85 protein-coding genes are annotated in these 90,296 nt (G+C 72.0%); 51 read left to right on the top strand and 34 right to left on the bottom strand.

All coding sequences use genetic code 11. The features are described from left to right. Positions 1 to 70 precede the first annotated feature (70 nt). The 5 genes from WD794_12145 to WD794_12165 all read right to left on the bottom strand — a co-directional run bounded on the left by WD794_12145 (position 71) and on the right by WD794_12165 (position 5,384). Positions 71 to 1,363 (bottom strand): DUF58 domain-containing protein, encoded by a 1,293-nt coding sequence (locus WD794_12145; protein ID MEX2291060.1) that lies wholly within the window; start codon positions 1,361 to 1,363, stop codon positions 71 to 73. Between the two features lie 76 nt (positions 1,364 to 1,439). Next, on the bottom strand, positions 1,440 to 2,369 hold the full coding sequence (locus tag WD794_12150; GenBank protein MEX2291061.1) for a MoxR family ATPase: 930 nt from the start codon (positions 2,367 to 2,369) through the stop codon (positions 1,440 to 1,442). A 146-nt stretch (positions 2,370 to 2,515) separates the two neighbouring features. Next, positions 2,516 to 3,697, bottom strand: coding sequence for a DUF4350 domain-containing protein (locus tag WD794_12155; GenBank protein MEX2291062.1), 1,182 nt, complete (start codon positions 3,695 to 3,697; stop codon positions 2,516 to 2,518). After that, complete coding sequence (locus WD794_12160; protein MEX2291063.1) at positions 3,694 to 4,308, bottom strand: DUF4129 domain-containing protein; 615 nt, start codon at positions 4,306 to 4,308, stop codon at positions 3,694 to 3,696. The genes WD794_12155 and WD794_12160 overlap by 4 nt, the downstream gene beginning before the upstream one ends. Then, on the bottom strand, positions 4,305 to 5,384 hold the full coding sequence (locus tag WD794_12165; GenBank protein MEX2291064.1) for a hypothetical protein: 1,080 nt from the start codon (positions 5,382 to 5,384) through the stop codon (positions 4,305 to 4,307). The genes WD794_12160 and WD794_12165 overlap by 4 nt, the downstream gene beginning before the upstream one ends. 125 nt (positions 5,385 to 5,509) lie before the next feature. Between WD794_12165 and mtrA the strand changes: the two genes are divergently transcribed. The 10 genes from mtrA (at position 5,510) to secA (ending at position 18,990) form a co-directional block, all read left to right on the top strand. Continuing rightward, entirely contained in the window at positions 5,510 to 6,199 is a 690-nt protein-coding gene (gene mtrA / locus WD794_12170) for an MtrAB system response regulator MtrA (GenBank protein MEX2291065.1), read from the top strand. A 173-nt stretch (positions 6,200 to 6,372) separates the two neighbouring features. Beyond that, a complete protein-coding gene (gene mtrB / locus WD794_12175) occupies positions 6,373 to 7,851 on the top strand; it encodes an MtrAB system histidine kinase MtrB (GenBank protein ID MEX2291066.1) in 1,479 nt (492 codons plus the stop codon). Further along, entirely contained in the window at positions 7,848 to 9,593 is a 1,746-nt protein-coding gene (locus WD794_12180; protein MEX2291067.1) for an LpqB family beta-propeller domain-containing protein, read from the top strand. Before mtrB ends, WD794_12180 begins: the two co-directional genes overlap by 4 nt. 96 nt (positions 9,594 to 9,689) lie before the next feature. Beyond that, on the top strand, positions 9,690 to 10,424 hold the full coding sequence (locus WD794_12185; protein MEX2291068.1) for a phosphoribosyltransferase family protein: 735 nt from the start codon (positions 9,690 to 9,692) through the stop codon (positions 10,422 to 10,424). 152 nt (positions 10,425 to 10,576) lie between these two features. Further along, on the top strand, positions 10,577 to 11,221 hold the full coding sequence (gene raiA, locus WD794_12190) for a ribosome-associated translation inhibitor RaiA (GenBank protein MEX2291069.1): 645 nt from the start codon (positions 10,577 to 10,579) through the stop codon (positions 11,219 to 11,221). A 140-nt stretch (positions 11,222 to 11,361) separates the two neighbouring features. Beyond that, complete coding sequence (locus WD794_12195) at positions 11,362 to 12,066, top strand: response regulator transcription factor (protein MEX2291070.1); 705 nt, start codon at positions 11,362 to 11,364, stop codon at positions 12,064 to 12,066. A 153-nt stretch (positions 12,067 to 12,219) separates the two neighbouring features. Next, complete coding sequence (locus WD794_12200; protein ID MEX2291071.1) at positions 12,220 to 12,429, top strand: heavy-metal-associated domain-containing protein; 210 nt, start codon at positions 12,220 to 12,222, stop codon at positions 12,427 to 12,429. Beyond that, entirely contained in the window at positions 12,426 to 13,274 is an 849-nt protein-coding gene (locus tag WD794_12205) for a hypothetical protein (protein ID MEX2291072.1), read from the top strand. Before WD794_12200 ends, WD794_12205 begins: the two co-directional genes overlap by 4 nt. Beyond that, positions 13,271 to 15,622: a heavy metal translocating P-type ATPase gene (locus WD794_12210; protein MEX2291073.1), complete on the top strand. Its 2,352-nt coding sequence runs from the start codon at positions 13,271 to 13,273 to the stop codon at positions 15,620 to 15,622. Before WD794_12205 ends, WD794_12210 begins: the two co-directional genes overlap by 4 nt. A 410-nt stretch (positions 15,623 to 16,032) precedes the next feature. Next, positions 16,033 to 18,990, top strand: coding sequence for a preprotein translocase subunit SecA (secA, locus tag WD794_12215; protein MEX2291074.1), 2,958 nt, complete (start codon positions 16,033 to 16,035; stop codon positions 18,988 to 18,990). 193 nt (positions 18,991 to 19,183) lie between these two features. Here secA and WD794_12220 read toward each other — a convergent pair whose 3' ends face one another. Together WD794_12220 and WD794_12225 are read right to left on the bottom strand one after the other, a co-directional pair. Further along, the gene (locus WD794_12220; protein MEX2291075.1) at positions 19,184 to 19,762 is read right to left on the bottom strand and encodes an Rv3235 family protein; all 579 of its coding nucleotides are present in this window, start codon (positions 19,760 to 19,762) and stop codon (positions 19,184 to 19,186) included. A 21-nt stretch (positions 19,763 to 19,783) separates the two neighbouring features. Further along, positions 19,784 to 20,497, bottom strand: a complete 714-nt coding sequence (locus WD794_12225; protein ID MEX2291076.1) for a LysM domain-containing protein — start codon at positions 20,495 to 20,497, stop codon at positions 19,784 to 19,786. Between the two features lie 112 nt (positions 20,498 to 20,609). On the opposite strand from WD794_12225, the gene WD794_12230 reads away from it, so the two are divergent. Further along, a complete protein-coding gene (locus WD794_12230; GenBank protein MEX2291077.1) occupies positions 20,610 to 21,161 on the top strand; it encodes a hypothetical protein in 552 nt (183 codons plus the stop codon). Positions 21,162 to 21,173: 12 nt separating this feature from the next. Here WD794_12230 and WD794_12235 read toward each other — a convergent pair whose 3' ends face one another. Then, positions 21,174 to 21,410 (bottom strand): helix-turn-helix domain-containing protein, encoded by a 237-nt coding sequence (locus WD794_12235; protein MEX2291078.1) that lies wholly within the window; start codon positions 21,408 to 21,410, stop codon positions 21,174 to 21,176. Positions 21,411 to 21,638: 228 nt separating this feature from the next. Here WD794_12235 and WD794_12240 point away from each other — a divergent pair, with 228 nt between their 5' ends. Beyond that, positions 21,639 to 22,388, top strand: a complete 750-nt coding sequence (locus tag WD794_12240; protein MEX2291079.1) for an SAF domain-containing protein — start codon at positions 21,639 to 21,641, stop codon at positions 22,386 to 22,388. Then, entirely contained in the window at positions 22,388 to 23,695 is a 1,308-nt protein-coding gene (locus WD794_12245; protein MEX2291080.1) for a hypothetical protein, read from the top strand. The genes WD794_12240 and WD794_12245 overlap by 1 nt, the downstream gene beginning before the upstream one ends. Before the next feature lie 24 nt (positions 23,696 to 23,719). On the opposite strand, the gene WD794_12250 is transcribed toward WD794_12245, so the two are convergent. Continuing rightward, a complete protein-coding gene (locus tag WD794_12250) occupies positions 23,720 to 24,619 on the bottom strand; it encodes a hydroxymethylglutaryl-CoA lyase (protein MEX2291081.1) in 900 nt (299 codons plus the stop codon). A gap of 435 nt (positions 24,620 to 25,054) precedes the next feature. On the opposite strand from WD794_12250, the gene WD794_12255 reads away from it, so the two are divergent. From WD794_12255 to WD794_12265, 3 genes are all read left to right on the top strand, one after another. Then, a complete protein-coding gene (locus tag WD794_12255) occupies positions 25,055 to 26,191 on the top strand; it encodes a C4-dicarboxylate TRAP transporter substrate-binding protein (protein MEX2291082.1) in 1,137 nt (378 codons plus the stop codon). A gap of 109 nt (positions 26,192 to 26,300) precedes the next feature. Further along, positions 26,301 to 26,852 carry a TRAP transporter small permease gene (locus tag WD794_12260; GenBank protein MEX2291083.1) on the top strand — a complete coding sequence of 184 codons (552 nt, stop codon included), beginning with the start codon at positions 26,301 to 26,303 and terminating at the stop codon, positions 26,850 to 26,852. A 53-nt stretch (positions 26,853 to 26,905) separates the two neighbouring features. Next, a complete protein-coding gene (locus WD794_12265) occupies positions 26,906 to 28,312 on the top strand; it encodes a TRAP transporter large permease (GenBank protein MEX2291084.1) in 1,407 nt (468 codons plus the stop codon). Positions 28,313 to 28,319: 7 nt separating this feature from the next. Here the strand turns inward: WD794_12265 and WD794_12270 are convergent, their stop codons facing one another. Together WD794_12270 and WD794_12275 are read right to left on the bottom strand one after the other, a co-directional pair. Beyond that, positions 28,320 to 28,868 (bottom strand): NAD(P)H-dependent oxidoreductase, encoded by a 549-nt coding sequence (locus WD794_12270; protein MEX2291085.1) that lies wholly within the window; start codon positions 28,866 to 28,868, stop codon positions 28,320 to 28,322. Between the two features lie 61 nt (positions 28,869 to 28,929). Beyond that, positions 28,930 to 29,982 (bottom strand): AraC family transcriptional regulator, encoded by a 1,053-nt coding sequence (locus tag WD794_12275; GenBank protein MEX2291086.1) that lies wholly within the window; start codon positions 29,980 to 29,982, stop codon positions 28,930 to 28,932. A 287-nt stretch (positions 29,983 to 30,269) separates the two neighbouring features. Between WD794_12275 and WD794_12280 the strand changes: the two genes are divergently transcribed. Together WD794_12280 and WD794_12285 are read left to right on the top strand one after the other, a co-directional pair. Beyond that, entirely contained in the window at positions 30,270 to 31,583 is a 1,314-nt protein-coding gene (locus tag WD794_12280; protein ID MEX2291087.1) for a bifunctional 3,4-dihydroxy-2-butanone-4-phosphate synthase/GTP cyclohydrolase II, read from the top strand. A gap of 281 nt (positions 31,584 to 31,864) precedes the next feature. Then, positions 31,865 to 33,007 (top strand): flavin reductase, encoded by a 1,143-nt coding sequence (locus WD794_12285; protein ID MEX2291088.1) that lies wholly within the window; start codon positions 31,865 to 31,867, stop codon positions 33,005 to 33,007. Between the two features lie 29 nt (positions 33,008 to 33,036). Here the strand turns inward: WD794_12285 and WD794_12290 are convergent, their stop codons facing one another. The 5 genes from WD794_12290 to WD794_12310 form a co-directional block, all read right to left on the bottom strand. Beyond that, positions 33,037 to 34,260, bottom strand: a complete 1,224-nt coding sequence (locus tag WD794_12290; GenBank protein MEX2291089.1) for a CaiB/BaiF CoA-transferase family protein — start codon at positions 34,258 to 34,260, stop codon at positions 33,037 to 33,039. Between the two features lie 135 nt (positions 34,261 to 34,395). Further along, positions 34,396 to 35,583 (bottom strand): LLM class flavin-dependent oxidoreductase, encoded by a 1,188-nt coding sequence (locus WD794_12295; protein MEX2291090.1) that lies wholly within the window; start codon positions 35,581 to 35,583, stop codon positions 34,396 to 34,398. 253 nt (positions 35,584 to 35,836) lie between these two features. Next, positions 35,837 to 37,318, bottom strand: coding sequence for an aldehyde dehydrogenase (locus tag WD794_12300; GenBank protein MEX2291091.1), 1,482 nt, complete (start codon positions 37,316 to 37,318; stop codon positions 35,837 to 35,839). Positions 37,319 to 37,461: 143 nt separating this feature from the next. Next, a complete protein-coding gene (locus WD794_12305) occupies positions 37,462 to 38,571 on the bottom strand; it encodes an aconitase family protein (protein ID MEX2291092.1) in 1,110 nt (369 codons plus the stop codon). Beyond that, positions 38,478 to 39,449: an aconitase family protein gene (locus tag WD794_12310; protein MEX2291093.1), complete on the bottom strand. Its 972-nt coding sequence runs from the start codon at positions 39,447 to 39,449 to the stop codon at positions 38,478 to 38,480. Before WD794_12310 ends, WD794_12305 begins: the two co-directional genes overlap by 94 nt. A gap of 219 nt (positions 39,450 to 39,668) precedes the next feature. Here WD794_12310 and WD794_12315 point away from each other — a divergent pair, with 219 nt between their 5' ends. Together WD794_12315 and WD794_12320 are read left to right on the top strand one after the other, a co-directional pair. After that, positions 39,669 to 40,598, top strand: coding sequence for an IclR family transcriptional regulator (locus WD794_12315; protein MEX2291094.1), 930 nt, complete (start codon positions 39,669 to 39,671; stop codon positions 40,596 to 40,598). Continuing rightward, on the top strand, positions 40,595 to 41,842 hold the full coding sequence (locus WD794_12320) for a CaiB/BaiF CoA-transferase family protein (GenBank protein MEX2291095.1): 1,248 nt from the start codon (positions 40,595 to 40,597) through the stop codon (positions 41,840 to 41,842). Before WD794_12315 ends, WD794_12320 begins: the two co-directional genes overlap by 4 nt. Before the next feature lie 16 nt (positions 41,843 to 41,858). On the opposite strand, the gene WD794_12325 is transcribed toward WD794_12320, so the two are convergent. Next, positions 41,859 to 43,064, bottom strand: a complete 1,206-nt coding sequence (locus tag WD794_12325) for an acyl-CoA dehydrogenase family protein (GenBank protein MEX2291096.1) — start codon at positions 43,062 to 43,064, stop codon at positions 41,859 to 41,861. A 113-nt stretch (positions 43,065 to 43,177) separates the two neighbouring features. On the opposite strand from WD794_12325, the gene WD794_12330 reads away from it, so the two are divergent. Together WD794_12330 and WD794_12335 are read left to right on the top strand one after the other, a co-directional pair. Next, positions 43,178 to 44,572, top strand: a complete 1,395-nt coding sequence (locus WD794_12330; protein MEX2291097.1) for a wax ester/triacylglycerol synthase family O-acyltransferase — start codon at positions 43,178 to 43,180, stop codon at positions 44,570 to 44,572. Beyond that, the gene (locus tag WD794_12335; protein MEX2291098.1) at positions 44,569 to 45,075 is read left to right on the top strand and encodes a hypothetical protein; all 507 of its coding nucleotides are present in this window, start codon (positions 44,569 to 44,571) and stop codon (positions 45,073 to 45,075) included. Before WD794_12330 ends, WD794_12335 begins: the two co-directional genes overlap by 4 nt. 11 nt (positions 45,076 to 45,086) lie before the next feature. Here WD794_12335 and WD794_12340 read toward each other — a convergent pair whose 3' ends face one another. After that, entirely contained in the window at positions 45,087 to 45,863 is a 777-nt protein-coding gene (locus WD794_12340) for a lipase (GenBank protein MEX2291099.1), read from the bottom strand. Positions 45,864 to 45,927: 64 nt separating this feature from the next. On the opposite strand from WD794_12340, the gene pruA reads away from it, so the two are divergent. Further along, the gene (gene pruA / locus WD794_12345) at positions 45,928 to 47,556 is read left to right on the top strand and encodes an L-glutamate gamma-semialdehyde dehydrogenase (protein ID MEX2291100.1); all 1,629 of its coding nucleotides are present in this window, start codon (positions 45,928 to 45,930) and stop codon (positions 47,554 to 47,556) included. A gap of 42 nt (positions 47,557 to 47,598) precedes the next feature. Here pruA and WD794_12350 read toward each other — a convergent pair whose 3' ends face one another. The 6 genes from WD794_12350 to WD794_12375 form a co-directional block, all read right to left on the bottom strand. Continuing rightward, positions 47,599 to 48,900: an MFS transporter gene (locus WD794_12350; GenBank protein MEX2291101.1), complete on the bottom strand. Its 1,302-nt coding sequence runs from the start codon at positions 48,898 to 48,900 to the stop codon at positions 47,599 to 47,601. Further along, entirely contained in the window at positions 48,897 to 50,570 is a 1,674-nt protein-coding gene (locus WD794_12355; protein MEX2291102.1) for a fumarate hydratase, read from the bottom strand. Before WD794_12355 ends, WD794_12350 begins: the two co-directional genes overlap by 4 nt. Before the next feature lie 67 nt (positions 50,571 to 50,637). Then, a complete protein-coding gene (locus WD794_12360) occupies positions 50,638 to 51,789 on the bottom strand; it encodes an acyl-CoA dehydrogenase family protein (GenBank protein ID MEX2291103.1) in 1,152 nt (383 codons plus the stop codon). A gap of 16 nt (positions 51,790 to 51,805) precedes the next feature. Next, positions 51,806 to 52,987 carry a CaiB/BaiF CoA-transferase family protein gene (locus WD794_12365; protein MEX2291104.1) on the bottom strand — a complete coding sequence of 394 codons (1,182 nt, stop codon included), beginning with the start codon at positions 52,985 to 52,987 and terminating at the stop codon, positions 51,806 to 51,808. Beyond that, positions 52,987 to 54,195: an MmgE/PrpD family protein gene (locus WD794_12370; protein ID MEX2291105.1), complete on the bottom strand. Its 1,209-nt coding sequence runs from the start codon at positions 54,193 to 54,195 to the stop codon at positions 52,987 to 52,989. The genes WD794_12365 and WD794_12370 overlap by 1 nt, the downstream gene beginning before the upstream one ends. Before the next feature lie 41 nt (positions 54,196 to 54,236). Further along, positions 54,237 to 55,163 carry a GntR family transcriptional regulator gene (locus tag WD794_12375; protein ID MEX2291106.1) on the bottom strand — a complete coding sequence of 309 codons (927 nt, stop codon included), beginning with the start codon at positions 55,161 to 55,163 and terminating at the stop codon, positions 54,237 to 54,239. On the opposite strand from WD794_12375, the gene WD794_12380 reads away from it, so the two are divergent. From WD794_12380 to WD794_12395, 4 genes are all read left to right on the top strand, one after another. Beyond that, a complete protein-coding gene (locus WD794_12380; GenBank protein ID MEX2291107.1) occupies positions 55,081 to 55,986 on the top strand; it encodes a CoA ester lyase in 906 nt (301 codons plus the stop codon). The two genes, WD794_12375 and WD794_12380, sit on opposite strands and share 83 nt — an antisense overlap. Further along, complete coding sequence (locus WD794_12385) at positions 55,983 to 57,008, top strand: MaoC family dehydratase (protein MEX2291108.1); 1,026 nt, start codon at positions 55,983 to 55,985, stop codon at positions 57,006 to 57,008. The genes WD794_12380 and WD794_12385 overlap by 4 nt, the downstream gene beginning before the upstream one ends. 61 nt (positions 57,009 to 57,069) lie before the next feature. Beyond that, the gene (locus WD794_12390; GenBank protein ID MEX2291109.1) at positions 57,070 to 57,963 is read left to right on the top strand and encodes an NAD(P)-dependent oxidoreductase; all 894 of its coding nucleotides are present in this window, start codon (positions 57,070 to 57,072) and stop codon (positions 57,961 to 57,963) included. 27 nt (positions 57,964 to 57,990) lie between these two features. After that, positions 57,991 to 58,410: a carboxymuconolactone decarboxylase family protein gene (locus WD794_12395; GenBank protein ID MEX2291110.1), complete on the top strand. Its 420-nt coding sequence runs from the start codon at positions 57,991 to 57,993 to the stop codon at positions 58,408 to 58,410. A 59-nt stretch (positions 58,411 to 58,469) separates the two neighbouring features. Here WD794_12395 and WD794_12400 read toward each other — a convergent pair whose 3' ends face one another. Continuing rightward, positions 58,470 to 59,690, bottom strand: a complete 1,221-nt coding sequence (locus WD794_12400; GenBank protein ID MEX2291111.1) for an MFS transporter — start codon at positions 59,688 to 59,690, stop codon at positions 58,470 to 58,472. A 59-nt stretch (positions 59,691 to 59,749) separates the two neighbouring features. Between WD794_12400 and WD794_12405 the strand changes: the two genes are divergently transcribed. From WD794_12405 to boxB, 8 genes are all read left to right on the top strand, one after another. Continuing rightward, the gene (locus tag WD794_12405; protein MEX2291112.1) at positions 59,750 to 60,718 is read left to right on the top strand and encodes a LysR family transcriptional regulator; all 969 of its coding nucleotides are present in this window, start codon (positions 59,750 to 59,752) and stop codon (positions 60,716 to 60,718) included. A 111-nt stretch (positions 60,719 to 60,829) separates the two neighbouring features. Next, positions 60,830 to 61,876, top strand: coding sequence for a DctP family TRAP transporter solute-binding subunit (locus WD794_12410; protein ID MEX2291113.1), 1,047 nt, complete (start codon positions 60,830 to 60,832; stop codon positions 61,874 to 61,876). 68 nt (positions 61,877 to 61,944) lie between these two features. Next, positions 61,945 to 62,520 (top strand): TRAP transporter small permease, encoded by a 576-nt coding sequence (locus WD794_12415; protein MEX2291114.1) that lies wholly within the window; start codon positions 61,945 to 61,947, stop codon positions 62,518 to 62,520. Further along, positions 62,517 to 63,797 (top strand): TRAP transporter large permease, encoded by a 1,281-nt coding sequence (locus WD794_12420; protein MEX2291115.1) that lies wholly within the window; start codon positions 62,517 to 62,519, stop codon positions 63,795 to 63,797. Before WD794_12415 ends, WD794_12420 begins: the two co-directional genes overlap by 4 nt. 19 nt (positions 63,798 to 63,816) lie before the next feature. Next, the gene (locus tag WD794_12425) at positions 63,817 to 64,887 is read left to right on the top strand and encodes a tartrate dehydrogenase (GenBank protein MEX2291116.1); all 1,071 of its coding nucleotides are present in this window, start codon (positions 63,817 to 63,819) and stop codon (positions 64,885 to 64,887) included. Positions 64,888 to 64,922: 35 nt separating this feature from the next. After that, positions 64,923 to 66,122, top strand: a complete 1,200-nt coding sequence (pcaF, locus tag WD794_12430; protein ID MEX2291117.1) for a 3-oxoadipyl-CoA thiolase — start codon at positions 64,923 to 64,925, stop codon at positions 66,120 to 66,122. Continuing rightward, entirely contained in the window at positions 66,119 to 66,298 is a 180-nt protein-coding gene (locus tag WD794_12435; protein MEX2291118.1) for a hypothetical protein, read from the top strand. Before pcaF ends, WD794_12435 begins: the two co-directional genes overlap by 4 nt. Positions 66,299 to 66,420: 122 nt before the next feature. Beyond that, positions 66,421 to 67,884 carry a benzoyl-CoA 2,3-epoxidase subunit BoxB gene (gene boxB / locus WD794_12440; protein ID MEX2291119.1) on the top strand — a complete coding sequence of 488 codons (1,464 nt, stop codon included), beginning with the start codon at positions 66,421 to 66,423 and terminating at the stop codon, positions 67,882 to 67,884. A gap of 54 nt (positions 67,885 to 67,938) precedes the next feature. Here the strand turns inward: boxB and WD794_12445 are convergent, their stop codons facing one another. From WD794_12445 to WD794_12460, 4 genes are read right to left on the bottom strand one after another with little or no spacing between them, the layout of a single operon-like run. Continuing rightward, the gene (locus WD794_12445) at positions 67,939 to 68,517 is read right to left on the bottom strand and encodes a hypothetical protein (GenBank protein ID MEX2291120.1); all 579 of its coding nucleotides are present in this window, start codon (positions 68,515 to 68,517) and stop codon (positions 67,939 to 67,941) included. After that, on the bottom strand, positions 68,514 to 69,428 hold the full coding sequence (gene htpX, locus WD794_12450) for a zinc metalloprotease HtpX (GenBank protein MEX2291121.1): 915 nt from the start codon (positions 69,426 to 69,428) through the stop codon (positions 68,514 to 68,516). Before htpX ends, WD794_12445 begins: the two co-directional genes overlap by 4 nt. Further along, positions 69,425 to 69,703 (bottom strand): hypothetical protein, encoded by a 279-nt coding sequence (locus WD794_12455; GenBank protein MEX2291122.1) that lies wholly within the window; start codon positions 69,701 to 69,703, stop codon positions 69,425 to 69,427. The genes htpX and WD794_12455 overlap by 4 nt, the downstream gene beginning before the upstream one ends. Then, positions 69,700 to 70,419, bottom strand: a complete 720-nt coding sequence (locus WD794_12460; protein ID MEX2291123.1) for a PspA/IM30 family protein — start codon at positions 70,417 to 70,419, stop codon at positions 69,700 to 69,702. The genes WD794_12455 and WD794_12460 overlap by 4 nt, the downstream gene beginning before the upstream one ends. Before the next feature lie 137 nt (positions 70,420 to 70,556). On the opposite strand from WD794_12460, the gene WD794_12465 reads away from it, so the two are divergent. Further along, complete coding sequence (locus WD794_12465; GenBank protein ID MEX2291124.1) at positions 70,557 to 71,087, top strand: hypothetical protein; 531 nt, start codon at positions 70,557 to 70,559, stop codon at positions 71,085 to 71,087. 22 nt (positions 71,088 to 71,109) lie between these two features. On the opposite strand, the gene WD794_12470 is transcribed toward WD794_12465, so the two are convergent. From WD794_12470 to WD794_12480, 3 genes are all read right to left on the bottom strand, one after another. After that, the gene (locus tag WD794_12470) at positions 71,110 to 71,496 is read right to left on the bottom strand and encodes a type II toxin-antitoxin system VapC family toxin (protein MEX2291125.1); all 387 of its coding nucleotides are present in this window, start codon (positions 71,494 to 71,496) and stop codon (positions 71,110 to 71,112) included. Further along, a complete protein-coding gene (locus WD794_12475) occupies positions 71,493 to 71,717 on the bottom strand; it encodes a type II toxin-antitoxin system prevent-host-death family antitoxin (GenBank protein ID MEX2291126.1) in 225 nt (74 codons plus the stop codon). The genes WD794_12470 and WD794_12475 overlap by 4 nt, the downstream gene beginning before the upstream one ends. A gap of 186 nt (positions 71,718 to 71,903) precedes the next feature. Continuing rightward, positions 71,904 to 72,419, bottom strand: a complete 516-nt coding sequence (locus tag WD794_12480; protein ID MEX2291127.1) for a helix-turn-helix domain-containing protein — start codon at positions 72,417 to 72,419, stop codon at positions 71,904 to 71,906. A gap of 189 nt (positions 72,420 to 72,608) precedes the next feature. Between WD794_12480 and WD794_12485 the strand changes: the two genes are divergently transcribed. The 15 genes from WD794_12485 to WD794_12555 all read left to right on the top strand — a co-directional run bounded on the left by WD794_12485 (position 72,609) and on the right by WD794_12555 (position 89,111). Next, positions 72,609 to 73,487, top strand: a complete 879-nt coding sequence (locus WD794_12485; GenBank protein MEX2291128.1) for a sugar ABC transporter permease — start codon at positions 72,609 to 72,611, stop codon at positions 73,485 to 73,487. Next, the gene (locus WD794_12490) at positions 73,487 to 74,329 is read left to right on the top strand and encodes a carbohydrate ABC transporter permease (GenBank protein MEX2291129.1); all 843 of its coding nucleotides are present in this window, start codon (positions 73,487 to 73,489) and stop codon (positions 74,327 to 74,329) included. Before WD794_12485 ends, WD794_12490 begins: the two co-directional genes overlap by 1 nt. Further along, positions 74,326 to 75,432 (top strand): ABC transporter ATP-binding protein, encoded by a 1,107-nt coding sequence (locus WD794_12495; protein ID MEX2291130.1) that lies wholly within the window; start codon positions 74,326 to 74,328, stop codon positions 75,430 to 75,432. The genes WD794_12490 and WD794_12495 overlap by 4 nt, the downstream gene beginning before the upstream one ends. A 1-nt stretch (position 75,433) precedes the next feature. Then, complete coding sequence (locus tag WD794_12500) at positions 75,434 to 76,513, top strand: ABC transporter ATP-binding protein (GenBank protein MEX2291131.1); 1,080 nt, start codon at positions 75,434 to 75,436, stop codon at positions 76,511 to 76,513. Between the two features lie 213 nt (positions 76,514 to 76,726). Continuing rightward, positions 76,727 to 77,980, top strand: a complete 1,254-nt coding sequence (locus tag WD794_12505) for a glycine/sarcosine/betaine reductase component B subunit (protein ID MEX2291132.1) — start codon at positions 76,727 to 76,729, stop codon at positions 77,978 to 77,980. Positions 77,981 to 78,025: 45 nt separating this feature from the next. Further along, positions 78,026 to 79,363: a glycine/betaine/sarcosine/D-proline family reductase selenoprotein B gene (locus WD794_12510; protein ID MEX2291133.1), complete on the top strand. Its 1,338-nt coding sequence runs from the start codon at positions 78,026 to 78,028 to the stop codon at positions 79,361 to 79,363. Continuing rightward, complete coding sequence (grdC, locus tag WD794_12515; GenBank protein ID MEX2291134.1) at positions 79,356 to 80,780, top strand: glycine/sarcosine/betaine reductase complex component C subunit beta; 1,425 nt, start codon at positions 79,356 to 79,358, stop codon at positions 80,778 to 80,780. Before WD794_12510 ends, grdC begins: the two co-directional genes overlap by 8 nt. Beyond that, positions 80,777 to 81,118 (top strand): thioredoxin family protein, encoded by a 342-nt coding sequence (locus WD794_12520; protein ID MEX2291135.1) that lies wholly within the window; start codon positions 80,777 to 80,779, stop codon positions 81,116 to 81,118. Before grdC ends, WD794_12520 begins: the two co-directional genes overlap by 4 nt. 5 nt (positions 81,119 to 81,123) lie before the next feature. After that, on the top strand, positions 81,124 to 81,573 hold the full coding sequence (grdA, locus tag WD794_12525; GenBank protein ID MEX2291136.1) for a glycine/sarcosine/betaine reductase complex selenoprotein A: 450 nt from the start codon (positions 81,124 to 81,126) through the stop codon (positions 81,571 to 81,573). A 627-nt stretch (positions 81,574 to 82,200) separates the two neighbouring features. After that, on the top strand, positions 82,201 to 83,820 hold the full coding sequence (locus tag WD794_12530) for an ABC transporter substrate-binding protein (protein ID MEX2291137.1): 1,620 nt from the start codon (positions 82,201 to 82,203) through the stop codon (positions 83,818 to 83,820). A gap of 24 nt (positions 83,821 to 83,844) precedes the next feature. Then, entirely contained in the window at positions 83,845 to 84,825 is a 981-nt protein-coding gene (locus WD794_12535) for an ABC transporter permease (protein ID MEX2291138.1), read from the top strand. Continuing rightward, positions 84,822 to 86,507, top strand: a complete 1,686-nt coding sequence (locus tag WD794_12540; GenBank protein ID MEX2291139.1) for a dipeptide/oligopeptide/nickel ABC transporter permease/ATP-binding protein — start codon at positions 84,822 to 84,824, stop codon at positions 86,505 to 86,507. The genes WD794_12535 and WD794_12540 overlap by 4 nt, the downstream gene beginning before the upstream one ends. After that, on the top strand, positions 86,504 to 87,283 hold the full coding sequence (locus WD794_12545; GenBank protein MEX2291140.1) for an ABC transporter ATP-binding protein: 780 nt from the start codon (positions 86,504 to 86,506) through the stop codon (positions 87,281 to 87,283). Before WD794_12540 ends, WD794_12545 begins: the two co-directional genes overlap by 4 nt. After that, positions 87,280 to 88,602: a hypothetical protein gene (locus WD794_12550; GenBank protein MEX2291141.1), complete on the top strand. Its 1,323-nt coding sequence runs from the start codon at positions 87,280 to 87,282 to the stop codon at positions 88,600 to 88,602. Before WD794_12545 ends, WD794_12550 begins: the two co-directional genes overlap by 4 nt. Then, positions 88,599 to 89,111: a hypothetical protein gene (locus WD794_12555; GenBank protein MEX2291142.1), complete on the top strand. Its 513-nt coding sequence runs from the start codon at positions 88,599 to 88,601 to the stop codon at positions 89,109 to 89,111. The genes WD794_12550 and WD794_12555 overlap by 4 nt, the downstream gene beginning before the upstream one ends. 291 nt (positions 89,112 to 89,402) lie before the next feature. Here the strand turns inward: WD794_12555 and WD794_12560 are convergent, their stop codons facing one another. Beyond that, entirely contained in the window at positions 89,403 to 89,819 is a 417-nt protein-coding gene (locus WD794_12560; GenBank protein MEX2291143.1) for a hypothetical protein, read from the bottom strand. Continuing rightward, positions 89,816 to 90,199 (bottom strand): hypothetical protein, encoded by a 384-nt coding sequence (locus tag WD794_12565; protein ID MEX2291144.1) that lies wholly within the window; start codon positions 90,197 to 90,199, stop codon positions 89,816 to 89,818. The genes WD794_12560 and WD794_12565 overlap by 4 nt, the downstream gene beginning before the upstream one ends. Between the last annotated feature and the right edge of the window lie 97 nt (positions 90,200 to 90,296).

Raw genomic sequence — 90,296 nt, forward strand, 5'->3', positions numbered from 1 at the left:
ACAGGTGCAACAGATCACCGGACCCGACCCCAGCGAGGAGCCCGCACCCTTCTGATCTGACGCACCCGGATCAGAGCCGGCCGGCGGCCTTCAGTGCGAGGTAGCCGTCCGCTACCGCCGGCGCGAAGGTCTCCGGCGGGGCGTCCACGACCTCGACACCCCGGCGCCGCAGGAGCAGCGTCAGGCGGCGCCGCTCGGTGCGCGCCCGCTCGGCGGCCGCGGCGGCGTAGACGTCCTCGACCGAGCCGCCGGCACGTGCCATCTGCTCCACCCTCGGATCGGCGACCGCAGCCAGCAGGACGGTGTGCCGGGAGGTCAGCGAGCTCAGGTGCGGCAGCAGCCCCTGCTCCAGGGGGGCGGTGTCCAGAGAGGTGAACAGCACCACCAGCGAGCGCTGGCGGGTGCGGCGCAGCACCTCGCCGACCAGTCGGCGGCCGTCGCTCTCCACGAGCGCGGGCTCCAGCCCGGCCATCGCGTCGACGACCCGCGGGAGCAGTGCGTCACGGCCGACGCCTTCGACGGCCGCCCGCGGCTCCCGATCGAAGGCGAGCAGGTCGACCCGGTCACCGGCGCGCGTGGCCAGCGCACAGAGCAACAGGGCGGCATCGAGCGCGGCGTCGAGCCGGGGGGCGTCGCCGACCCGGCCCGCGGAGGTGCGCGAGGTGTCCAGGACGAGCATCAGCGTGCGGTCCCGCTCCGGCCGCCAGGTGCGTACGACGACGTCCTGCCGGCGGGCCGTCGCGCGCCAGTCGATGGACCGCACGTCGTCGCCCTCGACATAGTCGCGCAGCGCGTCGAACTCGGTGCCCTGTCCGCGGCCCCGCACGGCAACCGCCCCGTCGAGCTGGCGCAGCCGGGCGAGCCGCTCCGGCAGGAAGCGGCGGGAGGCGAACGGCGGCTGGACGCGTACCCGCCACGGCAACTCGTGCCGGCCCTGCCGAGCCGCGATGCCGAGCGGGCCGAACGAACGCACCGTCACCCGGTCCGGCAGGCGGTCGCCGCGGCGGGTCGGTCGCAGGACCGACGTCAGGACGCGCCGCTCACCCGGCGGCACCTCGAGCGCATGGGAGCGGGGGGACGCGCCGGCCGACGGCACCCAGGCATCACGCACCAGCCCGCGTAGCCGGCGTGGGCCCGGATTGGTGACCGCAAGGCTGACCTCGACCTGCTCGCCCAGCCGGCAGGCGGTGGCTCCGCCGCGCACCAGCCGCAGCGACGAGACCGGTTGTGCAGCCAGGGCATCTGCGACGCACACCGCCGTGAGCAGCAGGACGACGACGAGCACCGTCCACAGCGACGGCAGCAGCAGCACCGGCAGCAGGCCGAGCAGGGCGAGCAGCACGGCCCGGCCGGTCAGCGCCACGGTGCCGACCTGCCCGGTGCCGACCTGCCCGGTCGTGGTGTGGCCGGTCTGCTCCGTCGCGGTGTGACAGCCACGGTCAGCGGGGGACGGGCACCGAGGACAGGACGCCGTCGAGGACCCCGTCGCCAGTGACACCCTCCAGCTCGGCCTCGGGGCGGACGCTGACCCGGTGCCGCAGGGTGGGTCGCGCGAGCGCCTTCACGTCGTCGGGGGTGAGGTAGTCGCGGCCGGACAGCCACGCCCAGGCCTTCGCGCCGGCCAGCAGCGCTGTGGCGCCGCGGGGCGAGACGCCCAGCGACAGCGACGGCGAGCTGCGCGTCGCGCGGCACAGGTCGACGACATAGCCCAGCACCTCGGGCGAGACGGTCACGCCGCGCACCGCCTCGCGTCCGGCGGCCAGGTCGGCCGCGTCGGCGACCGGCCGTAGCCCGGCGGCACGCAGGTCGCGCGGGTCGAAGCCTCTGTCGTGGGGGCCCACGACCTTGATCTCGTCCTCGCGCGACGGCAGCCCGACGGTGAGCTTGAGCAGAAAGCGGTCGAGCTGCGCTTCCGGCAGCGGGTAGGTGCCTTCGTACTCGACCGGGTTCTGGGTGGCGCACACGATGAACGGGTCGGGGAGCAGTCGCGGCGTCCCGTCCACGGTGACCTGCCGCTCCTCCATCGCCTCCAGCAGCGACGCCTGCGTCTTCGGCGGTGTGCGGTTGATCTCGTCCGCCAGCAGCAGGTTGGTGAACACCGGCCCCTCCCGGAAGGAGAAGGCCGAGGACCGGTTGTCGTAGACCAGCGAGCCGGTGATGTCGCCGGGCATCAGGTCGGGCGTGAACTGCACCCGCTTGGTGTCGAGCGACAGCGACGCGGCGACGGCGCGGACCAGCAGTGTCTTCGCGACGCCCGGCACACCCTCGAGCAGGACGTGTCCGCGACAGAGCAACGCGAGAACCAGACCGGTGACCGCAGCGTCCTGCCCGACGACCGCCTTGGCCACCTCGGAGCGCAGCGCGACCAGCGCCTCGCGGGCACCTTCGCTGCCGGACGCCCGGCGGGGGGCCCTGGCGCGCCCGGAGGTGGTCCGGGTGGTCGGCGGAGACGAGCTCGCCGCCCGGCGGCGGGCGGGTCGCTCGGGGCGGTCGGGGGACGGTCCACTCGGTGCCGTCACGGTCCGGCCACCTCCCGGGTCAGGGCCTGCTCGAGGATGCGAAGGTCGCCGGCCAGCCGCACCAGAGCGGCGTCGTCGACCGGAGGGCCACCGTACAGAAGCCCGCCGACGACGGCCCGGTCGCTGCCGGTGCGCTCGGCGACCAGCGCGACGACGAAGGCCTGCTCCGCGCCTGCGGGCAGCCCGACGCGGGTGGCCAGCCGCTCGCGGGTGGCGGCGCGCAGTGCCTCGGCGGCCGTCCCGCGGGCCCCGGCCGCGTGGTAGAGCCGGGCGCGCCCCTCGACCGCCTCGGCGGCGCGCACGACCACCGGCAGCGGTTCCCCGACGACCCGGCCGAGCCGGCGGGCGCGCCACAGCGCGAGCACCGCACCGACGACCAGCAGCCACAGCGCGCCGAGCTTCAGCTCGTCCGCGACCAGCTCCGACAGCGGCGGCTGCTCACCCTCCGGCACCGTCCGGCCGGGGCGCGGGACGAGCCACACGACGCGGTCGGCGTCGCCGAGCAGGCCGAGGGCGAGGGCGGCGTTGCCGCGGTGGCCGAGCCGCTCGTTGGTCAGCGGTGTCCCGTCGCCGAGCAGCGTGACGCCGACCGAGGGAAGGCGCAGCAGCGTCGCGCTGCCCGAGGCGGCGTAGCAACCGGCGGCGGGCACCCCTTCGGCGTCGTAGGTCGGGCCACCCAGATCGACCTCTCCGGCCGTGCCCGCCAGCGGCAGCGTGCAGCCGGGCCGGCGCCGCTCCACCGGGACCGCCGGGCCGGCCCGGACCGGCAGCCCGAGCAGCTCGAGCTGGGCCTGCTCGGCGCCGACGACGAGCAACGGCGCGACCAGGCCGCCCAGCCCCGCCAGCTCGCTGCCGGTCAGGGTTTGAGGAGCGGGCACGACCACCGTCGCCGCGGGATCGTCCGCCGCGACCACCTGCTCGACCGTCTCGACTCGCTCGACCGGGATGCCACGGTCCCGCAGCAGCGTGGCCAGCGCCCGTGCGCCGGCGGGGCTGTAGGCGTCGGGGTCGAGCCGGCCACCGGAGCCGGTCGCGCCGAGGACGCCGACGACCACCCCCACCAGCACCACCCCGGCCACCACGAGCGCCGGTCCGCGCGCTGCCCGAGTGGCGGAGCGGACGGTCGGGCCGCTGGCGGTGAGCGGCTCGGCACCGGTCCGACCCGCGGTGCCGGTCACGCCACCCCGATCCGGCTGCGCCCGACCCGCTCGTCCACCTCGACCAGCACGGCGTACGAGGCCGCGTCGGCGGCGCGACCGCCGTACCAGACCTCGTCGAACAGGACGGCGGCACGGAGCAGGTCCTCGGCGGCCGGGGGCCCCGCGGCGCCGCCGTCCCGGGCGACCTCACCGGCGGTGCGGCCGGCCCGGCGGTCCAGCGCGCCGCGGGTCTCCAGGTCGCGGACGACCGCACGCAGCCGCTCGCGCACCGCGTCGGCCCAGCGCGACTCGGCGGCCGCGACCTGCGCCAGCGCCCGGTGCTCCGGGGCCGTCAGCAGGGCGCTGCCGGCGAACAGCGGCGCCTGCCGGCTCCCGCCCTGCGCGGACGGCCGGACCCTGGCGAGCACGATGGCGACCGCGCCGCCCAGCAGCAGGAACAGCAAGAGCAGCCCGGCGGGGCCGCCCGGGACCGCGTCCGCGGCATTGTCGAACAGATCACCCAGGACGCGCAGGAGCCGACCGGCCAGGCGGATCAGCAGCGGCGGCTGCGCGGCGTCGTACTCCGGGCGGGACAGTTCCTCCCGGGCCGCCTGGCGGGCCGCCTCGCGGTCCAGGTCCAGCAGCCTCACGACCGGTCGCTGGCCGCCGCTGTCAGCGCCACGTCCAGGCCCTCGGCGCGCATCCGCCGGTCGACGTAGAGCAGTGCCCGGACACCGGCCTGGAACGGGTCGACCAGCGTCGCCGCGACGATGCTGCCGATCGAGGAGGCGATGAGGGCGCGGGTGGCCAGCACGTCCCCACCACCGGTGAGGCCCGCCGTCGAGCCGTCGCCGAGCAGTGCGAACGGCACCTGCACCACCAGGCTGATGAATCCGGCGATCAGGAAGGTCAGCCCGGTGATGCCGAAGACCCGCCACCAGTCGCCCTTCACCAGGACCGCCGACCGGTGCAGGCTGGTGCGGACGTCGAGCCGCTCGAGCACGAGCGCGCAGGGCGCCAGGGAGTACCGGATGTAGAGGTAGATCGCTGCGGCCACGCCGCCCAGGATCAGCGGCACGCCCAGGAGGGCGAGCAGCGGCCCGCCGATCGCGATCATCAGCGTGCCGACCAGGGCGGCGGCGAAGACCAGGCCGCCGGCGAGCAGCCCGAGCAGGGCGGCGACGGCGAGCAGCCCGAGCAGCCGCGGCCGGACCTGCTCCCAGACGCCGGCCAGGCCGAGCGGCTGGCCCAGCACCGCCTTGCCGACCACCGCGGTGACGACGCCGGTCAGGATGGCGCCGGACAGCACCGCCAGCAGGCCCGTCAGCAGCCCACCGACCGCGACCCCGCCCAGCGCCGCCTCCAGCGCCTCGAGGTCCCCGCCCTGCAGGTCCGCGGCGGAGTCCGGGTCGACGAACGGGCGGAAGGCGCTCAGCAACAGGCCCACGTTGACGACGGTCGCGACGACGGCGATGACGGCCGACATGGTCAGGGTCGGCCGCGGATAGCGGCGGACGACGCCGACGGCCCCGTCGAGCAGCTCGCCCAGCCCCAGCGGTCGCAGCGGCACGACCCCCGGCTTCACGTCCGGCCGCGGTGGATCCGGTGGCTGCCCGTACTGCGGCTGCCCGTACTGCGGCTCGCCGGACGGCGGCGGAGCCGGCGGCGGGGCGGACGGCGTCGGCGGACCCCAGCCCTCGGGTGCGGTCCAACCGGGTTCGTTCATGCTCCCTCTTCCGTGGCGGTGCCGGTGGTCCCGGTGCTGCCCATGCTGGCACGGCCAGAGTGGCTTTCCCCTCCCGCGGCCGGTCTGTGGTGCGACGATGGAGCGATGCGGACATCGGGTGCGGCATGAAGGGCCGCGTGCTCGTCGTCGACGACGACCCGGCACTGGCCGAGATGCTCGGCATCGTGCTGCGCGGCGAGGGCCTGGACCCGGCCTTCGTCGCGAACGGCGACGCCGCCCTCGGGGCCTTCCGGCGGGAGAAGCCCGACCTGGTCCTGCTCGACCTGATGCTGCCCGGCACCGACGGCATCGAGGTCTGCCGCCAGATCCGCGCGGAGAGCGGCGTCCCGATCGTCATGCTCACCGCGCGCAGCGACACCCTCGACGTGGTGCTCGGCCTGGAGAGCGGTGCGGACGACTACGTCGTCAAGCCGTTCAAGCCCAAGGAGCTGGTGGCCCGGCTGCGGGCGCGGCTGCGCCAGCGTGAGGACGCCGAGCCGGAGACGCTGACCATCGGCCCGCCGGAGGACCCGCTGACCATCGACGTACCCGGCCACAAGGTGGTGCGGGGCAGCGAGCAGGTGCAGCTGACACCGCTCGAGTTCGACCTGCTGGTCGCGCTGGCCCGTAAGCCGCACACCGTCTTCACCCGCGAGGTGCTGCTCGAGCAGGTGTGGCACTACCGGCACGCCGCCGACACCCGGCTGGTCAACGTGCACGTGCAGCGGCTGCGCGCGAAGGTCGAGCGCGACCCCGAGCACCCCCAGGTCGTGGTCACGGTCCGGGGGGTCGGCTACAAGGCAGGTCCGGCCTGACCCCCGGCCTGCCCGGCGCACCGGCACCGGTAGGCACCGGGCCGGTCGACCCACCCAGCCGCCCGCGACCGGCCCCCGTCTCGCTGGACCCGCCGTGGCGGCGTGCTCTCGAGGGCGCGGCCGCGGCGGCGCACGCGGCCGGCTCGGCCGCGGCGCGCAGGTGGCGACGGTCGCTGCAGACCCGGGTCGTGGTCAGCACGCTGGTCGTGTCCGGCGTCATCATGGCGCTGTTCGCCTCGCTGCTGCTCGAGTCGGTCGGCCGCGGCCTCGTGCAGGCCAAGACCCGCACGTCCCTGGCCGAGGCACGCTCGGCCCTGCTACTGCTCGAGGCGCGCATCGGCATCGAGGATCGCAGCGCCGAGGCGCAGGAGCTGCTGCTGGAGGAGCTCGCCGCGGAGGTGCGCAGCCGCTCCTCGTCCTCGGTCGTCGTCGCCGGCCCCTCGCGCGGTAGCAGTTACGAGGCGGGCGACGCCGAGCTGGCCGACATCCCGGTGGACCTGGACGCGCGACTGCAGATTGCGCCGGGCATGGCCTACGTCCATGCCGACGTCCCGGCCGGCGGTGCGCGTGAGCCCGGTGTGGTCGTCGGCTCCTCGTTCCGCGTGCCGGTGCTCGGGGACTACCGGGTCTTCCAGTTCTTCCCGCTGACCACCGAGAAGCAGACCCTCGATCTGGTCCGGCGCACCATCGCCGCCGCCGGGCTGCTGCTCGTGGCGCTGCTCGCCCTCATCACGGGCCTGGTCGCGCGACAGGTCGTCGCCCCAGTACGGGCTGCGGCGTCGACGGCCGAGCGGCTCGCCGAGGGCCGGCTCGACGAGCGGCTCCGGGTGCGCGGCGAGGACGAGATCGCCCGGCTGGGTTCCACCTTCAACTCGATGGCCGGCGCGTTGCAGAGCCAGATCCAGCAGCTCGAGGACCTCTCCCGCGTCCAGCGCCGGTTCGTCTCCGACGTCTCGCACGAGCTGCGGACGCCGCTGACCACCGTGCGGATGGCCGCCGACGTCCTCTACGACGCGCGCGAGGACTTCCCGCCCTCACCGGCCCGAGCCGCCGAGCTGCTGCAGGCCGAGCTGGACCGCTTCGAGGCGCTGCTCGTCGACCTGCTCGAGATCAGCCGGTACGACGCCAAGGCCGCTTCGCTGGACGCGTCGCCGGTGGATCTGTGTCCGCTGGTCCGCCGGGTGGCCGCCGCCGCCGCACCGCTCGCCGAGCGCAAGGGCAGCCGGCTCGACGTCGTCCTGCCGGTCTGGCCGGTCGTGGCCGACATCGAGCCGCTGCGCATCGAGCGGGCACTGCGCAACCTGGTGGTCAACGCCGTCGAGCACGGCGAGGGCCGGCCGGTCGAGGTGCGGCTGGCCTCGACCCGCGAGATCGTCACCGTCAGCGTCCGCGACTCGGGTGTCGGCCTGCAGCCCGGCCAGGCCGGGATGGTGTTCACCCGCTTCTGGCGCGGCGACCCCTCCCGGGCACGGACCACCGGCGGCACCGGGCTGGGCCTGGCCATCGCGCTCGAGGACGTGCGTCTGCACGGCGGCTGGCTGCAGGCGGCCGGGATCCCGGGGGAGGGCTCGGTCTTCCGGATGACGCTGCCGCGCAAGGCCGGCCGGACCGCACCCAATACCCCTCTCGAACTCCCCGGCAGACCGTCGTGAGGCGACCGTTCGCGCTCCTCGCGCTGCTGCTGCTGCCGGCCTGCGGGCTGCCGCTGACCGAGGGGGTGCAGCCCGCCGGCCAGGTGGAGGCGGCGCGGGAGGAGCCGGCGCCGGTCCGCGTGATTCCGCCCGGTCCACAGCCGGGGGCCAGCCCGCAGGACATCGTCCGCGGCTTTCTCAACGCGCAGAGCAGCCCCGACGACGGCCACGCCGTGGCCCGGACGTTCCTGGCTCCCGGCACGACGTGGGACGACGAGCAGGGGGCGGTCGTCTACCGCGCCCGCGGCTTCGTCGAGGGCACCGGCCAGGACCCGCTCACCTTCACGGTCCGCTTCGACACGACGGCCCGCATCCACCCGACTGGCGCCTTCGTCCTCGACGACGCCCCGGTTCCCGCGACCTACGTCGTGGGCCGGATGCCGTCCGGGGAGTACCGCCTGACATCGGTGCCTGCCGGCCTGCACCTGACCGGCAAGGCCCGCGAGCGCTCCTTCCGGCCGTACGACGTGCACTTCCTGGCCCGCGCGCTGGACGGGGAGGCGACCGGACGGCTGGTGCCGGACCGGGTGTTCCTCCCGGAGACGGCGGCCCGTGCGTCGGCCCTGGTCGGAGCTCTGGTCGGCGGGGCGACCCCGCCCCTTCGCCCGGCGGTGACCAGCGCGCTCCCGGCGGGGACCGGGCTCGCCTCGCCGGTGGTGGAGCGGGACGGCGTGGTCACCGTCGACCTGACGGGCGAGGTCGAGGCGCTCGGGGCCCGGGGACGACAGCGGCTGTCCGCGCAGTTCGCGTGGACGCTGGTGCCCGCCTTCCAGGGGGTCCGGCTGCTGGTCGAGGGGCGGCCCTTCCAGGTCGAGGGCGCCGGGGAGGTGCAGAGCCGGAAGGACTGGCCGGAGTACCACCCCGCGGGGGTCGACCCGCAGGCCCCGCTCTACTACGTGCAGGGCCGCAAGCTGCGCAGCCTGGACGGCCCGCTGCCGGAGTCGGAGGCCACCGGCCCCGGCCCGCTGCCCGTCGACGCCGTCGCGGTCAGTCCGGCCGGCGGGGCGCTGGGCCTGCTCAGCCGTGTCGCGGACGACCTGGACGAGGTGCGCACGGGGCCGCCCGAGGGGCCGTTCGGCTCGCCAGTCCTGCGCCGACCCGGCCTCGGCTCGCTCTCGTGGGGACCCGGCGACCAGGGCCTGTGGCTGGTCGCGGACGGCGCTCGGCCCGCTGTCTGCCTGCTGGCGCCGGTCGGCCGGCCGCCCCGAGCAGACCCCTGTGCGGTGCCGTACGAGCAACCGACCGGCGCCGGACCGCTCAGCGGACTGCGGGTCTCCCGCGACGGCGCCCGGATCGCACTCGTCTTCGGCACCGGCACGGCGCGCCGCCTCTACGTCGGCCGGATCGAGCCCGGACCCGCCGGGCCGCGGATCGACGTGGCCGCCGGTCCCGTGGCACGCCTGCTCACCGACGTCACCGACGTGGCGTGGCAGTCCGGGACGACGCTGGCGGTGCTCGCCTCCTCCGGTGGCTCGCAGGTCGTGCTGTGGAACGTCACCGTGGACGGTTCCGCCGGACCGACGGTGGTCCAGCGGCCGGGGTTGTCCGGGGACGCGGTGAAGGTCGCGGCCGCAGCCGGCCGGCCGCTGGTCGTCGGTGCGCTGGTGGACGGTCAGCCCCGGCTGTTCCGCGATACCGGTACCCTGTTCCGCGAGGTACCGGGGGGCGGAGAGGCCGGGAGCGCACCGGCCTATCCGGGCTGATTCACACTGCCCGGCTGATCCACAGCTCTCCCAGCTGATCCACAGCTGCCCTGGCGGCTCTTCCCCCGGCGTGGCGCGGGGCGCAGGGTCGTCGCCGTGCTGGCCGACCTGCTCGACCTGGTCCTGCCACAGGAGTGCCCGGGTTGCGGCGGCTCCGGGCGGGGCCTGTGCGCGGCCTGCCTGGCCGGCTTCGGAGCGCCGCGCCGGCACCGACCCGACCCGTGCCCGCCGGGACTGCCCGACCTGGCGGTCGCGACGGCCTACGACGGGGTCGCCCGCGCTGTCCTGCTGGCGCACAAGGAGCACGGCCGGCTCGGGCTGGCCCGGCCGCTGGGTGCCGCCCTCGCTGGAGCGGTCACCCTGCTGGAGCTCCCGGCTCGCATCGTGCTGGTGCCGGTGCCCTCGTCGCCGGCGAGCGTGCGCGCGCGGGGGCACGACCACGCCCGCCGGCTCGCGACCGCGGCGGCGCGGCGGTTGCCGGCCGGTTGCGCCCGGCCGGTGCTGACCGGCGCCCGCCAGGTCGCCGACCAGGCCGGGCTGGACGCCGCGGCCCGCGCCGCCAACCTCGCCGGCGCGCTGCGGGCACGCCGGCGGCTCGACGGGCTGGTGGTCGTGGTCGTCGACGACGTGGTCACCACCGGTTCCACGCTCGTGGAGGCCGCCCGGGCGCTGCGGGCGGCCGGTGCCGACGTGCGCGGGGCGGCGGCGGTCGCAGCGACCGCGCGCCGGACAGGTGCGAAGCGGGTCGAACGGGGAAGGGCTGCGGCACCCGACGTGGTGGGCAGAGTTCGAGGGACGGCACCTCTGTCCAGCGGGCCCGGACCGGTCTAGCGTCGGGGCAATGGCCCCGGACTCCGGGGTCCGCCGACTCGGAGAGGAGGCCAGTTCCGAGCACCAGCCGCTCCCTACGCGAACACCCGAGCTGTGCGGGCGCAGCCCGCTGCGGCTCTGCCGTCGCCATCCCGATCTGCAGGAGGACCCGCGTGGACATCGTCGTCAAAGGCCGGAACGTCGAGGTGCCGGACCACTATCGCGAGCACGTGGCCGTCAAGTTGGCTCCCTCGGAACGCTTGGACTCGCGGGCCATCCGGATAGACGTCGAGCTCATGCACGAAAAGAACCCTCGCCAGTCCGACCGCTGCCAGCGCATCGAGATCACCTGCTACAGCAAGGGTCCGGTGATCCGCGCCGAGGCCTGCGCCGCCGACTTCTACGCCGCTCTCGACGCCGCGGTGCTCAAGCTCGAAGCGCGACTGCGCAAGGCGCACGACCGCCGCCGGGTGCACCACGGCCGGCACACCCCGCCCTCGGTGGCGGAGGCGACGGCCGGGCTGCCGGCCGACTTGCCGCCGCTGACGGCGCCGAGCAACGGCTCGTCCGCGGAGACGGCCTACGAAGCGGTGGCCCTGCTCGACCCGCCCGAGCCGGGCGCCGACGACACCGAGTCGCTCATCGTGCGCGACAAGACGCACAGCGCGGTGCCGATGACGACGGCCGACGCGCTGCACGAGATGGAGCTGGTCGGCCACGACTTCTACCTGTTCGCCGACGCGGCGAGCGGGCTGCCCAGCGTCGTCTACCGGCGGCACGGCTACGACTACGGCGTCATCCGGCTGGCGGCCGGCTGAGGCCGCCGCGCCCGTCCGGGGCAAGCGGCCTTGCCCGCGGCGGGTGCGTGACAGGATGGCCAAGTTCCCGGGTTCCCGGGACATCGGCGCGGCCGCACCGCCGTTGTGCGTCCGACGAGCTGGGAGGCTCCTTGACCGACATGCCGGCCCCGGGTCCTGTGCCTGCCCCCGGGGGTCTTGTCGTCGAGCCGATCCGCGTGCTCGTCGTCGACGATCACGCCCTGTTCCGCCGCGGCCTGCAGATGGTGCTCGAGCAGGAGCCCGACATCGAGGTGGTCGGTGAGGCCAGCGACGGCGCCGAGGCGATCACGGCCGCGACCGAGACGCTGCCCGACATCGTCCTGATGGACGTCCGGATGCCCAAGCGGGGCGGCATCGACGCCTGCACCGCGATCCACGAGACGGTCCCGTCCTCGAAGATCATCATGCTGACGATCTCGGACGAGGAGGCCGACCTCTACGACGCCATCAAGGCCGGTGCGATGGGCTACCTGCTGAAGGAGATCTCCATCGAGGAGGTCGCCTCGGCGATCCGCGCCGTCCACGGCGGACAATCGCTGATCAGCCCGTCGATGGCGAGCAAGCTGCTCACCGAGTTCGCCACGATGATCAAGAAGACGGACGACCGGCAGCAGGTCCCGACCCCACGGCTCACCGACCGCGAGATGGAGGTCCTCAAGCTGGTCGCCAAGGGGATGAACAACCGCGACATCGCCAAGCAGTTGTTCATCAGCGAGAACACCGTGAAGAACCACATCCGCAACATCCTCGAGAAGCTCCAGTTGCACTCGCGGATGGAGGCCGTGGTCTACGCGGTCCGAGAGAAGCTGCTCGAGATCACCTGACAGCCATCTTTGGTGGCGGTGCAGCCGCGGGTCGGCGCGGTGCGGGGGCGGTGGCCGGGTCGGTGGGTAGGGGGAGGCCGTCGGCCATGAGCCGGGAACATACCCCCTCGGGGTAGCGTTGACCCGGATTCGGTCCCACCCCAGGAGGACACCATGGAGCAGCGCACCTACACCTACACCGTCACCGGCATGACCTGCGGCCATTGCGTCTCGTCGGTCAGCGAGGAGGTCGGCGCAGTGGCCGGCGTCTCGTCCGTGGACGTGGTGCTCGAGACCGGCGCCGTCACGGTGACCGGCAAGGGGATCTCCGACGAGGCGGTGCAGGCGGCCGTCGAGGAAGCCGGCTACTCGGTGGCCTCGTGAGAGAGCTGACCCCTGCCGTCCGGCTCGGCGTCTTCGGTGTCGGCCTGGTGGCCGTGCTGGTGGGGGCGCTCGCGCTGGGACGGGCGACCGGTGACGTCGCGGATGCCGCTCCGCTGGAGGCCGGTGCGCACGCCGCGCACGGCGGCGACCGCCCCGGTCCGGACGTGGGCGCCGGGCCGCTGGGCACCACCCTGTCCGCCGGCGGGCTGCGCCTGGACGTCCCGACCACCACCCTGCCGGCCAGGCAGACGCGACCCTTCACCTTCCGGGTGCTCGGCGACGGCGGCCGGCCGGTCACCGCGTACGACGTCGAGCAGGGCAAGCAGATGCATCTCGTGCTGGTCAGTCGCGACCTGGCGCGGCACGCCCACGTCCATCCGGAGCTCGCGGCCGACGGCACCTGGAGCGTCCCGCTGATCCTGGCCGCCGGCTCCTACCGCGCCGTCGCCGACTTCTCCACCGGCGGCGAGCGCCGCAGCCTCGCGGTCGACCTGGCCGTGCCCGGGCCGCTCGAGGCGCGGCCGCTGCCCGCGCCCGAGCCGACCGCGACCGTGGGCGACCTGCGCGTCGCACTGTCCCGCGACGGCAGCGAGCTGTCCTTCACCGCCTCCCGCACCGACGGAACGCCCGTCGTCCCGCAGCCCTATCTCGGCGCGCGCGGCCATCTGGTCGCGTTCCGCGCCGGTGACCTGGCCTACACCCACGTCCACCCGGCCCGCGAGGAGGGCGCCACCACGACGTACGCCGCGCAGCTGCCCGGTCCGGGCAGCTACCGGCTGTTCCTCGAACTGCGCGTCGACGACGTCGTACGGACCGTGCCCTTCACCCTGGAGTCGAGCGCATGAGCGCACTGGACCTGCCCGTGCAGGGGATGACCTGCGCCTCCTGCGCGAACCGCATCGAGCGCAAGCTCAACAAGCTCGACGGCGTCACCGCGACGGTCAACTACGCCACCGAGCAGGCGTCCGTGGAGTACGACGAGACCGCCGTGACCCCGCAGGACCTCGTCCGGGCCGTGGAGGCTGCCGGCTACAAGGCGGTGCTCCCGACACCGCAGGCGATGGACCAGCCGCGGGCCGAGCCGCTCGACCCGACGACGTCGCTGCGGCGCCGGCTGGCCGTCTCCTGGGCGCTGACCCTGCCCGTACTGGCGCTGTCGATGGTGCCGGCGCTGCAGTTCGACAACTGGCAGTGGGTCGCGCTCCAGCTGACCACGCCGGTCGTGCTGTGGGGGGCCTGGCCGTTCCACCGCGTCGCGTGGGCCAACCTCAGGCTCGGCACGGCGTCGATGGACACGTTGGTGTCCATGGGCGCGCTGGTCAGCTGGGTCTACTCCATCGTCGTGCTGCTGACGACGGCCGCGGGCGACACCGGCTTCCGGATGCCGTTCGAGCTGCGGATCGGCTCGCACGGCAGCACCCCGGAGCTCTACCTGGAGGTCGGGGCTGCGCTGACCGCCTTCCTGCTCGCCGGCCGCTACCTCGAGGCCCGCGCCAAGCGGAGCAGCGGTGCCGCACTCCAGGCACTGCTGCAGCTGGGCGCCAAGGAGGCCGCGCGGCTGACGGCGGACGGGCGCGAGGAGCGGGTGCCGGTCGACGCGCTGGCGGTCGGCGACCGCTTCGTCGTCCGACCGGGCGAGAAGATCGCTACCGACGGGGTGGTGGTGGAGGGTCGCAGCGCCGTGGACCTGTCCCTGCTGACCGGCGAGTCCGTGCCGGTCGAGGTGGGGGAGGGCGACGGCGTCACCGGTGCGACCGTCAACGTCGGCGGTCGCCTGGTCGTGGAGGCCACCCGCGTCGGCAGCGATACGGCGCTGGCGCAGATCGGCCGGCTGGTCACCGCCGCGCAGACCGGCAAGGCGCCGGTCCAGCGGCTGGCCGACCGGGTCGCCGCGGTCTTCGTGCCGATCGTGATCGCGTTGTCGGTCGCGGGTCTGGGCTGGTGGCTCGGCGCCGGTGCCTCCACCGCCAAGGCGATCACGGTCGCCGTCGCGGTGCTGGTGATCGCCTGCCCCTGCGCCCTCGGGCTCGCCACGCCCACCGCGCTGCTGGTCGGGACCGGCCGCGGTGCGCAGCTGGGCATCCTCATCAAGGGACCGGAGGTGCTCGAGAGCACCCGGCGGATCGACACGGTCGTGCTCGACAAGACCGGCACGGTCACCACCGGGCAGATGTCGCTGGTCTCGGTGCACACGGCCGGCGCCGACGAGCGCGAGGTGCTGCGCCTGGTGGGTGCGCTGGAGGACGCCAGCGAGCACCCGATCGCGCGGGCGATCGCCGAGGCGGCCCGCGAACGGGTCGGCCCGTTGCCCCCCGTGGAGTCCTTCGACAACCGCGAGGGGCTGGGGGTGCAGGGTGTCGTGGACGGCTACGCGCTCGTCGTCGGCCGCCCGCAGCTGCTGGCTGACCGGTCGCTGCGCATGCCCGAGCAGCTGCAGGCGGAGGTGGACGCCGCGCGAGCCGCCGGTCGTACCGTCGTCGTCGCCGGCTGGGACGGACAGGTGCGGGCGGCGCTGGTGGTCGCCGACACCGTCAAGTCGAGCAGTGCGTCGGCGGTCCGGCGGCTGCGCGCGCTCGGGCTGCACCCGGTGCTGCTGACCGGCGACAACGAGGCGACCGCGCGCGCGGGCGCGCAGGAGGTGGGCATCGACGAGGTCGTCGCCGACGTGCTGCCGGCCGACAAGGTGTCGGTCGTGAAGCGGCTGCAGGAGCAGGGCCGGGTCGTGGCGATGGTGGGTGACGGCGTCAACGACGCCCCCGCGCTCGCGCAGGCCGACCTCGGCCTGGCCATCGGCACCGGCACCGACGTGGCGATCGAAGCGAGCGACCTGACGCTCGTGCGCGGCGACCTCACCGCCGCTGCCGACGCGATCCGGCTGAGCCGTCGCACGCTGCGCGTCATCAAGGGCAACCTGTTCTGGGCCTTCGCCTACAACGTGCTCGGCATCCCGCTCGCGCTCGCGGGGCTGCTCAACCCGGTCATCGCCGCGGCGGCCATGGCCTTCTCGAGCGTGTTCGTCGTAACCAACTCGCTGCGGCTGCGGGGGTTCAGCTCCGAGCCGGCGCGGGCGGCGTCGGCGCGGACAGCCGATGCGCCGACAGGCGAAGCGCGGGCGGACGAGGCGCGGCCGCAGCCGGCGCGTCCCCAGGAGCCGGTGCGGTCCAGCTGGGAGCGCCGCCACTACACCAGTTGACCCCGCGGCTCCTTGCGTCCTACGGAGGGGTCACCCCCACGCGGAGCTTGGTAGGACGCAAGGGCTCGACCCGCGGCAGGCCGAGCAGCGTGCCGTCGCGCGCCTCCACCACGGCGACATTGGCGTTCGTCCCCGCCGCCCACTCCTCGGCACGACGTCGTCGACGTGGCCCAGCCCCCAGCAGCCGCTCGGTCCGCAGCTCGGTGGGCGCCGGCGGCCGCTCCGTGACGTCCTCATCGGTCGCCTGGGAGCAGCCCGCCGGGCCAGCAGTCCACGTGCTTGCCGCGGTGCAGCATCCCGCCGCGCAGGACGCCCTCGTTCACGGCAGCATTGGGCCCAACGCCGGACCGGCCGAGGGGACGATCTCGCACGCGCGGCGCCTACGATGACCCAGACGTCCTACCGAAGAGGTGCAACGCGTGGTCCTGCAGAAGCTCCTGCGTGCCGGCGAGGGCAAGACCCTTCGCCGGCTCAAGAACATCGCCGATGCGGTCAACGGCGTCGAGGCCGAGTTCGTCGCGATGACCGACGCCGAGCTGCGCCAGGAGACCGACGTCTTCCGCCGGCGGCTGGCCGACGGCGAGAACGTCGAGGACATCCTCGTCGAGGCCTTCGCGGTCGGTCGCGAGGGCGCCCGCCGCACGCTGGGGCAGCGGCACTTCGACGTGCAGGTCATGGGCGGTGCGGCGCTGCACATGGGCAACATCGCCGAGATGCGCACGGGCGAGGGCAAGACGCTGACCTCGGTGCTGCCGGCCTACCTCAACGGTCTGGCCGGCCACGGCGTGCACATCGTCACCGTCAACGACTACCTGGCCCGCCGCGACGCGGAGTGGATGGGTCGCGTGCACCGGTTCCTCGGCCTGTCCGTGGGGGTGATCCTGGCCAACGAGCGCCCCGAGCAGCGCCGCCCGAACTACGCCTGCGACATCACCTACGGCACCAACAACGAGTTCGGCTTCGACTACCTGCGCGACAACATGGCCTGGAGCGCCGAGGAGCTCGTGCAGCGGGGCCACCACTTCGCCATCGTCGACGAGGTCGACTCGATCCTCATCGACGAGGCCCGCACGCCACTGATCATCAGCGGACCCTCCGACCAGGCGACGAAGTGGTACTCCGAGTTCGCGCGGATCATCCCGCGGTTGGTCCGCGACGTCGACTACGAGGTCGACGAGAAGAAGCGCACGGTGGCGATCACCGAGTCGGGGGTGGAGAAGGTCGAGGACCAGCTCGGCATCGACAACCTCTACGAGTCGGTCAACACCCCGCTGGTGGGCTACCTCAACAACGCCCTCAAGGCACGTGAGCTCTACCGCAAGGACAAGGAGTACGTCGTCATCGACGGGGAGGTGCTCATCGTCGACGAGCACACGGGCCGCGTGCTGGCGGGCCGCCGCTACAACGAGGGGATGCACCAGGCGATCGAGGCCAAGGAGGGCGTCCGGATCAAGGACGAGAACCAGACGCTGGCCACCATCACGCTGCAGAACTACTTCCGCCTCTACAGCAAGCTCGGCGGCATGACCGGCACCGCCGCGACCGAGGCAGCCGAGTTCAGCCAGACGTACGGCCTCGGCGTGGTCGAGATCCCGACCAACCGTGACCCGAAGCGGGTCGATGAAGCCGACGTCGTCTACAAGAGCGAAGACGCCAAGTACGACGCTGTCGTGGAGGACATCGCCGAGAAGCACGAGGCCGGGCAGCCGGTGCTGGTGGGCACCATCTCGGTCGAGAAGAGCGAGCACCTGTCGACGCTGCTGCGCCGGCGCGGCGTCCCGCACGAGGTTCTCAACGCCAAGCAGCACGACCGCGAGGCGACGATCGTCGCGCAGGCCGGACGCAAGGGGGCCGTCACCGTGGCCACCAACATGGCCGGCCGCGGCACCGACATCATGCTCGGTGGCAATCCCGAGCACATCGCCGCCGACGAGCTGCGCAGCCGCGGCCTGTCACCGGTCGAGACGCCGGAGGAGTACGAGAAGGCCTGGCCGGACGCGCTCGAGCGGGCCACGGCGTCGGTCAAGAGCGAGCACGACGAGGTGGTGCGGGCCGGCGGGCTCTACGTCCTCGGGACCGAGCGGCACGAGTCGCGCCGGATCGACAACCAGTTGCGCGGCCGCTCCGGCCGACAGGGCGACCCGGGCCTGTCCCGGTTCTACCTCTCGCTCGGTGACGACCTGATGCGGCTGTTCAATGCCGGCGCCGTCGAGATGATCATGGATCGGCTGAACATCCCCGACGACGTGCCGATCGAGTCCAAGATGGTCAGCCGGGCGATCCGCTCCGCGCAGACCCAGGTCGAGCAGCAGAACTTCGAGATCCGCAAGAACGTCCTGAAGTACGACGAGGTGCTCAACCGTCAGCGCACCGTCATCTACGACGAGCGCCGCAAGGTGCTGAGCGGTGCCGACCTGCACGAGCAGATCCGCAACATGGTCGACGACGTCATCGAGATGTACGTCTACGCCGCCACCGCCGAGGGCTACCCGACCGAGTGGGACCTCGAGCAGTTGTGGACGGCCTTGCAGACGCTCTACCCCGTGAGCCTGGCGTTGGAGAAGTACGACGCGGACCGCGACGGCCTGAGCGCCGACGGCCTGATCGAGGACATCCAGGCGGATGCGTCCGCGGCCTACGACGCCCGTGAGGCGGCGCTCGGCCTCGCGCCGAACGGCGAGCCGGTGATGCGCGAGCTCGAGCGGCGGGTGCTGCTGTCGGTGATGGACCGCAAGTGGCGCGAGCACCTCTACGAGATGGACTACCTGCAGGAGGGCATCGGCCTGCGGGCCATGGGCCAGCGCGACCCGCTGGTGGAGTACCAGCGCGAGGGCTTCGACATGTTCGCCTCGATGATGGAGGCGATCAAGGAGGAATCGGTCGGCTTCCTGTTCAACGTCGAGGTCAAGGTCGACGAGGCGGCCGCCGCCGTCCCGAAGCCCGCCGTTCCGGCCGACCTGGTGGCCAGCGGTCCTGGTGAGAATCCCGGCGAGGTCTTCGTCGAGCACCTGTCGAACGGCCGGGAGCGGCCGGCGGCCGGTGGAGCGCCGGCCGGAGCGGTGCCGGCCGGCGCAGCCATGGCGCCGGTCGCTCCCGCAGCATCGGCGCTCCCGGACGCTTTCGGCCGGCCGGAGCGTCCGGCCGAGGTCGAGTACACCGGGCCGGCCTTCGACGGCGCCCCCGGCTCCACCGGCGTGCAGCGCTCGGCCGGACCCGCGTCCTCCGCCGCGTCCGGCCCCGCGTCCGCCGCGCCGCCCGGCCAGCGCCCCGTTCCCGCCTCAGGGCAGCACACCCAGAGCCGCAACGAGCTGTGTGCCTGCGGCTCGGGCCGCAAGTACAAGCGCTGCCACGGGGACCCGCGGCACTGACTTCGGGATCCGCCCGGCGCTCCGCGGTCCAGCAGGCGACGTGAGGCTCTTCCGCACTGTCTCCGCCCGCCCGCCGCCGTGGGGTCGGGGGTGCGCCCGACAGGGTGATGCAGGAGAGCGCAAGATTTCCCAGAACGTGACCTCTCCTGCACAAGCCGCTGCACAACAGGTCCGCCAGCTGTCGGTGCCTGGCTCAGAGGCCGACCAGCTCCGTGCAGCACCAGCGGCCATCGACGTCCTCCAGCCGCAGGGCGAAGGCCGCCATCCGCGGACCGCGCCGCACGGTTGCGCAGACCTCGGCCACCCCCTCGGCGCGCTCCTGCACGTGCAGGCTGCGTACCGCTCCGGTGCCGGGGCGCAGGCCGGTGGGGGCCGCCGCGGCGTGCACCGCCTGCTCGAGCTGCAGGAAGAGCTCCGGTGTCGTCAGCCGCTGCAGCTGACGGACTGCTCGTACGCCGGCCAGGACCTCGAGCAGCCCCTGCACCAGAGCCCGCGCCACCGTGCGCGCCGGCGGCAGCTCGTCCACGGGAGTACGGATCCGGTCGGGGGTCACGTCGTCGGCAGGCCTGGACGGCAGATCCGGAACGAGCCGCAGCGGGACGGAGACCAGGGCGCGCAGCGGCCCCCACGGCGTGGCCGGGGCAGCGACGTGGGCCAGTGGCAGCTCGTCGTCGTAGGGCGGCTCGCTGGCGGGGACCGGCAGCAGGCGCAGCACCGGCAGGGTGGCCGGCGGGACGAGGCGCAGCGGCGCCTCGGGTGAGGGAACGGACATGGAGTCCTCCGGAGAGTGGGCTCAGGGCGAGGCGGGTGGCGGGGTCAGGCGGGTGCCGGGCTGGATCACGTCGGGGTCGTCGCCGACGGCTTCGCGGTTGGCCGCCCACCAGGAGGGCCAGGCCTGGGCAATCTCGGCATTGCTGGGCGCTGCGCCACCGCGCCTCCTCAGGTCCTGCGCGGCCAGCCTCCAGAGCGAGTCGCCCGGGCGTACGACGACCGGGCCGGCAGCAGTGGCCGCGCCCCAGTCGAGGCTGACGCCCGGGACAGCGGCCGGGACGACGCCCGGCCCGCCGAGGGCGTCCGGGGCGGCGTCCGGGACGGCCGGCGCGCGGGGGGCAACTGGAGCGCCGGGTGCGGCGACCGCCGGAGGGGCGCCGCACATCCCGAGCGCCACGGTGAGACCGAGCGTGACCTCGACCGCCCGGCACACCGCGGTGGGGGCGATCCGGCGGGCGGCGGCGGCGAAGGCGCGGCCGGTCAGGCCCGGCAGGTGCCCGCCGGCCGTCAGCGCCACGGTGAGGGCGAGCCAGGTCGTCAGCCCCCAGGCGAGCAGTGCCAGCAGGGCGACGAGTGGCGCCGTCTGGTCGGTCGCGCTGCCGACCTCACGCAGCTGCTGCACGGCGGCAGTGGGGCCGGGTGCGGCCACGACGAGCAGCAGTCCGGCGGTAAGGGTGCCGAGCGCGACCGCGCGGCGGGTCGGGCGGCGGGTCGGACGGCGTGTCCTGGTGTTCATGTGTCCCCCGCCCGTGTATACGTTCGTTTGTGTGCGTTTGATGTTATAAACCTTCATCTACAATGGGTCAACACAGGTTGCGCCGCATCGGTTCAGCAGTCAGGGTGTGTCCATGCGCTGGCAGCGGTTGTTCGAGGACTTGGAGGCGCAGTTCGACGCCGCACGGACGGCGGAGTTGGCCGGGGAGGTGGCCGAGCGCACCCGGCGGGAGGCGGCGCTGCTGCGCCTGGCCGACCGGCTGCGGCCTGCCGTCGGCGCCTCTGTCGTGGTGACCCTGCCGGGAGTCGGGCTGCTGCGTGGGCAGCTGCTCGATGCCGGCACCGACTGGCTGCTGCTGGAGGAGCCGGGTGTTCGGGAGGTGCTGGTGCCGCTGGCGGCGGTGCTCGGCGTGACGGGAGTGGGGGCGCGCTCCGCCGCCCCGGACCACAGTCCGGTGACCAGGCGCCTGGACCTGCGGTGGGCGCTGCGTGGCCTGGCGAGAAGTCGTACCGGCGTCAGCCTCGGCCTGGTCGACGGTTCGGTGGTGACCGGCACGCTGGACCGCGTCGGCGTGGATCACCTGGACCTGGCCGAGCACGCCGCGGGGGAGGCGCGCCGGGCGGGCGCGGTCCGTCAGGTCAGGCTGGTGCCGCTGACGGCGATCGCTGTGGTGCGCAGCGACTGATCGCCCCGGTGGTCAGTCCTCGACGAGCTCACCGTCTCGTGCCTGCTGGGTGCTGAGGAAGGCCCGCGTCTCGGCGTAGCAGCGCTGGATGTACTCCTCGAGTGCGGACCGTTCCACTCGCCACTGCCCGCGCCCGCCGATCTTGATGGCCGGCAGCTCGCCGGACCGGACCAGCGCGTAGGTCTGGGAGGAGGAGATGTTCAGGACCTCCGCCACGTCGGTGAGCTGCAGGAAGCGCCCGGCAGCCATGGAGCCCTCCTCGATCGTCGGTGAAGCGGGCCTGCCCGCTCCCCCGAGTCTGGCACCGTCCGTTCCGTGCCGGGCAGATTGTCCACAGCAGCTGTACGACTCGGCGACCGGGACCGGGACAGCTCGCCTCCCGGTGGCGGCCTGTGGACACGGCTGCGGGGATGCTGCCGGTAGGACACCATGTGCGGCGCCCCCGGCCGCGCCGGGCGCGCAGACCCAGGAGGAGCGTTGTCCGACACCCCCTCCTCGCCCCCGGCGAGCCGGCTGTCCAGCCCCGGGTGGCTCGACAGCCGGCTGGTGCTCGGCGTGCTGCTCGTGCTGGTCAGCGTGGTGGTGGGCGCGCGCGTGCTGTCCTCCGCGGACCGCAGCACCCTGGTCTACGCCGCCGCCAGGGACCTCACCGCCGGCAGTGTGCTCGGTGAGAAGGACCTGACCCCGGTGCGGGTTCGGCTGTTCGAGAACGCCGCTGCCTACGTCGGCGTCGCGGACGACCGGAGCCCCAGCGGGCTGGTCCTGCGCCGTGCCGTCGGGAGCGGCGAGCTGTTGCCGCTCGAAGCGCTCGTCGTCCCGGGGGAGGATGTGGACTACCGCCTGGTCACCGTGCCCGTCGACGTCGGCCACGCCCCGCCAGGGCTGGCCGCGAACGCCCAGGTGGACGTCTGGGTCACGCCGGACCGCCGCAGCCGGGACGATGCCGCGGCAGCAGGGGGCGGGCCGGCGGGTCCGGCGACCGTGCGTCCGCTGGAGCTGCGCGGCGCCCAGCTGGTCCTGCAGGGTGTGACGGTGCTCGAGGTGCGGTCCGACGGCGCCGGCTTCAGCGGGTCCACGGCCGTCCCGTTCGTCCTGCAGGTCCGCCCGAGCGAGGTCTCCGCGCTGGTCTCCGCGATGTCGCTCGGGCGCATCGACCTCGTCCGGCTACCGCGCGCGGCCGAGTCGTCGGGCCGGCTCGAGCCGGTAGCCGGGTCCGGAGCGGGCTGATGGCGGTCCCCGTACTCACCGCCGTCAGTGATGCCCGTTGGGAGGCTTCGCTCGTCGCCGCGCTGGAGCGTGGCGACCTCGGCGTCTCGGTCGTCCGGCGCTGCGTCGACCTGGCCGACCTGCTGGCGACCGCCGCGACGGGCCAGGCGCGGGCGGCGCTGCTCTCGGCTGACCTGCGCCGGCTCGATCGTGACGGGCTCGGCCGGCTGGCGGTTGCCGGTGTCGCCGTCGTCGGACTCGTCCCGCCCGCCGACGAGGGGGCCGAGCGTCGCCTGCGCCAGCTCGGGGTCCTGCACGTCCTGTCCTCGGACAGCTCGCCGGAGGAGTTGTCTGCCGCCGTCCTGCTCGCCGTGACCTGCGCCGCGGCACCCACCGCGGGTGAGCGGACGGCGCTGGCCGATCCGCGGGCGGCGTTGCCCGACCTGCCGCCGCCGCCGGAGCCGGTGGACGTCCCGGAGGTCGGTCTCGGCACCGGTCGGATCCTGGCGGTGTGGGGCCCGACCGGCGCACCCGGCCGGACCACCGTCGCCGTGACCCTCGCCGGCGAGCTGGCCGCGCTGGGCCGTCCGACGATGCTCATCGACGCCGACGTCTACGGCGGAGCCGTCGCGCAGGTGCTCGGCCTGCTCGACGAGGCGCCCGGGTTGGCTGCGTCCTGCCGCCTGGCCAACAACGGGATGCTCGACCTCGCCGCGCTGGCCGGGCTCGCCCGCACCGTCAGCCCCACGCTGCGGGTGCTGTCCGGCATCGCGCGGGCCGACCGCTGGACCGAGCTGCGACCGGCCGCCCTGGAGGTCGTGCTCGAGGTGTGCCGCTCGTTGACGCCGGTCACCGTCGTGGACTGCGGCTTCGCCCTCGAGCAGGACGAGGAGCTCGCGTACGACACGGCAGCCCCGCGCCGCAACGGTGCGACGCTCACCGTGCTGGAGGCCGCCGACACCGTCTACGCAGTCGGCGCGGCCGACCCGGTCGGCCTGCAGCGGCTCGTCCGCGGGCTGGCCGAGCTCGCCGACGCCGTTCCCGGCATTGCGCCTGTGGTCGTCGTGAACAAGCTGCGCGGCGGCGTGATCCCCGGCAACGCCGAGCAGGAGATCCGTGGCGCACTGGCCCGCTACGCCGGCGTCACCGACCTCGTCTTCGTGCCGGCGGACGTGGCGGGGCTGGACACCGCGCTGGCCGGCGGCCGGATCCTGGCGGAGGCGGTGCCCGCCTCACCGGCCCGGCTGGCGCTCGCGGGTGTCGCGGCCTCGCTGCTGGGCGTTCCGCGGCCGGCCAAGCCCCGGCGCCGGATCCTCGGTCGTCGTTGAGTTCGGCGCGGTCGCGTCGCACGGTCACGGGAAGGTGTTGGCGCGGGGGAGCAGGGCCGGGACGTCATGACCGAGTTGGTCGGTGAGGAAGCTGGCGGTGGGCAGCAGGGCGGGCAGGTCGATGCCGGTGCGCATCCCCATGCGGTGGAGTAGGTAGAGGAGGTCGTCGGTGGCGATGTTGCCGGTGGCGGCGGGGGCGAACGGGCAGCCGCCGATGCCGCCGGCGCTGGCGTCGAGCACGGTCACGCCGGTGTCGACGGCGGCGACGGCGTTGGCGAAGCCGGTGTTACGGGTGTTGTGGAAGTGGAAGCGCAGCTGCTGGTCGCCGCCGATGCCGTCGCGGGTGGCGTGGGTCAGGTCGCGGACCTGGGTGGGGACGCCGACACCGATGGTGTCGGCCAGGCACAGCTCGTGCACGCCCCAGTGCGCTGACTGCTCGGCCAGCTCGACCACCCGGTCGCGGGAGACCTCGCCCTCGAACGGGCAGCCGAAGGCGGTGGCCAGGGTCACGGTGGTGAACAGGCCATTGGCGCGGGCCGCGTCCACGACGTCCTCGGCAGCGCGCATCGCCTCCTCGGTGGACATGTTCTGGTTGCGCCGGCTGAAGGTGTCGCTGACGCAGACCACCACGTTCACCTCGTCGACGCCGGTGGCCAGTGCCCGGTCCAGGCCGCGTCGGTTGAGCACCAGCCCGGCGTAGGAGACGCCGTCGACGCGCGGGACCTGCTCTATCACCGCCTCGGCATCGGCCATCGCCGGCACCAGCTTGGGGTGGGCGAACGAGACCGCCTCGATCCGGGTGGTGCCCGCCGCGACGAGCCGGTGAATCAGCTCCACCTTCGCGCCGGTCGACAGGATCACGCTCTCGTTCTGCAGCCCGTCGCGCGGGCTGACCTCCACGATCGTGACGTCGGTGACGTTCACTGCCCCTCCACTGGTCGCGCCGACGGACTGATTGCCCCCCGACTGGCGCCTTCCGACCGGCCCCGGCGCACGACCGGCACGCGCCCTCCGGCGGGCCTTTTCTGACGCTCGATGTCCAGGCGGAGGCGAGGCGGCCACGCTACGGGCCGGCGCTCAGCCGCAACAGCCGCGAAGCGCTCCCGTACGACCGGCGAGCGCAGGCCGGCCGGTCGCACTCGTCGCTGTCCGTCCAGGGCGGACGGTGGTCGCGGCCAGGTCTTCGGTATTGCGCAGGTCACACCACGTGTGTAGCCTGCTCCACGCTGCGGATGTCGAGTCCACTGAGTGGATGCGACTCGTAGCTGAGGAAGACGGGGTGTAGCCCGCTCGCGACTGTGCAGCGGCCTACGCCCCGCGACACGTCTCACGACATCGATCCCTTGGAGAGGGGACAACATGCCGGGTAGCAAGAGCTCTAAGGGCCGGCTCCCACGGGTGCGGTGGACGGCGGCTCTGGCGGTCCTGCCGCTGCTGGCTGCCGCCTGTGGCGGGGGCACGGGTGGGCAGTCCGGTGACGGACGGTCTGTCAAGCTGGCGTATGCCAGCCCGCTCCCGAAAGGTGGGCTCAACTACGGTTTCGACTGGTGGGCCGACGAGGTCGAGAAGCGCACCGACGGGCAGGTGACGTTCGAGCGGCACTACGCCGGGTCCATGTTCGGCGTGCAGGAGACCTTCGCCGCGCTCGGTGACGGGCGGGTCGACGTCGGCTGGCTCGGTTCGGCCTTCTTCCCCGCCGAGCTGCCGTTGTTCAGCATCGCCGGTGTCCCGTTCCAGACCGACCACCCGCTGGGTCAGGCAGGCGCCTTCTACGAGCTGTGGAAGAGCAACGAGGCGTTTCAGTCGGAGTGGGAGGAGCACGGCGTCCGGCCGATCATCTTCCAGCCGTGGTCGGGCGGCGTGATGGGAACCAAGAAGCCCATGGACAGCATCGACAAGCTGAAGGGTCTCCGTCTCCGGACGGTCGGTTTCGTCGCTCCGGCCATGAGCGAGCTGGGGGTGGAAACGGTCGCCATCCCGACCGAGGAGCTCTACGAGGCGATACAGCGTGGGGTCGTCGACGGATACGCCCCCTTCTCGTTCGACCGCTCCATCGTCGACGCCGGCGTGACGGATGTCGCGCCGTACACGCTCGACCTGCGTATCGGCCACTACGCGCAGGCGCCGATCGCCATGAGTCAGCAGACCTGGTCCAAGCTGCCCGAGGATGTCCAGAAGGTCCTGACCGAGGTCGCGGAGGAGTTCATGTTCGAGCAGGCCCTCGACCTGTACACCCAGCAGCAGACCGAGACGTGCGACCACATCCTGCAGAACGGCGGCACGGTGACCCGGTTCAGTGATGCGCAGCGGGACGAGCTCGAGAAGCGCGTCAAGAACGTCTCGCTCGAGACGTGGCTCGGGAACACCAAGAAGCAGGGTGTCGACCAGCAGGTGGTGGAGGAGTTCCGCGAGCAGTTCCTGGCCGAGCACGACAGGATCGCGTCCGAGGTGGACTACGAGCCGGGCGCCGAGGCGTGCGCCAGCCGTAAGCAGTAGCCATCATCGATCTGCGGGCACGGCGAGGACGGGAGCGCGGCGAGGCGCTCCCGTCCTCGTCTCCGCGCAGTCGCCGCCTCACCACATCGGCCGAGAGGACCGACCCACGATGACCAGAGTTGTCCAGCGGGCCTTGAGCGGCATCGCCATCACGATGAACGTGCTCGCCGGTGCGATGCTGCTGTACCTGATCCTCAGCGCGGCTGTCGACGTCGTCGTCCGTGCCCTCACCGGACGTGGAATTCCCGGCTCCATCGAGTACGGGGAGGTCGCCCTGGTGATGCTGGCCTTCCTCAGTCTGGCCCGCACGCAGCAGAAGGACGGGCACGTGACGGTCGACCTCCTCACCAGCCGGCTGCCCCGGCGGACGGCCGCCGGTCTGGAACTGGTGGGCATGTCCGTGGCCCTGGTGTTCCTGATCTGGATGACCTGGGCGAGCTACGAGCAGGCGGTCGTGTCGGTCGCGCGCGGCGAGTACCGGTTCGGGACGGTGAGCGCTCCGGTATGGCCGGCGCGTGTCGCGATCGCGGCCAGCCTGGCGGCCCTGGTCGGCGTCATCGCCGTCCACCTGGTGCGGCTGTTCCTCGAGCTTCGCGGGCGGTCGGGCAGGGCTGCCGACCTGGAGCCGCCGCCACTGCATGCGGACGAGAAGGCGCTGTGACCGTGGCCGCCCGCCGCCAGAACCACCACTGAGAAAGCGACAGAGAAAACAACATGGACCCGATCGCAGCCACCGTCATCGCCTTCGTGGTGCTGTTGGCCTTTCTTGCGTGCCGCGTGCCCGTCGCTATCGGTCTGCTCGCCAGCGGCGCCCTGGGCTTGTTCCTGCTCCGCGGGTTCAGCTTCGCCGAGGGGACCCTCGGGCGACTGCCTTACCAGACACCTTCCCGGTACGTGCTGGTCGTGATCCCGCTGTTCATCGCGATGGGCGTGTTCGCCAAGCACGGAAGCCTCGCCGAGGACGCCTTCGCGGCGGCGAAGCCGCTGCTGCGCAAGGTGCCCGGCGGGCTGGGCATCGCCACCATCGCCAGTTGTGCCGGCTTCGGGGCGATCAGCGGTTCCAGCGTCGCGACCGTGGCGTCGGTGGGACCGATCGCCGTCCGCGAGATGAAGTCGGAGGGCTACCAGACGTCCTTCGCGGCCGGGATCGTCGGCGCGGCGGGCACGCTGGGCGTGATGATCCCGCCCAGCATCGCGCTGGTGCTGTACGGCATCATCACCGGGGAGTCGATCGGCCTGTTGCTGATAGCCGGGATCGTGCCCGGCCTGGTCACCGCAGCGTTCTACTCGGTGGCGATCGTCGGTCGCGTGCTCGTGAACCCGAGTGTCGGCGGCCGGACGCACCGGCGTGGCCGGAGCGGCGCGGTGACCGAGCATGATTCGTCGCCGGCCGACGTCCGAGCCAGCTCCGGTAGCGGCTCGACGGCCGTTGCGGTCGTGCCCCGTCTGGGCCTCGCCCAGTTGCTCAGCCTGTCCCGCATCGTCGTGCTCTTCCTCGTCGTCATGGGCGGCATCTACCTGGGGGTGATGACCACCAGTGAGGCCGCCGCCGTGGGCGCCTCGCTCGCTCTGCTGTTCCTGCTCTATGACGCCTGGCGGGAGCGGCCGGGCATCTGGCGCACGGTGTCCAGCGCCTTCGGTGAGGCCATCAGCCTGACCAGCATGGTGTTCGCGCTCCTCATCGGTTCGGCCATCTTCACGCTCTTCATCGTCACGGCCGGCATTCCGGCGACCTTCACCACGTGGGCGACTGGGCTGACGCTGCCGGCGTGGCTGGTGGTGGCGGTGCTGCTGCTCGCCTTCGTGCCGCTCGGCATGTTCCTGGATCCGATCTCGATGCTGCTCATCGGCGTCCCGCTCACCTACCCCGTAGTGATGGCGCTGGGGTACGACGGGATCTGGTACGGCATCCTCATCGTCAAGATGGTGGAGCTGGCGCTGATCACCCCGCCGGTCGGGCTCAACCCCTACGTCGTCGCCGGTTCGTGCGAAGGGGTGACCGTGTCGCAGGCATTCCGTGGCGCGTCGTGGTTCTTCGCGCTCGAGCTCGCCACGATCGCGATGTTCTTCGCCTTTCCCGGTCTGGTCACCTGGCTGCCGGAGCTGGTCGGAAGCCGCTGACGCCAGGTCACACCAGCGGTTCCAGCCCTCGCAGCGAGACCGACGTACGTACTGCGGCGGTCAGGTCGACCAGTGCCGTGCCGTGCGTCCGGGCGAGCTCCTCGGCCCCAGGGGCGAGGCCCTTGTCCTCGGTGAAGTCCTTGTGGTCGAGGTAGAGGGCGGGCGACAGGGTCTGCGCCGCGAAGAAGGTGGCGAGCACGGCCCGGAGCCCGTCCGTCGCGAGGAAGTGGTGCCCGCTCGCGCCGGTCATGACGAGCGCGGTCGCCTTGCCGCGCAGCGGTGCGGTGCCCTCCCCGTGCCTGCCGCGCTCGGTACGCTCGAGCAGCTGCTTGAGGTGTGCGCTGTAGCTGGCCCGGTACACCGGGCTGCCGAACACCACGGCGTCCGCGCCGTCCATGAGGGCGGTCACCTCCTCGAGCGAGGCGTCAGCCAGCTCGACGAGGCGTGTCGTGGCGCCTGCCGCTTCCGCCCCGGCGAGCATGGCAGACAGGGCGGTGGCGGTCCGGCCTCCCGGCTGGGGACTCGCCACGACACCCACGATCGTCAGGTCCTGCAAGATGGTGGCCTCCTGATGTGATCCTGCTGCCCGTACCCGGGAGGCGGCGCGGGGCGTCGACTCAGCTGCGCAGGGTCGCGCTCGGCAGCTCGCCGAAGCGGTCCCGGTACTGCTGCGCGAACCTGCTCGGGTGGAAGAACCCCCACTTCATCGCGACATCGGTGACCCGCACCTCGCCGGCGTCGCTGCGGAGCAACTCGGCGCGCACGTGGTCCAGGCGCAGCCGCCGAAGGTAGCTCATCGGGCTCTCGCCCAACGCCTGCTGGAAGGAGGCATGCAGGCTCCGGACGCTCATGCAGCCGACCCGGGCCAGCTCCTGCGGCGTCAGCGGCTCGTCGGCGTTCGCCTTCATGTACTCCACCACCGGAGCGAGTCGACCCAGACGTACCGTGTCCGGTGGCGACAGCAGGGTGTCGGAGTGCTGGTGCCGGCCGGCGTGGAGAAGCTGGGTCATGACGAAGGCCTCGAGCTGTTCACGCGCGAGCGGCATCTCGGCCAGGCCACCGGGGCGGTTGAGCTCCTCGGCCAGGAACCGGACCGAGCTGAGCAGGCTGCGACCGGTCGGGGTGGTGAGGTCGAGACCGAAAGCGAAGTCGAGCACGTCGGTGACCGGCTGTCCCAGCAGTTCGCCGAGGTGGCCCTCCAGGCTCGCCCGAGGAATCTTCAGGATGAGCTGTTCCGCGTCGGGACGCCACCGCACCGTGTTGCGCTGGATCGGGCTCAGGACGACGCCGCTCTGGTCGCCGACGGTGCGCTCCCGTCCGCCGTCGGTCCGGTCGGCGTACGTCTGTCCGGCAGTGGTGAGGTTGATGTGGTAGCAGTTCTCCGTCGCCGGCATGACCAGCTCGGTCCAGGCGTGGTAGGTCAGGTAGCCCAGCGTGAAGTGGTGGTCGGAGACGGCGTTCAGCGTCATGTCGACCCGGTCCTGCGCGGCGGTCAGGTCGTGCGGTAGGTACACGCGGGTGACCGCATCACGCGCCTCCTCGAGGCTGTTCGTGCCCAGGACGGGGAAGCGGGAGAGCGGGCGGTCGCCGGGCAACCGCGTCGCGACGGTCCTCGCGGCCTCGCCCGGCCTGCCGAGCATCTCCGTGGCGCTCGCTGTGACATCCGGCACAGCATGACCGTAGCGGCGCCGCTGCGGCACCTCCAGCCGAGGAGTGCAGCCGACTATCCAGTGAGCGCGGCAACCGGCCCGAGATCGGCGCTGCGCGGCCACTGTTGTTCGCTGCGCGGCTAGTGGGCGCCGCGTCCGCTCTCTAGCGTCGCGGTGTGGCTTGCGCCACAGCTGCGCTGAGGAGGTTTCATGACGGCGGCTGAGTTCGACGCCCGGATCCGGGCGGTCACCGGCGAGGCGAGTCAGGGGTTTCGGCCTGCGGCCGGGACGCCCGGCCGGGGCCGGACATGACGGGGCGACGGTCGCCCGCGGAGGCCGTCCAGCACGCGATCGCCGCGCTGGCGGCAGGCGGCATGGTGGTGGTCGTCGACGACGCCGACCGCGAGGACGAGGGCGACCTGGTCGTCGCTGCCGAGCTGGTCACCGACCAGCAGGTGGCCTTCATGGTGCGGTACGGGACGGGGATCGTCTGTACTCCGATGTCCGCTCAGCGTGCTGACGAGCTGCGCCTCCCGCCGATGGTCACCGAGAACACCGATGCCCACGGCACGGCGTTCACCGTGACGGTCGACCACGTCGGCACCGGGACCGGTGTCTCCGCCGTGGACCGCGCGGCGACCATCCGCGCCCTGGCGAATCCGGCTACCTCACCCGGGGAGCTCCGGCGGCCGGGACACGTCTTCCCGCTCCGGGGGCGGAACGGCGGGGTCCTGGCCCGGGCCGGCCACACGGAGGCTGCTGTCGACCTGACCACCATGGCCGGCCTGTCCGGCGTCGGTGTCATCACGGAGATCACTGCAGACGACGGCACCATGCCCAGCGGCGCGAGCGTGGCTGCCTTCGCCCGGAAGCACAGGCTTCCGCTCCTGGCGATCGCCGATCTCGTCCGGTACCGGCGCGCCACCGAGCGCTTGGTGGAGCAGGTGGCGACCTCGGCGATGCCGACCGCCTTCGGAGCCTTCCGCGCCGTCGCCTACCGCTCCAGGCTCGACGGCAGCGAGCACCTGGCCCTGGTGATGGGAGATGTCGCCGAGGCCGGCCGTTCCGTTGCCGGGGCGCTCGTGCGTGTCCACAGCGAGTGCCTGACCGGCGACATCCTCGGCTCGCTGCGCTGCGACTGCGGCGGGCAGTTGGAACAGGCACTGCGAGCCGTCGCTGCCGAGGGCTGCGGCGCAGTCGTTTACCTGAGGGGGCATGAAGGCCGGGGTATCGGCCTGGGACACAAGATCCGCGCGTATGCCCTGCAGGAGCAGGGGCTGGACACTGTCGACGCCAACACCGCGCAGGGCCTCCCGGCAGATTCGCGCAGCTATGGCGTCGGCGCGCAGATACTCGGAGACCTGGGCATCAACCGCCTGCGCCTCATCACGAACAATCCCGCCAAGTTCGGCGGTCTGGAAGGCTACGGGCTCACCGTTGTCGGACGGGTGGCGCTGCCGGTGGTCGAGACGCCGCACAACGTGCGGTACCTGCGGACCAAACGCGAGCGCATGGGGCACGAGCTGGACGTCACCGGCTCCGGGTCCCTGCCGAGTGCCTCGCCGGGATCGGTTCGACGGTGCACGTCGGACGCCGCTGTCGCCCTGACGCCATCGCCCTGACGAGGTCGCTGACGTGGTGCGGACAGCGGGTGTCGCTGACGGGATAGGCCCGGTGATGTGACCTTCCCTACGTTCCCAGGACCGCGGGAAGTTCCCACCGAGAACGCGACCGACCGCTCTGGCCGTTCACGTTCCGGCCCTGACGACCGGAGGACGCAGTGACCTACCCCATGCACGAGGCCGACCAGCTGCAAGGGGGCTGCGACAACTCCTAGCGTCAAGGGGCAAGCAGGTGTTGCGTGCGCCACAGCGCACCGATCAGCAGAGTGGAAGGAGAGGAGATGACCGGAGTCGCCCACCCGCAGGCGAGCCTCGCACAGGAGGTCTTTCGGGACGTGATCGGCTGCTTCGCCAGCGGCGTCACCGTCATCACGACGACCTCGAACGGTGTCGACCACGGCACCACCGCCAGCGCCGTGTCCTCACTGTCCATGGACCCGCCGATGCTGTTGATCTGCCTCAACAAGACCAGCGAAACGCAGGCCGCCGTCCTGGAGTCGGGTGTCTTCGGAGTCAACATCCTCGCCGAGGGCCAGGGCGAGCTGGCCTACCGGTTCGCGAAGAAGGGGCAGGACAAGTTCGACGGCGTACCGGTCGTGCGCGGGGGACAGACCGGTGTCCCGCTGCTCGAGGGCGCTCTGGCCCACCTCGAGTGCGAGGTGCAGGAGAGCGTGGCTGGCGGTACCCACACCGTCTTTCTGGCGCGGGTGGGACAGGCTGTCGGCTTCGACGCAGCGCCCCTCACGTATTTCCGCGGACGCTTCGGGCGGCTGGAGAGCGCGCTGGACGAGGCCGCCTACCGTGAGCTGCGGACCCGCGTCATCGAACGAAGGCTGCCCGTCGGGCAGACGTTGGATCCGGGCAGGCTCGCCACCGACCTCGGGGTGGACGCCCAGCGGGTCTTCTACGCGCTGACCAAGCTGTGTGCGGACGACCTCGTTGCACGGCAGGTCGACGGCTACACAGTCGAGCCCCTCACCGGGCCGGCCGCCGAGCAGCTGTTCGATGCCAGGTGCACGGTGCAGGTGGGGGTCGTCGAACAGACGGTCGGGACGGTAGTCGGCGATGCGCTCGACCTGCTGGACGCGCTCGCCACCGAGCTGGCGCAGATCGTCACCAGCAACTCCCCGGATCTTGCGACGTTCCTCCACACCTCCCACTCCTTCCACCGGCACCTGGTCGCGCTCGCCGGCTGCGCCCCGCTGAACGAGCTGTACGAACGCCTGGGCATCCCGGCGTTCTGGAACCGGATGATGGCCGACCGGCAGTGGTGGCGCGAGTTCGATGTTGTCCACCACACGGATCTGGTCCGCGCGTATCGGGCCGGGGACGTGACCGAGGCCAAGCGGCTGGTCTGTCAGCATCGAGACCAGGTCAAGGGCCTGGTGCGGGCGTTGATCAACCAAGCCGGCGGGGAGGTCTGACCGGGCCCGGAGGACGCCGGTGCCCAGGCCTAGATGACGCCGATGGCGGCGAGCTCGTCCAGGGCCCGCTCATCCAGCCCGAGCAGCTCGCCGTAGACCTCGGCGTTGTCCGCGCCCGCTCGGGGACGACCGGCCCAGCGGACCGAGCCCGGCGTGGCCGACAGCTTCGGCACCACACCCGGGCCCAGGACGTCGCCACCTACTCGCTCGTCGAAGTGCGGCACGAGCATGTCCCGTGACTGGAACTGGCCATCCTGCACCACGTCGGCGATGGTGTTCACCGGACCGACGACCACGCCGGCGTCCTCGAGGATCCGGGTGAGGGTGTCGGAGTCGTGCTGTCGCGCCCAGTCAGCGACGATGTCGTCGATCTCGTCCTGGTGGCGGCCGCGCGCCGTGTGCGAGTGGAAACGGGGGTCATCGACCAGCTCAGGACGGCCCATCGCGGTGCACAGCCGGCTGAAGACGCTGTTCTGGTTGGCGGCGATGACCACCCAGCGCCCGTCCGCAGACTGGTACAGGTTGGACGGTGCGATCCCCGTGAGCCGGGTGCCCGAGGGCTCGCGCACGATCCCGCCGCGGTCGTAGTCCGGGATGCTCGACTCCATGAGGGCCAGGCAGGACTCGGTGAGCGCCACGTCGACCACCTGGCCCCTGCCGTCGCCTCGGCGGTCGCGGGCGAGCAGCGCCATCAGCACCCCTTGGGCGGCGAACATGCCGGCCAGCGAGTCCCCGATCGACAACGCCGGTCGCGGCGGAGGGCCTCCCGGGTAGCCGTTGAGGTAGCGCATGCCGCTCACCGCCTCGGCCACCGACGCGTACCCGGGACGCCGGGAATCCGGGCCGGTCTGCCCGTAGCCCGACACTCGAGCCACGACCAGCTGCGGATTGCGCTCACCGAGCAGCTTCGGGTCCAGGCCCCACTTCTCCAGAGTGCCGGGGCGGAAACTCTCCAGGAGAACGTCGGCCGTGTCGACGAGGCGCAGGAACAGGTCTCGGCCCTCGGCGCAGCGCAGGTCCAGCGTGACACAGCGTTTGTTGCGCGCATGCACCGTCCAGAAGAAGTGGTGACCGTCCTGCTCGGCCTGACCCCATTCGCGCAGGGGGTCCGGCGAACCCGGCGCCTCCACCTTGATGACGTCTGCCCCGTGGTCGGCGAGCAGTCGCCCGCAGAAGGGGCCGGCGATGATCGAGCCGAGCTCGAGCACGCGCACACCGGTCAGGGCCGCAGGGGCGAGGTCGTCTGTGGACACGACGACGAAACTAGGAACCCTTCGCCCACCGGTCTATCCGCGCGCTGCCCGGGACTGTCCGTCCTGCGCAGCTACCAGGGGCGGCTCGGCGGCGTCCGGTGGCACCCGGCGTCCCGGGTGCCTGTGCCGTCGGTGTCAGTCGTGCCGGACGCCTGCCTGCACCATGCGCGGCATGACCTCGGAGCCGAAATACTTCAGCTCCTCGTTGAAGTCCACCAGCCCCATGATCATGCCGTCCATCCCGGCTTCCTGCAGCTTGACGAACTCCTCCGTCACCTGGTCCGGCGTGCCGACGATCGGATAGCCGCCCCAGCCGGCGATGAACCGGGTCTGCATCTCCTTGACCGCGTGGTCGAAGGACTGGCTCGCCCCGGAACTGGCGATCTTGATGACGTTGCCGGCGGCTCCCCAGTCACCGTCGTCGATGACCCGCTGGTGGAACTCCTTGGCCTCCTTCTCGGTGTCCCGTGCGATCACGAGCCCGTAGGTCATCACCTGGATCTCCCGGTCGTGCTCACGGCGGGCCTTCTCCTTGATGGTGGAGGTGTACGCGGCGATGTCGTCCAGCGTGGCCAACGACGCGAAGTTGATGTCCACGTTTCGGGCGGAGAACTCGACGCCTGCCGCCGAATTCCCGGCGTTGAGCAGGACCGGCCGCGGAGCCTGGTGCGGCTTGGGATAGGCCTCGACGTCGAGCCCGTGGAAGTACGTGCCGTTGACATCGAAGGGGCCCTCCTCCCGCCACAGCTGCATGGCGAAGTCCAGCCACTCCTGGCCGAAGGCGTAGCGCTCGTCGTGCTCGCGCTGCTCGCGGCCGAACATCTCCATCTCGGGCGTCACCCAGCCCATCACCAGGTTGAGCGCGAACCGACCGCGCGAGATGTGGTCGATCGTCGTGGCCGCCTTGGCAGCCACGATCGGGTGCACGGTCGGCAGGTGGCTGGTCGAGGCGATCGCGATCCGCTCGGTGGCCTGTGCGACGCCCGCCGCCCAGGTGTAGGTCTCGAAGCAGTTGCCGTTGAAGTTCGTGCTGCCACCGAAGCCTTTCCAGCGGGCGATCGGCACCAGGGCCTCCAAACCGAGGTCATCTGCGCGACGAGCGATCTCGAGCGTGTGGTCCCAGGTGACCTCATAACTACTCGGTGCGTGGCTCATCACCAGTCCGTAGGAGCAGTTGGTACCGAACAGCCCAAGCTTCATCTTCTGGTCGTTGAGCAGCGGGTTGGTCTGCCGGCGGTCCACCAGGGGCTGGGACTCCGACGGCGGACGCGGCTCCGTCGGGGCGAGACCGAGACGCTCATTCGCGGACTGGGTGATGGTCACAGCGGTTCTCCTCGGAAGTGGTGGGGGCTGGCCGGTGCCGCGCGCGAACTCCCCCGGTACAGGGACCAGGCGCTGCGTCGCGCGTCACGTCCAGCCAGACGCTACGGTCGTGGCGGTCGCAGACGACAGCCGCGCAACGCGAGCCGATGACCGCCCACTGCAGACTTCTGTCGGAGATCGCCCGGCGTACGGATTGGCAGGTGGCCGGCTCCAGGGGGAACGGGACCGTCCTCCGGCTCTCCTCCAGCCGGGATCACCCGAGCTGGAACGGGTCCCGGGTGCCACCGGTCAACTCCACGAAGACGGACTTGGCCTCGGTGTATTCGTTGAGTGAGTCGATGCCGTTCTCGCGACCGAGCCCGCTGTGCCCGAATCCCCCGAAAGGCATGTTGGGTGCCACCACCCGGTACGCGTTTATCCAGACGGTTCCGGCGCGGAGCTTGGCGGCGACCCGGTGCGCCCGGTGCACGTCCTTGGTCCAGACGGCGCCGGCCAGTCCGTAGGGCGTGTCGTTGGCCAGCTTCAACGCCTCGTCCTCGGACGTGAAAGTGATGGCGGCCAGGACCGGGCCGAAGATCTCCTCTCGGACAACGGTGCTGTCCAGCGTCACGTTGGTGACCACAGTGGGCTTGACGAAAAGGTCACCGCTCTCGGGGGCGGCCTCCCCGCCGCAGGCGAAGCTCCCTCCTTCGTCCTTGGCGCTCTGCAGGTAGCCCAGCACCTTCTCGTACTGCGGCTGGTTGGCGACCGGCCCCATCTCGGTCTCCGGATCGGTCGGGTCACCGAGCTTGATGGTGTTGGCCCGCGCCACGATCTTCTCCACCAGTGCGTCATGGATGTCGGCGTGCACGATGAGGCGGGAACCCGCCATGCAGGTCTGCCCCGTCGCGGCGAAGACACCGGCGACCAGGCCGTTCGCGGCGGCGTCCAGGTCCGCGTCCGGAAAGACGATCTGCGGGCTCTTTCCGCCCAGCTCCAGCGTGACCCTGTTGACATTGGCGGCCGCCGCCTGCGCCACCTTGATCCCGGTGGCCGTGGAGCCGGTGAAGGCCACCTTGTCCACCCCGGGGTGAGCAGCCAGCCGTTCGCCGGTGGACCGGTCCCAGCCGGTCACGACGTTGAGCACCCCGGCGGGCAGCCCGGCCTCGAAGAGCACCTGGGCGAAGGCGACCGTCGAGGCAGGCGAGTGTTCCGAGGGCTTGGCGACGCAGGTGTTGCCGGCGGCGAGCAGCGGCGCGAGCTTGAACGTGAGCAGCAGCAGCGGCGAGTTCCAGGGCGTGATGGCCCCGACGACGCCGACCGGCTCTCTGCGGGTGTAGGCGAAGTAGTTCGGGTTGACCGGCGGCACGGTCCGGCCCTCGATCTTGTCTGCCAGACCGGCGAAGTAGTAGTACCACTGCGGCAGGGCCTTCAGCTGTCCGAGCATCTCCCGTAGGAGCTTCCCGGAGTCCTGCACCTCGAGACGGGCCAGCCGCTCGGCGTTGGCCGCGATGCCGTCGCCGCAGGCCCGCATGATGGCGGCGCGCTCGAAACCGGTCTTCTGGCCCCACTCGCCGTCGAAGGCGGCGCGGGCGGCGGCGACGGCATGGTCGATGTCTTCGGGGGAGCCGTCGGCGATCCGGGCCCAGGGCTTCCCCAGGTAGGGATTCTGGGATTCGAACGCCTTACCGGACAGCGCATCGACGGCTCGACCGTTGATGAAGAGCTTGAATTCCTCGAGCTGGCTGGAGTTCATCGACTCTTTCCTCTACTGCAGTGAGGTGCAGAGCACCTTCGTTGGGCCTCGTCGAGGGGCCACGGTAGCCACAGCGGCCGCCCCCCGGCTATCCGCCGGGCGAAGCAGCATGACCGCAGAGCGCAACAGCGCCGTCCGGCGCATCACCGGAGGTCGCCGGCCACGCCAGCCGGGACGGCCGGAACGCCGATCGGCAGCCTCCCGCCTTGCCGCACGGTCGCCAGCAGTCCGCCGGCGCGCAGCACGTCGCGCTCGCCCGGTGACAGCTGGAGCTCGAGCTCGACCTCGCCCACCCCCTCGACCTGCGCCCGCACCGACTCCTGGCCGGCCAGTGCAGCCGTCAGACCGGAGATCTGCCAGCGTTGGCCCACCCGGGCCTGGGCCCGGCCCATCTCGTCGGCCAGTACGAGTGGGACGACGCCGACCGAGATGAGGTTGCGCCGGTGGATCCGGGCGTAGCTGCCGGCGACGATCGCCCGGACACCCAGGTGCAACGGCGCCAGCGCGGCGTGCTCCCGGGACGAACCCTGCCCGTAGTTGTGGCCACCGACGATGATGCCGCCGCCCCACTGCAGCGCCCGGTCGTGGAAGCCAGGGTCCAGTCGCCGGAACATGAATCGGGCGCATTCCTCGATGTTGGACCACACCGACATGGCGATCGCCCCGTCCGGGGCCATGTCGCCGGTGGAGATGTCGTCGCCGACCACGACCAGGACCCGTGCGTCAAGGTTCTCGGGCAGTGGACCGGAGCGCGGTGGGGGAACCAGGTTCGGGCCCCGCTCGACGACGACCGCCCGCCGCTCCTGCAGCGGCTTGGGTGTGGTGATGTGCCGGTCGTGCACGGTCACATCCGGCTCGGCCGCCGGTCGCAGCGGGGGGCGGTCGGCACGGCGCGGGTCGGTCAGCACACCGGTCAGCGCGCTGGCCGCCGCTGTCGACGGCGAACACAGGTACACGCAGTCCTCAGCGGTCCCGCTGCGGCCCGGGAAGTTGCGGTTGAAGGTGCGCAGCGACGCCGCACCCTTGAGCGGTGCCTGCCCGATGCCCACGCACGGGCCGCAGACCGGTTCGAGCATCCGCGCGCCAGCCTCCATCAGGTCCTCGTACACCCCCGATCGCACGATCGTGTCCAGGATCTGCCGTGATCCAGGCGTGACGGTCAGCTGGATGCCGGGCGCCACCGTGTGGCCGCGCAGCACGGCTGCGACGGTGGCCAGGTCCTCGTAGGAGCTGTTGACCGAGACCCGACGCACACCTGCACGAGCTCGATGCCGGCGGCCTCGGCGACCGGGACGACGTTGCCCGGAGACGGCGGTAGGGCTACCAGCGGCTCCAGCGAGGACAGGTCAATACGCTCGACCGCGTCGTAGCTGGCGCCGGGATCGGCTGCCAGCGGGTGCCACGCGTCCTCCCGCCCCTGCGCGGCCAGCCACCGCCGGGTCTCGTCGTCCGAGGGGAACACTCCCGTCGTCGCGCCGGTCTCCATGACCATGTTGCAGATCGTGGCCCGTCCCGCGGTCGAGATGCCCGGCACACCGTCGCCGAAGAACTCGAACACCGCCCCGCGGCCACCTCGCACCCCGTAGCGGCGCAGCAGCTCGAGGACCACGTCCTTGGCCTCGACTCCCTCGCTCAGCCGCCCGATCAGCTCCACCCCGATGACTCGTGGGCAGGGCAGCTCGAACCCGTAGCCGGCCATCGCCACGGCGACCTCCAGGCCACCCGCTCCGGTCGCGAACATGCCGACCGCACCCGCCGTCGTGGTGTGCGAGTCGGCCCCGACCAGCAGCTGCCCTGGTCGGGCGAACCGCTCCAGGTGGATGTAGTGCGAAATGCCGTGTCCCGGCGGCGAGAAGCGCATGCCGTAGCGTTCGGAGAACGTCCACAGGTAGCGGTGGTCCTGCATGTTCTTGTCATCGATCTGCAGCACGTTGTGATCCACGTACATCACCGCGAGCGGGACGGCCACGTCCATGACGTCACCCAGCAGTTCGAACTGCATCGCCGTCATCGTCCCGGTCGCGTCCTCGACGAGTACCTGGTCCACCGACACCGTGATGTCCTGGCCCGCGACCAGCTCACCGGCCACCAGATGACTGCCGAGCAGCTTCACCGTCAACGTCTCGCCCACTCGCCACGCCTCACGATCGTGGCCAGCACCCCCCTACGGCGCCGACCGGGCGGCCATCCTGTCACGCGTCTCACGCAACACCTGGGGCGCAGATCGTGCCCGGGCCGGGTCGGGACACCGGCCCATGACCAGATCTCCCGACCTGTTGCCGCGGTCACGGATCTGTGTCACAGTGATCCACCACGTGGATATCGCGTCCACGATGCGGATTCATGAATGATGTCCGACGAGCTCATGGGGGAGAGCGAAACCACGATGCCAGGTCCGGCTGCACCCTCTCGGCCGAGCGCGGTCGGCCCGGGGCGAGCCGCGTCCGCCGAGCCGCACGGCCGCAAGCCCGTGCTCGTGCTGCGCAAGGCCCGCGCCGTGCTCGACGCCTTCACACCCGCCGTGCCCGAGCTGACTGCGCGCGAGGTCCAGCGTCGTACCGGCCTGCCCCCGACAACCTGTCTGAGGCTGCTCCAGGCGTTGGTGGACGAGGGGTTCCTGGACCGTCAGGACGACAAGTACCGCCCGGGACTGGCCCTGCTCGCGTGGGCGGGCACGGCCACCGAGGCCCTGGACCTGGTCGCCACCGCCGCGCCGGTGCTCGCCGCGTTGCGTGACGCCACAGGGGAGAGTGTGTGCCTGTTCGTCCGGCAGGGCGGGCACCACATCTGCGTCGCGGTCGAGCAGACCTCGCACGCTGTCGTGCACATCCTGCGGGTCGGCCAGGTGCTCCCGCTGCACGCCGGCTCGGCAGGCAGGGTGTTCCTCGCCTTTGACCCGACGGCGGCCGAGGCGCTGCCCGCGGCCCGGCTTCCTGCGTTCACCGAGCACACACTGACCGGGCGTGGGCAGCTGCAGCAGGCGGTGGACGCGGTGCGACGAGACGGACATGCCGTGTCGTACGAGGAGCGTTCGGTCGGTGCAGCGTCGCTGAGTGCTCCCGTCTTCGATCACACCGGTTCACTGGTTGCGGTCCTCGGCATCGCTGCTCCGGTCCAGCGGTTCGGCCCGGACCTGGTCCCGGCGCACGCCCAGGAGGTGACCGGCGCAGCCGCCAAGCTCTCGCGTCGTCTCGGCCATCGCGGTGAAGGAGCAGGCGTGATCGCCCGGAACGCCGGCGGCGGGGCCGGGACCGCTGCCGGCGAGCGGGTCGAGCAGTGAGCGAATCAGCGCCCGGAGCGGCCAACGGACCGGCGGCGGGTCCGCTCACCGGGATCCGCGTGCTGGAGCTCGGCAGCTTCATCGCCGCACCGATGGCCGGGCGACTGTTCGCGGAGTTCGGTGCCGACGTCGTCAAGGTCGAGCGGCCCCGGACCGGCGACGAGTTGCGCAGCTGGCGGCGGACAACCGGCGACACCTCGCTGCTGTTCCGGACCATGGGCCGCGGCAAACGTTCGGTGACGCTCGACCTGCGCCAGGCCAAGGGGCGGGAGCTGGCGCTGGCGCTCGTCGCGCGCAGCGACGTCGTGCTGGAGAACTTCCGCCCGGGCACGCTCGAGAGGTGGGGCCTGGGCCCGGAGGCGCTGTACGCCGTACGGCCCGACCTCGTGCTGGCCAGGATCAGCGGCTATGGCCAGAGCGGTCCGTATCGCGAGCGGCCCGGCTTCGCCAGCGTCGCGGAGTCGATCGGTGGGCTGCGCAACCTCACCGGAGACCCGGACCGCCCGCCGGTCCGCGTCGGCGTCAGCCTCGGTGACTCGCTCGCCGGGCTCTACGCCGCCGTGGGGGTGCTCATGGCGCTGCTGAAGCGGGAGAGGACAGCCGGCGTGGCGCCGCCGGAGACGGTCGACGTCGCGCTCCACGAGGCGGTGTTCGGCGTCCTGGAGGACCTGGTGCCCGAGTACGACGGGTACGGCGTCGTGCGACGGCGTACCGGCGCGGCACTGCCCGGCATCGTCCCGTCGAACACCTACCCGGTCGCGGGTGACGGCTGGGTCGTGATCGGCGGTAACGGCGACGCGATCTACGGTCGCCTGATGACCGCCGTCGGGCGGCCCGATCTCGCCGACGATCCTCGGCTGGCCGACAACGTCGGCCGGGTCGGGCATCGCGACACGATCGACGAGGCCATTTCGTCGTGGACGCGACGGCACGACCTCGACACCGTCGTGCGGGTGCTGGAGGACGCCAGGGTGCCGGTCGGCCCGATCTACGACGCGGCGGACATCCTCCAGGACCCGCACTACGCCGCGCGGGACATGCTCGTGCGCCATCAGGTCGAGATCGAGCCCGGCGACGTCCGTGAGGTGGCCTTCCCCGGCGTGGTGCCGAAGCTCAGCAGCTCACCCGGGAGCACGCGCGGAGTCGGACCGGACCTGGGAGCGCACACCGACGAGGTGCTCGTCGAGCTCGCCGGTGTGGCGCCGGAGCAGCTCAGGACCCTGCGCGAGACCGGCGTCATCTAGTCACCCCCGAGCTCTGTCAGCGCGACGCGTACTTCCCGAGCTCCTGCCGGGCCACCGTGCGCAGGTGCACCGCGTCCGGGCCGTCGGCGATCCGCAGGGTCCGCATGCCGGCCCACATCCGGGCCAGCGGGAAGTCGTCGCTGACCCCGCCGGCGCCGTGGATCTGGATGGCGCGGTCGAGGACGTCCAGCGCCACCCGCGGGGCGATCACCTTGATGGCGGCGATCTCCGAGCGGGCGCCCTTCGCGCCGTACCTGTCGATCATCCAGGCGGTCTTCAAGGTCATCAGGCGGGCCTGGTCGATCTGCATCCGCGACTCGGCGATCGCCTCGCGCACCACCCCCTGGCGGGCGATCTCCTGCCCGAAGGCGACCCGTGACGCCGCCCGCTCGCACATCAGCTTCAAGGCCCGCTCGGCCGCACCGATGGAGCGCATGCAGTGGTGGATGCGCCCCGGGCCGAGGCGAGCCTGAGCGATCATGAATCCGTCGCCCTCACCGGCGATCAGGTTGCTCGCGGGGACGCGGACGTCGGTGAAGCGCAGCTCGCTGTGACCGTGCTGGTCCTGGTAGCCGAAGACGGGCAGCGGCCGGACGTTCTCCAGGCCGGGCGTGTCGATCGGGACGAGAACCATCGACTGCTGGCGGTGCGGCGACTCGTTCGGGTCGGTCTTGCCCATGACGATGAGGATCCGGCAGCGCGGGTCGGCGGCGCCGGTGATCCACCACTTGCGGCCGTTGATGACGTAGTCGTCACCGTCCCGCTCGATCCTGGTCGAGATGTTGGTGGCGTCGGAGGAGGCGACGTCGGGTTCGGTCATGGCGAAGGCGGAGCGGATCTGCCCCTCCATCAGGGGCTGGAGCCACTGCGACTTCTGCGCCGGGGTGCCGAACATGTGCAGCACCTCCATGTTGCCGGTGTTCGGCGCGTCGCAGTTGATCGCCTCCGGGGCGATGTGCACCGACCAGCCGGTCAGCTCGGCGAGTGCGGCGTACTCGACGTTGGTCAGGCCCGACACGTCCGGCAGGAAAAGGTTCCACAGGCCCCGCGAGCGGGCCTGCGCCTTCAGCTCCTCGACGACCGGCGGGAGGGTGTGGTCCGCCGGCCCCTTCTCGTGGCGGTACTGCTCGTAGGCCTGCTCGGCCGGGAAGACCGAGGCATCCATGAAGTCCTGCAGGCGACCCAGGTAGTCCTGGGCCTTGGCCGAGTGCTCGAAGTCCACGTGGCGCCCTTCTCGTTCAGGTGCGGAGAGGCCCAGTGTCCCCGCGTGCAGGGAGGGCTGCAGCACCGGGCCAGGGCTGTGTGACCATGACGCGCACCAGGATCGGAGTTTCGATGGCCGAACGGCTCAGTCCGCTCGACGTCTCCTTCCTCTACATGGAGACGCCGACCACCGCCATGCATGTCGGCGGTGTCGCGGTCTTCGAGCCGCCGGAGGCGGGCTTCGACTACGACCGCCTGGTAGAGCTGATCAGCCAGCGGATCGCGCTCGTGCCCCGCTACCGCCAGAAGGTGCGGCTGATCCCTGGTCGGCTCGCCAACCCCGTCTGGGTGGACGACGAGGATTTCGACGTCACCTACCACGTCCGCCGCAGCGCGCTGCCCAAGCCGGGTACGAACGCGCAACTGCGCGAGCTGGTCGGCCGGCTGCAGAGCCGCCAGCTCGATCGCCACCGGCCGCTGTGGGAGATCTACCTCGTCGAGGGGCTGCAGGGCGGCCGGGTCGGCGTCGTCACCAAGACCCATCACGCGATGGTGGACGGTGTCTCGGCGGTCGACATCGGCACAGTGATCCTGGACCTCACGCCGGAGCCGCGTGAGGTTCCCGAGGACGACTGGTCGCCCCGTCGTGAGCCCGGCGCCGCAGCGCTCATGGTCGGGGCGGTGACCGATCTGGTGAAGCGCCCCACCCAGGTGATGGACACCGCACGGGTCGCCGCCGTGGACGTCCGTGCGACGGCCGGCAAGGTCGCCGGCCTCGCGGGCGGCATGCTCTCCTCGGTCGGGACGATCATGCGGCCGGCACCGGACTCGCCGCTCAACGTGCGCATCGGCGAGCAGCGCCGCTTCGGGATGGCGCGCACCGACCTGGACGACTACAAGCGGGTCCGTAAGGTGCACGGCGGCACCGTCAACGACGTCGTGCTCGCCACGGTCGCCGGCGCGCTGAGGGCGTGGCTGATGACCCGCGGCGAGGCGGTCACGCCGGCCACGACCATTCGCGCGATGGTTCCGGTGTCGGTGCGGCCGGAGGGCCAGGGGGGGCCGGTCGGCAACCAGGTGTCCTCGTACTTCGTGGAATTGCCGGTCGGCGAGGGCAACGCGGTCATGCGGCTGCACCAGGTGTCGTTCGCGATGCGGGGCCACAAGGCGTCCGGCCAGTCAGTCGGGGCCGCGGCGATCGTGCAGCTGTCGGGTTTCGCGCCGCCGACGCTGCATGCGCTCGGCGCCCGCGTCGCCTCCAGCTTCACCCGGCGGCTGTTCAACCTGGTGGTCACCAACGTGCCGGGCCCGCAGTTTCCGTTGTACGCCGCGGGAGCGCGGATGCTCGAGATGTACCCGGTCGTGCCGCTGGCCAAGGGGCAGGCCGTTTCGATAGGGCTGAACTCCTACGACGGAAGGGTCTACTACGGGCTGAACGCCGACCGCGACGCGATACCCGACATCGACGTGCTGGCCGGGCTGATCGAGGAATCGCTCGCCGTGCTGGTCGGTGCGTCGGCGCCGTGACGCGGGTCTACCTGCCGTCCACGCTGCACGGGCTGCGCACGCTGCTCGAGGCGGGATCGCTCGGGGAGCCGCCGCTGCCGGGCTATGCCGTCACGGGCGCGCTGCGCGAGTGGTACGCCGAGGGTGACGAGGAGGAGCTCGAGTACGCCGTGCTGATGCTCGCGGCGCGGGCGTCGGTCCGGCTGCTGGACCGCGCCCTGCTGCTGTCGCCGGAGCTGCCCCCGCGGCGGGTGGTCCTCGTTGCCGAGGTCGGTGCGACCGAGCCGGTGCCGGACGTCGACCGGGCCGCCGTGCGGGTGCTCGAACCGGTGCCGCTGCGGCTGGTGCAGGCGGTCCATGTGGACGGCTCGGACGCCGAGCCCGACGTGCGGGCGGCCGCCGAGGCGCTGGTCGAGGCCGACCTCGGCAGCGAGGACGCGGCGTTCGTCGTCGAGCAGGCCGACGGCCACGAGCTGCAGTGGTACGCCACCCAGGAGATCGGCCCGCTGCTCGAGCTGGGCTGAGGGCTGTGCGCTCAGCCCATGGGGCAGCTCTGCGGCGCCGCGACGTCGTCGACCGAGAGCGCTTGCAGGACCAGTGCCTGCACGACCGGCCCGGTCGGCAGCGTGCCGTGCGTGACCTCCGAACCGGGACACAGGTCCTGCAGAGCGACGTTGACCGCACCGTCGAGGCGGGCGGACTCGGGGGGCGTCACGACCTCGTCCTGGATGGTCCAGACCGACAGCCACTGCGGCCCCGGAGGCGTCTCGTCCCCGGTGCTCAGGTCGTCGAGCAGGTCACTGCCTGGCACCAGCTGCCGGCAGGCCGGCGGGCAGGAGCCGGGTGCGAAGGCGGCGCCGACCGCGGCGAGCTCGGTGCCGTGGTGGGGAGAGCCCAGCGTGATCACCCGGCGGGCGCTGTGGGCGGCCTCGCGGACCCACAGCCGCGCGACGATTCCGCCTGCACTGTAGCCGATCACGTCCACAGACGGGGCGCCGGCGGCGAGCGCCGCGTCGGCCGCCACCTGCAGCACCTGCGCCGACGCCCGCAGGTCGCCGGTGCCGTCGCCGGGCAGCCGCACGACGGTGGCCTCCCGCCCGGTTTCGCGCAGCGAGGTGGCCAGCACCTCGAGCGCGCTGGTCGCACCGCCGTAGCCCGGTACCAGCAGCACCGGGCCGGGCCGGTCCTGCGGCGCATGTCCCAGCGGCGGCAGTGGGACGCTGCCCGCCGGCAGCCGGGCGAGCAGCGCCGTCCCGCCGAGGATCACGAGCACCAGCGCGACCGCCTGCAGCAGCCGTCGGGAGGGGCTCACGAGGCCCGGAGCAGGGCGTGGCGCACACTGTGACGCTAGCCCGGGCCGTGACAGCATGGCCGTCGTGGACGTCGTCAGCTTCGTACCGCCGCCGCTCAACGAGCCGGTCCGGACGTACGCCCCCGGCAGCTCGGAGCGGGCGTCGCTCCAGGCGCGGCTGAAGGAGCTGGGCAGCACCCCGGTCGACCTGACGATGACCGTCGACGGCGAGCAGCGCGTCGGCGGCGGGACGCCGATCGACGTCGTGCAGCCGCACCGGCACGCCGCCGTCCTCGGCACCACCCGCGAGGCGACACCGGCCGATGTCCGGTCCGCCGTCGACGCCGCGCTGGCTGCCGCACCGGCCTGGCGCGCGACGTCCTACGACGACCGGGCCGCCGTCCTGCTGCGCGCCGCCGAGCTGCTGGCCGGGCCGTGGCGCGACACCCTGAACGCCGCCACGATGCTCGGCCAGAGCAAAACGGTCGTGCAGGCCGAGGTCGACAGTGCCTGCGAACTGATCGACTTCCTGCGCTTCAACGTGTCCTTCGGCCGCCGGGTGCTCGAGGAGCAGCCGAGGTCCTCTCCCGGGGTGTGGAACCGGATGGACCACCGGCCGCTCGAGGGGTTCGTCCTCGCGATCACGCCGTTCAACTTCACCGCCATCGCCGGCAACCTGCCGCTGGCACCCGCCCTGATGGGCAACACCGTCGTCTGGAAGCCCTCGCCCACCCAGCAACTCGCCGCGCACTTCACGATGCGGCTGCTCGAGGCGGCTGGGCTCCCGCCCGGCGTCGTCAACCTGGTCACCGGCAACGGGGCGGCGGTCTCCGAGGTCGCCGTGCCGCACCCGGAGCTGGCCGGCATCCACTTCACCGGGTCGACCGCGACGTTCCGGCAGTTGTGGCAGGCCGTGGCCGCGAACCTGCCGGCGTACCGGAGCTATCCGCGCCTGGTCGGCGAGACCGGTGGCAAGGACTTCGTGCTCGCGCACCCCTCCGCCGACGTCGGTACGCTCGAAGTCGCTCTGGTACGAGGCGCTTTCGAGTACCAAGGCCAGAAGTGCTCGGCGGCCTCGAGGGCGTATGTCCCACGCTCGCTGTGGGAGGCAGGGCTGCGCGACTCGCTCGCCGACCAGGTGCGTTCGCTGTCCTACGGTGATGTCAGCGACCTGCGGCACTTCGGCGGCGCGGTCATCGACCGGCGCGCCTGGGACCGGCTGTCGGCGGTCCTGCGCGGTGCGGCGCAGGACCCCGCGCTGGAGGTGCTGGCGGGAGGGAAGGCCGACGACGCCGAGGGTTTCTTCGTCGAGCCGACCCTCCTGGCGGGTCAGGACCCGACGCACGAGGCCTTCTCCCGCGAGTACTTCGGGCCCGTGCTCGCCCTGCACGTCTACGACGACGGGGACTGGGACCGCACACTGGACCTGGTCGACGAGACGGCTCCCTACGCGCTGACCGGCGCACTGATCGCCGACGACCCGTACGCCGTGGCGCAGGCCACCGAGCGGTTGCGCTTCACGGCCGGAAACTTCTACGTCAACGACAAGCCGACCGGCTCCGTCGTCGGCCAGCAGCCCTTCGGCGGTGCCCGGCAGAGCGGTACCAACGACAAGGCGGGTTCGGTGCTGAACCTGCTGCGCTGGACCTCGCCGCGCACGCTGAAGACCACCTTCGTGCCGCCGCGTGAGCACACCTACCCGCACATGGGATGACCTCCGTCGTCGGCGTGACGGACCGCGGGCTCGCGTCGAGGATCACGAGCGCCGCTCGTCGCCCTCGAGGCCGTCGAGCAGCCCGGCCACGTCGTCCAGGGCCAGCCCGGCTGTGCCCATGTCGGAGGACTGCTGCCGGAACGGCGCGACCGGCGGCTGCTGGGCCAGGCCCTGGCGCAGCACCCGCCGGGCCACCGTCATGAGCAGCGCCGACCCGAGCAGGGCGAGCGCCGCCACCGACCAGGCGACCCGGTAGGAGAAGGCCTCGACCAGCAGCCCGAACAGCAGCGGCCCCGTCGCACCGCCGGCGAAGATGCCGGTCTGCGTGATGCTGGTGGCGATGGCGGGCGCAGCCGGGTTGAGGCGCACGACGGCGAAGGTGAGCAGGCCCGGCCAGCTCCAGCCGAGGCCGAAGGCCAGCGCCGTCCCCGGTACCAGCATCGGCACCGACGTGGTCGCCAGCAGGGCCATCCCGACCGCCCCGGTACCGATCATGGCGATGACGACCGCCAGGTGGCCGCCCTCGCGCGCGTCCGCCCGCCAGCCGGCGAGCAGCCGGACGATGACCCCGAGCGCGCTCCCGCCGGCGAGCAGCAGCCCGGCGGAGCCGGTGGACAGCCCGACCGAGACGGCCGACTCGACCAGGAAGGCGCCGAGGGCGTTCGCGGCGCCCGAGGCGAGGGCGCCGGCCAGACTCAGCAGCGCCAGGACGCGGACGGCAGTGTCCCCCGTACGGTCGGCCCGCGGGCTCGGTGCCGCATCCGGCCGCGCGGCTCGGGGAACCAGCGGGAGGTAGACCAGCGCCAGCAGCGCGGTCCCGAGGAAGGCCGCCCGCCAGCCCAGCGTCAGTCCGACGGCGGGCACGGCCAGCCCCGCGATCAGCGTGGCGGCGGGTACCGCGGACTGCTTCACGCCGAAGGCCAAGCCCTGGCGGGCGACCGGGACGGCCCGGGCCAGCGCCTGGTTACTGCCGATCTGGGCGAGCGAGTTGGCCACGCCCGCGACGGACAGCGCCACCAGCAGCACGGCGTACGACCCGGCCAGCGCCATGGCGACCAACGCGGCGGCCGACAGGAAGGCGCCCAGGATCGTCGTCGACCGTGCACCGAGCCGGTGCGCGACCCGGCCGGCCGGTACGGCGGTCACCGCTGCCACCGCGAAGAAGGTGCTGACCGCGAGGCCGAGCTGCAGCTCACCGAAGCCCAGCTCACCGCGTACAAGCACCGCGAGGCCGCCCAGCAGGAACACCGGCAGGGACGCCAGCACCGTCGACAGCGCGGCGGCGGCAACGGTGCGACCGACGGCCGCCGGCGGAGCCTGGGCGGCGCGGCCGGCGCCGGTCACGGGGCTGCCGGCGGGGCGCCCTCGGGTGGGCGGCTGCCGATGGTGACCGGCGTCCCGGTGTCCTGCGGCGCGTAGAAGTCGTTGCCCTTGTCGTCGACGACCACGAAGGCGGGGAAGTCCTCGACCTCGATCCGCCAGACCGCTTCCATGCCCAGCTCGGGGTATTCCAGCAGCTCCACCTTGCGGATGCAGTCCTGGGCCAGCCGGGCCGCCGGTCCGCCCACCGAGGCCAGGTAGAAGCCGCCGTGCTCCCGGCAGGACTCGGTCACCTGCCGGCTGCGATTGCCCTTGGCCAGCATCACCAGCGAACCGCCGGCGGCCTGCAGCCGCGGCACGTAACCGTCCATCCGGCCGGCCGTCGTCGGCCCGAAGGACCCGGACACCATGCCCTCCGGAGTCTTGGCCGGGCCGGCGTAGTAGACGGCGTGCTCGCGCAGGTAGGCCGGCAGTGGCTGCCCGGCGTCCAGCAGCTCACCGAACTTCGCGTGCGCGATGTCGCGGGCGACCACCAGCGGGCCGGTCAGCGACACCCGCGTCGTGACGGGGAGACGGGACAGCTGCGCGCGGACGGCGTCCAGCGGCTGGTCGAGGTCGATCCGCAGGACGTCGCCGCCGAGCTGCTCGTCGGTCACCTCGGGCAGGTAGTGCGCCGGGTCGGCCTCCAGCTCCTCGAGCCAGACGCCGTCGGCATCGATCCGGGCCCGGGCCTGCCGGTCCGCGGAGCAGGACACGGCGATCGCGACCGGGCAGGACCCGCCGTGGCGGGGCAGCCGCACGACCCGGACGTCGTGGCAGAACCACTTCCCGCCGAACTGCGCGCCGAGGCCGATCTGCCGGGTGATCTCGTGCACCTGCGCCTCGAGCTCGAGGTCGCGGAAGCCGTGGCCGCCGGGCGAGCCGGTGACGGGCAGGGTGTCGAGGTAGCGCGCGCTGGCCAGCTTCGCGGTCTTGAGCGCGTACTCCGCGCTGGTCCCGCCGATCACGACGGCGAGGTGGTACGGGGGGCAGGCAGCCGTACCGAGCGAGGCGATCTTCTCCTGCAGGAAGCGCAGCATCGAGGCGGGATTCAGCAGCGCCTTGGTCTCCTGGTAGAGGAAGGACTTGTTGGCCGAGCCGCCGCCCTTGGCCATGAACAGGAAGTCGTACGCCGCGCCGTCACCGGCCTGCAGCTCGATCTGCGCGGGCAGGTTGCTGCCGGTGTTGACCTCGTCCCACATGGTCAGCGGGGCGAGCTGTGAGTAGCGCAGGTTGAGCGAGGTGTAGGCGTCGAAGATCCCGCGCGACAGGTGCTCGGCGTCCCGCCCCTCGGTCAGGACCTGCTGCCCGCGGGTCCCGAGCACGATCGCGGTCCCGGTGTCCTGGCACATCGGGAGCACCCCGCCGGAGGCGATGGCGGCGTTGCGGAGCAGGTCCAGCGCCACGAACCGGTCGTTGGGCGAGCTCTCCGGATCGTCGTGGATGTGCCGCAGCGAGGCCAGGTGCGACGGCCGCAGCAGGTGGGAGATGTCGCGCAGCGCTGCGCGGGCCAGCAACCGCAGCGCCTCGGGGTCGACCTGCAGGAAGTCACGGCCGAGCACGGAGACGGTCGACACGCCGTCGGCGGTGAGCAGCCGGTACGGGGTGGCGCCCGGCGTGACCGGGAGCAGCGGCGTGTAGCTGAAGTCGGGCACGTCGGGTCCTTCGGGGAGAGAACGGGTGGCCGGCCCGCCGGCTGCGGCCGAGGGCTGCGGCCGTGGACTACAGTCCGCCGCGCTTGACCAGCTGCGCGGCGATCACGTTGCGCTGGATCTCGTTGGTGCCCTCGCCGACGATCATCAGCGGGGCGTCGCGGAAGTACCGCTCCACGTCGAACTCGGTGGAGTAGCCGTAGCCGCCGTGCACCCGAATAGCGCTGAGCGTGATCTCGGCCGCGGCCTCGGACGCGAACAGCTTGGCCATGCCGGCCTCGAGGTCCGAGCGGGCGCCGGAGTCGTAGGTGCGGGCGGCGTGCTGGACGAGCTGCTGGGCCGCCGCCAGTTTGGTGGCCATGTCGGCCAGCAGGTTGCCGACCGACTGGTGCTGCCAGATCGGCTTGCCGAAGCTCTCCCGCTCCTGGGCGTACTTCAGCGAGTCCTCCAGGGCTGCCCGGGCGACGCCGGTCGCCCGGGCAGCCACCTGGATCCGGCCCACCTCGAGCCCCTTCATGAACTGGGTGAAGCCCTTGCCCTCCACGCCGCCGAGCACCGAGCTCTGCGGCGTGCGGTAGTCGCTGAAGGACAGCTCGCAGCTCTCCACGCCCTTGTAGCCCAGCTTGGGCAGGTCGCGCGAGACCTCGAGACCCGGGCCGTGCTCGCACAGCAGGATGCTCATGCCGCGGTGCGGGGGGTCGGCCTGCGGGTCGGTGCGCACCAGCACCGCGAGCAGTGCCGAGCGCCGGGCGTTGGTGATCCAGGTCTTGGTGCCGTTGACGAGGTAGTCCTCGCCGTCCTTGCGCGCCGTCGTGCGCAGCGCCTGCAGGTCCGAGCCGCCGCCGGGCTCGGTGAGGGCCATCGTCGCGCGCACCTCGCCGGTCGCCATCAGCGGGAGGTAGTGCGCCTTCTGCTCCTCCGTGCCGTGCGCGAGCAGCAGCTTGGACACCACGGTGTGGCCGCCCATCGCGCCCGCGAGGGTCATCCAGCCACGGGCCAGCTCCTCGGTGACCATCGCGTAGCACGGGGTCGACACCGCGACGTGGCCGTACGGCTCGGGGATGGCGAGCCCGAAGATGCCCATCTCCTTCATCTGCTCGATGAGGGCCTCGGGGTAGGCATTGGCGTGCTCGAGGTCGCTGGCGACCGGCTTGACCCCCTTGTCCACGAAGTCGCGGACGAGCTCGACGATCTGCTGCTCTTCACTGCTCAGTTCGGTCATGTGGTCCTCCGGGAGCTCATACGGCGCCGTTCTGGCGCAGGCGGGTGATCCGCTCCTCGTCGTAGCCGAGGGAGGTGAGGATCGCGTGGGTGTGCTCGCCGAGAGCGGGCACCGGGTCCATGCGGGGGTCGACCCCGTGGATGGAGGTGGGCGGCAGCAGAGCGCGGATCGGTCCGCCCGGGGTGTCCACCTGCCGCCAGCGCTCGCGGCCGGCGAGGACCGGGTGGTCCAGCAGTCCCTGGACGGAGTTGACGCTGGCGTGCGCGACGTCCGCGGCGGACAGCAGCTCGCCGGCCTGGGCCTCCGTCAGCTGACCGAACCGGCCATTGATCAGCGCGTTCAGCGCCGCGCGGTTCGCGACCCGGTCGGAGTTGCGGGCGAAGCGCGGGTCGTCGGCCACGCCGGCGTCGCCGAGCACCACCCGGCACAGGGCGCGCCACTCGCGGTCGTTCTGCACCGCGACGAGCACGACGCCGCCGTCACCGGCGGTGTAGGGGCCGTAGGGGGCGATGGTGGCGTGCTCGATGCCGACCCGGTCGGGCTGCCGGCCGGAGCCCTCGGTGTAGTAGAGCGGCGAGCCCATCCACTCGGCGAGCGCCTCGAACAGCGAGACCTCCAGCGCCGGCGCCACGCCGGTGTTCGCGCGCTGCAGCAGGGCGGTGAGAATGCCGCTGTAGGCGTACATCCCGGCGGCGATGTCGGCCACCGAGATGCCGGCCTTGGCGGGGGACTCCGGCGGTCCGGTGAGCGAGACCAGCCCGGCCTCGCACTGCACGAGCAGGTCGTAGGCCTTGTGGTCCCACCACGGGCCGGTGCTGCCGAAGCCGGTCACGTCGCAGACGATCAGCCTCGGGTGGCGGGTCTGCAGCGTCGCCGCGTCCAGCCCCAGCCGCTTGGCCGCGCCGGGCGCGAGGTTCTGCACGAAGACATCGGCGTCCTCGAGCAGGCGGTCGACGACGGCGAGGCCTTCGGGTGACTTGAGGTCGCAGGTCAGCGACTCCTTCGACCGGTTGATCCAGACGAAGTAGCTGGACTGCCCCTGGATCGACTCGTCGTAGCCGCGGGCGAAGTCGCCCGCCTCCGGCCGCTCGACCTTGATGACCCGCGCGCCGAGGTCGGCGAGCTGGCGGGTCGCGAAGGGGGCCGCGACCGCCTGCTCGATCGTCACGACGGTGATGCCGTCCAGCGGAAGTGCCATCAGCCGACCCGTGCCGGTGTGCGGGGGGCCAGCCGTGCGCGCAGCAGGCCGGCGGCGTCGGCCCACGTGGCGGCGAGCACCTCCTCGGCGAGAGGGCCGGCGCAGTCCCGCACCTTGGCGGCCATCTCCGGCCCGCTCGGCGGGCGGCCCGGCGCCCCGGGCGGCACCTCCAGCACGGTGCGGACGGTCGAGCCGTCGCGCAGGTCCAGCTCCACCTCGCAGGTCCCGGCCAGCAGCCAGTCCCCGCCGTCGGTCAGCTCGACCTCGACCGCCTCGGCGAGACGGACCGCCTCGGGACGCCGGACGGCCTCGTCCTCGAAGCTGGCGAAGCCGGGGAAGCTGTCCAGCAGCGCGGCGGCCACGGCGTACTCCAGGCTGAACTTGCCCTCGAGGCCGGTGGTCGGGTGGGAGTGGATCAGCGGCTGGACCGTGCCGGCGGGCGTGCGCAGCCGGACGCGCACGACGTCGCGGGCGGCCAGCCCGGTCTCGCGTACCGCGGCGATCGGCCGCTGCATCGCGTAGCAGCACGGGTGCACCTTCACGGCCAGCCCGCCGGGGACGGCCGGGCCGGACAGGTCGAGGCGGGCCGGGTCGCCGCCCACCAGGGCGAGCCACTGGTCCAGTGCGGTCGGGTCGGCCGACGCTCCGGCCGCCGCCAGCCGCGCCGCCCGGACCCCCGCGTCAGCCGCGAAGCCCACCTGCAGCGACTTGGCGTGCGTCCCGAAGGCACGCTGGACGCCGCCGGCCGCCGGCAACGCCAGCGCCATCGCCCGGGCGGTCGCCTCGGCGTCGAGCCCGAGCGCCACCGACGCCGCGACCGCGGCGGCCGGCGCCCCGGCGGTGCAGGTGGCGTGCCAGCCGGCCGAGTAGTGCGGCCAGCCCAGCGCGGTGCCCAGGCGCGCCATCACCCCGGCGCCCGCCAGGTAGGCGCGGGCGTCCCCGCCGACCGCGAGGGCCGCCGGGACGCAGACCACGCTGATGTGGGTGGTGGACTCCATGTGCAGGTCGTCGAAGTCCAGCACGTGCCCGAGCGTGGCCCAGCGGGCCGGCTCGGACAGCTCCTCGACGACCGGGACGATCGGGTGCTCCCGGGCGGCGACCGCCACGGCGAGCACGTCCAGCAGCGACCGGTCGGCCAGGGCGAGGTCCTGCGGTGTGGGTGCGAGCGTGGTGGCCCAGCGGGCCAGCTCGACGGCCGGGTGCGGCACGGTTCCTCCAGGGGTGGACGGGAGTCGGGGCGGGTGATGTGTCAGCTGCCGGAACGGCGCAGCCGGACCCGGTAGGAGTAGCGGTCGGGGTGGAACCAGTTCGTGGCGAGCTCGACCGGCCGCGACGTGCTGTCGGTGTAGATCCGGTCGATCCGCAGGACGCACCCGCCCTCGGGGGTACCGAGCACGTCGGCCGCCTCGGCGGGGACGGCATGGACGCTGATGCTCTGATCGGCCTCGAGCACCGGGTCGGCGAGCCGGTCGTCGAGCAGGCCGAGGACGGTGTGCTCGCTGGTGGCCCCTACCTCCTGCAGCTCGGGGACGTCGGTCAGCAGCCGCCCCACGTCCAGCGGCAGGTGCACCTGGGTGAAGCACAGCGGCACGCCGTCGTGCAGCCGCCGGAAGCTGACGCTGCAGACGACGTCGCTGTCGAGCCGCAGCCGCCCGGCGGCGGCCAGATCCACCCGGCGCTGCAGCGGGAGCACGAGCTCCAGCCGAGTGTCCAGGGACAGCGCCATGAGGTCCTCGACGGAGCCGAACTGACGCACGTAGCGGGAGTCCCGCGGCGCCGGGAACGTGCCGCGACCGGCGATCCGGTAGATCAGCCCCTCGCTCACCAGGTCCAGCATCGCGCGCCGGACCGTCTGCCGGCTCAGGCCGTGGCTGAGGGCGAGCTCGGCCTCGGTGGGCAGCCGGCCACTGTCGCCGTAGCGACCTTCGAGCAGCGCGGCGCGTAGCTCGCGGGCCAGCGCCCGGTAGGCGCTCTCCTCGTGGCCGGTGCGGACGGGAACGGCTTCTCCTCGGGGGTACCGTGTGGCTACATTGGTACGGCCAATGTAACCAGCCTGGCCGGCAGCGGCAAGGCCCGGAAGGAGAGCAGGCCCTGTGACAGAGGTCGCTTCCGCCTCGACGCCGTCCCGGCGCTCGGTGCTGTCCGTCCCCGCGAGCGACGCGCGCAAGATGGCCAAGGCGCTCGAGAGCCCGGCCGACCAGGTCGTCCTGGACCTCGAGGACGCCGTCGAACCCGGCAGCAAGGACCGCGCGCGGGAGTTGCTGGTCGGCGTGCTGCGCGAGCTGCCCGACGCCGACGTCGCGCGCGTCACGGTCCGGGTCAACCCGGCTCGTTCGCCGTGGTGCCACCTGGACGTCGCGGCCCTGGCCGAGCTGCCGGTCCTGCCCGGCTCGCTGGTCCTGCCCAAGGTGGAGGGGCCGGGGGACCTCGCTTTTCTGGACCGGCTCCTGGACGGCGTCGAGGCCAGGAGCGGGCGCCGCTCCCGGATCGGCGTCCAGGCGCTCATCGAGAGCGCGGCCGGCGTCACCGCCGTCTCCGAGACAGCCCGGGCGGGGGAGCGGCTGGAGGCCCTCGTGCTCGGCTACGCCGACCTGGCCGCCTCCCTCGGGGTCGTGGCCGCTCCGGAGCGGCGGCTCCAGCTGTGGCTGCCGGTGCAGTCGGCGGTGCTGGTCGCGGCCCGCGCGGCGGGTGTCCAGGCGGTGGACGGCCCGCACCTCGGGGTGCACGTCGACGAGGCCTTCACGGCCGCTGCCGAGCGGGCCCGCGACCTCGGCTTCGACGGCAAGTGGGCGATCCACCCCCGGCAGGTGGACGCCCTCAATGAGATCTTCACCCCCGCGCCGGCGCAGGTGGAGCACGCCCGCGCGGTGCTCGAGACGCTGGACCGGGCCGCCCGCGAGGGTGCGGCCGGTGCCGCGCTGCTGGACGGGCAGATGCTCGACGAGGCGGTTGCCGTGGCTGCCCGGCGGGTGCTGGCCCGCGCGGGGGGGTCCGCGTGACCGACCGGGCGGCCGAGGGCCCGGGGGCGCAGAGCCCGGTGGCCGAGGGCCCCTACTTCGACGACCTCACGCACGGCGACGTCTTCGAGACCGCACCGCCGGCGACGCTCACCGACGGCGCCGCTGCGGTGCACGCGGCCATCGTCGGGGAGCGGCTGCGGCTCGCGCTCGACGCCGACCTGAGCCGGCACGTCACCGGCGAGCAGCGCCCGATGGCCCCGCCGTCGCTGGTGTGGGATCTGGCCATCGGGCAGTCGACGCCGGTCACCCATCACGTCAAGGCCAACCTGTTCTACCGCGGGCTGGCCTTTCGGCGGGCGCCGACCATCGGCGACACCCTGCACACGCGCACCAAGGTCGTCGGGCTCCGGCAGAACACTCCGCGCCCCGACCGGGCCCCCACGGGCCTGGTGGCGCTGCGGATCACGACCGCGGACCAGCAGGACCGGACGGTGCTGGACTTCTGGCGCTGCGCCATGCTGCCGCTGCGCGACGCGGCGGCGCGGACCGGGCACACGGACGACCTCGCGGCCGTCGGGCGGGCGGTGCAGGAGCCCGGTGCGGTGGCCGCCGCCTGGGACCTCGAGCCCTTCCGCGACACGTTGCCGCCCGCCCTGCGCCGCGAGGTCCTGCCGGGCACCCAGTGGCAGGTCGGCGGTGGCGACGTGGTCTCCAGCGCCCCGGAGCTGGCCCGGCTGACCCTGAACGTCGCCCGCACCCACCACGACGACGAGGCCGGCACCCGCCTCGTCTACGGCGGCCACACCATCGGGCTGGCCCTCACCCAGGCGGTGCGTGCCCTGCCCGAGCTCGTGACCGTGCTGGCGTGGCACGGCTGCGACCACACCGGGCCGGTCCGCGAGGGCGACACGCTGCAGAGCACCGTGCTCGTGGAGGACGTGCAGCCGGGGCCGGCGGGTGGCCGGCTGGTGCACCTGCGCTCCCGCGTCACCGCCCGCACCGGCCCCGCGGACCCTCCGCGGGACGTGCTCGACTGGCGCTACGTCGGGTTGCTCGCGTGAGCGGCGTCGAGCGCCCGGACCGATCCGACCGCCGTACGACGGCAGACAGCGAGGGTGCACGATGACGGTCGCCGCAGAGGGGCCGGTCCTGTTCGTGGGGCTGGGCGCGATGGGCACGCCGATGGCGACGGCGCTGGCCCGCTCGGGCCGGGAGCTACTGCTGCGCGACGTCGACGAGGCCCGCGCCCGGGCACTGGCCGACCAGCTGGGGGCGACGGCGGTCGGGGCCGACGCCACCGCCCCGGTGGTCGTCCTGATGCTGCCGGACAGTGCCGCCGTCGAGGGCGTGCTGCTCGGCGAGCAGGGTCTGCTCACCCGGCTCGCCGCCGGCGCCGTCGTGGTGGACATGAGCTCCTCGCGGCCCTCGAGCACCGTGGCGCTGGCGGCCCGCGCGGGCGAGGCGGGGATCGACTACGTCGACGCGCCGGTGTCCGGCGGCGTCGCCCGGGCCCGCGACGCCTCGCTCGCGGTGATGGTGGGTGCGACCGACGCGGCGTACGCGCGGGTGCAGCCGCTGCTCGCCGCGATGGGCGGCGACGTCACGCATGTCGGCGGCCCCGGCGCCGGCCACGCGATGAAGGCACTGAACAACCTGCTGTCCGCGATCGGGCTGGCGGCGGCCTCGGAGGTGCTGGCGGTCGGCGCCAACTTCGGTCTCGAGCCGCAGGTCATGCTCGACGTGCTCAACCGGTCCACCGGCCGCAACCACGCGACCGAGGTGAAGATGGCGCGGTTCGTGCTGTCCCGCGCATTCGACTCCGGATTCTCGCTGCGCCTGATGGTCAAGGACCTGCGCACCGCCCTCGAGCTCGCGCACGAGACGGGCACCCCCGTACCGCTGTCCGCCGGCGCCCTGGAGGAGTGGACGGCCGCGGGCCGGACGCTGCCCGCCGACGCCGACCACACGCACGTCGCGGCGTACGTCGAGAGCCGCGCCGGCACCGAGCTGCACTGACCGTCCCCCACCAGGAGAAGGAGCCGCATGGCGACCGAGCAGGACAAGCAGGCCTACATCGACGACATGGCCCGAAAGCGCGGCTACGTGCTGGACTACCACAAGGTGATGGCCAAGCAGGACTACGACGTCCTGCAGGCCGCCAACGGGCTGGTCGACGCCGCCTACCTGAACCAGCGCACCCTCGACCGGCGCACCAAAGAGCTGCTGTTCATCCTGAGCCTGACCGTGATGCGGGCATCCAAGGGCCACATCACCAGTCACATCCGGGTCGCCCTGGACCTCGGTGTGACGCCGCAGGAGATCCTCGAGGCGATCGAGATCGCCTTGCCGGAAGCAGGCATCGTGGCCTTCCAGGTCGGTTTCGAGGCCTGGCGCGAGGTCGTCGGAGCCGACGGGATCGAGCCGAGCGTCGCCGTGCACGAGGGTGGCTCCGGCGGCGCCTGAGAGCGTCTCTCCCGGGCGTCTCTCCCGGGCGTCTCTCCCGGGCGGCTGAGCCGGTCGGCTCAGCCCGCCGGGGCCAACGCCGGCGTGCGCCCCAGCAGCAGCGCCAGCCCGAGCCCCACCAGGGTGAGCCCGGCGACGTAGAGCACCGTGCCCGGCCAGTCGCCGCGCTCGTAGGCCAAGCCGCCCACCCAGCCGCCGATGCTGCTGCCGGCGTAGTAGGCGAGCAGGTACAGCGCGGAGGCCTCCGAGCGCCCGACCCGGGCCCGGTTGCCGACCATCCCGCTGGCCGAGGTGTGCACGCCGAAGAAGCCGACGGTGAACAGGACCAGCCCGAGCAGGACGAGCGCCAGCAGGTTGCTCAGGGTCAGCAATGCCGCCGCCAGCGTCAGCACGGCGCTGCCGAGCAGCACCGCCCGGCGCCCGACCCGGTCGCCCAGCCGCCCGGCGAGCGGGGCGGTCGCGGTGCCGGCGAGGTAGGTCAGGAAGACGAGCCCGACCAGCGTCTGCGACAGGCCGAACGGCTCCTGCAGCAGCCGGTAGCCGAGGAAGTTGTAGACGGTCACGAAGGCCGACATCCCGAAGAAGCTGGTCAGGCACAGCCGGCGTACCCCCGGGTCACGCAGGTGCCGTGCGAGATGGCCCAGCAGCACGCCGTGGCCGGAGGTGGCCGCTGCCGCCGTCGGCGGTGGCAGCAGGACGCGGAAGGCGACGACGCACAGCAGGGCCAGCAGCCCCACCGCCGCCATGCCGGCCCGCCAGCCGGCGGCATCGGCCACCGTGCTCGACAGCAGCCGTCCGGACAGCCCGCCCACGGTGTTGCCGGCGACATAGAGACCCATGGCGCCCCCGACGGCGCCCGGCTGGACCTCCTCGGACAGGTGCGCCATGGCCAGCGCCGGCAGCCCCGCGATCGCCACGCCCTGCAGGGCCCGCAGCACCAGCAGGACCTCGAGGGAGGGCGCCAGCGGCGCGAGCAGCCCGAGCACCGCAGCCGTCGTCAGCGCGACGGTCATCAGCCGGGTGCGGCCGAACCGCCTCGCCAGGGCGCTCATCGGGACCAGCGCCAGCGCGAGTGTCCCGGTCGCCACCGACACCACCAGTGCCGCTGTGGAGGGCGGTACCTGCAGGTCCTGCGACAACAGCGGCAGCAGCGCCTGCGGGGAGTAGAGCAGCGTGAACGAGCCGACGCCCGCCGCCCAGATCGCGCCGACGAGCCGGCGGTAGCCGGCCGTTCCGCGGGCATGACCGGTCCAGGTGGGGGCAGGGGGCGCCGGCGTCATCAGGTCCATGGTGGACCCCATCGCCGCTATGCGTCCAATACATGAAAGAGTCTCCACCCATGTCCGCCGAGCATGAGGACCGCCACCTGGACGGACTGCTGTCCGCGCTCGCCCCCAGGCTGCGGCAGTTCGTGGCGGTGGCGCGCGCCGAGCACGTCACGAGGGCGGCCGAGGCGATCGGCGTCCCGCAGCCGACGCTGAGCCGCAGCATCGCCCGGCTGGAGCGGGACCTCGGCAGTGCACTGTTCCTGCGCACGGGCCGGACGCTGCGGCTGAGCCGCGCCGGTGCGCTGCTGCTCGAGCACGTCGAACGCGCGATGGCCGACCTCGAGGCGGGCCTGCGCGCGGTGGTCGAGCATGCCGGACCGGACGGTGGCCGGGTCGCCTTCGGGTTCCTGCACACCCTGGGCGGTGCGGCCGTGCCCCAACTGCTGAGGGAGTTCCGGCAGGAGCGTCCTGCCGTGCGCTTCGAGTTGGTGCAGCGCGGGCACGACGGCCTGCTGGAGCTGCTCCGGGCCGGGATGCTCGACCTCTGCCTCACCTCGCCGCTCCCGCAGGAGCCGGACCTGGTGTCGGCCGCTCTCCACGAGCAGCGGCTGCACCTGGTCGTCCCCCAGGGCCACCCGCTGGCGGACCGTCGCCGGCTGCAGCTGTCCGAGGCGGCACCCGAGCAGTTCGTGGGACTGGGACGCGGCTACGGGCTGCGCGCCACCACCGACGCCTGGTGCCTGGCCGCCGGGTTCGTGCCGAAGCTCGCGTTCGAGGGTGAGGAGATCGACACCGTACGCGGCCTGGTGGCAGCCGGACTGGGCGTGGCGCTGCTGCCGCCCGACCCGGCCGGCGCTGCCCCTTCCGTGGTGGAGCTCGAGGTCACCCAGCCCCACACCACCCGCGTCCTCGGCCTGGTGTGGCGGCGGGCGGGGGCCGGCCCACCTGCCGCGGCGGCCTTCCGCGACACTGTCCTGCAGATCGGCCCGGGGCTGCTCGCGCAGCGTCCGGGGGACCCGGCCGAGGGCCGTACAATCTGACCTGCTCCTGTGACGTCGCCCGCGCGCTGGCGCGAGTCACGCCTTTTCCGGAGCGGACCAGGACTCACCCACCCGCTGCCTGTGGCGGCGGGAACGACGAGGAGTGTGCACGTGAAGCAACTGACGCGTAGGCAAGGTCTCGCGGCTGTCGTCGCGCTGGCGGCCGTGACCCTGACTGCCTGCGGGGGCGCTCGCGGCGGGGGTGGAGGCGGCGCCGAGGGTGAGCAGAGCTACACCATCAAGTTCGCGCACGTCGTCACGCCGCAGACGCCCAAGGGCCAGGCGGCCGAGAAGTTCAAGGAGGTCCTCGAGCAGGAGAGCGACGGCCGCATCACCGTCGAGATCTACCCCAACTCCGAGCTGTACGGCGACAAGGACGAGCTGCAGGCGCTCCAGTCGGGGGCGGTCCAGATGCTCGCCCCCGCAAGCGCGAAGTTCACCACCATCGCCCCGCAGCTCCAGGTGCTGGACCTGCCGTTCCTGTTCGGCAGCGTCGAGGACATCCCGGAGGTGGCCTCGCCCGGCACCGCCGCCGGCAAGGCGATCTTCGAGAACGAAGCGCTCGGGACGAAGAACATCAAGGTGCTCAACCTGTGGGACAACGGGTTGAAGCAGCTGTCGTCGAACAAGCAGATGACCGCGCCGGCCGACCTGAAGGGATTGCGGTTCCGGATCCAGCCGTCGGACGTGCTGCGCAGCCAGTTCTCCGCCTGGGGTGCCGGTTCCACCCCCCTGGCCTTCGCCGAGGTCTACAACGCCCTCCAGCAGGGCGTCGTCAACGGCCAGGAGAACCCGTACTCCAACATCGAGTCGCAGAACATGCACACCGTGCAGAAGTTCATCACCGAGTCCAACCACGGCTACATCGGCTACGTGCTCGTGGTGAACCAGGAGTTCTACGACAGCCTGCCGGATGACCTGCAGGAGGCCGTGGACGCCGCGGCGCAGGAGTCCTCGGAGTACAACCGCGAGGTGGCTGCCGAGATCAACCAGGATGCCAAGCAGACGATCGTGGACGCCAAGACCACGACGATCACCGAGCTGGACGAGGCGCAGCGCAAGGCCTTCAAGGATGCGGTCGTACCGAAGGTGTGGCAGGAGCACGCGGACGTGATCGGCAAGGACCTGATCGACGAGCTGCTCGCAGAGCAGCAGTAGAACCCCACGTCGCAGCAGGCGGGGACGGCCCGGGTGGTCGTCCCCGTCTCGCGTGAGAGGAGCACCGGGTGCACCGGTTGGGCCGGACCCTGACGGTGGTGGAGAACGTGGTCGCAAGTGCGGCGCTGGCGGCAGCGGCCGCCCTCGCGATCATCGCCGTGGTCATGCGCTACGTCTTCAACATCCTGATCTTCTGGTCGGAGGAGGCGGTGATCTATCTCGTCCTGCTGTCGGTGTTCGTCGGCGCGGTGATCACGCTCCGGCACGACGAGCACGTCCGGGTCGATCTGCTGCCGCTCCTGCTCAAAGGCCGGGCGCGGCTCGCCGTCCAGGTGGCCGCCAGCCTGCTCACGCTGGTCTACCTCGGCGTCATCGGCGGCTACGGGTGGGTGCTGCTGTTCGAGCCGGCCGCGAGCAACACCGTCACGCCGGCGCTGAAGCTGCCGCTCTGGGTCGTGTACTTCGCGCTTCCGCTCGGCTTGACGCTGATGTTCCTGCGCATGCTCGAGGTGCTGTTTCGCCAACTCACCGGCAGGGATCCGCACCCCGAGGCGGCCAAGACCGTGCTCGAGGCCGAGGCCGAGGGCCTCGGCATCCACGTCGACCCCGAGAAGGTCATCGACCCGAAGGAGACGCGGCCGTGAGCGAAACCGTCTTCATCGGCCTCGCGCTGTTCGTCCTGCTGCTGTCCAGCGTGCCGATCGCCGTCGCGCTGGGGCTCACCGCGTTCGCGTACTTCTTCTACTTCACGACGACGCCGCTGACCCAGCCGTCCGAGACGCTGGTCAACGCGCTCAACAACTTCCCGCTGATGGCGATCCCGTTCTTCGTCCTCGCGGCCAACGTCATGAGCCGCGGCGGCATCAGCCGGCGGCTCATCGAGGCCAGCAACGCCCTCGTCGGGCACCTGCGCGGCGGACTGGCGATGACGGCGGTGCTCTCCTGCGTCTTCTTCGCCGCGATCTCCGGGTCGAGCCCGGCCACGGTGGTCGCCGTCGGGACGCTGCTCATCCCGGGCATGATCAAGAGCGGCTACGACAAGCGCTTCTCCACCGGGCTGATCGCCACCTCTGGCTCGCTCGGGATCCTCATCCCGCCGTCGATCCCGCTCATCGTCTACGGCATCGCCACCGAGGAGTCGATCGGGGACCTGTTCGTCGCCGGCATCCTGCCGGGCCTGTTCGCCGGGCTGCTCCTGCTGATCATGGTGATCGTCGTGTCACGCAGGCGCGGCTACGGGACGGGGGAGAACGCCATCGTCCTGTCGCGCAAGGAGCGCACCCGCTCAATACGCGACGCGGCGCTGAGCCTGCTGCTGCCGGTGTTCGTGCTCGGCGGAATCTACGGGGGCATCTTCACCCCGACCGAGGCGGCCGCGATGGCCGTGCTGTACGCCCTGCTGCTGGCGCTGTTCGTCTACCGCGAGATCAGTGTCAAAGACCTCGGCAGCGTCCTGCTGGGCTCGGCCCGCACGTCGGCGATGATCATGTTCATCATCGCGAACGGGATCCTGTTCACCTTCGTGCTCACCAGCGAGCGGATCCCCGGGCAGGTCGCCGCCGGGCTGCTCGGGCTCGAGCTCAACAAGTGGGCCTTCCTGCTCGTGGTCAACCTGCTGCTGCTCGTGGTCGGGGCGTTCATGGAGACCTCGAGCGCCATCCTGATCATCGCCCCGATCCTGCTGCCGATCGCGCTCGAGCTCGGCGTCGACCCGATCCACCTGGGCATCATCATGATCATGAATCTCGAGATCGGCATGATCACCCCACCGCTCGGGCTGAATCTTTTCGTCGCCAGCGGCCTGACCGGCATGAGCGTCCTGCAGGTCGCCCGCGCGGCGATTCCCACCGCCCTCGTCCTGCTGGCGGCGCTGTTCGTCGTCACCTACGTGCCGGCCCTCGCCCTCACGCTCGTCAACTGACTCCGGACCAGGAGCGCCCGTGACCACCCACCGCATCGCGGTCATCCCCGGCGACGGCATCGGCAAGGAGGTGCTGCCGCCCGCTCAGCGGGTACTCGAGGAGGTCGGCCGCGCGTACGGCTTCGGCTTCGACTGGACCGAGTACGACTGGAGCTGCGAGCGCTACGACCGCACCGGGGCGATGATGCCGGCGGACGGCATCGCCCAGCTGGCGGAGCACGAGCAGGTGTTCCTCGGTGCGGTCGGCTTTCCCGGCGTGCCCGACCACGTGTCGCTGTGGGGACTGCTCATCCCGATCCGCCGGGCCTTCCGGCAGTACGTCAACCTCCGGCCGGTCAAGCTGCTGCGCGGGATGACCAGCCCGCTGCGGGACGTCGCGGCGATCGACATGCTGGTCGTCCGCGAGAACAGCGAGGGGGAGTACTCCGAGATGGGCGGCCGGTTCGGGCGGGGCACGCCCGGCGAGCTGGCGATCCAGGAGTCGGTCTTCACACGATTGGGGATCGAGCGGGTGACCCGCTACGCACTCGACCTGGCGCAGGCCCGCTCCGGCCGGCTGGCCTCGGCCACCAAGTCCAACGGCATCCTGCACACCATGCCGTTCTGGGACGAGGTGGTACGCGAGGTGGCTGCGGAGCGCCCGGACGTGCAGCTGGCGGAGTACCACGTGGATGCTCTGGCCGCGATGTTCGTGCTCGATCCGGGGCGCTTCGACGTCGTGGTCGCGTCGAATTTGTTCGGTGACATCCTCACCGACATCGGCGGGGCCGTCATGGGCAGCATCGGCATCGCGCCCAGCGCCAATCTCAATCCCGAGCGGGAGTACCCGTCGATGTTCGAGCCGGTGCACGGTTCGGCACCCGACATCGCCGGCCAGGGGCGGGCCAACCCGCTCGGGCAGGTCTGGTCGGGAGCGATGATGCTGGACCATCTGGGACATCCGGACGCGGCCGCGGTCGTGCTGGCGGCGATGGAGCAGGTGCTGGCCGACACCGGCGTACGCACGGCCGATCTCGGTGGCACGGCCAGCACCGACGAGGTCAGCGAGGAGTTGCTGCGCGCGGTGCGGGCGCAGGCCCAGTCGGCGTAGGACCCGCTGCGCTACCCGATGTCAGGAGGAACTACGTGAACGTCGCCTATCTCGTGGACGGGGTGCGCACCCCGATCGGCCGTTACGGCGGCGCGCTCGCGGCGGTGCGCCCGGACGACCTGGCCGCCCACGTCCTGCGCGCGCTCACCGCACGGCTGCCCGGCGTGGACTGGGCCGCCGTCGACGACGTGCTGATGGGCTGTGCGAACCAGGCGGGCGAGGACAACCGAAACGTGGCCCGGATGGCGGCCCTGCTGGCCGAGCTCCCGGTGGAGGTCCCCGGCGGCACCCAGAACCGCCTGTGCGGATCGGGGCTGGACGCACTCGGCACCGCGGCGCGCGCGATCCGCGCCGGCGACGCCGACCTGATGATCGCCGGCGGCGTGGAGAGCATGTCGCGCGCGCCGTTCGTCCTGCCGAAGGCGCAGACGGCGTTCTCCCGAGCGGCCGAGGTGCACGACACCACCATCGGCTGGCGGTTCGTGAATCCGGAGATGGAGCGGCTGCACGGCACCGACTCGATGCCCGGCACCGCACAGAACGTCGCCGACGACTACGGCGTGTCCAGGGCGGACCAGGACGCCTTCGCCCTGCGGTCGCAGCAGCGGACGGCGGGTGCGGTGGCGGCGGGGCGGCTGGCCCGCGAAATCGTGCCGGTGCCGGTGCCGCAGCGCAAGGGCGATCCCGTCCTCGTGGAGCGGGACGAGCACCCCAGGGAGACCTCGCTGGAGGCGCTGGGCAAGCTCCGTCCCCTGTTCGCGGGCGGCAGCGTCACGGCCGGCAACTCCTCCGGTGTCAACGACGGGGCGGCCGCCATGCTGGTGGCGTCGGAGCGGGCGGTGGAGCGGTACGGCCTGACGCCGCTGGCCCGGGTCACCTCCATGGCCGCCGTCGGTGTGCCGCCGCGCGTGATGGGCATCGGCCCCGAGCCGGCGACCCGCAAGCTGCTCGATCGCGCCGGTGTGAAGATCGGTGAGGTCGACCTCGTGGAGCTCAACGAGGCGTTCGCCGCGCAGGCACTGGCGGTGCTGCGGGGGCTCGGGCTGCCCGACGACGCCGAGCACGTCAACCCGCACGGCGGCGCCATCGCTCTCGGCCACCCGCTCGGGATGAGCGGGGCCCGGCTCGCCCTCAGCAGCGCCCTCGAGCTCGCCGACCGCGGTGCGCGACGGGCGGTCGTCACGATGTGCATCGGGGTCGGCCAGGGGATCGCCGTGCTGCTGGAGGCGGTGTGAGCAGCCCGGAGTCGCCGCAGGAGGTCCCGGCGGCGGCCGGGGCGCAGGACAGCAGCGACCCCCACGTCGGGGAGAACGTCTGCCCCGACTGTGCCGGCACGGGCCGGGTGGACGGCGCACGCTGCGCCACCTGCGGTGGGGACGGCACGCGCAGCGAAGTGGTGGCCGACGCCTGAGCCGGCGCCGCGGGCCGCGCTGACGCGCCGAGGGCTTGCGCATCCGCGCAACGTGCTACACACTCATGACGCAGCGACACAACAGCGTAGGACTTGTGGCCCAGCTCTGGAGGGTGGACAGCATGACCGCACCGATCGCACAGACGGGGGACGCGCCGGCGCCGAGCGGGCCACTGAGCTCGATCGACTACTCGCAGCGCATCCCGAACAACGTCGACCTGGCCAACGACCGACGGCTCCAGCGGGCACTCGAGGGTTGGCAGCCCAAGTTCCTGGACTGGTGGAAGCAGCTGGGGCCGGCCGTTCCGACGCAGGACGTCTACCTGCGGACCGCGATCGCCGTCGGCCGCGACGGCTGGGCGCACTTCGACCGGGTCCCGATGGAGGAGTACCGCTGGGGGATCTTCCTCGCCGAGCGGGACCCGGAGCGGCGCATCGCGTTCGGCCAGCACAAGGGTGAGCTGGCCTGGCAGACGGTCCCAGGCGAGTACCGCGCCGAGCTGCAGCGCCTCATCGTCATCCAGGGAGACACCGAGCCGGCCTCGGTCGAGCAGCAGCGCCACCTGGGCGCCACGGCCCCGTCGCTCTACGACATGCGCAACCTGTTCCAGGTCAACGTCGAGGAGGGCCGGCACCTCTGGGCGATGGTCTACCTCCTGCACGCCTACTTCGGCCGTGAGGGACGCGAGGAGGCCGAGCAGCTGCTCAAGCGCAACTCCGGCGACGTGGACGCGCCCCGGATCCTCGGCGCCTTCAACGAGGACACCACCGACTGGCTGCAGTTCTTCATGTTCACCTACTTCACCGACCGGGACGGCAAGTACCAGCTCGGAACGCTGAAGGAGTCGGGCTTCGACCCGCTGGCGCGCACCTGCGAGTTCATGCTCAAGGAGGAGGCGCACCACATGTTCGTCGGCACGACCGGTGTCCAGCGAACGGTGGAGCGCACGGCGCAGCTCATGAAGGAGCACGGCACCGACGACGTGTTCCCGTACGGCGGCATCCCGCTGTCGGTCATCCAGAAGTACCTCAACTTCCAGTTCGCCGTCTCGATGGACCTCTTCGGCTCGGAGCAGAGCACCAACGCGGGCAATTACTTCACCTCCGGGCTCAAGGGCCGCTGGGGCGAGACCCGCCGCAAGGACGACCACACGCTGCTCGGTCTGGAGCGGCAGATGAACGTGGTGCGGGACGGCCAGATCGTGCAGCAGACGGTGCCGCTGCTCGGCGCGCTCAACCTCGACCTGCGCGACGAGTACGTCGCCGACTGCAAGAACGGCGTCCGTCGCTGGAACCAGGCGCTCGAGGACGCCGGTCTGCAGGAGCGGCTGACGCTTCCGCACGAAGGCTTCTTCCGCAAGGTCGGTGCCTACGCCGGCCACCACCTCAGCCCGATGGGCGAGGTGCTCGACGACGCCACCTGGCAGACGCGTGAGAGCGACTGGCTGCCCTCGGGCGAGGACCGTGCGCAGGTCGCCGAGCTGATGAAGCCGGAGTACGAAGAGGGCAGATTCGCCAGCTGGATCGCGCCGCCGCCGCAGGGCATCAACGACATGCCCGTGGAGTACGACTACGTCCGCTTCTGAGCGACGGCTGGGTGCGGCAGCAGGCCGCGTTCCGGAGGAGGCCGCGGCGACGGTCTACAGGCCGGGCGCACTCCAGACGGGGAACCAGCGCGACAGGTCGGGCTCGACCCGCAGGTCGCCGGCCACCGCCGCCCGGAGCTGGAGCTCGAGAGCGGTGTCGCGCTGCTGCCCGCCCAGCGGGGCAAAGGGGTAGAAGGTCCCCCGCTTGTAGAGGTAGACCAGCCCGACGCTCCGGGTCCGGCCCTCGAGCTGCCCGGTGAAGCCCACCAGCGAGCAGAGCAGCCCCGGACCGAACCCCGCGCTCTCGTACGTGGTGTTGGCGGCGTGCAGGCCGGTCACCACGTCGGCCAGCCGGTCGGCGCCCGGTCTCGCGGTCGTCCAGGCGTAGCCGAAGGCGTCGGTCGTCTGCTCGACCGGTGCGGCGGCGTCGAGCTGCAGCAGCGCCGCCACCTGCGCGTGGGCCCGGCCGAAGTCCGCGCCCTCGGCCGGTTTGATGCAGACCGCACCGACACCGGTCGGCTGAAGGTCCATGGCCGCCGCCAGCCCGACGGCGGCCGCCGGGAGGGAGAACAACGCGTCGAGGTCCGGTGCCACCGGCCTGCTGCGGCCGAGCAGCGCGTCGAGGAACTTCACGGGCTGCCGGACATCGACGCCAGCTGGGCCAGCCGCTTCTCCAGCGGGGGGTGCGTGGCGAACAGCGACGACAGGCTGAAGCCCTGGGCGAGGGCGGGGGTGAAGAAGAAGGCGTTGAACGGCTCGGCCTCGCGCAGGTCCCGGGTCGGCACCCGCGCCATCTCGCCCGACACCTTCGTCAGCGCGGAGGCCAGTGCCGACGGGCGGCCGGTGAGCTGCGCCGCGGCCCGGTCGGCGGACAGCTCGCGGTAGCGCGACAGGGTGCGGATGAGCACGAAGCTCACGGCGTAGACGACCACCGACACCAGGACCACCACGAGAATCACCGGTACGCCGCCGCTCCTGTCGTTGCCCCGCCCGCCGCGCGGCACGCCGCCCCAGGCCATCGAGTGGAGCGCGAACCGGGTGAGGAAACCGGCCAGCACGCCGAGGAACGACGCGACCGTCATGACGGCGACGTCGCGGTGGGCGACGTGCGAGAGCTCGTGGGCGACCACGCCCTCGAGCTCGGCGTCGTCCAGCCGGCGCATCAGTCCGGTCGTCACGCAGACGACGGCCCGGCGCGCGCTGCGCCCGGCGGCGAAGGCATTGGGGACGTCGCTGTCGGCGATGGCGACCCGCGGTTTCGGGGTGTCGGACAGCGCGACCAGCCGGTCGATCACGCCGTGCAGCTCGGGCGCCTCGTGCGGTTCCACCACGCGGGCGTTCATGGCGTACAGCGCGATCCGGTCGCTCGCGACGTACTGGAAGACGAAGAACCCGCCGACGACGAGCAGGACGGCGACCGGCGAGATGCCGGCGCCGATGAGCACCCCGATGGCGACGACGTAGAGCAGGCCGAGCAGGAAGACGACGGCGAGCATCCGGGTGGTCAGCTCGCGGTCGGCGGCGTAGCGTCCGCGGCGGCTCATCCGGGCACCAGCCCGTCGCCGTCGAACAGCGCCCGTACCTCGTCGACGGTCGCGTCCGGCGGGGGCAGCACGAGGTCGGACGGCACGAGCACCTCGTCGGCCACCGGTGTGCCTCGTTGCCGCACGGCCGCGAGCAGGTCGTGCAGGGCCGCCGTGAAGGCGGCCTGGTCGCCGGCGTCGACGGCCTGCTCGGCGATCCGGTCGAGGGCGTTCAGCTCCTCCAGCGCCGTGTCCGGCAGGTCGCGCTGTGCCTCACCGAGGATACGGACGATCACGACTGCGCCTGCCCGTCGGGCCCGGTCACCGCCGGCTGTGCCGCCGGCAGCGGCCGCTGGCTCTTCAGTCGCGCCAGGTCCTGCTCGACGCCGCCACCGGACAGCTGCTCGAGCCGGCGCTGCGCGGCGTCACCCGGTGAGAGCGCGTCGGCCTGCAGGGCAGCGAGCTCCTCGAGCGCGCCGGCCCGGGCCTGCATCTGCTCCGTGCGGCTCCTGGCGTGCTGCACCGCGTACCCCACGCTGCCCAGCTCCTCGTCGACTCCCGACATCGCGGCGGCGATCTCGCCCTGCGCCTCCGCGGCGGTGTAGCCGGCGGCCAGCGCCTGCTGCTGGCTGCGGAAGGCCTCGACCTTGGCCGCGAGCCGGGCGACCTGCACCTGCAGCTGCTCCTCCTGCGCGCGTACCTGCGCCTCCTGTGGCGCCAGATCCTCCACCTGACGGACCAGCGCCGCACGCTGCACGAGCAGCTCGCGGGCCCGGTCGTCCTGGCCGGCGGCCACGGCAGCGCCGGCCTGCGCGTGCAGGTCGTCCGCCCGCGCCTGCAGCTGGCGCAGCTGCAGCTCGAGCCGCTTACGGGACGTCGTGATGTCGGCCGCCCCGCGCCGGGTGCGCTGGAGCAGGGCGAGCTGCCGGTCGTACGACGCGGCGAGCGCCTCGCGTGGGTCGTCCTCGGACCGCCCCTTGAACAGGGCGGACAGCCGCTGGCCCAGGCTCACCGGCACTCCTCTCGTGGCAGGGACATCCAGTGTGCGCCACCGGCCGGTGGCGCCGGCCGCGCCCGGCCGTTGTCCGGTACCTTCCGCAGCGGGGAGTTCCTGCCCTGGGTGTCGGACGCGACGGTGAGGAGCCTGCGATGAGCGCGCCGCCCGGGTCGACGGCCGACACCATGCTGCAGGTGGTCGACCAGGGGCAGCTGCTCGCCTACACGTTCCAGGACCTCATGAGCTACCACGGCCCGGAGGCCCCTGGCGGGGTGGCGCACGCCTTCAAGGTGTTGGAACGCGCGCTGCCGCTGCTCGACCCCGACGGCCCCGTCGAGCGGCGCGAGATCAGTGTGCAGACACCCTTCGAGGGTCCGGGTGCCCGGGACGCCTTCGAGATGGTCACGCGCGCGGTCAGTGCCGGCCGCTACCTCGTCGACCCCGCCCTCGCGCGGGTCGAGCGGGGGCCGACCGTCGAGCGGTACGTCTTCGTGCTCGGCTACCGCAACCGCGCCGTGACGCTCGTCGTCCGGGACGGCCTGGTCACCGACGAGCTCGTCGCCCTGGCGCGCAAGGCGGATCGAAGCGCCGACGAGGAGCGCCACCTGACCGTCCTGAAGCAGGAGATGGCCGACCGGCTGCTGGCGAGGCCGGCGCTCGAGGTGTACGACGTGGTGGAGTAGCGGCACCGAAAAGCAGGCCGAGTCACACCGGGAGCACGGACACGTCGTAGCCCTGGACGCGGGGGTCAGTGGTGACCAAGGTCAGTCCCTCGACGCGAGCCTGCGCGACCAGCAGCCGGTCGAACGGGTCGCGGTGCAGGCCCGGCAGGTCGCCGACAGCCACGGCGTGCTTGGCCTCGACCGGCAAGGGCCGCATGCCGGCGCTGCCGTAGGAGGTGGCGACCACGTCGACGAGGGGGACGGGGAGCGGGAGTTTGCCCAGCCCGTGCTTGATCGTCACCTCCCAGACGGAGGCGGCCGACAGCACGAGGTCGTCGGCGTTCGCCAGCGCCGCGACGGCGTCGACCGACAGCCGGTCGACGTCCCCGAGCAGCCACAGCCAGACGTGCGTATCGAGCAGCAACCTCACTCGAACAAGCCGAGTACCGCATCCGGGAGCGGGTCGTCGAAGTCCTCGGGCACGTGCAGGACGCCGGTGAACTGGCCGAACCGCCGGCCGCCGGGCACGGCAGGCACCAACCTCGCGACCGGGCGCCCGTCCCGCTGAATGACCACCTCGTCGCCCTGCTCGACGGCGCGCAGCAAACGCGAAAGCTGGGTCTTGGCCTCACCCACACCCACCGTCACCACGAGGGCAACGGTACGTGCACAGGCCCGACTTGGTCAAGGTACTTGGCCAAGGATCGGGCGCCCGCAATTCGGCGTCACCTGCTCGACCGGCCGGCATGAGCTGCTGGCCGTGGCGGTCGGCGGCGCCGCACTTCGGTCCCGGGCTTCAAGGGGCTGCTGGGCTTGCCGCCACGGTCACCAGGCCAATCACGACAGGGTCGACGGGGCGATCCCGTAACGGCGCATCTTGCGGTACATCGTGGCCCTCGAGATGCCCAGCGACTGCGCGGTGCGCTGCACGTTGGCGTCCAGGTCCTCCAGTCCGCGCAGGATTGCGTCGCGCTCCAGCGCCTCCATGGGGGTGAGGACCGCGCGCGAGGACACCCGGCACTCCGGGGGCAGGTCCTCCTTCTGGATGACCCGACCGGGCTGTCGTCGGACCAGGTCGCGGACGACGGCGTCGATCTGTCGGATGTTGCCCGGCCAGGGGCACTGCTGCAGAGCTGCCAGAGCAGCTGCCGAGCAGGTTATCCCACCGCCCGGGCAGTAGCGGCGCAGGAAGTGGCGCACGAGCTGATCGATGTCGTCGCCGCGATGGCGGATTGGTGGGACCTCGATCCGAGCCTCGAACAGCCCGTCCAGCTGGTCACCGGGCCCGTGCAGGGACCCCTCCCGGGTCATCACCACCTGCGCCGTCCGACCGGCGTCGGGTCTGCCCAGCACGGTCGAGACCCCGTGTTGCAGCTCCCGGCCCAGCATGTGGGCGTCACGGAGGACGACGACGCCGGTGCAGGAGGCCTACCGCAACGTGGTCAAGCTCGAGGACAACGGCTGACCTGAGATCCCCGCGGACAGGCCGGCTCGACCGGGCCGGCCTGTCCGCCCGGCACCTCCCCTTCGGCAAGGAGCGTGATGGACGGCCTGCGCCGGCACAAGGCGATGTTCCTGCTGCCCGGGCTGATCACCTTGGTGGTGATCATCATCTTCCCGCTGCTGTACACGATCCGGGTCAGTTTCTCGAGCTGGAACGTGAGCAGCCCGGTGATGGACTACGTCGGCGGCGCCAACTACGCCAAGCTCATCAGCGACGGCCGCTTCTGGTCCTCGGTGCTGCGCCTGGTCCTGCTCGCCGGTGGGACGGTGCTGCTGCAGTACGTCATCGGCTTCGGTGTCGCGCTGCTCGTGTGGCGGGAGGTGCGCGCCCGACGGCTGTGGCGGGTGCTGTTCCTCGTCCCGATGATGACCACGCCGGTGGTGATGGCCGCCATCTGGCAGACCATCTTCAACGAGTCGCTCGGGCCGCTGAACGACCTGCTGGGCGTCGTGGGCATCGGGCCGGTCAAGTGGCTCACCGACTCCGGCCCGGCGCTGTTCGCGCTGATGACCGTCGAGGTGTGGCAGTGGACGCCCTTCATGTTCCTGCTCCTACTGGCCGGGCTGCTCAGCCTGCCCAAGGAGCCCTTCATGGCCGCCGCCATCGACGGCGCGGGTGTCTGGCGGACGTTCTGGAAGGTGACCTTCCCGCTGATGGGGCCGGTGTCGGTCACGGCGATCATCATCCGCCTCATCGAGGCCTCGAAGATCTCCGACACCGTGTACGTGCTCACCTCGGGCGGACCGGGCTCGGCCACCGAGAGCCCCGGCTACTACCTCTACATCCGCGGGCTCAAGGAGCAGCAGACCGGGTACGCCGGCGCGCTGTCCTTGACCTATCTGATCCTCATGATCGTCACCCTGACGGTCATCGCCGCCCTGCTCGCGCGGGCCTTCAAGGTCAAGGGAGACCGTTGATGTCGCGCCTGTACCTGACGTTCAAGTACAGCGTCATCGCCCTGTGGGCCGGTTTCGTCGTGGGCCCGTTCCTGTGGGCGGCAACCACCAGCTTCAAGACCGCCAACGGGGTCCAGGGCGGCGCGACCTACATCCCCTGGGTGCAGTACGAGCCCAGCACCACGGGGTGGAGGAACATCTTCGGCGGGGCCGGCGGGATCGACGTGGTCGGGCCGTTCCTCAACAGCGCCGCCGTGACCATCATCGCCTCCCTGATCAGCCTGGTCCTGGGCTCGCTGGCGGCCTACGGCCTGTCGCGCTACCGCTTCAAGCTCGGCTTCATCAAGAACAGCGACATCATCTTCTTCTTCGTGGCGCAGCGCATCATGCCGCCGGTGGTGCTCGTCATCCCGTTCTTCTTCCTGCTGCAGCGGGTGAACCTGCTCGACACCATCTCCGGGCTGGTCATCGTCACGATCGCCCTGCTGCTGCCGATCGCGGTGTGGGTGATGGTGGACTTCTTCAACGGCATCCCGCGCGAGATCGACGAGATGGCGATGCTGGACGGGTGCGGGCCCTTCGAGGCCTTCATGCGCACGATCCTGCCGAACTCCCTTCCCGGACTGACGGTCGCGGCGATGTTCTGTGCGGTGTTCGGCTGGAACGACTTCTTCTTCGCCTTCCGGCTGACCTTCACCGAGGTGCAGACGCTCCCCCAGGCCGTGGTGGCCCTGAACTCCTCGATCCCGCCGTGGTGGACGCTGTCGGCAGCCGCCCTGTTCGGGATGTCACCGCTGATCCTGCTGGCGGTCGCCGTCGAGCGCTACCTGTCCAAAGGCAGCCTGTCCGGGGCCGTGCGATGACGCTCCAGGCGAAGGGCCTGTGCCTGGCCGAGGGCGACGTCGCCCTGCTCACCGACATCAGTGCGACCTTCCAACCAGGCCGGCTGCACACGGTCATCGGGCGCACCCTGGCCGGCAAGACGACGTTGCTGCGGGTGCTCGCCGGACTCCAGAAGGTGGACTCCGGTGAGCTGACCCGCGACGGCGTCGACTTCCTCGAGACGCCGGTGTGGAAGCGCGACACGGCGATGGTCTACCAGCAGTTCATCAACTATCCGCACCTGGACGTCTACTCCAACGTCGCGTTCCCGCTCAAGCGGGCGGGGCTGCCCAAGGAGGAAGTGCGCCGCCGCGCGGAGGCCAATCTCGCCCGCGTCGGCCTGGCGGACTTCCACTCGCGCAAGCCGTCCCAGCTGTCCGGCGGTCAGCAGCAACGCGTCGCACTGGCCCGGGCGCTGGCCCGAGGCGCGGGGATCCTGCTGCTGGACGAGCCCTTCGTGAACCTGGACTACAAGCTGCGCGAGCAGCTGCGCGAGGAGTTCAAGGGGCTGTTCTCCGAGCAGGGCGAGGCGATCGTCGTCTACGCGACCACCGAGCCCGCCGAGGCGATGATGCTCGGCGACGTCGTCCTGGTCATGCACGAGGGCCGGATCATCCAGACCGGCACCCCGGCAGCGGTCTTCGATCAGCCGGCGACCACCGACGTGGCGCGGATCATCAACGACCCGCCCATGAACATCTTCGCCGGGCGGGTGCGCGACGGTCGGATCACGGTGGCCGATCTGCAGGCCACGCACGTGCCCGACCACCTGAGCGCCCTGCCCGAGGGGGACTACCAATTCGGGCTGCGCGCCACCGACGTCAGCCTGTCCGGGACAGGGATGAAGGGCGAGATCACCTTCGTGGAGATCTCCGGCTCGGAGACCTTCGTGTACCTGGCGGTCGGCGACGCCCCCTTCGTCGTGCAGATCGAAGGCATCCACGACGTCAGTCCCGGCGAGATGGTCACCATGCGGCTACGGCCGGAGCGGCTGTTCGCCTTCGACCCGGCCGGGTGCCTGGTCCGGTCGCCCGGGACCGGACCGGCAAGATCACCCTTCTCCCGCACCCCGGACGGGAGCTGACGTGGCGCGACTGGACCTCGAGGACGTGGCGCACACCTACGTCGCTGGCGCCGATCGGGCGAAGTGGGCGCTGCAGCCCCTTTGGCTGAGCATGGAGGACTCGCGGACCTACGCCCTGGTCGGTCCGTCCGGCTGCGGCAAGACGACGCTGCTCAACGTGCTGTCAGGGCTGGTCACCCCCACGCAGGGCCGCGTGTGCTTCGACGGCGTCGACGTGACGGACCTGCCCACCAAGGCCCGCAACATTGCCCAGGTGTTCCAGTTCCCCGTGATCTACAACTCGATGACGGTGTACGAGAACCTCGCTTTCCCCCTGCAGTGCCGCCGGTGGGAGAAGTCCCGGATCGACGCCAAGGTGCACACGGTCGCCGAGGCCCTCGGCCTGGACCGCCGCCTGCGCCAATCGGCTCGCCGGCTCACGGCGGACGACAAGCAGCTGATCTCCCTCGGTCGCGGTCTGGTGCGCGACGACGTCGCTGCCCTGCTCATGGACGAGCCGCTGACGGTCATCGACCCGCAGCTCAAGTTCTCCCTGCGTCGCAAGATCCGGGAGATCTCCGAGCAGTTCCGGCCCACCGTGATCTACGTGACCCACGACCAGTACGAGGCGATGAGCTTCGCCCAGGAGCTGCTCGTCATGAAGGACGGCGTCGTGGTGCAGCAGGGCACCCCCGAGCAGCTGTTCGAGGCACCCGCCTCCACCTACGTCGGGTACTTCATCGGCTCACCCGCGATGAACTTCCTCACCGTGGACCCGACCGGTGACGACGTCGCCCTCGGCGGACGGGCCCTGTCGGCCGCCTGGGACGTGCCGTACGGCACCTACTCCCAGGTCGGGATCCGGCCCGAGTACGTGAAGATCGCCGAGGCACCCGCGGCGAACACCTTCCCGGCCACCCTGCGCGGGGTACGGGACCACGGCCCGCTGAGAGTCCTCGAGCTGGAGCTCGCCGGTCAACGCATCAAGGCCAAGGTGCCCCGCGAGGACGGGGTGCCGCCGAAGGGCGAGGTGCTGCTGCACCTGCCCCGCGCCAAGGTCCTGCCGTACGTCGAAGGCCGGTTGGCGACGACATCAGGCTGACGACCAGCTCTCGCCCCAGCAGCCGCCCGGTCCGCCGACGGTCCAGCCGGAGTGGCGAACTCCGTCCCCTCCAGGCGCGCCATCACCGGCGCCTCCTGGACGGCCCTCGAACTCGTTGGCGGTGGTCTCGCCCATGGGAGAGGGTGACGTAGAAGCGGCCTGTTCAGCGCATCGATGTGCGGAGCACCCGGTCGACCGTGACAGTATCGGCCGATGGCACTCACCCGGCTGGTGCACTCGGTCCGAGAGGTCTGCTTCGGGGAGCGGACCTGCTTCGGCGAAGGGGTGCTGACGGTTTCGGCCGAAGAGGCGCGCGACCTGCTGGCCGACAAGGCCCTGGCCAGCGTGGAACTCTCCTGGGTCTCGCCCGGCCAGAGTGCCCGCATCGTCAAGATCCTCGACGCCGTCGAGCCTCGGACCAAGGGTCCCGGCGGGGGTGGCATCTTTCCCGGCTTCGTCGGCCCCGCCCGCCCGGTGGGCCGCGGCGAGACCCACGTGCTGCGCGGAGCCGCCGTGGTCATGGCCGGCTTCCTTCCGCGGGCACAGGAGGGGCTGGTCGACCTTTGCGGACCTGCGGCGGCGCTGTCGCCGCTGGGCTCGACGCACAACCTGGTCGTCGAGTTCGTCCCCGCGTCCGATGCCACCTGGGAGCAGGTGGACGTCGCGCTGCGCCGCGGCGCGCTGCGGCTGGCGGCCGCGCTGGCAGAGGCCGCCCTCGGCGCGGCGCCGGACGACGTCGAAGAGCTTCCTTCGCCCTCACCCGGAGCCCGCGGCGGCGACCTGCCCCGGATCGGCGTCGTCACCAATTTGCAGACCCAGGGCTTGTTCAAGGACGTCTTCGTCTACGGGAGCAGCTTCCGCGCCGCCCTGCCCACCCTGCTCGATCCCGGCGAGGTCGACGACGGCGCCGTGGTGAGCGGGCAGTTCGGCCATCCCGCCTTGAAGAACCCGACGTTCATGCACCAGAACCATCCGGTCGTCGCCGAGTTGCGCCGCCGGCACGGCCGGGACCTGGAGTTCGCCGGATTGGTGATCTGCCCCGAGCCGGTCGAAATGGGGGCCAAGGAGATGATCTCTCTTTTCGCCGCGAAGGTGTGCGCCGCGGCCGGCTTCGACGCCGCCATCGTCACCAAGGAGGGCGCCGGGAACGCCGACGCCGACCTGGCTCTGAAGATGGACGCCCTCGATGACCTCGGCATCCAACCGGTGGGCCTCTACCCGGAAATGGCCGGCGCAGACGGCACCGGACCCTCGTTGGTGGTGGCTCCGGAGCGGGCCACGGCGATGGTCAGCACCGGAAACTACGACCATCGCCTGCAGTTGCCGGAGATGGAGAAGGCGTACGGCGGGGAACGGTTCGAGTTGGTGAAGGCACCGGCGACCGCATCTTTCGAAGTGCCCACTGCCGTGGTCTACTGCGCCCTCAGTCCGCTTGGCTGGGGCCGCCTCGCCGCCCGCGCCGGCTGAGCCTTGTTCTTGTGACCGGCTACATCGCCTGAGGAGGCTGTTGCCATGGCCAGGATCGTGCACTACGTCAACCAGTTCTTCGCCGGCGTCGGCGGGGAGGACCAGGCGGGAGAGGGCCCGCTCCTGCTCGACGGCCCCGTCGGCCCCGGCAAGCGGCTGGCTGAGCTGGTGGCACCCGAGCACGAGATCGTCGCCACGGTGTGGTGCGGCGACGATGTCGCCCCAGGCAGGGTCGACGAGATCGTCGCTCTGGTGCGCTCCGCCGACCCGGACCTGGTGGTGGCGGGCCCAGCGTTCACCAGCGGCCGCTACGGCCTGGCGTGCGCACGGGTGGTGGCCGCCGCCCACGAGGCCGGGTTGGCAAGCCTGGCCTCGATGCACGAGGACAACCCCGGGCTGGACGAGGCCGGCGCGGTGGCAGTGGTCGCGAGCGGCGAGGTGGCCCGGCGGATGGCGCCCTCCCTCGACCGCCTGGCCGCCGGCATCCGACGTCTGCTTGCCGGCGAGACGCTGACCGCCGACGACGGACGCATCGGCAAGCAGGCCCGGCTGACCGTCGTGACCGAGGCCAACTCGGCGGCGCGCTCGATCGACCTGGCACTCGTCCGGCTCGGCGGCGACGGCACCGCCACCGAGATCCCGTTGCCTCGCTTCGGCCGGGTCACGCCGGCGGAGCCGGTCGCGGACGCCTCTTCGGTGACGCTCGCGTTCGTCACCGAAGGCGGGCTGGTCACCGGCGACAATCCGGACGGTCTCGAGTCGGCCCGCGCCACGAAGTGGCTCCGCTATCCCCTCGACGGCCGCGACGCTCTGCCAGCCGGCGACTACATGTCCGTCCACGGCGGTTTTTCCACCGTCTGGGCCAACGAGGATCCCCACCGCATCCTTCCGCTGGACGCCGCCCGTGAGCTCGAGGCGGAAGGCGCCTTCGGTCGACTGTTCGGGGAGTACTTCGTCACGTCGGGGAACGGCACCTCGGTGGCCAACGCCCGCCGCTTCGGCATCGAGTGGGCCGCCGACCTGCGCAACTCCGGCGCTCGAGCCGCCATCCTGACCGCCACTTGAGGTACGGGAACGCGTTGCGGGTCAACGCTAGCGAAAGAGTTGGAGCGGGCTGGGATTCCTACGGCGCTGCTCTGCAATCTGGTGTCCATCGCCGAGCGGGTGGGCGCCCCGCGCATCGTACGTACCCGGGGCATCCCGTATCCCACCGGCGACCCGTCGCTCGACGCGGAGGGGGAGAAGCAGTGGCGCCGGCAGCTCATCGAGTGTGCCCTCGAGGCACTGCAGACCCCGGTGCAGCAGCCGACGGTGTTCGAGGTCGGACAGGTCCGCGCCGCCACGTCGCCCTCGGCCGCCCCTGCTGAGGTCGCCCATGCCTGACGTCGTGATCTCGGGCGCCAGTCAGGTGTTGGCCCACGTGCCCTCCCTGGCGCGGCACGGGTCCAAACCCCGTCGGGAGCTGGCCAAGTCCGACGAGGTGGCCACCACCTTCACGTCGTCGCTGCGCAGCTTCGAGGAGGCGGTCACCTACCCCGCCAACCAGGCGTACGTGAATGCCGTGCACCCGCGGAACCTGCCGCCCCGCCCCTGGTGGACCGGCGCCCCAGCCCCGGGGGCGACCCGCTGGAGCCGCTCGGGCGAGATCATGCCTGAAAGCGAGTTCCTCGGGCTGTTGGCGGTCGTCGACGACTTCTCCCTGCTCACCCTCTCGGGCGATGCCGCCGCGCGCGCCGCCGGCGACCTCGCTCGCCACCCGCTCGTCAAGCGGCTGGATCTCGAACGGATCGAGCGCGCTGTCGGCGACGTCGGCGCAGTGGCCGAGGAGCCCGGTGCCCTCCGGGTGATCGGTGACGCGGCCGCCTTCCGGTGCGGCGACGTGGACGACGAGGCGCTCGGCGCCCACGTACTGCTCGACAACCTCTCGGCCAAGGCGACGGCCACCCTGGCGTTGCTCCACCTTCTCGAGGACAGCGGGATCGACCCGGCGTCCGTCGACTACGTCCTGGGCTGTGGCGAAGAAGCCATCGGCGACCGCTACCAGCGAGGCGGCGGCAACATGGCCAAGGCCGTGGCGGCAGCCGCCGGCCTCAGCGAGGCGTCGGGTGCCGACATCAAGGACTTCTGCGCCGCGCCGGTCCCCGCGTTGGTCATCGCCGCCAGTCTCGTGGCAGCCGGGGTCTTCGGCCGGGTCGCGGTCGTCGCGGGCGGATCCATGGCCAAGCTGGGAATGAAGTTCCAGGGCCACCTGAAGTCTGGGATGCCCGTGCTCGAAGACATGCTCGGCGGAACGGCCGCGATCCTGGAGGCCGACAACGGCACCTCACCCCGCGTCCGGCTGGACGGCGTCGGCAAGCACCCGGTGTCCGCCGGTGGCTCCAACCCGCAGGTCATGGAGGCGCTGGCGGTGGAGCCGCTGGCCCGCCTCGGCCTGCCGATGACCGCCGTCGATGACTACGCGACCGAATTGCACAATCCTGAGCTGACCGAGCCCCAGGGCAGCGGCAACGTTCCGGAGCGGAACTACCGGATCATCGCGGCGCTCGCGGCCCGCAGAGGGGACATCACCAAGGACGACATCGCCGCGTTCGTCGCCGAGCGCGGCATGCCTGGCTACAGTCCGACGCAGGGCCACCTCGCCTCGGCGCTGTGTTACCTTCCGCACGCGCTGGACCGGCTCACCACCGGGTCGGCCGACCGGGTGATGCTGATCGCCAAGGGCAGCCTGTTCCTTGGCAGGGTGTGCCAGTTGTCGGATGGGATGAGCGTGCTGCTCGAGCGGAACGAGGTGTCGCCATGACCGACTCGGTCGGCATCGTCAATGCGACGGCAGACGACTTCCGAGACCTGGTCTCCGAAGGAACGGTGCTCGTCGACGTGTGGGGACCGCAGTGTCAGCCCTGCAAGGTGCTCTTGCCTCACGTCGAGGCCATTGCCGAGAAGTACGCCGACGAGATGAAAGTGGTCAAGCTGGAGGCGCCCACGGCCCGGCGGCTCTGCATGGAGCTCGGCATCATGGGCCTGCCGTGCCTGCTGTTGTTCCGCGACGGTGTGGAGGTGGGCCGCCTGTCCGACCCCGCGCTGTCGCCGGAAAATCTGAACCAGTGGATGGACGAGCAACGGAAGGAGGTGAGTTGAAACTCATGCTCAAGGACCGAAAAGTCATCGCTCTCGGAGAGCGCGACGGTATCGGGGGGTTGGCGATCGCCGCCTGCGCCGAAGCGGCGGGGGCCGAGGTGGCCTTCGTCTCCACCGAGTGCTTCGTTTGAACGGCGTCAGGAGCCATGGATCTGCAGAGCCAGGAGGCCATCCTCCGGCTCGCTGAAGCCAACGATCCCACCGCACTGGTCGTGCTGCTGGGGGCCCCCGATCCGGAGGCCGCCGAGATCGCAGCCGAAACGGTGGTCAAGGGGGATCCGGCTTATGCAGGTGCCTTGGCTGGGGCCCAGTTGGGCCTCGACGTGTACCACGTGCTCGACGACGCAGTGAAGTCCGAGGTGCCGGACGACGTCTGGGATCAGCAGATCGGACTCATGTCCGACGTGCTCGACGCGGAGGCTCTCGCGGCCGCCGTGCGCTCGATGCGCTCCTGAGTCGGATGTCGGCAGCTCTCGGTCAGGAATTCTCGGCGACGATCCGCCGGTGGCTGGATCGCGGTGAGCCTGGACGCAGTTGCCCACAGGCACGCCGCGGCCGTCGATCGGGCGGCTACCTTCGCCCGGTCCTCCCTGCCGGACCGGAGGCGTAGCCGTGAGCGCGGTCGACACCGTTGCGTCCGAGGCCCGCGAGCTGGTGCGCCGCCGTGGGCTCGACCCGGTCGAGGATCGCCTGGCGATGCGCCGGCTGGTCGACGAGGTGGTGACGGAGTAGGTCCGCTGCGTGCTGGTCAGGCTCTCCCAGATGGCGGTCGCCTCGCCCGACACCCTGCGCGCGAGCGATCTCGAGCGCTCGGGCCCAGGGGGTTCTCGGGCCCAGTGCGGCCGGCAGTCCTCCGACACTGAACCGTAGGACCTGCCGGTAGAACGCCGGCCGCGGTCTCGAAGGCTGCGGCCCCCTTGCGAGCCAGCAGGGCCCCTTTGCCGCGACACCCCGACGGGAGTGCCCCGGCACCTTGACAGATCGCACGCACCTTAGGTTAGGCTGCCCTAACTCATCGTGAGGGGGCTGCTGTGGCGCGCACAGGAAGACGAGGGACAGGTCGCTCGTCAGGCGTCCTGGCGGTGCTGGTCGCGACCATTGCCGTGGCCGCCGGTTGTGGCTCCGATGGGGGGGACGCCGACGACGACAGCCCCGCGGCCCGCGGCCCGGTCACGGCCGAGCGCCTGACGATCGCATTGGCCAAGGACAGCGGTCCGTTGAACATCTTCGCCGACCAGAGTCCGGCGATTGACGACCTGGTGTACGACAAGCTGCTCGCACCCTCGCCGTACGTCGATCAGCCCCAGCCGTGGCTGGCCACCGCGGTCCGGCAGGTCGACCCGTCGACGTGGGAGGTGGATCTGCGCGACGACGTGAGGTGGCAGGACGGCGAGCCGTTCGACGCCACGGACGTGGCGTTCAGTTTCGACTACTTCAAGAGGGCCCCGACGGGCACCTACACCCACCACGTCAGTGACATCCCGACGATCGAGACGATCAGCGCACTCTCACCGACACAGGTCCGCTTCAGCTGCGCGTTCCCCTGCCCCGAGCTCGGCACGGTCACGCTGGCCGACCTGCCGGTCATCCCCGAGCACGTGTGGGGGTCGGTGCCGCCGGAGCAGGCGAAGGAGGTCACGGCGCTGCCCGTCGGCACCGGGCCCTATCGGCTGGTGTCCTACGACAGCACCGCCGGCTACCGCTTCGAGGCCAACCCCGACTACTTCGCCGGCGAGCCCGTCGTCCAGGAGCTGGTCATGCCGGTGATCAGCGACCCGTCGGCGACGTTCACGGCGCTGCGCTCCGGTGAGGTCGACGCCACGACACGACCGCTGTCACCGGAGCTGATCGACCGGTTCACCGCCTCGAGCGACGTAGGGATCGTCAAGACCGCACCGCTGCGCTTCCCCGAGCTGCGCCTCAACTACGACCGGGCGCCGTTCGACCAGCCAGCGTTCCGCTCTGCGCTGAGCCGCGCGGTCGACCGCGACCAGCTGCTGCGCGTCGTTGGACTCGGCAAGGGCCGCGCGGCCGTCAAGGGCTATCCGCACCCCGACGCGCCCTTCGCCAACGCGGCGCTGTCCACGCCGTACGCGCCGGACGAGGCTGCTGTGGCGCTGGACGAGCTGGGGATGCGCGACGGCGACGGCGACGGCCTCCGAGAAGGACCGGACGGTCCTTTGTCGTTCACCGTCTACGCCAACGGGGCCGCACCGCTCGATGTCCGGTCCGCCGAGCTGGTCGCCGAGGACCTGCGGGAGGTGGGTATCGACGCGACCGCGGAAGCGCTGGACGCCGGATCGGTGGCGGACCTGAGCAAGTCCCGCGACTTCGATCTGGTCATCAACAACATCGGCCCGCACGGCGTCGCCGACCCGACGCAGTTCATCATGTCCCACCGCTCGGGTTATCTGTGGCGCGCGCCGAAGCTGCCCTACCCCGAGTGGGACGCTCTGTTCGGCCGCTGGAAGGCCACGACCACGATCGAGGACCGGCTCGGCGTCCTGGACGAGATGCAGGCGTTGTTCAACCGGCAGCCGACGTCGATCCCGCTCTACTACCCCGACGAGTATTGGGCCTTCCAGCCCGATCGATTCGCCGGCTGGGTGGAGTCACCGGGCTACGGCATCGTCCACAAGTGGTCGCTGCTGCCGCCGCAGGTCGGCCGGGACGCGGGCGCTGTGGTCGCCACCGCCCGATGACGCCCGCATGATGGCCCCCTCCCGGTGAGCACGGTCGCCAGCCGGGTCGGGCAGTACGCGTTGGTGCTCTGGGCAGCGGCCACCCTGAACTTCGCCCTGCCCCGGCTGGCTCCGGGCGACCCGGTCGTCTATGTCTACGGCGGGGACGCGCAGGCGTTGTCCGAGCCGCAGCTGCAGCAGCTGCGGGTCAGCTTCGGGCTGGACCGGTCGCTGCCCGAGCAGTACGCGGGGTTCTGGGCCGGTCTGCTGCGGGGTGACCTCGGGCTGTCCGTGCAGGACAGCCGGCCAGTGCTGGACGTGCTGGCCGAGCGGTTGCCCTGGACGCTGGTGCTCGTGGGCACGGCCACTGCTCTGGCGTTCCTGTTCGGCTCCCTGCTCGGCGTCTGGGCGGCCTGGCGGCGGGGGACCAAGCGGGACGCCGGCACGGTCAGCGGCGTGCTCGCCCTGGACGCGATGCCCGGCTTCTGGATCGGGATGATCCTCATCGCCGTGTTCGCCGTGCAGCTCGGCTGGTTCCCTTCCTACGGCGCGGTGGCGCTCGGCGGGCAGGGGCTGCCGTGGCTGGGTGAGGTGCTGCTGCGGTTGGCGCTGCCTGTGGCGACCCTGGTCCTGGCCGGCATGGGCGGCTTCTTCCTGCTCGCGCGCGCCGCGATGGTCGTTGTGCTGGACGAGCCGTACCTGCGCCTGGCGCGGGCCAAGGGCCTGACCGAGCGTCGGGTCGCCCTCGTCCACGGGCTGCGCACGGCGTTGCTCCCCGTCTTCACCAACCTCAGCCTGGCCGCCGGCGGGTTGCTGTCCGGGGCGGTCGTGGTCGAGACGGTCTTCGCCTACCCCGGCCTCGGGTCACTGATCTTCGAGGCGGTCACTGTCCGGGATTACCCGCTGCTGCAGGGCGCCTTCCTGCTCGCCACCGTGGGCATCGTCGGGGCGAACCTGCTGGCCGACGCCGTCTACCCCCTGCTGGACCCCCGGCTGCGCCGCGGCCGGCTCGTGGCCGGCGGATGAACCGGCGCTCCCGGCGCTTCGCGGCCGTCGGTCTGGGACTGCTGGCCGCGCTGCTCACCGTGGCGCTGACGGCGCCGTGGCTCGTGCCCTACGACCCCGTCGTCCGCGTCGGTGTGCCCTTCGCGCCACCGTCGAGTGACCACCTGCTCGGTACCGACGACGTCGGGCGGGACCTGCTGTCCGCCCTCGTCTACGGCACCCGGATCTCCTTGCTCGTCGGGATCGTGGCCGCCCTGTCCGCGACGGTGGTCGGGGTGGGTGTCGGCGTGGCCGCCGGCTATGCCCGCGGCTGGGTGGACGCCATTCTGATGCGCCTGGTCGATGTCGTGCTGGCGCTTCCCGTGCTGCCCCTGACGATCGTCGCCGGGGTGTTCGCTGGACCGGGCGTGCTCACCCAGATCGCCGTGATCGCCGCCGTACTCTGGGCCGGGACCGCCCGCGAGCTGCGGGCACAGGTGCTGTCCCTGCGTGAACGCGACCACCTGCAGGCCCTTCGGGCCATGGGCGCGTGCCCTCTTCACGTCCTACCGCGCCACCTGCTACCAGCGGTGGCCCCGCTGATCGTGCCGCAGTTCGTACTCGCCACCAAGACAGCGATCCTGCTGGAGGCCTCGCTGGCCTTCCTCGGGCTGGGTGATCTCACCGCCCAGAGCTGGGGGACCATGCTGTCCCTGGCGCATGCCCGCAGCGCCTTCCTGACCGACGCCTGGCTGTGGTGGGTGATCCCGCCTGGGCTGGCGATCGCGACGACCGTGCTCGCCTTCGGGTTGCTCGGCTACGTCCTGGAGGAGCGGGTCCACCCCGCCTTGCTGGAACGGTGCGGCTCCGCGCCACGCGGGCACCTGTGGCGTCGTACACCGAGCACCGTCGCGGTGTTGCCGCTTTCCGAGCCACCGCTGGTGCTCGACCGGCTGTCGGTGCGGTACGGCGGCGAGGTGCTCGCTGCGGACGACGTCAGCCTCACCGTGTCCGCCGGCGAGCTGGTCGGGCTGGTCGGGGAGTCGGGCAGCGGCAAGTCGACCGTCGCCGGCGCCGCGCTCGGGCTGCTTCCTGCTGCCGCCACGATCACCGGCGGTGGCGTGCGGGTGTGCGGACGGGACCTCACCACAGCCTCGAGTGCCGAGCTGCGCGCGTTGCGGGGCGACCGGGTGGCGCTTATCCCGCAGGAGGCGATGAGTGCGCTGAACCCGGTGCTGACCATCGGCTGCCAGCTCGCCGAGGCCGTGCGGGCCCACCGTCCGGTCGGGCGCACCGCGGCCCGACAGCGGGCGCGTGAGCTGCTCGAGCTGGTCGGCCTGGACCCGGCTCACGACCGCACCTATTCCCATCAGCTCTCCGGCGGGATGCGGCAGCGCGTCGTCATCGCGATGGCGCTGGCCAACGAGCCGGCGGTGCTGATCGCGGACGAGCCGACCAGCGGGCTGGACGTGCTCGTGCAGGCCGAGGTGCTCGACCTGCTCGACGGGCTGCGCACCCGGCTCGGACTGGCGCTGCTCGTCGTGTCGCACGACCTGCCGATGATCGAGCGCATCGCCGACCGGATCGCCGTGATGCAGGGCGGCCGGATCGTCGAGTTCGGGCCGACCGCGGCGGTCACGACCGCACCGACGCACCCCTACACCCGCCGGCTGGTGGAGTCCACGCCTCGACTGCAGCTGCCCTGCGCTCAGGTGTCGCGGTGAGTCCCGTCCTTGCCATCGAAGGCCTGTCGGTGAGCTTTGCGCAGCGCGGCAGCCGCCAGCGGGTTGCGGCAGTCGCCGACGTCGATCTGTGCGTGGCGCGCGGTGAGTCGGTTGCCCTGGTCGGAGGATCAGGCGCCGGCAAGTCGACGGTGGCCCGGGCCGTCGCAGGGCTTGTCACGGCTGATCGGGGCCGCATCCTGCTGGAGGGAGCCGACCTGATCGCCGCCTCACGCACCGAGGCCCGGCGGCGACGGCGGGCACTGCACCTGGTCTTCCAGAACCCCTACGCATCCCTGCCGCCGACCCTGCGGGTGGCGGATGTCGTGGCCGAGCCCCTGCTCATCCAGCGCCTCGGTGACCACGCCGAACGCTGCGAGCGGGTCGAGCAGGCGCTGACGGCGGTGCGGCTGGACCCGGTCGGGCGCTACCTGCCGCGCTACCCCCACCAGCTCTCCGGCGGAGAGCGGCAGCGGGTCGCCTTCGCCCGCGCGCTGGTGACCCGGCCGCGGCTGATCCTGGCCGACGAGCCGACCCAGATGCTCGATGCCTCGTTGCGCCTGCAGCTGACGGAGCTGATCGGCGAGCTCAGCACCCAGTACGGCGTCGCCGTCCTGCACATCACTCACGACCTCGCGCTGGCCCAGCGCAGCTGCGCCCGCTTGGTCGTCATGCGCGCCGGGCGGGTCGTGGAGCAGGGTGCGACGGCGGACGTGCTGAACAACCCTCGACACGAATACACCGCGGCCCTGATTGCTGCCGCGGCCAGGAGCCGATGACCACCGAGGAGCCGAGCATGACCGACATCGCGTTGCTGAGCATGGACATCCGCTCCGAGCCGTCCCCGCTCGAGAGCGGCGAGTTCGGGCATCGCGCCGAGATCGTCGACTGCTACCAGCTGGCGCAGGCCGAGCTGAGCCGGTTCGCCGTCGTCGCCGTGGTGTCCATGATCGACCAGGAGTACCTGGCCCGGCACCGCGGCGTGATCAGGAGCTACCTGGACGGCGGCGGCGTCCTGCTGTTCGGCGGCCAGCTACACCGCGACTGGCTGCCTGGCGCCTCTCGTTTCGTGGCGATCGACCCGCCGTCACTGCAGGCCTACCGCGTCACCGAGATCGCCGAGCACCCGATCTTCGCCGGCGTCGAGCCCGACGACCTCACCTTCCGCCGCGGAGTGGCCGGCTTCTTTGCCCGCGGACACCACCCGCCGCCACCGGGCGCCGAGGTGCTCGTGCGGCTGTGCGGCGGTGAGCCCGTCACCTACATCGATCGGGTCTCGACCGGCGGCACCGTCATCCTGCACGCGAACGGCGACCTGCTCGGCTACGGCAGCGGGACCGACAGCACGGCCACCCGACTCCCGGGCCAGCTGCTCGACTGGGCGCTCGCCGAGGCAGCGCGTCGGCGGGCCGTCGCACCACCGTCGGCGGCGGCCGAGGAGCCGATCGAGTCGACCCATCCCGTCGTCGAGCACAGGGGGACCGGGCTGTCGGCCGTGTACGGCGGATCGGCGCAGCACCACCGGGCCCTGACCCTGCCGAAGTACGCCCGGCACCTCAGCGGTGGGCTGCACTACCTGCCCGATCTCGCGGAAACCGACCTGACCGGCTACGACGGCTTGTTCATCCCCGAGCGGCTGCACCGCGGCCTGCTGACCCGCGCCGCCGACCGCATTCTGGCGCTGCTGGAGGCCGGCGGCACGGTGCTCACGTTCAGCGGCGGAGAGCCGCTCCCGGACTTCCTCCCGGGCGTGAGCTGGGCGCACCGACCGACCAACTTCTGGTGGTGGCTCGAACCGGGCGCCGATCTCGGCCTGCACTCCCCGACCCCCGACCACCCGCTGTTCGACCACCTGCAGATCCGCGACTGCTCCTGGCACCACCACGGCGTCCTCGATCCCCCGGCGGGAGCGGAGGTCCTGGTCGCGCTGCCGACCGGCGAAGCCTTGCTCTACGTCGACCGGGTCAGTACGCCAGGCACCCTCGTGGTGTCCACGCTGGACCCCCTGAGCCACTTCGGCGGCCATTTCATGCCGGCCACGGAGCGCTTCCTGGACGGCTTCCTGCCCTGGGCAGCCAGCACCCCGGCCACCCGATGACCGGCGCCCTGGAGGTGCTCGACGAGGGACAGGTGCTGACGTACTCGTTCGCGGACCTGATGAGGTACCACGGCCCTCGCTTCCCCGGCGGCGTGGCCCACGCCTTCAAGGTCTTGCAGCGCGCCCTGCCCCTGCTCGCGCCCGGCGTCCCGCCCGAACGACGCGAGATCGTCGTCCGGACGGCCTTCAGCGGGCCCGGGGCCCGCGACGCGTTCGAGCTGGTCACCCGTGCCGTCACCGGGGACCGCTACACCGTCGATCCCGCCCTCGAGCGCCCGGACCGTGGCCGGACGCTCGAGCGTTATGTCTTCCGGCTCGGCTACGGGGAGCGCAGCGTGACACTGCTGCTTCGCGAAGGCTTTGTACGGGAGGAGTTTCTCGACCTGTCCCGCAAGCAGGAACGGACGGCGCAGGAGGACGGCCGGCTGGCGGTGCTGAAGCAGGAGATGGCCGACCGCTTGCTGGCTGCGCCGGCTATGGATGTCTACGATGTCGCCGCCGCAACCTGAGCAGGACGGGCCCACGACGACGCTGGTTGACGCCGCAGATCTCGACGTACGGTTGACCCTCCAGCACCCCCCGGACCGCGCGAGCGGCAGGCCGCAGAGGCTGGGGCGCTGCGCCGTGGGATCGAGGAGGACCTGGTCGAGCTGACCCGCCGTCCCGGCGCGGAGTTCGGCCGGATGCTCCTGGTGCTCGGCCATGAGGTGGACCGGCGGCCGATCGCCGCGAGCTGTGTGGTCTCGGTGCTGCCGCACGACCTCACGAGTGAGGCCGCGCGGGACGAGCTGGCCAGCAGCTCAACCGAGGGCGCCGTCATGAGCGAGGTGACCGAGTTCGGCCGTGATCGCGGGGTGGTCGTGGTCCGGGACAGTGTGGGCGCCGCGGCCGAGGCGGATCCGCGCGAGGTCGAGCGCGTGCTCGAGGTGCTCGGGGCGCCGGCGGATCCTGAGGGGGGCCGGCCGCGCGGTGCCGTGCGCAACGTTGATGTCTTCCTGCCCGTGCCCGATAGCCAGCACACGCTGCTGCTGTCGTCTCGACGACGATCGTGCCGCTCTACGACCGGTCAGGATCAGGCTGAACCCCCAGACGACCTCGCCCCATGCGGGGAAGTCGGCCCTCGCGATCGTCATCCCGAGGACGAGGCCGACGGCGCTGCCGGCGAGGGCTCCGTTGCGGACGTCCAGCCAGAGCCGGCGGACGTGCCGTCCGGTCACGAAGACAGACCGAGGTCGAGGACGGTGGACGCCAAGGAGATGACGAAGCCGGCGATCACGGCTGCCAGCACGGCGAAGGCACAGCTGGCGGCGGCGCGGCGCAGCCCCGGCGCACCCAGACCCGCCAGGGCAAGCAGCACAGCCAGGACCGTCGCCACGACAGCCACGACCAACAGGATTCCCAGGACCACCTCGGCCGTTCCGCGGTCCTGCCGTAGCGCGAGCACGAGCGTGCTGAGCAGTCCCACCGCCAGTCCGGCGAGGGCGTACGGCCGGGCGGGGTTGTGGAAGACGATGCGGTCCCCGCGCATCTCCGCCCGGGCCTCGAGGCGACTCCAGGCGCGGGCGAGCCCCTCACGGTCCGGATCCTCCTGCTTCACGGGGCGAAGCGTAGGGGGCTGGAGTGCCCCTGCAGCGGCGGTCTCAGCCCGGATCCACCGTCTTAATGTTGATGCTGGGCGAGTCGTAACGGCCGAA

Source organism: Mycobacteriales bacterium (assembly GCA_040902655.1).
GTDB lineage: Bacteria > Actinomycetota > Actinomycetes > Mycobacteriales > SCTD01 > SCTD01.

Excerpts from the sequence above, each read along its gene's own strand:
- WD794_12165 (MEX2291064.1), bottom strand. The coding sequence starts at position 5,384 with ATGAACGAACCCGGTTGGACCGCACCCGAGGGCTGGGGTCCGCCGACG.
- mtrA (MEX2291065.1), top strand. The coding sequence starts at position 5,510 with ATGAAGGGCCGCGTGCTCGTCGTCGACGACGACCCGGCACTGGCCGAG.
- WD794_12195 (MEX2291070.1), top strand. The coding sequence starts at position 11,362 with ATGCCGGCCCCGGGTCCTGTGCCTGCCCCCGGGGGTCTTGTCGTCGAG.
- WD794_12200 (MEX2291071.1), top strand. The coding sequence starts at position 12,220 with ATGGAGCAGCGCACCTACACCTACACCGTCACCGGCATGACCTGCGGC.
- WD794_12210 (MEX2291073.1), top strand. The coding sequence starts at position 13,271 with ATGAGCGCACTGGACCTGCCCGTGCAGGGGATGACCTGCGCCTCCTGC.
- WD794_12220 (MEX2291075.1), bottom strand. The coding sequence starts at position 19,762 with ATGTCCGTTCCCTCACCCGAGGCGCCGCTGCGCCTCGTCCCGCCGGCC.
- WD794_12225 (MEX2291076.1), bottom strand. The coding sequence starts at position 20,497 with ATGAACACCAGGACACGCCGTCCGACCCGCCGCCCGACCCGCCGCGCG.
- WD794_12230 (MEX2291077.1), top strand. The coding sequence starts at position 20,610 with ATGCGCTGGCAGCGGTTGTTCGAGGACTTGGAGGCGCAGTTCGACGCC.
- WD794_12235 (MEX2291078.1), bottom strand. The coding sequence starts at position 21,410 with ATGGCTGCCGGGCGCTTCCTGCAGCTCACCGACGTGGCGGAGGTCCTG.
- WD794_12245 (MEX2291080.1), top strand. The coding sequence starts at position 22,388 with ATGGCGGTCCCCGTACTCACCGCCGTCAGTGATGCCCGTTGGGAGGCT.
- WD794_12255 (MEX2291082.1), top strand. The coding sequence starts at position 25,055 with ATGCCGGGTAGCAAGAGCTCTAAGGGCCGGCTCCCACGGGTGCGGTGG.
- WD794_12260 (MEX2291083.1), top strand. The coding sequence starts at position 26,301 with ATGACCAGAGTTGTCCAGCGGGCCTTGAGCGGCATCGCCATCACGATG.
- WD794_12265 (MEX2291084.1), top strand. The coding sequence starts at position 26,906 with ATGGACCCGATCGCAGCCACCGTCATCGCCTTCGTGGTGCTGTTGGCC.
- WD794_12280 (MEX2291087.1), top strand. The coding sequence starts at position 30,270 with ATGACGGGGCGACGGTCGCCCGCGGAGGCCGTCCAGCACGCGATCGCC.
- WD794_12285 (MEX2291088.1), top strand. The coding sequence starts at position 31,865 with ATGACCGGAGTCGCCCACCCGCAGGCGAGCCTCGCACAGGAGGTCTTT.
- WD794_12300 (MEX2291091.1), bottom strand. The coding sequence starts at position 37,318 with ATGAACTCCAGCCAGCTCGAGGAATTCAAGCTCTTCATCAACGGTCGA.
- WD794_12315 (MEX2291094.1), top strand. The coding sequence starts at position 39,669 with ATGTCCGACGAGCTCATGGGGGAGAGCGAAACCACGATGCCAGGTCCG.
- WD794_12330 (MEX2291097.1), top strand. The coding sequence starts at position 43,178 with ATGGCCGAACGGCTCAGTCCGCTCGACGTCTCCTTCCTCTACATGGAG.
- WD794_12360 (MEX2291103.1), bottom strand. The coding sequence starts at position 51,789 with ATGACCGAACTGAGCAGTGAAGAGCAGCAGATCGTCGAGCTCGTCCGC.
- WD794_12365 (MEX2291104.1), bottom strand. The coding sequence starts at position 52,987 with ATGGCACTTCCGCTGGACGGCATCACCGTCGTGACGATCGAGCAGGCG.
- WD794_12390 (MEX2291109.1), top strand. The coding sequence starts at position 57,070 with ATGACGGTCGCCGCAGAGGGGCCGGTCCTGTTCGTGGGGCTGGGCGCG.
- WD794_12395 (MEX2291110.1), top strand. The coding sequence starts at position 57,991 with ATGGCGACCGAGCAGGACAAGCAGGCCTACATCGACGACATGGCCCGA.
- WD794_12400 (MEX2291111.1), bottom strand. The coding sequence starts at position 59,690 with ATGACGCCGGCGCCCCCTGCCCCCACCTGGACCGGTCATGCCCGCGGA.
- WD794_12405 (MEX2291112.1), top strand. The coding sequence starts at position 59,750 with ATGTCCGCCGAGCATGAGGACCGCCACCTGGACGGACTGCTGTCCGCG.
- boxB (MEX2291119.1), top strand. The coding sequence starts at position 66,421 with ATGACCGCACCGATCGCACAGACGGGGGACGCGCCGGCGCCGAGCGGG.
- htpX (MEX2291121.1), bottom strand. The coding sequence starts at position 69,428 with ATGAGCCGCCGCGGACGCTACGCCGCCGACCGCGAGCTGACCACCCGG.
- WD794_12465 (MEX2291124.1), top strand. The coding sequence starts at position 70,557 with ATGAGCGCGCCGCCCGGGTCGACGGCCGACACCATGCTGCAGGTGGTC.
- WD794_12485 (MEX2291128.1), top strand. The coding sequence starts at position 72,609 with ATGGACGGCCTGCGCCGGCACAAGGCGATGTTCCTGCTGCCCGGGCTG.
- WD794_12490 (MEX2291129.1), top strand. The coding sequence starts at position 73,487 with ATGTCGCGCCTGTACCTGACGTTCAAGTACAGCGTCATCGCCCTGTGG.
- WD794_12495 (MEX2291130.1), top strand. The coding sequence starts at position 74,326 with ATGACGCTCCAGGCGAAGGGCCTGTGCCTGGCCGAGGGCGACGTCGCC.
- WD794_12505 (MEX2291132.1), top strand. The coding sequence starts at position 76,727 with ATGGCACTCACCCGGCTGGTGCACTCGGTCCGAGAGGTCTGCTTCGGG.
- grdC (MEX2291134.1), top strand. The coding sequence starts at position 79,356 with ATGCCTGACGTCGTGATCTCGGGCGCCAGTCAGGTGTTGGCCCACGTG.
- WD794_12520 (MEX2291135.1), top strand. The coding sequence starts at position 80,777 with ATGACCGACTCGGTCGGCATCGTCAATGCGACGGCAGACGACTTCCGA.
- WD794_12540 (MEX2291139.1), top strand. The coding sequence starts at position 84,822 with ATGAACCGGCGCTCCCGGCGCTTCGCGGCCGTCGGTCTGGGACTGCTG.
- WD794_12550 (MEX2291141.1), top strand. The coding sequence starts at position 87,280 with ATGACCACCGAGGAGCCGAGCATGACCGACATCGCGTTGCTGAGCATG.
- WD794_12555 (MEX2291142.1), top strand. The coding sequence starts at position 88,599 with ATGACCGGCGCCCTGGAGGTGCTCGACGAGGGACAGGTGCTGACGTAC.